Raw genomic sequence first — 90,652 nt, 5'->3', positions numbered from 1 at the left:
GGGGCGAAAAACGCTTGCCCAGCGAGCAAAATCAGGCGATCTTGAAGTCAAGCGGCAGGCCACTTGGGGAATGTCGGTTGACGTACGATGCGCGGCGCCTTCGCCCGCGATGATGGAGATCAGATTATCATGGGCATCATCACCACCACCGATGGCACGGAGATCTTCTACAAGGACTGGGGTCCCAAGGACGCGCAGACGATCATGTTCCATCACGGCTGGCCGCTGTCGGCCGACGATTGGGACAATCAGATGATGTTCTTCCTGGGCGAAGGGTTTCGCGTCATCGCGCACGATCGGCGCGGCCATGGCCGGTCGAGCCAGACGGACACCGGCAACGAGATGGACACTTATGCTGCCGACGTCGCCGAACTGGTGCGCGCGCTGGATCTGAGGAAAGTCATCCATGTCGGCCATTCGACCGGCGGCGGCGAGGTGGCGCATTATGTCGCGCGGGCAGAGCCCGGGCGGGTGGCCAAGGCGGCGCTGCTCGGCGCGGTGCCGCCGGTGATGGTGAAGTCGGACAGCAACCCCGATGGCGTGCCGATCGACGTGTTCGACGGCTTTCGCGCGTCGCTGATCGCCAACCGGCCGGAATTCTATCGCACGGTGGCTTCCGGGCCCTTCTACGGCTTCAATCGCGATGGGGCGACGGTGAGCCAGGGTCTGATCGACAATTGGTTCCGGCAGGGGATGACCGGCGGGGCCAAGGCGCATTACGACTGCATCAAGGCCTTCTCCGAGACCGACTTCACCGAGGATCTGAACGCGATCGACGTGCCGGTGCTGGTGATGCACGGCACTGACGACCAGGTCGTGCCCTTCGCCAATCACGGGCCGAAATCCGCCAAGCTGCTGAAGAACGGCAGCTTCAAATCCTATGACGGCTTCCCGCACGGCATGGCGCAGACCCATCCGGACGTCATCAATCCGGATCTGCTGGCCTTCTTCCGCAGCTGATCGCCAAGGCGGGTGGTGGGTGTCGCCGCCACCCGCCCGGTACTTGCACTCAGGCGGTGGCTTCGACCAGTTTGAGCAAGGTGTTCCAGTTGCGGCCGGTGGACGGCGGCAGCTTCGCCTTTGCCATCACCGAAGGCAGCTTCGACGTGCCGACGCCGTCGGGATAATCGACGTAGAGTTCGCGGCCCACCGCGTGGAGGCGCTCCGGCCCCGCATGATGCGTGAACAGCGCCTCGATGACCGCAGGTGCGATGGGTGCGTGGTGGAACAACACCTGCACCCGGTTCGGGCGTGTCGCGGTCGCGTCCGGGAAGGGGTTGGCGGCGGCCGTCGCGGCGAGATCGGCGTGGTTGCGCACGAACCACAAGGTGTCGAGTTTCAGCCTGTCGCGGGCGGCGGCGTGGAGCCGCGCCTCGAGCGCGGCGCCATCCTCCACGTCACAGGAGAAGATCGCATTGCCAGAGGCAAGCAGGGTCTTCACCTCGGCCATGCCCTCGGCCGCCAGGAACGCGCGCAGATCGGCCATGGCGAGCGGCTTGCCGGCGTTAATTGCACGCGGCAGCGCCGCCCAGCGCATTACCGCTCTTCCCGCAAGGGCCGTGCGAGCAGTTCGCCGATGATGTCGCTTGCAGCCGCGCCGGCGAGCAGGCGTGTGACGGCGGCTGTGATCGGCATGTCGATACCCGCCGCTAGCGCGATCTCGGCAAGTACCGGTGCGGTGAAGGCGCCTTCCGCGACCGTGCGGCGATCGGCCAGCAACTCGGATGCCGGACGGCCCTGGCCTAAGCCGAGGCCAAGCGAGAAATTGCGGCTGCTGGTCGAGGAACAGGTGAGGACGAGATCGCCCAGGCCTGACAGGCCCGCTAGCGTCTCGGCATTGGCGCCGCGCTCGATGCCGAAGCGGGTCATTTCCGCAAAACCGCGCGCGATCAGCGCCGCACGGGCATTCTGGCCGAGCCCGGCGCCCTCGACGACGCCGCAGGCGATGGCGAGGACGTTCTTCACCGCGCCGCCGATCTCCGCACCGATCACGTCGCTGGAGGCATAGGGGCGGAAGCTGGGGCTGGCGAGGCGGGCCGCGAGCCGCGCCTGCAGGTTCGGATCGGCGCACGCGAGGGTGACCGCGGTCGGCAAACCGGCGGCGACTTCATGCGCGAAGGTGGGCCCGGAGAGGACGGCAATCGGCGCATCCGGATGCGCGGCGCGCGCAATATCGCCTACCAGCCGCCGCGTGCCAGCCTCGATCCCCTTCGCGCACAGGACAAGCGGCGTCCCGCCGACCGGCGTCGCCGCGAGCACCGCGCCGACATGCTGCGCGGGCGCTACGACGAGAAGCGCATCCCGGTCCGCCAGATCATCGAGCGAGGCGGTGGCGTGGATTGCGGGCGACAGCGCGATGCCGGGCAGGAACAGGGTGTTCTCGCGGCGCTCGTTGACGCTTTCTACCACCTCCGGCTCGCGCGCCCAGAGGAGGACGTCGCCGCCGCGCGCCGCAACCTGTGCCAGGGCCGTGCCCCAGGCACCGCCGCCGATGACGCCGATCTTCATGCCTTCACCCCGGCGCCGCGCACCGCCTCCGCACCGGGATCGAGCGGCCAGCGCGGGCGCGCCGCCACATCCAGCGGATCGGTGAGCCCGGCGGCGAAACGCTCCGCCCCGGCCCAGGCGATCATCGCGGCATTGTCGGTACACAGCCAGAGAGGCGGCGCGACGAAGCGCAGGCCATTGTCGGCGGCCAGCGCGGACAGCGTGGCGCGGACCGCGCTGTTCGCCGCGACCCCGCCGGCGACGACCAGCGCCGTCGCGCCGGGCGCACGATTGATGGCGCGCGCGGTGCGATCGATCAGGCAATCGACGACGGCGGCCTGGAACGAGGCGGCAATATCTTCCGGCGCATAATGGCCGACGATCCGCGCCACCGCTGCCTTCAGGCCAGCGAACGAGAAGTGAGGTTCGGGTGAGCGGTACAGCGGGCGCGGCAGCGGCACGGCGGCAGGGTCTCCGGCGCGCGCGGCGCGCTCCACCGCCGGGCCGCCGGGGAAGCCGAGGCCGAGCAGCTTCGCCGTCTTGTCGAACGCTTCGCCAGCCGCGTCGTCGATCGTCGTGGCGAGCCGGCGGTAGCGATCGACGCCCTCCACCAGCAGCAATTGGCAATGCCCGCCCGAGACGAGCAGCAGCAGATAGGGTAACTCAAGGTCGGGATCGGACAGGCGCGGGCTCAGCGCGTGACCCTCCAGGTGGTTCACGGCGATCAGCGGCTTGCCGGCGGCATGGGCCAGCGCCTTGCCGGTGACGAGGCCGACCATGACGCCGCCGATGAGGCCCGGGCCTGCGGTCGCAGCAATCGCATCCACATCGCTGAGGCTGACGCCCGCATCGGCGAGCGCGCCGGCGACGAGCGGTTCCAGCGCCTCAACATGCGCGCGGGCGGCGATCTCTGGCACCACGCCGCCGAATGGCCGGTGCGCGGCTTCCTGCCCGGCGAGCCGGTGCGCCAGCACTTGCCGATCACCAGTGACGAGCGCCGCCGCGGTTTCATCGCACGAGGATTCAAGGCCGAGAATGAGCATGGCGCCGGCTTACCCGTTTGGCCCAACCTTGTCGCCAGCCTTGTCAAAGCTGGAGCTTGTCGAAGGGGAAGCGGGGGCCGATAGGGCTGTGGTTGTGAGCAAGACCTTCAAACTGGGAACCCGCGGCTCCCCGCTGGCGCTGACGCAGGCGGGCATGGTACGCGACGCGCTGATGGCCGCGCCGGGCTGGGCCGAACATGGCTTTGACGATGTCGAGATCGTCGAGATCCGCACCACCGGTGATCGTGTGCAGAACCGCGCACTGGCGGAGATCGGCGGCAAGGCTTTGTGGACCAAGGAACTCGATCGCGCGCTGCTTGCCGGCAAGGTTCATGCCTGCGTCCATTCGATGAAGGACGTGGAGACGATTCGTCCCGGCGAGATCGTGATCGCCGCCATGTTGCCGCGCGCTGACGTGCGCGACCGGCTGATCGGCGTCGATGCGATCGACGATCTGCCGCGAGGCGCGGTGGTGGGTTCGAGCTCGCCGCGGCGGCGCGCGCAGCTGCTGCGGCGGCGGCCGGATCTCAGCATCGTGCTGTTCCGCGGCAATGTCGACACGCGGCTGGGCAAACTGGCGACGGGCGAGGTGGACGCGACGCTGCTCGCGGCGGCAGGGCTGGAGCGGCTCGGCCGGCACGACACCGGCACGCCGATCCCCACTGACGTGATGCTGCCCGCGCCCGCTCAAGGCGCGATCGGGGTGGAGACGCTGGCCGACGGATCAGCACGCGCGCTTGTCGCCGCGATCGGCTGCGCCGACACAATGGCCTGCGTGCTGACGGAGCGCGCGTTGCTCGCCGCGCTGAAGGCGGACTGCCACTCGCCGGTCGGCGCGCTGGCGACGATCAACGACGGCACGATCACCCTCAAGGGTGAGCTGCTGGCGGAAGACGGCCACGCGCATGTCGCTGGCTGCCTGGGGGGCCGCGATGGCGCGGCGGTCGGCGCGGCACTGGCGGCCGATCTGCTTGGCCGTGCCGCGCCCGACGTGCGGCGGTTGTTCGAGGGGTGAGGGCGTGAGCGTGCGCGCCGCCCGGCGTCCGGCGCTGGTGCTTCGTCCCGCGCCCGGCGACGCCGCGACGGCGGGGCGGCTGGCGAACGCTGGTTTGGAAGCAATCCGGCTGCCGCTGTTCAAGGTGGTGCCGCTTCCCTGGTCGGTGCCGGAAGCCGCGTTCGACGCATTGCTGCTGACCAGCGCCAATGCGGTTCGCCAGGCGGGGGCGGGGCTGGAGGCGCTGAGCGGCCTGCCGGTGATCGCGGTGGGATCCGCGACGGCGGAGGCGGCGGAAGCGGCCGGACTTCACGTCGCGGTTACCGGCGATACGGATGGCGTGGCGGCGATCGCGCTAGCCCATGCGCGGGGTTGGCGCCGGATCCTGCGGCTGACGGGACGGGAGCGAACCGCACTTGGCGGGATCACCGACGTCGCCGTCTATGCCAGCGATCCGCTGCCGCTACCCGATGGCGCGCTGGATGTCGCACGCGGTGCGGTGGCGCTGCTTCATTCGACCCGCGCGGCGGAGCGCTTTTCCGAGTTGATCGGGCGCCATGGCGTGCCGCGCGGCGCGGTGCGGCTGGCGGCGATCAGCGACAAGGTGGCGCGCGCGCCGGGCAGGGGATGGGATGCGGTTTGCATCGCCGACGCGCCCAATGATGCCAGTCTCGTAGCGACTGCGACCACGCTCGCGATTGACCCCTGAGGCGCAGGCGGGGATAAGACCCCCCATGGACGATGCTGCGCCGCCGCAAGATGCCGCCCCGCGCCGATCCCGCATCGGCCCCTTCGCGCTCGCGGTTGGATTGATCTTTGCCATCGGACTGGCCCTGATGTGGGTCGGGATGCGCAACGATAATGCGTGGCTCACCAACGGCGCCGATCCCGCGGCCGAGCCCAGCCCCGCGATCGAGGCGCCCGTTCCGCCGGTGACGACGTCGGCGCGCCCCGTCGCGCCGACCGGCGGGGATGCCATGTCGCTGACGCGCGAGAATGCGCTGGCTGCACAGCTTGCGGCACTGGAGGCACGCGCCGCCGGCATCGGGGCGGACGTATCCAACGCGGCCGACCGCGCCGGGCGGGCGGAGGCGATCCTGGTCGCCTTTGCCGCGCGGCGCGCGATCGATCGCGGCACCTCGCTTGGCTATCTCGAGGATCAGTTGCGCATGCGCTTCGGCGCGACGCAGCCGGACGCCGTCGACACGGTGATCGAGGCTGGTCGCGAGCCGGTGACGATCGAGGCGCTGCGCCAGGCGCTGGATGCCAATGCGACAGTGCTCCTGAACCCGGGCGCCAACGGCTGGTTCGACGGCCTGCTGAACGAACTGCGCAGCCTCGTCGTGCTGCACGAGGCGACGACGCCGTCGCCCCTGCCCGCGGATCGGCTGGCGCGGGCACGGCGGATGCTGGACGCGGGGCAGGTCGAGCCGGCGCTGGAAGAGATCAGCCGGCTGCCTGGCGCTGCCCAGGCGACGAAATGGACGAGCGCTGCCGCGCGCTACGTGGCGGCCCGGCGCGCGCTCGATACGCTGGAGACCGCCGCGATCATCGGCACGATCCCCACTGCGCCGGTGCAGCAGAGCGCGCCGGTGCGCGGCGACGATGCGGCGCAGGCGGAGGAGGGGGCGGAGAAGCCCGCGGCAGCGGCGGCCGAGGGTCCGGTCTCGTCGACCTGAGGCTTCTTAGCGGCCATCATGCTCGCGCGGCGGCCAGCAGTTGAGCAGGAGGCGATGCTTGCATCACGCGGCACGCCCCGGCATCGGCGCGCCGGTGAGCGCCGTTCCTGCCACCGCCCCCACTGCCACTGACCCTACGGCACCGGGCAAGAGCCATTTCGTCATGCTCGACGGGCTGCGCGGGGTCGCGGCCTTGATGGTGGTGTTGTTCCACCTGTTCGAGCCTTATGCCCATGGCGATCCGCAGGTGCAGATCATCAATCACGGCTATCTGGCGGTCGACTTCTTCTTCCTGCTGTCGGGCTTCGTCATTGCCTATGCCTATGACGATCGCTGGGGGCGCCTGAGCCTTATCGGTTTCGTCAAACGGCGGGTGGTGCGGCTGCAACCCATGGTGATCCTGGGCAGCATCATCGGCGCGCTGCTGTTCGCCTTCCAGGGCTCCTCCGTGTTTCCCAAGATCGGCGAAGCGACCGGGGCACAAGTCGTCGGCGTGATGCTGCTGGCTTTCGTCATGATCCCGCTGCCCAAGAGCGGGGACGTGCGCGGCTGGGACGAGATCTATCCGCTCAACGGCCCGCAATGGTCGCTGTTCTACGAATATGTCGCGAACCTGCTCTATGCGATCGGGCTGCGTCGGCTGTCCAACCGCGCCATGGCAGTGTTCGTCGCCATCTGCGCCGGCGCGCTGGTCCATCTTGCAATGGCCGGCCCGCGCGGCGACCTGATCGGCGGATGGGCGCTCGATCCGAACGGCATCAGGATCGGGCTGACCCGCGTCATGTACCCGTTCTTCGCCGGGGTGCTGATGATGCGCCTGGGGCTGAGGATACGACTGCCGCACGCGTTCGCGATCAGCACCGCGCTCCTGGTGGTCGCGGTCAGCCTGCCGCGCTTCGGCGGACTGGATCGCCTGTGGCTGAACGGACTCTATGAGGCGGCGTGCGTGATCCTGCTGTTTCCGCTGATCGTCGCGATCGGGGCGGGGGACAAGGCAGCGGACGGGGTGGCGGTGCGGATCGCGCGCTTCTTCGGGGACTTGTCGCTCCCGCTCTACATCACGCACTTTCCGCTGGTGTATGTCTACACGGCTTGGGTGGCCAATACGCAGCCGTCCACGGTATCGGGCGCGCTGGTCGGTGCCGGCGTGCTCGCCGCGGCGCTGCTGATCGCCTTTGCCAGTCTCAAGCTCTACGACGAACCCGCCCGCCGGTGGCTCGCGACGCGCCTGCTTCGGCGCAAGCGGGATGCAGGATCCGCAGAGACGCATCGCCCCTCCGCGTAACCGCCGCGAGCGTGGTCGCATTCACAGGCAGATCACGCGGTAAACGCCAGCGACCTGCGTTATCTTGCCGCCGCTCGCTTGCCAGTAATCGGACCATTCCTCGTTGCCGCAGAGAACGAACCGCTGCAGTTCCGCTTCGGCCCAGCCTCCCCGTTCGGTCGAGAGCGTAAAGGCTTGTGCCCGCATGTCAGAGACGAGCCGGTGCTCCGGTCTACCCGGCTGGTACCGCGACGACACGCGCCGTTTGAACTCTGCGTCGCGTGCGCTCATGGCTCCGTTGAGCTTTTTGGCAATCGGAGGAAGGGACCATTCCGATGCGTTCCACGCAAGGGTTGCTGCAAGAGCGGCGAGTAGAAAGGATGGCATGGCGGCGACGATGATGAGGCAGCCGCGGGTCGACATCTCCGTCCATTACTATACGATCTGGCGAACGTCCGCAGACTTCTTTGCGGTTCTTGGTACGGTCTTCATGCCGACAGGCGCTCGATCATCGCCATGGCGCCGTGTGGTGCTCTTTCCTTGAACCCATTGATGAAGAACACGAACACGTCCCGCGGCGTGGTCGCGAGATGCTCGGCGACATAGGGCAGGCCATCAGGCCGGTCGCCCTTCGACCATAGCCGGGCAGCATCGGTCCATTTGTCCAGCGCGGCAGGTGAATAACCGGCCGGTTCCTCCTCCACCGCATCCTCCAGCCGGGCATAGACGAAGTCGGACGAGACGTCGGCGATCGCCGGATAATCGCGCGAATCCGCATAGACGATCGCCACGCCTGCCTTGCGGCACATGGCAACGAACTCCGGCACGGCGAAGCTTTCGTGGCGGACATGCACGGCGTGGCGGAGCGCGATCCCGTCCTGGCTGGCGGGCAGCAGTGCAAGGAAAGCGGCGAAATCCTCGGCGTCGAACTTCTTCGTGGCCATGAATTGCCACATGATCGGACCAAGCTTGTCGCCAAGCTCGGTAATCCCCTGGCTGACGAAGCGTTGGATCGAGTCCCCGCCTTCCGCCAGCACCTTGCGATTGGTGGCGTAGCGCGAGGCCTTGAGGGTGAAGACGAAATCCTCGGGAGCGGTCTTGGCCCAGCCGGCGAAGGTCGCCGGCTTGAAGCCGCTATAGTAGGTGCCGTTCACCTCGATCGCGGTGACATGGCGGCTGGCATATTCCAGCTCGCGCTTGATCGGCCATTTGGGCGGGAAGAACGTGCCGCGCCAGGGCTCGTAGGTCCAGCCGCCAATTCCGACGCGAATCGCTCTCTTCGTCATGGCCATGCTGTAGCAAGGTCGCAGCGTGGCCGCGAAATCCGCGTTTCCCGCCGGCTATAGAGGCGTTCCGCCCGCGCGGTGCGGAGCACGGTTCGTCGCCTCGGGGGAACGACAGCGGGGGCGGCTGCGTACCGACGTGCATGACGATAAGCCCCATCCGCCTCCGTCACGTTCTTCCTGTCCTGCTGTTCCTCGTCGCGTTCCTGCTCGCGCCCGCGCGGCTCCAGGCGCAGGCGGCGGACACGGCCAATGCCAGCGCACCGGCAGCGGCCGACCTTTATGGCCGCGGGACGCCGCGCGGCCTCGCGACCGGGCTGATCAACGCCCTGTCGGCGCAGGATTACGACCGGGCGAGCCAGTATCTAGACCTGTCACGGATCGCGCGCTCGCGCCGTGCCGCGGCGGGGCCGGAGGCGGCGCGGCGACTGCAGGCGGCGCTCGATGCCGGCGGATCGCTGATGCAGCCGGTCCAGCTGTCGAACGATGCGACGGGCCGGATCGATGACCAGCTGCCGATCGACGAGGAGCGGGTCGGCACGCTCCCCGGCAAGGACAAGGCGGCCGAGGTGCCGCTGATCGCCACCCAGTCCACCAACGACGACGGGCAGACGATCTGGCTGCTGAGTGCGGCAAGCATCGCGTCGCTGCCGGCGGCAAACGTCGAGGCGGCGGGCAGCCGGCTGCGCAGCCTGTTCCCCAGCGCGATGCGCGATACCGACATTGGCGGGGCGCCGCTGGCCGACTGGATCATCCTGATCGGCGGCGCGGTGCTGTTCTACCTCGCCATTCGGTTGATTGTCGCGCTGCTGATGAGCGGGCTCGGGCGGGTGAAGCGGCGAGAGGACGGGGGGCTGTTGTGGCGGCTCCTGTGCGCCGCGCCGACGCCGTTCAGCCTGTGGGTGTCGATGCTGCTTTTCCTCGCCACCACGCGCACGCTGGAGGTGGCGTTCGTCGCGCGGCAGCTGACCGGGCGGTTCGCCGGGGCGCTCGCCTTCGTCGGCTTCTGCTGGTTCCTGTGGCGGATGATCGGCATCGGCGCGGATCTCGTCGCGGCGCGGATGGAGCACAGCCAGCGCTTCCGCGCACGATCGATCATCATCTTCGTTCGCCGCGCGCTGAAGCTGCTGCTGCTGATGTTCGCGACCGTACAGGCGCTGAATATCCTGGGCGTGGACGTGACGACCGGCATCGCCGCACTCGGCATCGGCGGTATCGCCATTGCGCTGGGCGCGCAGAAGACGGTGGAGAATGTCGTCGGCTCGATTTCCGTCGTCGCCGACGAGCCGGTGCGGGTGGGTGATTTCTGCAAGGTGGGCGATGTCAGCGGCACGGTGGAGGACATCGGCATCCGGTCGACCCGCATCCGCACCAACGACCGCACGCGGATCACCATCCCGAACAGCGTCTTTTCCTCGCAGCAGATCGAGAACTTCGCTTGGCGAGATCGCTTCCTGTTCGCGCCGACGCTGAAGCTTGCCTACGGCATCGACGCCGACACGGTGGAGCGCGTGCTGGTCAGCATCCGCGAGGCGCTGGCGGAGGCGGAGTACCTGCTGGAAGGCGCGCGGGCGAGTCTCAAGGGCTTTGGTGAAAGCTCGATCGACATCGAGATCTTCAGCTACGTCGATCGATCGGACTTCAACGAATATGTCCGCCTGCAGGAGGGGCTGCTGCTGGAGCTGATGCGCCGCGTGGAGGCTGCCGGCGCGCGTTTCGCGGTGCCGGCGCGCTTCGTTCGCGTGGAGGGCGGCGCGGACGCCGCGGGAACGCAGGGGGCAAGCGCGCCGGCCTGATCCGGCGGCCGCTATCGATGCTGTTCGCGATGACGGTGACCCGTCCGGCAATGCAGTTCCGCTGCCTGATGCAGCAGGAACTGGAGCGGGCGAAGGGATTCGAACCCTCGACCCCAACCTTGGCAAGGTTGTGCTCTACCCCTGAGCTACGCCCGCTCTGGCGCCGTGTCCCGGATGCTTCCGGGCTGGGTGAGGCGCGGCCACTAGCAGCGACTTTTTGACCCCGCAACCCCCTTCAACAACAAAGTTGCGCAACATTGACCGAAGCGGCCCTGACCGCCTACCTCCATCCGTAGGATGACCGCCCCCACCATTCTTCTCGTCGAGGACGATCCGGCCCTCCGCATGCTCACGGCGCGTGCGCTTCAGGAAAATGGATTCGCGGTTCGGCCGGCTTCCGCGGCCCCGGAAATGTGGCTGGCGCTCGATTCGGGCCCGGTCGACCTGGTGCTGCTCGATATCATGCTGCCCGGCACCAGCGGGATCGACCTGTGCCGGTCGCTTCGCCAGAAGAGCGACGTCCCGATCATCTTCATCTCCGCGCGCTCGAGCGAGACGGACCGCGTCGTGGGCTTGGAGCTGGGCGCGGATGATTACATCGCGAAGCCGTTCGGCGTGCGCGAGCTGGTGGCGCGGGTGCGCGCCGTGCTTCGCCGCCCGGCGCTCGATCGCCGCTCGGGCGAGGGCGACCAGGGCGTGATGACGTTCGAGGGCTGGACCATCAACCTGCCGCGCCGAGAGCTTACCTCGCCGACCGGCGCCACCGTCGACCTGACCGGCGCCGAGTTCGACCTGCTGGTGGCGCTGGCGGATCATGCGCAGCGCGTGATCGCGCGCGAGCGGCTGATCGAGCTGTCGCGCACGCGGCTTGGCGACAGTTCGGATCGTTCGATCGATGTGCTCGTCAGCCGGCTCCGCCGCAAACTGTCGAGCGCAGGCGAGCAGGCGCCGATCATCACGGTGCGCGGCGTCGGCTACATGCTGAACGTGCCGGTGGAGCGCAGTTGAGGCGACTTCTCCCGTCGGTCGGCCTGCTCGGGCAGGTCCTCGCGATCCTGTTGCTGACGATGGTGATCGAGTTCGGTGTCTCGACACTGCTGTACGAGCGGGCGAGCGAATTCTCGGTGCGTGACGACGAGGCGCGGCGTCTGGCCGAGCATCTCGTCATCAGCCGGCGGCTGATCGAGGAGCGGACGCCCGAGCAGCGCCCGACGATGGCGGCGGATCTGACGACCGATCGATACGAGCTGCACTGGAACGGCACTGCCGACGTGCCGGTATTCGATCCCGCGCTCGATCAGATGCGGCGCCAGATCGTGGAGTGGGAGCCGTCGCTGCGCAGCGGTGACCTGAGATTGCGGCTGATCTCGCCGGGGCAAAGCTCCAAGGTGATCGGTGCGATCCGGCTGCGCGACGGAAGCTGGCTGCATTTCCGTACACTGGACGCCGTGGCGAAGCTCGATTTCGCGTTCGAGCGGATCGTGCTGGCGCTGGTGCCGGCCATCGCGCTGATGGTGATCGGCGGGTTGATGATCAGGCGGACGCTGCGGCCGCTGCGACAGCTCGCCGAGGCGGCTGACCGGATCGGCTACAATCCGGTGGTGACGGTGCCGGAGGACGGCCCTGGCGAAGTCCGCCGGCTGGTCGAGGCGTTCAACCGCATGCAGGCGCGCATTTCCGCACTGATCGATGCGCGTACGCAGGCGTTGGCTGCTGTGGGCCATGATCTGCGCACCCCGCTCGCCCGGCTGCGGCTGCGCACGGAGGCGATCGCCAGCGCCGACACACGTGCGGCGATCGGGCGCGACGTGGCCGAGATGGAAGCAATGATCGCCTCGCTGCTCGCGTTCCTGGGCGGCGATGCCGATCCCGAGGCGCCGACGTCGATCGACCTTGCCGTGCTGTGCGCCACGCTGGTCGATGACGCGATCGATCGCGGCCGCGACGCGACCTATGTCGGGCCGGACCATTTCGATCTCAGCGTCCGCCGCCTCGCGGTGAAGCGCGCGCTCACCAATCTCGTCGAGAACGCGCTCCATTACGGTCAGCGTGTGACGGTCGCGCTGGAGACGGACGCGGAGCAGGCGATCGTCCGCGTGACGGACGACGGGCCGGGCATCCCCGAGCATGAAATGGCGCATGTGCTGGAACCGTTCGTTCGCCTCGATCCGGCGCGCGGCCGCGACACGATCGGGTTCGGGCTTGGCTTGCCGATCGTGGTGCAGGCGATCGAGGCCGAAGGTGGCACCCTGACGTTGATCAACCGGCCATCCGGCGGGCTGGAGGCGTGCGTTGTCCTGCCGATCAAGAGATCTAACGGCAGACACAAAATTTAACACTGTCGCGGCGCTGCGGAAATATGCCGCGCGTAGATACGCTGCTCTGAAAGTTAGGAGCAGCGCACATGAACGAACTCATCGGTCGAGTGTTCGACTTCGAAAAGAAGGTCTTCGAAGACAGCCGCGCGCTCTATTCACAGCTCGCGACTGATGGCCAGAAGCCCAAGGCCTTGATGATCAGCTGTGCGGACTCGCGCGTGGTTCCCGAACAGATCATGCAGGCCCAGCCGGGTGATCTCTTTGTCTGCCGTAACGCCGGTAACATTGTTCCGCCGCATGCAACGCAGAACGGCGGCGTCACTTCCACTGTCGAATATGCCGTGATGGCGCTTGGCGTGCGTGACATCATTGTCTGCGGCCATTCGGACTGCGGCGCGATGAAGGCGCTGGTCAGCCCGGAAATGGTGGAAAAGATGCCGAATGTCGCGGCATGGCTGCGCCACAGCACCGCGGCGAAGAGCGTGCTCGACACGTCCTACCCCGATCTTGAGAATGGCGCCGCGGTCCGCGCTGCGAGCCTCGAGAACGTGGTGGTGCAGCTCAACCACCTGCGCACGCATCCGTCCGTGGCGGCGGGTATCGCGCGCGGCGAGATCGCGCTGCACGGCTGGTTCGTCGACATCCACGCCGGCCGCATGCTGGCGCTTGACGGCGAGACGGGCCGCTTCGTGCCGATCCGCGGCGATCAGCCGCTCCCGGTTGCGCAGCCGGCCTCGCGCCGCCTGGCGGCTGACTTCATGTATCAGGACGCTGCAGAATGAAGCAGGAAGCCATTGAGCGCCCCGGCGTCTCGATTCCATCGCTGAAATTCTTCGGGCGGGATTTCACCGCCTCGATCGTCGTTTTCCTGGTCGCGATGCCCTTGTGTATGGGCATCGCGGTCGCCTCGGGCGTCGCGCCCGAGAAGGGGCTGATCACCGGCATCATCGGCGGCATCGTGGTCGGCGCGCTCGCCGGCTCGCCGCTGCAGGTGTCGGGCCCGGCCGCGGGCCTCGCGGTGATCGTGTTCGAACTCGTCCGGGACAAGGGCCTGTCGGCGCTAGGCCCGATCCTGATTCTCGCCGGCATCATCCAGGTGGTGGCCGGCATATTCAAGCTTGGCGGCTGGTTCCGCGCGATCAGCCCTGCCGTGGTGCACGGCATGCTCGCGGGCATCGGCGTGCTGATCGTCGTCGGCCAGTTCCACGTGTTGTTCGACGCCAAGCCTTTCTCCTCGGGCCCTGAGAACCTGGCCGAAATGCCGGGCCGGCTGCTCGGCCTGTCGTTCAGCAACATCCAGGCGACCGAACTCGCCTTCTTCCTGGCGCTCGTCACCATCGGTGCGATGCTCGGCTGGGAGAAGTTCCGCCCGAACGCGCTGAAGCTGGTGCCCGCGGCGCTGGTCGGCGTCGTCGCCGCGACGCTGCTGTCGGTGGGCCTCGGCCTCGACGTCGCCAAGGTCGTCGTTCCCGAATCGATCCTCGGCGCGATCGCTCCGCCCGAAGCCGGCTTCATGTCGCGCTTCCTCGAACCGTCGATCATCGCGGCGGCGCTCGCCATCGCGTTCATCGCGTCGGCTGAGACGCTGCTGTCGGCAGCGGCGGTGGACAAGATGCACGATGGCGTGCGCACCGATTACAACAAGGAACTGCGCGCGCAGGGCGTCGGCAACCTGCTGTGCGGTTTTGCCGGCTCGCTGCCGATGACGGGCGTGATCGTGCGTAGCTCGGCCAACGTGCAGGCCGGCGCCGTCACGCGTGCCTCGGCCATGATGCACGGCGTGTGGATCCTCGGCTTCGTCGCGCTGCTGCCCTGGCTGCTGCGCTCGATCCCGATGGCGGCGCTTGGCGCCGTGCTGGTCGTCACTGGCTGGCGGCTCGTCAGCCTGAAGCATGCGCAGCACCTGTTCCGTGACTATGGCGTGCTGCCGGTCGCGATCTGGGCGGTGACGCTGATCATGGTGGTGGCGACTGACCTGCTGACGGGCGTGCTGATCGGCATCGCCTTGACGGTGCTCGAACTGATCCCGAACCTGCGCCGCCTGCGGCTCAAGGTGTTCGAAGAGCAGCAGGGCGATGCGCACTCCATCTCGCTGGATGGTGCGGCGACGTTCGTCACGCTGCCGAAGCTTTCGGCAACGCTCGATCGCGTGCCGCCGAACGTGCCGGTGCGGCTGGACGTCACCAAGGTGGAATCGGTCGATCACACCACGGCCGAGATGCTGCGGGACTGGTTCCAGCGGCGTAAGGCAGCGGGCAACCCGGTCGTGCTGCAGGGCCAACGTGGCCGCATGGCAACACTGGCAGCCTGATCCAGCCAGAAACACTTTGACGCAAATCGGAAACATTCAAGACGTCATGCTGCGATAGCGTTGTGTGGTCCGACCAGCCCGCGACCGCTCCCTCGGGGGGAGGAGGAGCGCGGGCGGATCGGACGCAGGAGGAGCCTCTTTCAACCAGGAGGTTCCATGACGTTCTTGAAGTATATCCCGGCCGCGGTGCTCGCGGTCCTCGCTCTTCCCGCCGCCGCGCAGGAGGAAGAGCCACCCAAGCCAGTCACCGTCAGCGGCAGCGTCGCTTTGGTCTCGGATTACCGTTTCCGCGGCGTATCCCAGACGGACAAGGAAATGGCGGTCCAGGGCGGCATCACCGTCAGCCACGAAAGCGGCGTTTATGCCGGCACCTGGGCCTCCAACCTTGCGGGCTGGGGCACGTTCGGCGGGTCGAACATGGAGCTCGACCTGTTCGGCGGCTTCCGCACCGAAGTGTCGCCCGGTGTCACGGTCGATGCCGGCCTCACGTGGTACATGTATCCCGGCGGCGCGGACAAGACGGACTTCGCCGAGCCTTATGTGAAGGTGTCAGGCACGTTTGGGCCGGCAAGCCTCCTCGTCGGCGTGGCTTATGCGCCCAAGCAGGAAGCGCTCGGTCGCTGGTATTTCAGCGGCGCTGACGCTGCGACCGGGATCTACAACGATCCGGGCGACAAGGAAGACAACCTCTACATCTGGGTTGACGGCTCGGCGGGCATCCCCAGCACGCCGCTGACGGTGAAGGGCCATGTCGGCTTCTCGGACGGCAACCGCGGCCTCGGGCCGAACGGCACCAGCATCGCGCCGACCGGCAAGTATCTCGACTACATGGTGGGCGTCGATTTCGCGGTGCCCACCACGCCGCTGACGCTGGGCGTCGCTTTCGTCGATACGAACATCAAGCGCAGCGACATCGGCTATCTACAGCCCAACTTCTCCTCGACGAAGAACGGCAGCCGGATCGACAAGGGCACGGTGGTCTTCTCGGTGACCGCCGCTTTCTGATCCTGGCACCCCAGGATTGATGCGCTAACCGGCGGGCCGGGGGTTTGCTTCCCCCGGCCCGTCACCACATAAGGGGCTGATCGCAATATCGGGAGCAGCCCTTGGCTACGCTGGGAATGAGTGCCGCGGAGAAGGATGCCGTCCAGGCGTTCCGCCGCGACGTGGTCGAACCGTCGATGACGAAGCTCGTCATCATCGATTTCTGGGCCGAATGGTGCGGGCCGTGCAAGGCGCTGACGCCCATCCTGGAAAAGGTGACGGCCGACTATGCCGACAAGGGCGTGGTGCTGGCGAAGGTCGATACCGACAAGAACCAGTTCATTGCCGCGCAATTCCAGATCCGCTCGATCCCGACCGTCTATGCGATGTTCCAGGGCCAGCTGGTCGCGGATCTGACCAGTGCGCGCACGGAATCGGCGCTGCGCACGACGATCGATCAATTGCTCCGCCAGTTGCCGATCGAAGGCGAGGCACAGGCGCAGGAGGCCGAGCTCGAGCCGCTGATCGCGATGGGCGAGCAGGTGCTGGGTGAGGGGGATGTCGAACGGGCCCTCTCGATTTTCGATCAATTGTTCGAGATGGCGCCGGAGCATCCCGGCGTTCTCTCGGGACGGGTCCGCGCGCTGATCGCTGCCGGGGCGCAGGAAGAAGCGGAAGCCGCGCTTGCCGCGCTGCCGGAGGACGTCGCCAAGCGGCCGGAGATTGAGCGCGCCCGTGCCGCGCTGGCGCTCGCCCAGTCGGCACCGGCGGTCGACGATCTCGCGCCGCTGGAGGCGGCGGTCGCGGCGAACCCGGATGATCTGCAGGCGCAGTTCGATCTTGCCAATGCCCAGATGGCGGCGGGCAACCGTGATGCCGCGGCGGACGGCTTCCTCGCCATCACCGCCAAGGATCGCGAGTGGAACGAGGGCGCCGCCCGCCAGCAGCTCCTCAAGCTGTTCGAAGTGGTCGGACTGGAGGACCCCTGGGTGTCGGCGCAGCGGCGGCGGCTCTCCGCGATCCTGTTCGGATGACGCGGATCTCGATCTTCCCGCTGCCGGGGGCGTTGTTGTTCCCCGGCATGCACCTGCCGTTGCATATCTTCGAGCCACGGTATCGCGCCATGGTGTCCGATGCGATGGCGCGCGACCGGCGGATCGGGATGATCCAGCCGCGGGCGATGGAGCAGGGCGCGGGCGACCGCCCGCCGCTCTACGACATCGGTTGCCTCGGGCGGATCGCGGAGATCGAGATGCTCGACGACGGGCGCTCGAACCTCGTACTCGAAGGGCTGGCGCTGTTCCGGGTCGAGCGCGAGCTGGAAGCGACCACGCTCTTCCGGCAGGTCGAGGCCGAACTGCTGCCGAATGCGGAGCCCGAGACGCTCTCGCTCGGCGCGCGCGCCGCGCTGGAAATGGAAGCACGCCGCTTCGCCGATCGGCAGGGTTATGCGGTCGACTGGGAAGCCGTCTCGCGGCTCGACGACCAGAGCCTCGTCAACGGCATCGCCCAGATCGCGCCGTTCGACGTCGCGGCGAAACAGGCGCTGCTCGAAGCGGACGGGATCGCGCCTCGCGCCGAGCTGATCGTGCAGCTGATGCAGTTCTTCGGCCGTCACGACGGCGATGATCGGGTGACGCTGCAGTGAGCAGCGCGTCGCCGTCGCATGCCTCGGAGACGATTGACCCGTGGCTGCTCGAACGGCTGGTCTGCCCCGTCACGCGCACGCCGCTGGTATATGATGCGGCAGCGGGGGAACTGCTGTCCGAAGCCGCTGGCCTTGCCTACCCGATCCGTGACGGCGTGCCCGTCCTGCTTGCGGATGAAGCGCGCCCGATCCAGCATGGGGCCGCCGGCACGCTAAACGCGTAGCCGACGTCGGCCGGGGCACGGTTCCCGCCGATACCCGGCTATCTTGCCCTTGCGGATAGCCGGACGCAGCCTATTGCGGGCCGGCGATCGAGCGACGGCAACATGGGTTATTAAACGATGTTCGGCTCTTCGACCCCGTCAGCGCCGGATTATCACGCGCTCTTCGCCGCGGCGCCGACGCCGATGCTGGTGGTGGCGCCGGACGCACCGCGCTTCACCATCGTAGAGGTGAATCAGGCGTATCTCACGGCCGTCATGCGGACCCGCGATGATCTGATCGGGCGCGGCGTGTTCGAAGCCATGCCGGACAATCCCGATGATCCGGTCGCCAACGGCGTCGCCAACCTCAGGGCCTCGCTGGAGCGGGCGCTGGCGGGCAAGCGGCCCGATACGATGTCGCTTCAGAAGTACGATATCCCGCACCCCGGTGGCGGCTTTGAGGAGCGCTGGTGGGATCCGGTGAACACCCCGGTTCTTGGCGCCGACGGCACCGTCACGGCGATCATCCACCGCGTCGAGGATGCGACGAGCCGGGTCGTCGCCGAAGCTGCGCTGCGCGAGAGCGAAGCGCGCATTCGTGCGCTTACCGACAACATCCCCTCCGGCCTCGTCTTCCAGGTCGAGGAGGGGCCGGAGCGCCGTTTCCTCCACGTGTCGCAAAGCCACGAGCAATTGACGGGCGTACCTGCCGATGCCGTCCTCGCCGATCATAGGATCCCTTATAATCTGATCCTTCCCGAAGATCGCCCGCGCCTGAAACAGGCTGAGGCGGAAGCGCTCGCGGCGCTTTCGACCATCGATGTGGAGCTCCGCTTCCGCCACGTCGACGGCGAGATTCGCTGGTGCCGGATCATCTCCGCGCCGCGCCTCCAGCCGAACGGGTCGGTGGTGTGGGACGGGATTCAGATCGACGTCACGCATCAGAAGGCGGTTGAGGCGGCGCTGCGCGACAATGAGGCGCGGCTGATCGCAGAGCGGAGCCGGCTCGCGACGCTCGTCGAGCATTTGCCGGTGGGAGTGATCGTGGTGGACGCGGATGCGCAGCTGTTGCTGTGCAATCCCGCCTACAGGCGCATCGTGCCGGAAGCGCAGATCCCCTCGCGCCTGCGCAACGCGCGCGATCGCTGGATCGGCTACGACGAAGAGGGGCGCCGCGTCGAACCTCATATGTTCCCCGGCGCGCGGGCGCTGCGCGGCGAGATGGTGCCGGGCGCCGAATTCCTTCACCTCTCCGACGAGGGCCACGAGACCTGGGTGCGCGTGAGCGGCGTGCCGTTGTTCGATGGCGAAGGCGATATCGCCGGCGCCTTGTGCGTCGTCGTCGACATCGATCGCCAGAAACGCACCGAGGAGCATCTGCGCGACCTGAACGAGACGCTCGAGGAGCGCGTCGCCGCTCGCACCGCGGAGCTCGAACAGGCGTACGAGCAGCTGCGCCAGAGCCAGAAGCTGGAGGCGATGGGGCAGCTGACCGGCGGCGTGAGCCATGATTTCAACAATCTCTTGTCGCCGATCATCGGCTCGCTCGATCTTCTCCATCGCAAGGGGATCGGCGGCGAGCGCGAGCAGCGGCTGATTACCGGCGCACTGCAATCGGCCGAGCGCGCGAAGGTGCTGGTCCAGCGGCTGCTCGCCTTCGCGCGCCGCCAGCCGCTCCAGCCGGTTGCGGTCGATGTCGGCGCATTGGTGACGGAGATGGCCGATCTCGTCGGCAGCACCACCGGCCCGCAGATCCAGGTCGTGCTTGACGTGGCGGAGCACCTGCCGGCGGCCACGGCTGATCCGAACCAGATCGAGATGGCGGTGCTGAACCTGTGCGTGAACGCACGCGACGCCATGCCCGACGGCGGCACGATCCGCATTTCCGTGTCGTGCGACGATGTTGCGGGCGATCATCGCTCGCGCCTTCTGCCCGGGCAGTACGTGCGCCTGTCGGTCGCGGACACCGGCACCGGCATGGACGCCGTGACGCTGAAGAAGGCGGTGGAGCCGTTCTTCTCGACGAAGGGCATCGGCCGCGGCACGGGCCTTGGCCTCTCGATGGTCCACGGCCTCGCCGCGCAACTCGGCGGCGCGATGACGATCCAGAGCCAACTCGGCCTTGGCACGAACGTCGACATATGGCTGCCGGTCAGCCGCACGGCTGCGCTTCAGCCCGAACAGCGGGAAGAGGAAGCGATCGGCCCTGCCGCCGGCACGGTGCTGCTGGTCGACGACGAGGAACTGGTGCGCGCCAGCACCGCCGACATGCTGGCTGATCTTGGCTATATGGTCGTGGAAGCCGCCTCGGCCGCCGAGGCGCTGCAGCTGATCGACGGCGGGCTCGGCATCGACGTGCTCGTCACCGATCACCTGATGCCCGGCATGACCGGGCCGGAGCTGGCCCGCGAAGTGCGGCTCCGCCAGCCGGACGTAAGGATCCTCGTCATTTCGGGCTATGCCGAGCTCGACGGGATCGGGGCCGATCTCAGCCGGCTGACCAAGCCCTTCCGCCAGACGGATCTTGCCGCCAAGCTCGCTGACCTCGACTTGCCGGCCTCCTGATCGCATCTGCCGAGCCCGGCCTCAAAGCGTCAGCGATGCCTTCAGGCCGATCACCACGACGTCGCGCGCATCCCTGAACCCGCCGGGATTGGCGATATATTGCACGTTCGGCCTCAACGTCAGCCAGTCGATTGCGTGGATGCAATAGGCGAGTTCGGCCGCGTATTCCGCATCGGGTCGCGCCGCGCCGGGCGCCAGCGCCAGCAGCGCCCGCGCGTTCACATTGGTGCGCGCCAGTGCGAACGTCACCTCGTCCAGCGGCCGGCTCGGCAACATGCCCTTGTAGGAAAGCCCGGCGGCGACCTGATTGTCGGTCACCGTGGTGCGCCGGTCGGTCTGGGTGACGTTCAGGAACGCCGTCAGCCCACGGGTGGTCGTCGCGCCGCCGGGCCCATCTTCCGCGCTGCCGGTGAGCTGCTGCTGGAACTGCGCGTAGACGCCATAGCGTCCCTGGCGCTGCAAGGGGGCAAGGCCGGTCACGCCAATCGGCGCGCGGTTGATGTCCAGCCCGACATCGTCCGCCTTGGCGCTGTTGTACCAGGCGCCGACGCGATAGCTGCCCGGCAGGCCGCCAGGCCCAAGGCGCGGCGTATAGCCGACCTCGACCGGCACCAATACGCCCTTCGCGCCATGAAAGTGGCCGATGGTGAAGCGATTGGAGAGGTTGCGCGGGTTCACCTCATAGGCGCCCACCATGGCATAGAAACGCTCGTTCTTAACGCGCAACCGCGCGCCCCATTGGCTGATCGGCCAGTTGTACCAGTAATCACCCGCCAGATTGCCCGGCGGCGAACCGCAGAAGCTCAGGTTCTGGAGGTCGCACGAGAAGGCCGCGAAATCCTCGCCCTGGGTCAGCCGCCCCAGCTTCACGTCGGCATGGCCATTGGCGAAGGCCTGCTGATACCAGAATTGCGTCAGCCGCCACGTCTGCCCGCGGCCATAAACCTCCTGCACCTGCTGCAGCACGCCCAGCCCCGCGGCAGCGCCGAGGTCCTTCCCCCGCCGGTAGGTGACCGTCGCCTGAAACGTCCCACCTTCCAGCCCGATCAGCTTGCCGGTGTCGATCGTCGCGCCGATCGCGAGCTGCCCGGTCTCGCGCACCCGCTCGCGTTCGCCGCCGCGCGGGTTCCATGCGGTCTCGGAGACATAGCCGATCGTCAGGTCGACGCCGTCGTCGCGCAGCCGTGCGCGCAGCCCGCCCCATTCCCCGGTGAGCGACGTTGGCGCGTCGGTGCCGTGCTGGTGCGCGACCGGATCGTGCTCCATTCGGCGCGCTGGTTCGCTTTGTGCGCTGGCCTGTGCCGCGAGGGACGATCCGAGCACCAGGCCCAGCAGCCAGGAGAGGCGGCGCATCTCAGCCCTCCACCGGCTGGCGCGCGGATCGGCCAAAGCCGGCGATCGCGAGGTAGCACAGGGCGGGCAGGATCAGCGCGCCGGAGATGCTGAGCGCGTCCGCCAGCCCGCCGGTTAGGATCGGCACCACTGCGCCGCCGACGATCGCCATGCACAGCAGCCCCGATGCCTCCGCCGCCTTGTCGCCCTGCCCCTGCAGCGACAGCGAGAAGATCGTCGGGAACATGATCGAATTGAACAGTCCGACCGCGATGAGCGAGCCGCCCGCCGCCGCCCCGCTCGTCGCCATGGAAAGGAGCACGAGCGCTGCGGCCGCCGCGGCGAACACCGACAGCAGCTTGCCCGGGTTGATCCGCCGCAGCAGCCATGCGCCGAGGAACCGCCCCAGCATCGCGCCGCCCCAGTAGAGCGACAGGAGCTCGCCGGCGCGGTGTGCGCTCAGCGCCAGCGTGTCCGGCTGTTCGAGATAGCTCACCAGCAGGCTGCCGATCGAAACCTCGGCACCGACATAGAGGAACAGCGCGATCGTGCCGAAGCGCAGCCGTGGCTGGCCAAGCAGGGAAAGGCTGTCGGCGAACCCGATCCCCGTCGGCCGGCGCGTCGGCAGCACGTTGCGCCTGGTCCAGAACACCGCCGCGACGAACGCCAGCACCGCGGCGATGCCAAGGTAGATATGGCCGACGATCGCCGTCTCGGCGCTGCGAAAGGCGGCTGCCTGGGCCGCCTCTGTCGGTGCCGGTGCGGCCGCCACCGATCCCAGGATCAGCTGCGCACCGATATAGGGCCAGATGGTCGTGCCGAGCGAGTTGAACGCCTGGGCGAAGGTCAGCCGGCTGCTTGCCCCGTCCGCCCGGCCCAGCGTCGCGATCAGCGGATTGGCCGCCACTTGCAGCACGGTGATCCCGGCGGCGAGGACGAACAGCGCGATCAGGAACGGCCAGTAAGCGCCCGAAAGCCCCGCCGGCCAGAACAGCAGCGCGCCCGCCGCCATCACCGCAAGGCCGATTACCAGCCCGCGGACATAGCCGACACGCGACACCATCTGCCCGGCGGGAATGGAGAACAGGAAATAGGCGCCGAAGAAGGCGAATTGCGTCAGCATCGCCTCGGCATAGGTGAGCGCGAACAGGCCCTTCAGCTTCGGGATGAGGACGTCGTTGAGGCTGGTCGCACCACCCCAGATGAAGAAGACGGCGAAGACGAGCCAGACGAGCGACCGCCCGGTTGGCCCTGCACCGCCTTCGTCCGGCATCGCTGAAGCACGCATCCAGAAAGCTCCGTCGCCTGTCGTGTGCGACGGAAAATCGTGGCGCGCGGATCCCCGCGCCATCATACCAACGTCTAGCCGGTTGTGGTCGGTCCCATCACCGCGTCAGCTGCGCAGCTTCTGCGTCAGCTCCTTCAGCTTCAGCAGCGTCGCGTCGCTCACGTGGTGCTCGATCCCTTCCGAATCGGCGTGGGCGATCGATTCCTCCAGCCCCAGCGCGCGGAGGAATTCGAAGACGATGCGGTGCCGCTCGCGCGAGGCATCGGCCATCTCGCGGCCGCGTTCGGTGAGGAAGATCGATCGGTAGCGGGCGTTCTCGACCAGCCCGTCGCGTCGCAGCCGCGCGATCACCTTCGATGCGGTGGCCTGGGCGACACCCAGTCGCTCGGCGATGTCGGTCAGGCGCGCTTCGCCGCGCTGCGCGATGAGATCGCCGATCAACTCGACATAATCTTCGGCAATCTCGGTCAGGCTCGCCTCTCGGGTCTTGCGGAAGGCGGCAGCACGATCGGCGGCGGAAAGCGTCATCGCGCCACCTTAGGGCCTGATCCCGCCAAGTTGAACTGCCGTACCGCTGCCGACTTGCGCTCACGCAACAAACACAGCAAAGACTAACTATCTTAGGGCTGGAAGAGCATGTGATCACACTGGCCCTCGCCGTGGCAGCAGCCAGCGATCAGCGCCCGGTGGAGCCGGCGGGGGAGTCGGCGCAGGACGGCACGCTCGTCGTCACCGGCACCCGCACACCGCGTACGATCCGCGAGGCGCCAGTGCGCACCGACGTGATCGGCCCGGCCATCCTCCGTCGCGCCGCGCCGCGGAACCTTGCCGATGCGATCGATTTCCTCCCGGCCGCCCGGTCGGAGAGCAATTGCCAGAACTGCAACACCACCGAGATCCAGCTGCTCGGCCTGCCCGGCGCCTACAACCAGATCCTGCTCGATGGCCTGCCGCTCGTGACGGGGGTGGCCGCCGTTTATGGCGTCGAGCAGATCCCCGCGATCCTGGTCGAGCGGATCGAGGTGGTGAAGGGCGGTGCCTCGGTGCTTTACGGCCCCGGCGCGGTGGCCGGCGTCGTCAACGTGATCCCGGTTCGCCCCGCGCGCGACGGGATTCAGGCGACGATCGACAGCCAGCTCATCGCCGGGACACCCGCGGTGTTCGGCTCGCTGCTCGGCGCCAAGACATTCGAGCACGGCTTCGCGAACCTCTTCGCCCAGGCGGAATACAGCCCCGCCGTCGACCTCAACGATGATGGCTATAGCGAGCTCGCCCGCCGCCGCATGGTCACCGCCGGCACGCGCGGCGAATGGCAGCCCGGGCCCGAAACCACCATCGGCATGGATTACCAGTTCACCGCCGAGCGGCGGCGCGGCGGCAACTTGCTCGATCGCCCGGCTTATCTCGCGAACATCGCCGAACAGATCGACAGTGATCTTCATCGCGGCTCGATCACCATCACGCAGCAGCTTGGGGCCGACACGCGGCTCGTCGGCAGCTATGCCGTTGCGGCGCTGAAGCGACGCAGCTTCTACGGCGGGCTTGGCGACGTAGAGACCAATCCGGGCGCGCCCGGATACGATCCCGCCGCACTGTCGGATGCGATCGCAGCGAGCCGCCGGCAATATGGCCGCACCAGCAACACCTTCCACTACGGCGAGGCACGGCTCGAAACTCTGGCCGGCGCACACGCGCTGCTCGCCGGCGTGCAATATCGCCATGAGAAGGTGGTCGACCGGAGCGAGGATGTGCGCGCGCAGCCGCTCGCGACGATCGTCGACGATCGCTTCAGCACGCTCGGTGCCTTCGTGCAGGACGAATGGACGCTAAGCGAGGCGTTGCGGCTCGTGATCGGTGCGCGCGCCGACAAGAGCTCGGAACTGGACGATGTGGTCGTCTCTCCCCGCATCGGCGTCTGGGCCTCCCCCAACCCTACGCTGGTGCTGCGCGCCAATTACTCCACCGGCTATCGCGCGCCGGAGGTGTTCAGCGAGGACATTCATGTCGACGTGCTCGGCAGCGATCCGATCCGGGTGGTCAATGCGCCGGGCCTCCAGCCGGAACGGGCGCACAGTGTCGCACTCGGCTTCGACTGGCGGCCGACCTGGGCTGACGGCGCCTTCACGCTCGACGGCCAGGCCTATCTCACCCGCCTGCGCGACACCTTCTTCCTCGGCCCGATCGAGGAGGGTGCGGGCGCCGGCCTGCTGCGCACCCGCTCGAACGCGGGTGGCAGCCGCGTCGCCGGCGCGGAGATGAGCGCGTCCTATCGCTTCTCGCCTACGCTGAACGCCAGCATCGGCGGCGCCTATATCGACGCCCGCTATGACGATGCGCAGGCGGTGTTCGAGGATGAGGACAGGCTGCTCACCACGCGGCGCTACCTGAAATCCCCGCGCGTCTCGGCCGTCGCCCAGATGGTATGGCGGGCGGCGCCCCGGTTCGATGCACTGCTCGCCGCGCGCTACACGGGCTCGATGCGCGTCCTGAACAATCGTCTCGGGGCGATCCGGCGCAGCGACGATCACCTGGTGCTCGATCTCACCGGAACGCGCCACTTCCCGATCGGCGATGGCGAACGTGAAGTGGACATTACCGTCGGGATCAAGAACCTGACGGACGTTCGCCAGCGCGATCTGGAGGTCGGCGCCAATCGCGACAGCGACTATGTCTATGGCCCGCGCCTCCCGCGGACCTTCTTTGTGCGGATCAATGCGCATCTTTAGCCCGCGCGCGCTGCTGGCCTGCGGGCTCCTCTCGCTCGCGTCAGCGCCACCGACGGCCGCCCGTCCCGTAGAGCCTGCAGTGGGCGGCGCCGCCGCTCCGCTCGGCTCACGCTTCCATCGGCTGGATCAGGGACGGATCACGACCGCAATGCTCCCGCCCGGGACGAAGGCGATCGCGATCTATTATGGCGCCAGCTGGTGCGGCCCGTGCCGCGCCTTCGTGCCCGAACTGATCGCCGCTTACCCCCGGCTGCGCGCCGCTGGTATCGAGGTGCTCTTCGTCAGCGATGACGCGACCTGTCCGGCGGCGCTCGATTACGCCCGCACCAGCCGCATGCCCTGGCTGCTGCTCCCGTGCGATCGCCGCCGCCGGCACGCCCTGCGCGCGCTCGGTGGCGAGGCGCTGCCGGGCATTGTCGTGGTCAGCCCGGCAGGAATCCCGCTCACCACCAGCTGGGGTCCGGGCGGTGAGAGCCAGCCGCGCCGCATCCTGCGCCAGCTTCTCGCGGGCCAGATCAGCCGGTAGCAGCCGCCCGGTCCACCACCAGCTCGCACCCGCGCAGCTCGTACCCCGTGACCAGCGGGTTCCAGCTGATGTCGGGCACCCGTTCGAGTCGCAGCCCCGGCACACGCAACAGACGGTCGAGTAACACTTCGGCCTCCGCCAGCGCGACGCCCGCGCCGGGGCAGCGATGCTCGCCGTCGCCAAAGGCAAGCCCCGCGCCCGGCACACGCTCACCTCGGGTGCGATCGGCACGCAGCTGGAACGGGCATTCGCCCATCGCCGCGGCGTCGGTGTTGGCGGCGCGGATGTCCAGCGCCAGCGGCGTGCCGGCGCCATCCTCCTTGCGATAGAGGATGCCCACCACCGGCTCGAGACGCAGAATCTCCTCCAGGATCGCGATCCGTCCCGCGCGGTCGGTTTCCAGGAAGTCGCGGCGCAGCGCGTCATTCTCCAGCAAATGCCAGCCGGCCATGGTGATGAACTCGCGCGTCGTCACCATGCCGGCCGCGCCATAGGTGACGCATTCCACCAGGATATCGAGATCGCGATAGCCGTCGCCGATCAGGTGCGAGATCACGTCCTCGCGCGGTTCCGCCCGCCGCGCCTTGATCGCAGGCCGAACGTCGCGCCAGTGGAAGTGGAGCATGCGCAGCTGGCCGAGGATCGCGGTGATCGCGCGATGCCCCGCGTCGGTCCGCCCGCTGCTGCCGATCGACAGGAAACCGTCGATCCGCCGGATCATCCCCGCCTTGTCGCTCTCGGTCAGTCCGACGATCTGCGCCGCGACACTCACGGCAAGGTCCAGCGCCAGCGTGTCGAGCGTCGCCCGCCCGCTCCGCCGCAGATCCTCGATCAGCCGGTCGGCATTCTCCGCAATGAACGGGCGGTGCTTCTCGTCGACTACCTTGGGCGCGAAGAACCGCGCCGCGGCGGCGCGCTGGCGACGATGCGCGGGGCCGTGGAGGTAAAGCACCGGCGGGCGAGTCGGGTTGCCGCGACGATGAACCAGCTCCGCCTTGAACCCCGCCTGCCGCATATCCGGCTGCCGCAGCACGTCGCGCGCATCGGCATAGCTCGTCACCGGCTGTGCATCCGGCACGCTGCCGGGCCCCGCGGCGCGGCGGGACTTGCTGTCGCCCGCCGCATGGAATGGGCAGGCCTCGACTTGTGCTGGCGCTGTTGGCATGCTTCGCCTCCAGTTATGATCAGTATCTTATCATAAGATCGGAACGAGCGTGGCAGAGTCAAGGGCCGGGCGGCCGGATGCGAGAGTCCTGCGGTCACGCGCAGCGATGCAGCAGGCGCTCTTGTCGCTCCTCGCGGAGATGCCGCTCGACCAGATCACCGGCGCGATGATCGCCGCCCGCGCCGGCATCGGCTACGCCACCTTCTTCCGCCATTACGCGGACGTGCGCGCGCTGCTGATCGATACGGTGGCGCAGGTCACCGACGAGATCGCCGCCACGATGATGCCCGCCCTGCTCGCGGCGGACAGCGGCAGGGCGTCCGCGGCGCTGGTGGACGCAGTCGCCGCCCGCCGCACCGTGTTCCACGCCCTTCTCGTCGGGGCCGGGGATGCCCTTCGCGGCGAAGTCGCGCGTCAGGCGATGGCGCGGGTCGCCAGCCTGCCAGACCTGTCGCCCGCGTGGCTGCCGCGCACGCTCGCCATTCGCGTCGCGGTGACGAGCACGATCGAGATCCTCGACTGGTGGCTGCGCGAGGCACCGGACAATCCGCCCGCCGCCGTCGCCGCGCTGCTCGACCGGCTTGTCATCGCCCGCTTTGCGCTGGATGGCTGACCGGACGCCGCTCTAAAGAAGAAGGGCGCCGATCCCGCGACCGGCGCCCTTTTGGTTCACTCCACCGTGACCTTCGCGGCCCGGCCCTTACGCTTCGGCTTCTTGGGCGCTGCGCCGACGATCTCGAACGTCAGCGCATTGTCCTTCAGCTTCACGACGACCTCGCCGCCATGGACGAGCTTGCCGAACAGCAATTCCTCGGCCAGCGGCTGCTTGATCTTCTCCTGGATCAGGCGGCCCATCGGGCGCGCGCCATAGAGCTTGTCATAACCCTTGGTGGTGAGCCACTGGCGCGCCTCGTCGTCGAGCTTGATGTGGACGTCGCGGTCCGCCAGCTGCAGCTCCAGCTGGAGGATGAACTTGTCCACCACCCGGGCGACCACTTCGGTCGGCAGGTAGCTGAACGGCACGATCGCATCGAGACGGTTGCGGAATTCCGGCGTGAACAGCCGCTGCACCGCCTGCTCGTCCTCGCCCTCGCGGGAAAGATTGCCGAAGCCCAGCGTCTCGCGTGCCATGTCGCTGGCGCCCGCATTGGTCGTCATGATCAGGATGACGTTGCGGAAATCCACCGTCTTGCCGTGCTGGTCGGTCAGGCGCCCGTTGTCCATCACCTGCAAGAGGATGTTGAACAGGTCGGGATGCGCCTTCTCGATCTCGTCGAGCAGCAGCACGCAATGCGGGTTCTGATCGACCGCGTCGGTCAGCAGACCGCCCTGGTCGAAGCCGACATAGCCCGGAGGCGCACCGATCAGCCGGCTGACCGAGTGGCGCTCCATGTACTCGGACATGTCGAACCGCTGCAGCGGGATGCCCATGATCGTCGCAAGCTGCTTGGCGACTTCCGTCTTGCCGACGCCGGTGGGGCCGGTGAAGAGGTAATTGCCGATCGGCTTTTCCGGATCGCGCAGACCAGCGCGGCTGAGCTTGATCGCGCTCGCCAGGTTCTCGATCGCCTTGTTCTGGCCGAACACGACGCGCTTCAGATCGGTCTCGAGCGTCTCGAGCACCTTCTTGTCGTCGGTCGACACGCTCTTCGGCGGGATGCGCGCCATCGTCGCGATGACCTGCTCGATCTCCTTGGGCGTGATCGTCTTCTTCCGCTTCGACGGCGCCACCAGCATCTGCATCGCGCCAACCTCGTCGATCACGTCGATCGCCTTGTCCGGCAGCTTGCGGTCGTTGATGTAGCGCGCCGACAGCTCCACCGCCGACTTGATCGCGTCGGGCGTGTACTTGACGTCATGGTGCGTCTCGAATGCGGAGCGCAGGCCAGCGAGGATCTTGATCGTATCCTCGATCGTCGGCTCGTTCACGTCGATCTTCTGGAACCGGCGCAGCAGCGCGCGATCCTTCTCGAAGTGGTTGCGGAACTCCTTGTAGGTGGTCGATCCGATGCAGCGGATCGTGCCGCCCGACAGCGCCGGCTTCAGCAGGTTCGATGCATCCATCGCGCCGCCGCTGGTCGCGCCGGCACCGATCACGGTGTGGATCTCGTCGATGAAGAGCACCGCATGCGGCATCTTCTCGAGCTCGTTGACGACCTGCTTCAGCCGCTCCTCGAAATCGCCGCGGTAGCGCGTGCCGGCGAGCAGCGCGCCCATGTCGAGCGAATAGATCACGGCGGGCTTCAGCACGTCGGGCACGTCGCCCTCGACGATCTTGCGCGCCAGGCCTTCCGCGATCGCCGTCTTGCCGACGCCCGGATCGCCCACATAGAGCGGGTTGTTCTTCGAGCGGCGGCACAGGATCTGCACCGTGCGGTCTACCTCCGGCCCGCGGCCGATCAGCGGATCGACCTTGCCGTTCCGCGCCTTCTCGTTGAGGTCGACGGTGAACTGCTTGAGCGCGCTTTCGCCCTTGCCGGCCTTCTCCGCCGGCTTCTTCTCTTCCTTGTCCTCGGCGCCCTTGGGCGTGGAGGCTTCCGGCGCGGACACGCCCTTGCCGACGCCATGGCTGATGTAGCTGACGGCATCGAGGCGGCTCATGTCCTGCTGCTGCAGGAAATAAACGGCATAGCTTTCGCGTTCGGAGAACAGCGCGACCAGCACGTTGGCGCCAGTCACTTCGTCGCGGCCGGAGGACTGGACGTGCAGGATCGCGCGCTGGACGACGCGCTGGAAGCCGCTGGTGGGCGAGGGGTCGGTCTGCTGGTCGACCTTCAGTGCGCCAAGCTCGGTGTCGAGATAGTGCGCGACCGTGGTCTTGAGTTCGCCGAGATCGACGCCGCACGCGGTCATCACCTGGCTGGCGTGCTCGTCATCGACGAGCGCGAACAGCAGGTGTTCGAGCGTGGCATATTCGTGACGCCGGGATGATGCGGCCTCGAGTGCCTTGTGCAGCGTGGTCTCGAGAGCGCTGGCAAAGGATGGCATTCAGGATACTCCTAGCGGACCACAGGCAGAAGCTGGGTCCTTTCCGACAATGTCGTGATGGGAGGGCCCGGCATCAAGCGCTGGGGCTTCCACACTGGGAGCGATTGGCCAGCCCAGTGTGCCAGCGTTCATCGCTTGAATAACGCGTCGGCGCTTGCCCGGTGATTAACCGCGCTGTCGATCTTCCGCCGGCAGCGATCGATTTCGCCTTCCAGCGCGCCAATTCTCGCTTCGAGTTCGGTAACGGATAGACGATCGAGATCCTCGCGCAGTAACGCGGGCAGGGGATCGTCGGGCCGGGACCCAAGGATATCATCCAGATCCATGGGCTGCATCGTTGACCGCTGCAGGTGCGAAGTCAATAAGGCCGACGCCTACCAACCGGGCGGGGAAACCCGGGAAGCGGCGAGGGGATAGCAATGCACGATGTTCCGACGACGATGCTGGCGATTGATCCGGAGGCGCCAGGCGCGCCGGAGGTGCTGGTGCCCGTCGAACGGCCCGTGCCGACGCCCGCGGCGGGCGAGGTGCTGATTCGCGTCGCCGCCGCCGGGGTGAACCGGCCCGATGTATTGCAGCGCAAGGGCGGCTATCCGCCGCCGCCCGGCGCGCCCTCGATCCTCGGGCTGGAACTCGCCGGGGAAATCGTCGCGCTCGGCCCCGATGTCGGGCGCGAGATGCTTGGCCAGCGGGTCTGCGCGCTCGTCGCCGGCGGCGGCTATGCCGAATATGCCGTCGCACCCGCCGGCCAGTGCCTCCCGGTGCCGGAGGTGCTGTCGATGGAGGAAGCGGCGGCGCTGCCCGAAACGCTTTTCACCGTCTGGACCAACCTGTTCGAACGCGCCTTCGCGGTCGAGGGAGACACCGTGCTCGTCCACGGCGGCACCAGCGGCATCGGCACCATGGCGATCGCGCTCGCCAACATCTTCGGGCTGACGATCATCGTCACCGCCGGCTCCGACGACAAGGTCGCCGCGGCCAAGGCGCTGGGGGCCGATCACGCGATCAATTACAAGACCGAGGATTTCGTTACGCGCGTCGCCGAGATCACCGGCGGCAAGGGGTGCGCCGCGGTGCTCGACATGGTCGGGGGTGATTACGTCCCGCGCAACCTGAAGTGCCTCGCGGACGACGGTCGCCATGTCTCGATCGCGGTGCAGGGCGGGGCCACCGCCACCATCCCGATCTTCGAGGTGATGCGCCGCCGCCTGACGCTCACCGGCTCCACGCTTCGCGGCCGCGATACGGCGTTCAAGACGATGGTCGCGGACGAGCTTTCCCGCACCGTCTGGCCGCATGTCGAGGCGGGCAGGCTCCGCCCGGTGCTCGATCGCTGCTACCCGCTGGCCGAAGCTGCCGAGGCGCACCGCCGGATGGAGGCGGGCGATCATGTCGGCAAGATCGTCCTGACGATGAAGTGAGCGGGACGGTGGGTGCGCTGATCCTCCACGAAGACCCGGTCTCGGGCAATTGCTACAAGATCCGCCTCACCGCCGCGCATCTCGGCATCCCGATCGAGCGGCGCGCCTATGACATCCGCCGCGGGGAGACGCGCACCGCTTCGTTCCTGACTGGTGTGGACGCCGCCGGCCGGATCCCGGTCCTCCAGGTGGGAGATCGCTTCCTCCCCGAAAGCAATGCCGCCTGCGCCTATCTGGCGCACGGCAGCGCCCTGGCGCCCAGCGATCGCTTCGAGCATGCCGACATGCTCCGCTGGATGTTCTGGGAACAATATAGCCACGAACCCAATATCGCGACGCTTCGCTTCTGGCGGCACCTGGTCGGCGAGGCGAACCTCTCGCCCGCGCAGGCTGCGCTGGTGCCGGCCAAGGAAGTCGCCGGTCGCGAAGCGCTGAGCCTGATGGATCGGCACCTCGCCACTCGCGGCTGGTTCGTCGGCGAGCGCCTCACGCTCGCGGACATCACGCTCTACGCCTACACGCATCTGGCGGGCGAGGGCGGCTTCGACCTGTCGGCCCATCCCGCGCTCCGCGCCTGGCTCGCCCGCGTGGCGGCACAGCCGGGGCATATCGCCTTCGACGCCTGACTCGAAACCGTCACCGTGCTGTGACGTGGGCGTCACGGGGCGCCGCTATCGGCATCCGGCAGGGAGGGCCCCGCCATGCCGATGCAACCAACGCTCGCACCAGTGACGCTTGCCCCGATCTCCATGGCAGACGTCGCCGACCTCGCCGATTTCGCCAATTCGCGCCCGCATCTGCCCGAACGGATCGTCGAGCGGACCCGCTACCGCACGATCTGGATCAGCGACGTCCATCTCGGCACCCGCGGCTGCAACGCGCAGATGCTGATCGACTTCCTCGACCATGTCGACAGCGACACGATGTATCTGGTCGGCGACATCGTCGACGGGTGGCGACTGCGGCGGCGCTTCTTCTGGCCGGCGGCGCACAACGACGTCGTCTGGCGGCTGCTGAAGCGTGCCGGCCGCGGCACGCGGATGGTCTTCATCCCCGGCAACCACGACGAGGTGTTCCGCCAGTTCTGTGGCCTCGATTTCGGCGGCATCGCGATCCGCCGCAACGCCGTGCACGAGACCGCGGACGGGCGCCGCCTGCTGGTGCTCCACGGCGACGAGTTCGACGCGATCACCCTCGCGCACCGCTGGCTCGCGCATGTTGGGGACGGCGCCTACACGCTGCTGATGGCGGCGAACCGGCTGCTGAACGGCTGCCGCCGCCGCCTTGGCCTGCCTTATTGGTCGCTCAGCAAGCACGCCAAGGCGCGGGTGAAGAACGCCGTCGCCTTCATCTCCCGCTTCGAGGAGATCGTGGCGGAGGCCGCCGGCGCGCGAGGCGTCGACGGGGTGGTCTGCGGCCATATCCATACCGCGGAGATCCGCGAGATCGGCGGCGTCGCTTACTACAACGACGGTGACTGGGTGGAGAGCGCGACGGCGCTGGTCGAGCACGTGGACGGCCGGATGGAAATTCTCCACTGGGCGGACGTGATCGCCGCGCGCGATCGCACGCAGTCCCTCCTGCTGGCAGCCTGATCGCCATGCGGATCGCGATCGTCACGGATGCGTGGGCGCCGCAGGTCAATGGCGTCGTGCGCACGCTCGAATCGGTGATCGGCGAGCTTCGCGCGATGGGGCACGAGGTGCTGGCGATCACCCCCGCCGGCTTCCGCTCACTGCCTTGCCCGACCTATCCGGAAATCCGCCTCGCGATCGCGAATGCGGCCAGCGTCGGCCGCCGGATCGCGGCGTTCGGCGCTGAGGCGGTTCATATCGCTACCGAGGGGCCGCTCGGGCTCGCCGCGCGGCGTTCATGTCTCGACCATCGCCGGCCATTCACGACCGCTTATCACACACAATTTCCCGAATATGTACGGGCGCGCACGGGTGCTGACCCCGCCTGGGTATGGCGTTTCATCCGCTGGTTCCACCAGCCGGCCGACGCGATCCTCGTCTCCACCCCCACGATAGAGGCCGTGCTGAGGGCGCAGGGCCTCCACCGCATCCGCCGCTGGGGCCGCGGCGTCTCCTCCGATTTCACACCTGATGGCAAGGTTGATCCCACCCTCGCCGTGCTCCCTCGTCCGCTGCTGTTGTACGTTGGCCGGGTCGCGGTGGAGAAAAATATTGAGGCTTTCCTGCGTGTTGCCGTTACGGGCAGCAAGGCCGTGGTCGGCGACGGCCCGGCGCTCGCTGGCCTGCGCCAGCGATTCCCCACCGCCCATTTCCTCGGCCCCCGCACCGGCACCGCTCTCGCCGCCTGCTACCGCACCGCCGACGTCCTCGTCTTCCCCAGCCGCACCGACACGTTCGGCCTCGTGATGATCGAGGCCCTCGCCTGCGGCACCCCCGTCGCCGCTTATCCCGTACCCGGCCCCCTCGACGTCCTGACGCCGGAAACGGGCGCGATGCACCCGGATCTAGCTCAGGCGATCGCGCAGGCACTGGCACTGGATCGCACCGCTTGCGCGGTGGCCGGCGCCGGCTTCACCTGGCGCGCGAGCGCCGAACAGTTCCTGTCCGCGCTGATCCCGATCAAGATCCCGCGGGCTGCGTGACTTGCAACGCTTGCCCTTAGCGGCCCACCGCATTAGATCATCGCAGGTTAAGCGGCCGCTCCGGTAAGGGGCGGCCCTATTTGTTTATACCGAAAGGCTTTTCGCATGGCCCAGCCGCTCATGCCCCACGCGACCGCTTCGTGGCTGGTCGACAATACGTCGCTCACCTTTGAGCAGATTGCGGAGTTCTGCGGGCTTCACATTCTTGAAGTGCAGGCGATCGCCGACGACACGGCCGCTACGAAGCTGACCGGCCGTGATCCCGTCCGTGCCCACGAAGTGACCCAGGACGAGATCGAGCGCGGTCAGGCGGATCCCAACTATCGCCTGAAGATGACCAAGGGGCCCGAGCAGGTCCGCCGCACCAAGGGCCCGCGCTACACGCCGGTCTCCAAGCGACAGGACAAGCCGGACGGCATCGCCTGGATCATTCGCAACCATCCGGAAATCAGCGACGGCGCAATCTCCAACCTGATCGGCACCACCCGCACGACCATCGCGGCGATTCGCGATCGCTCGCACTGGAACATCAGCAACATCACGCCGAAGGATCCGGTGACGCTGGGCCTCACCACCCAGCGCGAGCTGGATGCTGCGGTCGCCAAGGCCGCCAAGAGCGCCGGCGTCGAGGCGCAGCCGGTCGACACGCGCCTCGATGGCGATCGCGAAGCGCTGATCGAACAGTTGCGTGCCGAGCGCCAGCAGGCGGCGCGCGACGCGGAGCTCGCGGGCGACGAAGGCGTGCCCACTGCCAAGTCGCTGTTCGACGATCCTTTCCGCCGCTAATTGGTTTGTCCGCGGCGCGCAGATGATCGGCCAGCGCCGCGGACCGCAAAAGACACGAACGGCAACAATCCTCTCGACGTAACGAATGTTATGCTGATAGCGTTGCCTGCATGGCAACGGCATATCTACGCACGTTGATCGGGGATGAGGGGCTGACGCCCACCAGTTGGGCCGGTCTTACCTTTCCATTCGGCGATCGTGGACCGCAGCCGGGCGAATTGCTGACCGTGATGGACGGCATTCGCTGGTGGCGCGTGCCGATGTCCGGGCCGCTGAAGCACGTCAATGGCCTGATCCTGGACGATGGCCTTGATCTGCTGGCGATCGATACCGGCACAGCCAGCCCGCGCTCGACCGAGGCGTGGCGAACGATCCTCGATGGTCCGCTCAGCGGCAGTCGGATCGGGCGGATCCTTTGCACCCATATGCATCCCGATCACGTCGGCCTGGCGGGCTGGCTGTCCCGTCGCTTCGACGATGCCGCTATCGTCATGACCCGCACCGAATGGCTGATGGTGCGGATGCTGGCGGCCGATGCGCAGCCGGAGGTGCCGGCCGAGCAGATCGCCTTCTGGCGTGGCGCCGGGTGGGACGAGGAGCAGGTGGCGCACGGCACGTCGCGCGGCTGGTCCAGCTTCGGCAAGTCGATCGCGCGCATGCCGGTGGCATACACTCGCATCCAGGACGGCGAGGTGATGCGCATCGGTGGCAGCGACTGGCACGTCGTTACCGGAAGCGGCCACAGCCCCGAGCATGCGTGCCTCATCGATTACGATCGGCGGGTGCTGATCGCTGGCGATCAGGTGCTGCCGAAGATCAGTTCGAACGTGTCGATGCACGTCAGCCAGACCAACGAGGACCCGCTGGGTGACTGGCTGCGCTCGATCGAGCGGTTCAAGCAACTGCCGGACGATCTGCTCGTCCTGCCGGGGCACGGTGATCCCTTCTACGGGCTCCACACGCGGCTGGACGCGCTCGCGACCGAGCATCTCGATCGACTCGATGCGATCGTCGACCTGATGGCGGCCGGACCGGTGCGCGCCGTCGACTGCTTCAAGGTTCTCTTCCGCCGGCCAATCGGCCTCGACGTCATCGGCATGGCGACCGGGGAAGCGCTGGCGCACCTTCGGCGATTGGAACTCGAAGGCCGCGCGATCCGCGAGGAGCGCGACGGCACCTGGTGGTTCGCCCGCAGCTAGACGCTGCTTGCCGTCACGCCGGAGACAGCCCGGAGTGACGGCTGGTCAAGCGGCGCCTCAGTGGCGGAAGTGGCGCATGCCGGTGAAGATCATTGCGAGGCCAGCTTCGTCGGCGGCAGCGATCACTTCCGCGTCGCGGATCGAGCCGCCCGGCTGGATCACAGCCGTCGCGCCCGCTTCGACCGCCGCAAGCAGGCCGTCGGCGAAGGGGAAGAAAGCGTCCGAGGCCACGGCCGACCCGATCGTGCGCGGCTCGCTCCACCCGGCCTTGTCGGCCGCGTCCTTCGCCTTCCATGCGGCGATGCGCGCGGATTCGAGCCGGTTCATCTGCCCCGCGCCGACCCCCGCCGTGCTGCCGTCCTTGGCATAGACGATCGCGTTCGACTTGACGTGCTTCGCCACCGTCCAGGCGAAGCGGCAGTCGGCCAGCTCCTGCGGCGTCGGCTGACGCTTGGTCACCACCTTCAGCATGTCTTCCGACAGCAGGCCGTTGTCGCGCGACTGGACCAGCCAGCCGCCGGTGATCGTCTTCGCGGTCAGCCCGGCCCGCTTCGGATCGGGCAGCGCGCCCGTCAGCAGCAAGCGGAGGTTCTTCTTCGCCGCAAACAGCGCGATCGCTTCCTCATCGGCTTCCGGCGCCACCACCACTTCGGTGAAGATGCCGGTGATCGCCTTGGCAGTCGCGGCATCCAGCGGCCGATTGAGGGCAATGATCCCGCCGAACGCAGACACGGTGTCGCAAGCAAACGCCGCCTCATAGGCTTCGGCCAACGTGGCGCCGGTCGCCACGCCACACGGGTTGGCGTGTTTGACGATGACGCAGGTCGGGTCCGCATCGCGGAACTCGCTGACGAGTTCCAGCGCGGCGTCGGCATCGTTGAGGTTGTTGTAGCTCAGCTCCTTGCCCTGGACCTGGCGGGCTTGACCGATGCCCGGGGTGGACAAGCCAGCGTGGCGATAGAAGGCAGCCTGCTGATGCGGGTTCTCGCCATAACGCAATACGGTGGGTGCCTCGAGCGTGAAGGGCAGGGTAGCCGGGAACTGCTCGCCCTGATCCGACAGACCGAACCAGCTGGCGATCATCGAATCGTAAGTGGCGGTCGCCGCGAATGCCTTGGCCGCGAGGCGCTTGCGCTCCTCCAGCGTCGTCTCGCCGCGCGCCACGATTGCGTAGTCGGCCGGATCGGTGACGATCGCGACATAAGCGTGGTTCTTGGCGGCCGAGCGCACCATGCTGGGCCCGCCGATGTCGATATTCTCGATCACTTCCGGACGATCGGCGCCCTTCGCGACCGTCTGGGCGAAAGGATAGAGATTCACGACGACCAGATCGATCGCGCCGATGCCATGCTCTTCCATTGCTGCGGCATGGGCCGCGTCATCGCGCACCGCGAGCAGCCCGCCGTGAACCATCGGGTGCAGCGTCTTCACGCGGCCGTCCATCATCTCGGGAAAGCCGGTGAGATCCGATACGTCACGCACCTCCAGACCGGCCTCGCGCAGTGCCTTGGCCGTGCCGCCGGTGGAAACCAGCTCGACCCCCTTGGCAGAAAGCGTGGTGGCGAATTCGACGATGCCGCTCTTGTCGGATACGGACAGCAGGGCGCGGCGAATGGGAATGGTGGTCATGACACTCTTTTCCGCTTCTCCCGTCGGGGAGCAGCAAGGGGTGGGTGAGCGGCGATCGAGCAGCAGGCCCGGTGCGTCGCATTCGACGCGCGCTCCCCTAGCGGGCCGGAGCCGTTGCCCCAAGCCTCGACAAGCATTGACGGACGAGAAAAGCGCCTAGCGCGCTCGCTTCAGGCTCCAGCTGACGGTCGCGCCGCCTGCCTCGGCAGCCCCCGCGATCACCAATTGCTGAGTGGCGACCGGTCGGCCGTCCGAGTCGATCCACAGGCTTTCCTCGATCGCGAGCGATTCGCCGCGGCTGCGGAACTGCCAGATTGCGCCGCCCGGTACGCGCAGCACGGCGCCCAGGCTGTCTGCGGTCGGTGAAGCCTCGACGCCCGGGCCAAGATGGAAGCGGATCGTGAACGGCGTCGTACCCGTCCGGCGGCGGCGCCCCTGAGGCAGGAGAACGTCGTCGCCGCGCAATTCACGTCCCTCGGCGGTCAGGATCAGCTGTCGTCGATGCACGAAACCGAAGCGACGCACATAGCCGTCGTGGCTGGCCTCGATCCGGCTGGCATTTTCCGATTCCTGGCGGCTGAGCTCAAGCTCGGCTACCCCGCGGCCCAGCGTGCCGTCGGAGTGGATCGCGGTGGAGTTGCTGTCGGCAAGTGTCAGCGTCGAGTGGGCGGCGGTCGTGCGCAGCCCCTCGATCAGCGGCGTCGGCAGGCGGGCGTCCGCCGCGCGCGCGCCGCCGCAGTTGACGATGATGCGTGCCGCGCCGTCCGAGAACTCGAAGGCGAGGGTGGACGCGCAGCCGCCCTCCACGACGCGGGCAACCGGCGGGGGCGCTGCGTCCATGATGAGGACGGTGGTGCCGGCGGTCAGCCGCTGATAGCCCCAGTCGCGCGCCTGGCGCAGCGGGCGGGTGCGCACGCCGCTGGCGGTAATCACTTGGGCGACCTGCTCCGCCGGAACGGGGCCGCCACCCTGCCAGCTCGAAAGCCCACGATCCGCGTGGCAGACGCCGAGCAATGCCGGGACCATGCGGGCGAGCGCTTCCTCCATGACCTCGGGCAGGAGAAGCCGGCGCGCCGCGTAGGTTTCCCGCAGCATGGCGAGCAGCATGACGATGTCGAGCAACGCTTCTGGCGAGCGGCTGACGACTCCGCCATCCTCGAACAAGGCGGAGCCGAGTGCACGGGATAGGCCGCTTTCGCCAAATGCGCGACGAGGGTCGCCGCCCGGGATCAACAGCCCGGCCGCGATCACGCCGCACCACGCTGCGACGCGGGCATTGCCGGCCGGCGCCTTGTCCGCGCTGCCGTCGATGTGCCGGGCCCCACGCGCGAGGGCGTTCAGCACCTTCGAGCGGTAGATGAGGTCGGTCGAGGAAAGGATCAGCGGGGCATGCGCGGTCCAGAACAGGATGCGGCGGCCCCACAGGTCCGGGCGCCAAGCCTGCGCGGTGATCTTCTCACCGTGCGCCGCCAGCCAGCGCTCCATCAGCCCTTCTGCGACTGGCGCCGCCTGGGCGCGGGTCGCCACACTGGAGAGGTCCCGAAGCCACGCAAAGCTGTGGACATAATCGGCCATGGCTGGTCGCGGCGCGAAGCTGCGCAGGTCCAGACCCTCGATGACATGGCTTTCGCCGCGGAACGAAAGCTTGCCCGCAAGCAGCGCCTGCCCTCGCTCCACGTCACCGAACAGCGGATCGTCCGGCACAGCGATCAGCTTCAGCGGGTACCGCCCCTTCAGACGGATGCTGTGGATCGGCGTGCGCCAGGTCAGGCGGTGGAAGCGATCCGTCAGCCGTTCGGCGAGCGACAGGCCCTTGTCGCCGCCAGCCCGCACCAGCCGCTTGCCTTCGTCGATCCCGTCGGCGGCAGGAGTCTCCGCGGTTGGTTTCATCCGCCTCGCAGCGTCCGGATATTGTCGGCGTAGGCGGACGGCCCGCCACGGAAGGTGGCGGTGCCCGCGACGAGCGCGTCGGCGCCGGCGCTGATCGCCAGCGGCGCCGTGCGCTGATCGATCCCGCCATCCACCTCAAGGTCGATATCCCGGCCACTCGCGTCGATCATCCGGCGGATCGCCTCGATCTTGCGCAACTGGTTGTCGATGAAGCTCTGGCCGCCGAAGCCGGGATTGACGCTCATCACCAGCACTAAATCGACCATGTCGATAAGGTAATCCAGCATCTTGGCCGGCGTGCCCGGATTCAGCACCACGCCCGCCCGCTTGCCCAGCGACTTGATGTGCTGAAGCGAGCGGTGGATGTGCGGGCCCGCCTCCGGGTGGATGGTGATCGTGTCGGCGCCCGCCTCCGCAAAGGCATCGAGATAGGCGTCGATCGGCGAGATCATCAGGTGGACGTCGAACGGCTTGGTCGTATGCGGGCGAAGCGCCTTCACCACGGCGGGGCCGATGGTGATGTTGGGCACGAAATGGCCGTCCATGACATCGACATGGATCCAATCGGCCCCAGCCGCATCGATCGCGCGGATTTCCTCGCCCAGTTTCGCAAAGTCGGCGGACAGGATCGAGGGGGCAATACGGACAGGCTTCAACGGTCTACTCGCAATGTGTTTCGATCGTGCTTGCACCGGCTGCGCACCGGGAGCGGCGGCGCAATCGACAGGGCAAGACCCGAACGTCGGGATGACGTTCAATGCTTAACGTGCGTTTCGATCAGGCGGAAGCGCGCACGAGCCGGACAATGAAAAAGCCGTCGCATCCGCCAAGGCCGGCAAGGGTCCCAGGGAGGGTGCGGATGAACCCGTCGGCCTGCGCGGTGATGCCGTCGGGAAGCTCACTGGGCTCGGGCGCCTGGACACGATAGTCCGGATGGTTGGTAAGGAAGCGGGCCAGTTGCTCTTCGCCTTCCGCCGGCTCAAGCGAGCAGGTGGCATAAACCAGTCGGCCGCCCGGGCGGACCCAGGACGCGGCACGCGTGAGCAGTTTTGTCTGGAGTGCGGCCATTTCCGCAATGACGCCGTGGTGAGCGCGGTACAGCACGTCCGGATGGCGCCGGAAAATGCCGGTTGCGCTGCATGGTGCGTCGAGCAGCAGGGCATCGACCGGGGCTTCCGGTTCCCACGCCAGCGCGTCGGCGATCACCACCTTCGCTTTCAGCTGCGTGCGGGCGAGGTTCTCATGAAGACGCGCCGCACGTGCCGGAGCGATCTCCAGCGCCGTCACGTCCCACCCGGCAGCCGCGAGTTGCATCGTCTTTCCGCCCGGCGCGGCGCACAGATCGAGCGCGGCGCCCGGCCCGCGCCCCAGCAACCGCGCCGGCAGCGATGCGGCGAGATCCTGCACCCACCAGTTCCCTTCGGCGAACCCCGGCAACTGCGTAACGGGCGGAGCATTGTGCAGGCGGCGATGATTCGGCGCGAGCGAAACCCCGTCAGGCGAAGTGCCGTCTGGAGCAGCGAGGGTGATGTCGAGCGGTGGCGGTGTCGCGATCGCCTGTGCGGCTGCCTCGATCATGTCACTGCCCCAGGCGCTCCGCCAGCGGTCCTCGACCGCGTCCGGAAGCGTCGGCGCGGGCGGCAGGGCGCCGCCGCCGCGGGTGAGGGAGCCGAACACGCCATGGACGAGCTTGCGCGGCCCCCCGTCCACCAATGGCAGGACGGTAGCGATGGCAGCATGCGGCGGTGTGCCGAGTGCGAGCGTCTGCACCAGGGCGATCCGCAGCGCGGCCCGCGCCTTGGCGTCGTGCGGAAGCCGCTGACGAGTGGCGGAGTCGATCAGCGCATCAAGATCCGGCAGGCGCCGCAGCGTCTCTGCGGCAATGGCGTGGGCCAGGCCGCGATCATTGGCTTCCTTCAGGTCACGCGTCGCCGCGGGCAACGCCGCCTCGAGCGGGTCGCCCCGGCGAAGCACTGCGTCAAGCAGTCGAAGTGCCGCGCGACGGGCGGGAGTACCCGGCGGATCGGCCGGACGACGGGCATTGCGGTTGGTGGCGTCCTGAGAGGGGCGGCGTGGGGGCTTGGCGGTGACCGACATCGCGCCCATGTGGCGGTTGAACGCCGCAACCGGAAGAGCCGATGTCAAAACGCCCGCCCCATGTGAAACCGCCAGCGTATCTGACGCCTAACAAACCGGTGCCCAAGCCTGCGGAAGCTCCACGGCCGGCGGAGGATCCTCTGGGTCGCGACCCCGTGCGCTATGGCGATTGGGAGAAGAAGGGAATTGCCGTCGATTTCTAGGCTGGGACGCTTGCGGGCTGAAGGGGGGCTTCGACCAGCGATCGGACCAGATCGAGGTCCGCCGGCTTGTCGACATCGACTGCCGCAAGGCCCCAACGGCTCGGCACCATCGCGATGCGGGCACCTAGACGGTCGCCCACGTGGTCCAGCGCCGTGGCGATCGATAATCGACCGGTGATGTACCGCAGAAGCAAGCGCGGGCCGAGCCGCCGGACGATGCGCCACGGTTTCTTCCGATCCGCCTCGACACCTTGCCAGAAATCGATCACGCGCATGGCGTGCGGCGTCGCGAGATAGAAGAGATTGCACCCCGACCAGGCGCCATCGGCAAACCGCAGATAGGTGCGTTCCGTACCGGGCACATCGCGCTCGATCACCGCCCGCTCAGCGAGGAGCATGGCCACGTCAGCGTCCGATGGGACTCGCCCGAGAAAGTCGCTCACCAATCGCGCCTCGAGCAACGCGTGATCGGCCGTCGTGACGAGCAGCGGCGCGCCGAGCAGCTCAAATCCCAGCGCCGCGCTTCGGCTCGGGCCCGGGGCAGCGTCCACCGCTTCGGCACCGAGCGTTGCCGCATGATCCTTCACCGCGGTTGACGAGGCGACGATAAGAATTCGGCTGGCGCCCGCCTCGCGCAGCGCGTCGGTTACCCGGTGCAGCATCGTGCGCCCGCCGACCTCGATCATCGCCTTGTCCGCGACGCCGGCATAAGCGGCTGCCGGATCCGCCCCGCCGCGTGACCCGGCGAGGACCAACGCATTGAATGTCATAATGTCCGCGCGCGAAGCACCCGCCAGATAACGGAGAACGACGCCAGGATCGGATGCCGCTCACGCCAGGGCGTCAACTCGATCGCGACGCCGGTATGGCGATGCACCTTCCACGCGCCGTAACGCGCGGCACCATCGAACGTGAAGGCAGCCTTGATCAGGCGCGCCACGTTGAGAAGCTTGCCCGTGTCGGCCCGGTAGAGCCATGCCTGTGCCGTGGCCCGGCCCAGATCGAAGGCGAAGCCCGGCGCCAGCAAACCGTCCGCTTCCTCGAACTCCACGCCGGCCGCCTCCCAGGCAATCGGTAGCAGGCGGGTGTAGCGATCCGGATCGTGCATCAGGATCACTGCCTCGCGCCCGGGCGGCTCGACCCGAAGCTCGGCACGATAGGTTTCGCGGAACAGCGCCAGCCAGAAATCCCGCGGCTCACCCCGCGACGGGCCGAGCACTGCCGCAAACCGCGCAGCCGTCATGATCGAATCGGCGACGGCCCGAACGACGCGGTGCTTGATCGTTGGATCGGCCTGCCACACCAAGGCGGCGGGCTGGACGAATCGCGTCCAGATCGTCGTATCCAGCATGTGGCCGCGCGCCGCCATTTCGAACGTGCTGATCGGCATGGTGGCGACCTTGGCGCGGATCGTACGACCGTCGACGACGACCTCGTGATAGCTGACGTCCGGCCAAAGCCAGCGGATCCCAAGGCGGCGGATCGCCTTGCCGACAGGCTGGCTGGTCAGCACGTAGAAATCGAGCACCCCGTCGAAGTCGCCGGTGCGCAGCGTCGAGCCATAATAGAGGATCGCGACGCCATGGAGATCGCGCGCCAGCTGGCTCGCCACGGCCTCCACTTCGGGCTCGACATGCACGTCGAGTTCGCCCGTGACGAAGGTGATGAGGGCGGCGTCCGTCATGGCACCACAAATGCCACAGGGGCGCCCTGCCGCAAGATTAGGTCACCGCCCGGAAAGGTCTCCCCGTCGAGGACGAAGCCGCCCTCCATCGAAAGCTGCAGCTGCCGCATGTCATGCCGGTGGTAGCCGGCACGCTCGAGCCATGCCCATTGCGCGCCGGTCAGGATGGCAGGAAGGGCGCGCAGTACATGCGAAGCCGGCGCGTCGATGCGCAGCATCTTCATGCCCAGTCGCTCTTGGCCGAACGGCTTGATGCGCAGCGGCATCCGTCCAAGCGTGGAGGCGAGGATCAGATATTGCGGGCCGTCGACTGCCTCCTCCGCATCCCATGCGAGGCGCATATGCTCTCCGCTCCGCCAGGGGTTGTGCGGCTTGCCGAATACCGTTTGTCCCACGCCCGCGGCGATCGACATGCCGACCGCCAACCCATTGAAGGCACCGATCCGATGCGCTCCCTGGGCGGTCTTCGTAGCACGCAGATAGGCGCCGGCCCCGAAAATGAACCCACACAGATCGACACGGCCATCACGGATGATCTCGATCGGCGTCCGCTCCGCCGTCCGGCCGGTGGCAGCCGCGGCCACCGCATCGTCCAGGGTCCAGCGTGAGGAGATGCCAAGGTCCAGCGCCAGCGCGTTCGTCTTGCCGGACGGCACGATCGCCATGCTCGGTCGAAAGCGGGGAAAGTGGCGCGCGATGATCGACAGTATGTCCCGAACGGTGCCGTCCCCGCCCTCGACGATCAGCGTGTCGATGCCTTTGTCGACAAAGCTGCCGAGCACGGAGTGAAGTTCGTCATGGGTGCGGGGGATGACGCGGTCACATCCGTCGATCACCAACGGGAAGTCCCGGCCGATGTTGTGGCGGGCGCGTGCGTTATGAATCACGCCGATACGCGGAGTTCGGCCGGTCTTAATGGAACCGGGTTTGACCTGCGGGGGAGTGCGACGATCCGCTGACATGGCGGCGCTCAACTTGGATGCCGATGGCATCGGGGACGCCTCGGCCCTATCCAAAACAGTGGCCACAGAGGCACTTCCAAGGCATCAGCAGTGAGACTCGTTCAAGGCACCGAGCATCCGCTGGTGCGGTTTTTTGCTTGTTGCTAATATGTTGCAACACGTATGAAGGTCCAGCCAGATTTCAATGCAAGCCGTCGCGAATGTTGAGGGTGGAGGCCCGCAGGGGCACCCGCCGCAGAATCACCATGGCCGGGGAGAATGGACGCCACGGGCACGCCGCCTGGCCCTGTCCGCCGCCATTGTCGTCCTGCTGATGATGCTGGGACGGCTGTGGTGGCTTCCAGCGCACGCCTCGCTGAACGTCAACGAAGGCTGGAACGCTGGCCATGTGGCCCGGGCCTTTGGTGAAGGCTTGCTCTATCCCTCGCCGGACGCATTGTTCGCGAACAATTACCCTCCGCTGTCATTTTTCGTCGTCAGCTTGGTAGAGCCGATCGTCGGCGACGCAATCCTCGCTGGCCGGATCGTGTCGCTGTTGAGCCAGATGGCGGTCGGCGTGGCAATTTACATCATTGCCGGACGATTGGTGCCAGATCGGCTTTTTGCCGCCGCCGCCGCGGGATTGTTCGCCGCGCTGAGCGTCACCATCCTACGCAAGTATCTCGCGATGAATGATCCGCAGTGGCTGGGCCAGGCGTTCATGGCCTGGGCTCTGGTGTTGATGGTGCCGCGTCGTGCCGATGCAGGGCTTAGTGCCGGCACGGTGATCGCAGCCGCCGCTCTCGTGGTTGCTGGCGGCCTGGTGAAGCACAACCTCGTCGCCATCCCCATCGCCGTAACGTTGTGGCTCTGGTTCACGGATCGCCGCTCGCTTTGGATCTGGGTCTCGTCGGGCGCGGTCATTGCCGCTGCGGCGCTGGGGGGGCTCTACGTGATCTGGGGCGAAGATGTGTTCGCGCAGGTGCTGGGGCCTGCGCGGAGCTATTCGCTGCGCCGAATGCTCGTCCACGGCGTTCCGTTGCTGATGTTCATTCTGCCCGGTGTGCTCGCGGCGCGTCCACTGCTCGCCGCTTGGCGGTCTGACACCCGGCTCCTGTTGCCGTTGCTGTTTCTTGGTGCCGCCGTGCCCACGGCTTTCCTCCAGCGTTCGGGCGCCGGCGTGGACATCAATGCGATGTTCGAAACGATGATTGCCTTTTCGATCGTCGTGCCGATCGGGTCTTCATTGCGGACGGAAAGGCCATGGCGGTGGTTTGCACTGGCGCTGGTCCCGCCGATTGCCTTCCTCCCCGTGGCGGCAGCGGCGGATGTGAGGGAACTCGCCGGGCGCGGCGAGTCAGAGCGCCATTGGCGCCCCTTCATCGAGCAGATCGCCCGGGCAGACGGACCCGTGGCGTGTGACGATCAATCGATCTGCCATTGGGCGGGCCGGCAAAGTGCGCTCGATTTCTTCGCGCTCAAGCAGCGCCTGGTGAAGGGGGACCAGCCGGCACTCACCGAGGCACTAGCGCGCAAGGAGATCGCGATGATCGCGATGCGCAGCAGCAATCCGGGGTGGCACGAGAATCGCCTGATCCCCGCGATCCGCAAGCACTATCGTACGGTCTACGAGGCAGACGGTACCGAACTGCTGGTGCCGAGATAGAGCGTCGCCAGCTCAGCAAGCCGGCTGCGGATGTCATCAGGCAGTGCAAAGGTATCGCGTGCGTAGCTGAACTTGCCTGAAGCGTTGCGCGCGACGAGATCGTCGTGGAACTGCCCCATCAGGCCGTTCAGCGTCGCAAGCCACCGGGCCATGGTTTGATGCTCTTCCGCCGGATAGAGCGTGCGCATGTCGTCGTGGAAGGAAACCTGACGGCTGATCACCTTGCGGCCGGCGTGGAACGCGTGTGCGCCGATGGTGGGCGCTGCCAGCAGCGGCTGGAGCGATGCCATCTCCGCCAAGGTGAAGCGCCGGAAGCCCGCCGCACCGCTGGGCACGAAGCGATCCGCTTCGCGCGTCAGCAGCCGCCATGTCGGCGCCTTCAGGAGGAAGGACAGCCTGCTCGCCTGTTGCTGCACCTCGGCAGGGCCCTTCACTTTGACGGCGTCCTGCAGCTCACCCATCACGAGGGTTACCAGCGACAGCATCTTGGGGGAGCGATGCTGTTGCGAATAGAGGAAGAAGGCAAAGCGCAGGTGTTTGAAGCGCGCGCGCACCTGCTTGAACCAGTGCCGCTGCGCTTCATCGATGGTCTCGCCCCGCCGCAGCCGCGCGGCGAGCGCGATCAGGCCCGCACGATCGAAGCCGAGCTGCCATAGCTGCCGCGACAGGCGGAAGCCTTCGATAAAGCGCTCCGGCGGGTAGTCGAGCGTCACGGCTCGGGGCAGCGCCGCTTGCAGATCGATCAGGTCGTTGACGTCGATGGCTGAGACGAGCGCGTCGAGCGTCTGCGCGCCATAGGCTCCTTCTTCCAACGCGGCGCGGCGCAACGGCGTCATGCCGGCACGGCCCAAGGCAGGCTGGCGCGATGACGGTAGGCACTGATCGTCGGCACCAGCATGCACAGCGCGACCGCGATGCTGCCGGCGAGGTAGGCGACACCCGCCCCCTCCAGGCCGTAGGCATGGGTCAGGCCCGCAAGCAGGGCGAGGTAGATGATCACCGCCACCAGTTGGGCGAGGAATGCGGCCGTCTGACGCTGCGCCATGTAGAGCAGCGATTCCAACGGGAAGAAGGCCATCGCGACGACGAGAGAGACCGCCATCAGCTTCAACAGGTCATAGGCCTCAAGGTACCGTTGCCCGAAGACGAGGCCGATGAGCGGCTTTCCGCCGATCAGCACCAGCCCGACGATGGCCAGGCCGGTCAGCCCGGCCAGGGCACCGGCGCGCACCCCCAGCAGCCAGGGGCGCGGCTCGCGGGGATCGAGGCGCATGATCTCCGGGTAATAGCCGCGGCGAAGAAGGTCCGCCGGCTTAGCCGCGGAGTCGAGCAGGGTGCTGGCGATCTTGTAGAGGCCGGCGGCGACCGGGCCGAGGATGGCAGCGACCACGAGATTGCTGAGCGGGCCCCATGCGGCATAGACCGAGTGGGCCGCATTGGTCGTCCAGACGAACGCCCATGCGCCCGGCAGACGTCGCGCGGTGCCGAACAATCCCGGCTTCAGCGCGTCCAGCATATCGCGCCGCTTCAGCTCACGAACGGCATAGGCCCAAAGCACGAGATCGCCGAGCAGGTCGGACAAATACCAGGTGATGACGAACCCGACGAAGCCGAGATCGGCAAAATAGGAGAGGACGGCGCCTGCAGCCCGCAGCACGGGGGTGACGATCTGCTGGCCGGCGATGAGGTCGAACCGGTCAAGCACGCGAAGCGCGCCTGTGGCGGTTGCCGCGGACATGGTCGGCACCAGGGTGCAATATGCGATCGCCAGCGGCAGCATGCGTTGGTCGATGCCGAACCGTTCCGCCAGCCAGGGCAAGGCGATGATCGCACCGACCATGCCGATCAAGCCGCTCGCAATGTCGAGGCCGAACGAGAAGCGGATGACGTCGCGCGCCTTGTCAACGTTGCCATGGTGAAGCGCCGGCGTCGCTTCCCGCACGATGAACTGCCACGTCTGAAACTTTGCGAGACCGCCCGCCGTATGGGCGTAGCTGTGAACGATCATCAGCACGCCGAAGATGGTGGGTGTCAGCGCGCGGCCGGCGCAGGCAAAAGCGAGCAGGCTGAACAACGCGCCTGCCAGCTTGCCGGAAATGAGATAGCCCGCGTTGCGCAGCACTGTGCGGAAGACGCCATCGGCGAACCACTTTCTCATCGGCGCAGAACGGGCGCGATCGCCGCCTTCGCCTGCGCGATCACCTCATCCAGCGGCAGCGTGGAATCGATATCGACGATCGGCGCGCCATTGAAGGTGAGGCGCGGCACGTCCGCGATCTTCGTCTCGAGCGAGGAGGGTCGATGATCGGGCTTGCGCTTGAGCGCAGTGGCAAGATCAACGTTCAGCCGCACGACCAGATCGGGGCGATATTGCTCCATCCACTCGTAATGCGCCCGCTCGCGGCGTGCGAGCAGCGCGGGAAGGCCGGTGGGATGAGCCCGGGCGAGGCCAAGTCCATCCATCGGACCAGGCACGGCGATCTGCGGGAAGCGATCGGCAAGGATCGCGATCCCGCGCCGACGCGCGGCGAGCATGCGGCGGAACCGGCGCACGCGGCGCATCGAGAAGGCGAAGATCACCATTGCGGCCAGCGTATCCGGCCGATCGCTGTCAGGCGCGATCCCGGCCTTCTTCACGATCGTCTTGTCGAGGCGCTTGCCAACCAGCGGCCACCGCGCGATCGCCCGCCCGATGTGCCCGGTCTGCTTGCCGAGATGATGGAGTTCGGTGGGGCGCTGCTCCTGCATCCATGGCAGCAGCGCATTGGCGACGGTCGACTTGCCCGATCCATCGGTTCCCACGATGGCGATCAATGGCGCCAGGCTCGGTTCGGTCATTGCATCTCTGTTCGGCAGGATCGCGCGGTTCAGGCGATGGCGGCGCGAACCGCATCGAGCGCCTGCTGGCGCAGCTGCTCATAAGGAGCGCGCGCGTCCAGATCAACAATAGGGGCGCCGCCGAAGCGGAGCAGCGGCGTCGCTGCCACCTTGCGGGCGAGCAGCGCGCGATCATGATCCGGCTTGCGCGCTGCGGCCGTCTCCACGTCGACATTGAGGCGAATCACCAATGTGGGGCGATAGCTCGCCATCCACTCGTACATCCGCCGCTCGCGCGCCGCTAGCCGGGCGACGGCGGGGCTATCCGCCTTGGCTGCCGACAGTCCGGGGCCGTCATAGAAACCGGGCACTTCGACCTGCGGATAGCGATCGGTGATCACGGTGACGCCGCTGTCGCGCATGGCGAGCGCACGGCGAAAACGGCGGCGACGGAGCAGAGAGAACCCGTAGACGACCAACGCGGTAGCCAGCCCGGGAATACGATCCTCCTTCGAACGCGTCCGCTCAGCCTTCTTTGCCAGCCGCTTCTCGATCGGCGCACCGATCACGGGAAGTTCGCGGATACGCGCGCCGAGGGTTCCGGAGCCAAGGCCGAGATACGTCGTGCCCACCAGGCGCTCGTTGCCGAGGACACGAAGTAGATCCGCCGTCAGGGTCGTCTTGCCGGATCCGTCGCAACCGACAATCGCGATTAACGGCGCAGGCATCGCAGGTCCGCGCAGCTTAGAAATGTAACCTGAACAAACCAAGGCGTCGGCCCGCGGGCGCGATGTGCCGTCCCTGCTGGCCATGATCTGATCGAAGGATGGGCCGCGCGCGACATGTGCGCCATATAGTGCCGCCGCGGGGCAGCGCTACTACCGCATTGCAGCATTCACCATTGGTGCTCAGGTCGATCAGCGGAGCACCCGCGCGGAGAGCCGCTCGCAATCCGCGTCCTGCGCCACCGGCCCTTGTCGGCCTGTAATCGCGCGGCCGAGTGCCTTGAACACGTTGCCGACAGACTTGACCTCGGGCGGAACGACGATGTCAGGCCTGCTGAGCGTGCCCGTCATCGTCGCTGACCCAGGCAGGCGGAGGATGGCGTCGCGTTTCGGCGCGCCGGTCAGGCGGATCGATAATGCTTCCTGCGGGAACGTGAGCGTTCCGGTGCCGTCAAGGCGGCTTTGTGCGGTGTCGGCCACGAATGGGCCCGCGCGGCCGCGCCCGCCGCGAAGCGTGAAGCCCGCGACCACGCAGCGCAGCGCCGCGCGATCATCGCTGCCGGCAAGGATCGCGCGCCCGGCGTCGAAGCCAAGCGCAGCGGCGATCTCGGTTGGCAAGGCACCGTCCCGTGCGACGATCCCGATGCGCCCGTCCGCTTTTCCGACCGCCTCGCGGATTGTGCTGCCGCGGCCGGCGAGCACTGCCCGGCCGTCGACACGGCCGGTCACGGTGCCGCCGCCCCCGCCAAGCGCGGGAATGCTGCTGTCGATGAGCTTCAGATCGAGCCGAACGAGCGGGACGGGCCCATTATCACCTTGGTCGACCACCGCGCGTCCCGTGATGTAGCCGCGGCGCAGGCCAATCCTCAACGGGGCGATCGTCAGCACGCGATGGTCGAGTACCAACGTCCCCGCCATGTTCGTCAACGAGGACGGCCCCTCGCGACTGACGATCCTGTCCACACGAAAGTTTATGCGCCCGTCAGTGCGCCCCACCTTCGCGAGGTTCACCCGGGTGTCCGGGACGATGCGTGGGCCGAGCGCCTGTTCCTTCGCGGCCGCTCGGGCCAGGCCTTCGTCCGACGACAGGTCGGCAAAATCCATCTGACGCGAGCGGACGGTCCCGTCGAGCTTGCTGCGCCCGTCGACCTTGTTGACAGTGAGCGTGCCGCTGATGTCGGATCGCCCGATCCGTCCGTTCAGCCGGTCGATCAGCCAGCGTTGCGGTTCGCGCCGCACGTGCGCCGACAGGGACACCGGCTGGCTCTGAAACAGGCCCGCCTCGATCACCGCATCGATCAAGGCGAGGTCTGCTGCTTCTGCCGTCACATCAAGCGTCATGCGGCTGGTATCCAGCGGAGCGGCCATCACGCCCTTGGCATGCATGCGGAGTTGATCGCCGGCGATCCGCGCGTCGAACGGCCAGCCACCCTGACGATTGCCTGTCACGGCCGGCGCGCGAAGCGTCACGTCCACCTTCGCGCCGCGAACTACGCCTGGCCCGGAAAGACGAAGACCCTGCGTGTCCGAAGTGACCGCTAGGTTCACCTGTCGCTCCCGTTTCGCGTCGCGATATATCAGGCGCGATCGCCGAACGGTCAGGCCCTCGAGCGTGCTCTGCCCGGATTTACCTGTGCGTCTCTCATCACGCCAGTTTTCGCGTCCGTCCTTTGCGCGAACGAGGTGGACCTGCGCTCCATCGACGGTGATCTCGCGCGGGCTCAACTTACCGATCAGAAGGGGGAGCGCCGGGAAGCTGACCTGGATTTGCTCTGCGCGAACCAGATCGTTCCTGCCCGCCCAGCCCGGACCAGGAATGCGCACGTCACGCAGGGCAATCGTCGGGGTGAAACCGAAGCGGTCGACGCGCTCCATCGCGCCGATCCGCACCGGGCGTTCGAACCGCGCGGTCAGGCGCTGTTCGGCGATCCTCTTGAAGATTCCCCACGGGAACGCGGCGAGAAGCAGTGCAAGCGCGGCCAGCGTGATGGCAAAGAACCCGATCGCGAGATGGACGCGACGGTCGAAAAAGTGGCGGCGCATCGCAGCGAGACGCGCCTCATCGTGGTTCGTTCCGGTGGTGAAAGGAAAATGCGGCTCGAGCGGCTTGCCGCGTAAGGGTTGACCCGGTGTTGCGCCAACTCGTACCTCGATCTCGGATAAGCGAGGCGGCGCCGATCAGATCGCGACCGGCTTTGTCCAGGAGAGGCGGCCATGGTTTGGCCGAACTGTCCTTCACTTCACTTTTCCGGAGTAGGGTTCGCTGGCGGACGGGAACGGTTGCCTTTGGACCGCCATGATACCTATGTCGTCTACGATGTCAGTTGAGGATGCCGCCGAGCGCAGGGTTGCGCTTCTGCGCGGGGTGGTTGCCGATCACGGCGGCGCGATGGTCGCCGCCTTTTACGACAAGCTGCTGGAAGATGAGCAGGCGCAGGCATTTCTGAACCATTCGGTCGTGCATAGTCGGCTCAGTGCCTCCTTGCTGGAATGGTTGTCAGCGCTGTTCGATGCCGATGACATTCGCTCGTCCGCCGCATTGCAGGAGCGGCAGAAGGTGATCGGCGAGGTTCATGCGCGGATCAAGATCCCCATTCATCTGGTGATGGAGGGGGCGATGGCGATCAAGGCGGATTGCGCGCGCCTGCTGGCCGCCCGCGCGGCCACCCCGCGCGAGGCGCTGGGGGCGCTTCAACTTGCATATGAACGGATCGACACCTCGATTCTGTTGATGAGCCAGGCCTACGTCAACGACACTGCGGCCCGTGCTCGGCTCGATGAAGCCTATCGCCTGTTTTCGATCGATCAGGACGTGTCGACGGAAAAGGAGGCGCAGAAGGCCAGCCTCATGGAATGGAGCCAGAAAACGCTCTTCACATTGCTGCGCGGCGGCGACGGCGGTTTGGAACGGCTGGCGGAATCGCCGTTTGGCCTGTGGCTTCGGCACCGCGCGAGCTTCATGTTCGACAAGTCCGGCCTGTTTCAGGATCTGATGGCCGAGACGCAGAAGATCGATCGACTGCTGCTCCCCCAATTGGAAGGCGACGCTCGCACCAATCGCCAGGTGGAGACGCTGACCGCGCTTCAGGCCGCCGTCGGCCGGGTATCATTTCTGCTCAACGAGTTGTTTCAAAGCTTGGCCGCCATGGAGAGCGGGCGTGATCCGCTGACCCGTGCGCTCAATCGCCGGTTCCTCCCAGCGATCCTCGGACGGGAGATCGCCTTTTCCAACGAACACGACAGTCCCTTGTGCATTATCCTGCTGGACGTGGATCACTTCAAGCAGATCAACGATCGTTTCGGCCATCAGACGGGCGACATGGTGCTGCGCGAAGTGGCGCAGATCGTGATGGATCAGGTGCGGCCGAGCGACTTCGTCTTCCGCTATGGCGGAGAGGAATTCCTCATCGTGCTGAACGAGACGGGTGTCGAGCAGGCGAGGGCTGTTGCCGAGCGGATACGTTGCGCGCTGCAACAGAGCGCAATCGAGGCGAGCGCCGGCGAAGAATTGCGTGTCACCGCTTCGTTCGGGGTGGCGGCGCACGGCGGACACCCTGATCAGAAGTACCTGATCAAGGTTGCCGATGACGCCCTTTATGCCGCCAAGGCGGAAGGCCGAAACCGGGTCGTCGTGTCGGATAACTGCCACTAGGCACCGCCTGCCGAAGCTGGCAGCCAAGCCACTGAATTCGTTACGATAGCGAACCGATTCGAATTGTTTACGGGGTCTCCCGTTCTTTCGCGTCGCTATCCTCACTGATAAACGAGCGTCTCCAACCTGGAGTGTATGTGCGTGTCTGATCGTATTGCCTGTGTCCCGCTTCGTTCCCGTGTGACGGATGCCGAAACAGCGGCTGCCCTGATCCAGCCGGGTGAGACGGTGGGCGCCAGCGGCTTCACCGGGTCGGGCTATCCCAAGGCGGTGCCCCAGGCGCTTGCCCGCCGGATTGCGGCGGAGCACGAGGCAGGTCGGGATTTCCGCATCAATCTGTGGACGGGCGCATCCACCGGTCCGGAGCTAGATGGTGCGCTGGCCGCCGTCGACGGCATCGCGCAGCGCCTGCCGTACAGTTCGGATCCGGTTGCACGAGAGAAGATCAACCGCGGCGAGATCGATTATCTCGACATGCATCTCAGCCAGGTTGCACCGATGGCTTGGGAAGGCGTGATCGGAACGCTCGACACCGCGGTCGTGGAGGTCACCGGAATTCGGCCGGATGGATCGCTGATTCCCTCGTCCTCCGTTGGCAATAACAAGACGTGGCTCGACCGCGCGAAGCGCGTGATTCTCGAGGTCAACCGCTGGCAGAATGCCGCGCTCGAGGGGATGCACGACATCTACTACGGCACGCGCTTGCCGCCGGATCGCGTGCCCATTCCGCTCGTTCGTCCGGACGATCGCATCGGCACCCCTTATCTCGCCTGTGACCCGGACAAGATCGTCGCGATTGTCGAAACGGACTCGCCGGATCGTAATCTGCCGTTCGCCGCGCCGGACGACACTGCGCTGGCCATCGCTGGCCATATCATCGAGTTCCTGACTCATGAAGTGAGGCGCGGACGGTTGCCCGCATCGCTGCTGCCGATCCAGTCGGGCGTCGGCAACATTGCCAATGCAGTGCTCTCGGGCCTGATCGATGCACCGTTCGAACCGATGACTGCCTATACCGAGGTCATTCAGGACGGGATGCTCGACCTGCTCGATTCCGGAAAGTTGCGCATGGCGTCAGCGACGGCCTTCTCGCTTAGTCCTCAGGCCGCCGAGCGGCTGAATGCGGACATGGCGCATTATGCTGATCGCATGATCCTGCGCCCGCAGGAAATCAGCAATCACCCGGAGCTCGTTCGACGGCTCGGCTGCATCGCCATGAACGGCCTGATTGAGGCTGACATATACGGCAACGTCAACTCGACGCTGGTGATGGGCTCGCGAATCCAGAACGGGATCGGGGGCTCGGGCGATTTCGCGCGCAACGCCTATGTGTCGATCTTCATGACGCCGTCGACCGCCAAGGGCGGCAAGATCTCCGCAATCGTGCCGCAGGTTAGCCACGTCGATCACATCATGCAGGACGTGCAGGTGATCGTCACGGAACAGGGACTTGCCGATCTGCGCGGGCTGAGTCCGCGGCAGCGGGCCGACGTCGTCATCGAACGCTGCGCCCATCCGGATTTCCGGCCCGAGTTGCACCATTATGCGCAGCGTGCGCGTGAAGGCGCCTATGGTCTTCATGCGCCGTCGCTCCTCAGCGAGGCGCTCTCCTGGCATCGCCGTTTCATCGAAACCGGAACGATGCGTTCCGCCTGAGGTTCGTTGCACGCGCCTGGCGGTGGATCGCGGATCTGCTGCCAGGTATCTCAGGTGTCGTCTTCCGAAGCGCGACGCGCCGCCGCATCACCGCCACCCGGCTTTGCAGGAGCTTGAGATTGTCTGACGACGTGCCTTCTCTACGATCCCCATTCGCCGGTCGGTCCGGAATTGTCGGTCGCGCGATGCTCTGCGCTTCGCTGGTCGGCGCTGCACTGTTCGCCGGCATGCCTGCCGCCGCAAAGGAATATGCCACTCGCGACGTCGGCGCATGGAAAGTCGCGCCTAGCACCGACAAGCAAGGCTGCTTCATCACGCGAACCTTTGACGGCGCGCGCAATACCACGCTGCTACTCGGGCTGGACACCGATGGCAGCAACCGCCTGTCGCTCCTCAATCCGAATTGGTCGATCCGCCCCAAGGAGCAGCTGAAGCTGAACTTCCGGCTCTCCAACGCCGCTTTCCCGCGGCATCTGGCGGTGGGCATCGTCGCTGACGGCAAGCGGGGCTTCGTCACCAGCTTTGGCGGATCGTTCCCCAAGGTCTTTGCCGCCTCGGCCTTCCTCCACGTCAGCCGCGGCGACGTGCCGGTCGAGGAACTGCGGTTGGACGGCAGCGGCGCCGCGGTCGCTGAATTGCGCAAATGCGTCGATGCCTATCGCGGTGGCCCGGCTGTGGCTCCACGCGCGCCCGCCAACGACGGCCGCATTCCCGTGGATCCGTTCGCTGCAGATAAGAAGCGCGATTCGCGCAAGTAACGATCCGCCCCATTCTGTTCATCGCCGGTTAAGAGTAATGCGCACTGAAGCAAATGATCTGAGCGTGATCAGTTTAGTGCGATTACCATCAAGCTAAAACGCTCCATTTGGCTCATGATAGCCTCGGTCTGCCGCCGCGTCTATTGCCGCAAGGTAGCGATACGCGCTCCTTCGCGCGGCTACATAACCAAATGGATAGAGCGATGCTTCAAATTACCAAACTCGCCCCCGCAGCTGTGGTTCTGGTCGCCGCCACCGCGCTCGGCGGCTGTGCCACCAAATCCTATGTGCGTGAGCAGATCGCGCCGGTGAGCCAGCGCGTCGACGCGATCGAGACGCAGCTCCAGGCGACTGACGGCACTGCGAAGCAGGCGCTTGCCGAAGCGCAGGCGGCCTCCGGCCAGGCACAGCAGAACGGCCAGCGGCTAGACCAGATCAATGGCCGCGTCGACAGTGTCGAACAGCGCATGCAGGAGCAGGAGCGGCGGGGTAAGCGCCCGCGGCACTGATACAGCACCCACGCGTTTGCGAATTGCAGTCTGACTGAAGGGGGTGGCCGTCCTCAGGGAGGGGGCGGCCACCCTTTCACATGGGTAAAGATGATCAAGTTTCTACCGCTTCTCGCCGCCACCGCACTGATCGCCACTGCGGCCGATGCCGCACCGACCAAGAAGGCCAGTGCCAAATCCAAGAAGGCGTCACGGCCGCCTGCCGCGGCCAGTCGCCCAGTTGAGGTCAATCCCTCGCCGGATGCGCGGGTGGTCGCCGACTGGATATCCGCGTCGGGTGACAATCGCGGCTTGCCTTACGCTGTCCTCGACAAGAAGACGGCTTCGCTGATCCTCTATGACGCAAACGGGAAGCCGCTGGATCAGGTGCCGGTGCTGATCGGCATCGCCGCCGGCGACGATGCAAGCCCCGGGGTGGGCAGCAAGAAGCTAAGCGATCTCGGCCCGGCGGAGAAGACGACGCCCGCCGGCCGCTTCCTCGCGAAGTTCGGCTATGCCGCCGGGCGCCAGCGCGTGCTGTGGGTCGATTATACCAACAGTGTTGCGATACACCCGATCCCCGCAGACGCAGCGAAGAAGGAAAACAGACGCGGTCGCATGCTGTCGGAGACGCCGGATGACAACCGAATTACCTTTGGATGCATCAACGTGCCGCGCGCCTTTTACGGCAAACATGTCCAGCCCGTCTTCCAGAAGAAGGGCGGTTATGTGTACGTTCTACCTGACACGAAGCCCCTCGAAGAGGTTTTCCCGCGCCTACGCGTTCATAGCCTCGCGGTGCAGGCTGCGTCCTGAGCCTGACGGCGCCAGTCTATGCCTTCTTCGGCTGAGAACTGGGTTTGGCCTGACGCTTGTCAAATCGGTCGTCAGCGCAGAGCAAATAGCTCTTGATGAAAACGGCTGGCAGGCAGTCCTCTGGCCAGCATCGCCGCGCGTATCGATTCGCAGAAGTCGGCCGGCCCGCAGAACCATACCTCCGCGCCGCGCCAATCCGGCACCATCTCTTCAAGGTTTTGTACCGTGAGTTGCGGATCGGGCGGCGTAACCAGAAGATGAACGCGCGCTCCAGTTCGCCCCGCGAGCCTCGCCAGCCGCTTGAGCAAGCCTTCGTCTCTGTGGCGGGTTGAGTAGATCAGATCGATTTGCGGCCGTTCCTTCTGCTCCGCATAGCGTTCCAGTCCGGCAACAAAGGGCGCGATCCCGATGCCGCCCGCGATCCACAGCTGGCGGCGACCGCGATCGAAGTCGAAGCTGCCGTACGGCCCTTCGATCGTCACGGTCTGACCGGGGAAGAGCCGCTCGGGAAGCACGCGCGTGTAATCGCCCAGTTCCTTGATGCCAAAATGGAGCCGCCCATCATGGTGCCAGGCAGAAGCGATGGTGAAGGGATGCGGTGGCTCCCCGTCACCAAAATCGATGTAGGCGAACTGGCCGGCACGGTGCCCGGGCCAGGCGGTGGCCAGCGCGATCGTCAGTTCAAGAACGCCGCTGTCGCCATGATAGTTGACGTCCGCGATCGTGCCGGATGCCCGCCGATCCTTTCCGATGCGGCGAAAGAGGGACGCTAGCGCCGCGAGCGACGCTGCCGCCATCAATATGCCGATCACCGGACCAATCGGCGCCTGCCAATAGGCTCGCCCCATGAGGATCACGGCGTGAAAGACGAGCACGATGAAGACGATCGATAGCAGGCGATGCGTGCGGAGAAACAGGCGGTAGGGAAAGCGTTTCCACAGCGCGATGATGACGAGCGCGAGCAGAAAGTAGAGCGCTGGCTCAGCGACGCTAACCGCCGGTTCGCGCAGATTCCGGAAAAGATCGAACCCCGCTGTCGGGTCGATGGCAGGTCGCGGCCCACGGATCCGCGGCGCCAGCCACCCCCAACGGACAAAGCTGCGGGGAAGAATTTCGATCAACCAGTGAACGACGCCCAAGCTGGCGCCGGCAACGCCGAACCATTTGTGGAGCCGGTAGAATTTATCGAGCCCGCCTAGCGTGCTCTCGAACTGGACTGGCCGTGCCGCCAGAATAACCGCGGCCGACATGAAGCCGATCGCAAGGCAGCCAGTGTAATATAGGGCGTAGTTGCGGATCGCCCAGAAGGCGTCAGGGTTGTTGTTAGCCTGAACGCTCAGCGCCCATAGCAGGGTAAGCACGAGGAAGAGCAGAGCGAAGGCAAACGCAAGGCGCGTCCGGTACGGCAATGCGTCTCACCTCCCTGACCCGGACAGCGATGGTCGATCGAAGGAGTGACATGCGCCCATCGCAGGTGCGATCAGCAATTTTACGGAGCCCGCAGTGACGTCATGCTCTCCCCGGTTAATCAGGGCCGCAATCAAACCTACGGGATTCGGGACGGTGTGTGGCGGAGCGGGAGGGAGGCGAACTCTCACGGAAAACGTGGCCTAGATAGCGGAAGTCGGGTGAAGAGGGCGGAATTTCACCCGAGATGACAGCCGCGTGGATCGCCTGTCATTCCCGCTCAATCGTTCCCTTTTTGGGTCTGATGCAGGCACCACCCGCAGAGCTTGGTCTCGAAATACTCCTCGCGTTCCTCGAACTCCGGCAGATTGCCGCAGCGAATGCAAGCATAGCCCTCCGTCACAGCAACGTGCTTCCACCGGGCAGCGCTACTGCCTTGGTCGTCCATCTGCTTGTTCTTTGCGCCGCCCATCACCGACTCTCCTTCTGCATCATTGCGTGAACCGATGATGATGTCGCTTTCGCCGGTTGACCATCCCTCAACGACGATGTCTCGTGCCTTGAATTAGAAGAGGGGTCGATAATGGCAGCGCCACCGGGGATGAACGATCAATTTCGAGAGGATGGATTGTGGTGGCTGCCCGGCGGTGAGGACGATAAGGTGGCCGGTGAGCTAACCTTCAATCAAGAGGACGGGGCGGTACTCAAGCTTCTTGGCTCATTCGAGGGGAAGCCGTTCCGCCCCTTCCAGTCCGATCTGAAAGATCATCCGGTAATCTTGGGCGCGCTCAAGGACGGAAAAGCAGTTACACTTCTTGATTCACTGAACACCGGGAGACATGGCGCATTCTTCGGCGGTTTCGTTCGAGAAACGCACAAGCCTCACCTGACAGCGATAGGCTTGCATTTCGACAGCGAAGAAGAGGCTATTTTCACGAAGGGATATGTGCGGTTCGAGGATATTGAGGCTTGGCTGGGCGACCGCTTTTTCGACCTAGAGTTTCGAGACGATCACACAAGCTTAGACCTACACGTCAACCGCCGACGAGAAGCGCCACTCGGCAGCTTTGAAGAAGGTATTCTCACGTTCGGATCGAGCCTTTACACCGACCAAAGTGAAACCGACTATACGATCACGGCTCATAGTTACGTCAGCATAGAACCCTCTGAAAAGCGGTCGCTTGCATGGTTCTTTTCCGCCGCCAGCAAGATACAGAGCCTTGCGTCACTCTGTACCGGCAGGCACCTTCCTTTGCTCTCGTTGACCTTGGATGGGCCAGAAAAGAGAGTGTCGCCGGACAGGACACATCCAGCCGACGTTCGTGTGTACGCGCAGATGTCTCATTCGGAGTCACAGAAGGCGCGTCGCCATGACGTTCCATTGATTCGCGCCCATAATCTGACTGCGTACAACAGCAATGCATTTAAGGTCTGGTTCTCTTCCTATGATGAGATCGCCTCCGCGTTGCATTTGTTTTTCGCGGTTCAAGGCGCGAAGTGGATGTACATCAACGTGCGGTTCTTATTAGCGATCCAAGCGCTTGAGGTATTCCATCGATTGACGTGCGACGACACAATCATGGACGAAGCTGAGCATCAGGCTCTTCAAATCGCATTGTTGAAGGCCATCCCGCAGGGAACGCCGCCGAGGATGCGGAATAAGCTCGAGGGAACCTTACAGTTCTCCAATGAACCTAGTCTCATGCAACGCCTCAAGTCGATAATGACACAAGTGAGAGCAGAGTTCGGCGAGACGCCCGGGGGTTTCAGCAACTCATACTTGCACGCACTTGTGACTACGCGAAACTATTACACTCACTACTCCCCCGGCCTTGAAGGCAAAACGCTCGAGGGGACTGATATGCATTATGCCACGCGGCGGATTATTCTGCTCCTGACGGTGCTGCTATTGCTTCGACTGGGTATCGGCGCAGAGGGAGTGCGCGGCGCTCTCACGAATCATCGCGAGTTTCGAACGCTCTGGGACAAAGCAGGCGTTCCCAAATAAAGCGACGGGCGGGCAGTCCGCTGATCCCGGACGCCCGCCCATAGCCCTAGCTCACCACGGTAGTGGCCGCGATCAGGCGGCGACGCGCAGCAGCCGGATCGCGAATGGGTCGAGCACACCGCCGCCCACGCGCTTGGTGACGTAGAAGTTCACGTAAGGCTTGTTGGTGTACGGGTCGCGCAGCACGCGGGTGCCGATGCGGTCGTTGATGAGATACCCTGCCCGGAAGTCACCGAAGGCGATTGCGAGGTTGCCAGCCGTCGGCGCGGGCATCCCTTCGTCAATCTCCACCGGACGGCCCAGCAGCGTCGCGGGCTGGCCCACGATGAGGCTCTCGCGCCAGATCGGGCGACCATCGGCGTCCTTGATCTTGGCGATGAACGCCGCCGTCTGGCTGCTCATCAGCCAGGTCGCATTTTGGCGATAGGGAGCACCCAGCCCATAGAGGAAGTCGGTCAGAGCATCGAGGTCGATGTCAGCTTCCACGACTTCCAGCGCGCCGCCGGGGTGGGTGTTCTCGTTCGCGCCGCCGTCCACGTAGGTCAGGAACCCGGCGGGCTTGTTGGAGCCGTCGCCGGAGAGGAAGGCGATGCCCTCCTGACGGTTGAACTCGCGCTCGACGCTCTCCGCCAGCCAGTTCTCGACGTTGAGCGCCGCGTCGTCCAGCAGCCGCTGCGTCGCCGCCGGCATGGCGTAGATTTCGCCCGCCGCGAAGATGATGGGCGCGAGGCTCGTGGCGGTCGTGTTCGGGCGCGCCGCCGTCTCTCCCACCCAGCCCGATCCCCACTGGTCGAGGTTCCAGAGGGTGGAGTACGCGCCCACCGTGGTCGTGCGGACGGTCGCGAGGCGACGCATGGGCGAGGTCGCCCGCTGGCGCTCCTGCAACTTGCGATCCCATTCGACCGGCGCGAGATAGCCGCCGTCCGTGTTCGTGCCGACCGACATGGCGTTCTGCACGATGGCGCGGTCGCCCGTCGCGTTCGCGACCTTGAGCGCATCCTCACCGTCGCCCCGGCGGAAGTAGCTGGCGAAGGCGGTGGTGTAACTCGGGTCCACCGGGAGGGGCGAACCGATCAGGCCGACAGCGCCCGCGCCGCCGTTGATCTGCGCCTGCACGGCTTCCAGCGCCGCTTCGAGGTTGTCGGCCCGTTCGCGCTGCTGCGTGAAGTTGGTGCGGAGCGTTTCGTTCAGTTCGTTGAACATCCGCTCTTCGGTCGAAATGGCCAGAACGCGACCGCCGGAGCGGGCGAGCGCGATGGCAATGCCGTGGGTACGCATGAAGTCCTCCTTGATCGCGGAGGAGGATCGGCGCGCGGCGCTGACCTTTCGCGGTTTTAGGTCAAACGACGCGAAATAAGTCGCGCGGGATTGCGCTGGCGCGCCGTTGCGCCATTCTGCGAGCATGGTTCAAGCGATAGCAACTTGGGGGACATTAGCGGCAACCATCGCCACGGCGCTGGCGACGTTCTTCCTTTGGCGTGTCACGAAGATACTTGCCGTGGAAACCAAGCGCATGGCGGACGCGGCGGCGCAGCCGCAGGTGGTCGCCAATATCGTGCCTAACCCTTGGTCCACGATCCACCTGGACCTGAATGTGGAGAACACCGGCAACGCAACCGCGTTCGATATTGAGATCACCTTCGATCCGCCGTTGGAGAACGGCGAAGCCCGATCCGACGAAATGCCGATCCCGTTTCAGAAGATCAGCATTCTCAAACCGGGGCAGGAATTGAAGAGCTACCTCAGTGGCGTTGGTGATTATCTCGATAAGACGTTCACCGTGACGATCAGTTGGAAGATACATCCCGCAGGCGAGCGGGAGGCGCTTTCCTATTTGCTCAACATGGGGGACTACAAGGGAGTGAGCTTCCTCGGCGCGCGTGACCCGATAGTTCAGGTGGCGGATCAGTTGAAGAAGCTGCGTGAAGATTGGAGCAAAGTCGCCAGCGGCACCCGACGCATCCGCGCTGAGACGTATGATGCCGACGACCGCCAGCGCGAGACGGACGCGATCAATGAGCGCTACCGTCGCGTCATGAAGGAAGATGGCGTTGATGAACCATCCGGCGATCAGGTTACGCCGGACCGCGAAGGTGCTTGAGGTAGCGCAGCGCCAACCTGCTCTCCACCGCCGCGAAGGCGGCGCTGACCTCTGCCTGCTCATCGACCGGGGACAACGGGCACCCGTTACGGTTGCGAAGCTGCTCCACCCGCGCTTCCACGTACAAGGCGAGCGTATCAACGTCCGGGTCGGTCGCGAGCATGGTTGCGGGGGTGGGGAAAGCCCGTCGCAGCTTCTCGCTCACCGCCGCCATCATCGGATCGCTACCCTCCGCCACGAGTTCGCGCAGATGATCGACCACCCGCGCCGCGAGCGCGCGCGATCGGCGCGCGTGGGGTGTCCGGCTTCGCCAAGGATCGGGCGAACTCACGCACTAGGCGGCGCTCCGCCGCCGGTCGCGCGGGCCTGCCGGGGGAGAGGGTGAACGCGCTCATGCTCGCGTCACCGCGATGACGTTGAGGGTCTTGAGCACCTTCGTGACCCGGCGGGCTTCGCCTCGGCTGTACCCGGCGTCCTGTATGGCGCGGTCCAGTTCGCGCGGCCCGAGCGGGGTGCTGATCTGGTCGAGCAACTCTAGCACCGGCGCGCGAACGTGCGGGGGGAGGTTACGGAGCTTTTCGAGCGGACTCATTGTAGGGTTTCCACATTGAGAGGCAGACCTTCCTCCATCACGTCCAGCGCGCGCCGGAGCCACGCGATGGCGGAGGCGGGATCGCCCGTATGATGCTGCGCCAGATCGGCGGCGCTGTACGCGGCGGCGATGGCGATGTCCTCGGCACGAATGCCGAGTGCGACGTACTGACGTGCCGCCTTTCGGTTCATGTCGCGGCAAAACTCGATCACCTGCATGGAGCAGGCTTCGTCGGTGCTGGTCATGTCAGCCTCCCTCGCGCGGGCGCGCGCGGCGCATCCAGGTCGCGAAAATGGTGTTTGCATTCGTTTTCGTGGCCACCGCCGGTCTGGGCGTTGTGGCTGCGAGAACTTTTCGACCCCCCGGCCCCGTCCTCATGGCCGTCCTTGGCCAGCGGTGGGTGAGGAGTGGCTTTGGCGGCGAGCCGGTAGCGATACGCTGCGGCGTCCCAAACCAAGCCAGGATCACACGCCGCCGCCTGCCGGTCGGCTCGATCAAGGCTCAGCGCCGGTCGAGAGGTCGCGAGGTAGCGCAGATGGTCGCGGCTCTTCGGCTTCCCGTTGGCCGCGAGGGAGGGAGCGACCAGCTCACCATTGCGAGGATCGCGAACCGGCGACTTGCCCTTGAGCGCGCGTGGGGAGCGAACGTCCGCACCGTCGAAAAGGGGACGGGGGACGGGCGAAGTCCCAATTTCCTCTTTCCCCCTTTTTAATACGAAGCTCTCTTCTTCCGGCCGGTTACAAAAACCAGTCGAAGAGGAAAATTGGCTTTCGCCCGTCCCCCGTCCCCCTCCTTCGGACGGGCTTCGTGGGTTTTCACATCGGGGCATCGGCGTTCACTCCTTCAATAGTCGTGAGGCGGCTCTTGATTTCAGGCCAGCCAGCCCCCTCTTCAGGTCGGAAGTTCATGACGACCGCCTCGCGGGTCGCGCCGAACTTGGGGCGCATCTTGTCCGCCCAAACGGTGATCCCATCGACCGCCTTCATCGCGGCAAGGATGGTGGCGGGCTTCTCTAAGCGCCGCTCCCCAAGGTCCGGCTCACCGCCTCTGACGAAACCCCGGTGCACCGCGATCCACCGGCGAATATCGCTGATCCGCAGGATCACCGGCTCAGGCCAGTCGCGTAGATGCTCCGCAAGGGAGTTGGCGAGGTTCTGCCCCTCCGACCGCGAACCCTCCACGATGAGTTCCTTGCGCGCGGACCCCGGCGCGCGGTCGCCGGTCTGCACATGGTTGCCGTCGCGCACGTAATCGCGCGCCCACTGGAGAATGATGCCCGTGCCGTCGCCGCGCAGCCAACGGTACAAGTCGTTCCACCATTCTCGCGGCTTCACGTTCTCCGCGACGGTCGGCACGAACCAGCGTCGATCCTCCTTGTCGAGATGAAGGGCGGCGAGCGAATTGGAACAGGCTATCACGGTCGCCCAGTTCGCCAGCTTGTACGGCTTCACCCGCTTCTCGTTGATCGTGCAAATGTCGTCGGTCACGACCGACTTCATCTTGTCGTAGGCGGCGCGGCTCGTGCCGGAGTATATTTCCGCGACGAACACCAATCGCTTGCGCGCAAGCCAATCATTGAACTGGCTTTCGACCACCGCCTGTTCGGAGGGAAAGCTGACGTTGTCCGCGCCCAACAGGGGCGTCAGCACGTGCGAGAGCGTATTCTTGCCGACGCCTTGCGTGGTCGAGATGAGCAGCAGCCCGTACCGCATTCTGATCTGCGGCATCGCGATCAGCGTGGCGAGCCACTTCTTGACCTCCTCCCGCTCGGCTTCGTCCGGGAACAGATGCGCGAGGAACGCGAGCCACCGACCGGGATCACCCTTAATCGGCTTCACGCGCGTCGGCTGGAACACGTTCCAGTCGCGCCGCCCGTCCACGATCAGCGGACCCGGCGCGTGGGCGCAATCGTACTGGAGTCGTTCGTGCTGGCAGGTGATCTGCTCCAACACCTTCGCCGCCGTTCGCATCGGCGCGTGCGAGAACGGCGCGGTGAGCGCGTTGAACTCTTCGGCTGAGTAGGCGCGGCTAGGCCGGTTGCGGAAGATGAAGGTGGGCGGGATAACGGTGAAAGCCACCCGCTCCGCGAAGGAGCGCGTGATATGCGACGGAGGGCGGCCGCGCTGCCCGTCCGGCACCTCACCTTCCTCGGTCGCCTGCATCGCGGAGCGCAGACAATCGTCCATCGTCGGGCCGATGTACGCGCCGCCTTCCTCGAACAGAGTGGCGGGCCAATCGTCGCCGCAGTCGAAGCCCTCTTTGAACCGCTGATCGAACGTCACGGTGGAAACGTCGCCGGGGAAGTGTCGCGCGATCCGGTGTGCCGCGACGATGCCGTTCTGGTCGTTGTCCGCGACGATGACGACGCGCTTCCAGTTCTTGGCCGCGAGTGCCGCCCAATCGGAGCGTCCGACCGCGAACACGCCGCCTACCCAACCGACATGGTGTCCCCAGCGCATTTCCTCGCGCCAAGGGAAGTCCGCCTTGTCTTCGCCCGCGAGGATGCGCTTCACCCGCGCCGCCGCTCCCGCGCCTTCGTGCAGGAAGAGGGTGCTATGCTCCTGCCAGCCGGGAAGGCCGAAGAACGGGAGCGTGTCCGGCTCCATCTGTCGCCAGCACCCGTCCGACCAGTAGGTGTAAGTCAGGAAGCCCTTGCCCCCGTCGCGGTTGTCGTACCGCTTCTGAAGCATCGTGATCTGACCGTCGAAGTCATGGAACACGAAGACGTTCGGATCGGAGGCAACCACGTCCGGCGGGAGCGCGGCCAGCGCCGCGAGCTTGGACGTTTTGGGGAACTGCGCCCGCTCGAAGTCGCGCTTGATCGCCGCTGCTTCTTCTTCGGTCGGAGGTTCCACATTGCCCCGCGACGTGACGCAGCCGTCCGGCGCAAAGGTGATCGTGCCGACCGAGCGGGGATAGCCGCTGGCGACTTCCTCCACCTTGGCGAGCTTGAAGTTGATCGCCCGCGCGCCGACGCGGCGGAGGTAAGCCGCCACCGAACGAATATCGTCCAGGCTGGCGATCAGGCCGATGCGCGGTAGCTGTTCCGTCTGACGCGGAGCGGAGGCAGTTTGATTCTGCGTCGGCCCCGACGTGGCGCCCGCCTTGGTCCCCTCCGAGGCGGGCGCATTCGTTTCCGCCTCACTCGGCATCTTCGCCCCCGATCCGCCGCCCGTAGGTGGCGAACACGTGGTTCACGCCGTCCCACATCCCGGCGATGTCGAGGGTGACGCGCAAAGCGGACGGACCTGCCGCGCGGCTGGCGTCGCTGCGCTCGAAGGAGAGGTCATCGCGCTCCACGGCGTAGAAGGCGTTGTAGCCGTTCTCGTGGCACTCGATCACCACGGCCCCCGAGTCCGGGTGAAGGAACAGTTCCTCCGTGATGCGCGTCACGAGCTTGCCCGCCGCCGGGATCGACAAGCCCAGTCGCATGAGCTTCGTATGGAGCGCCAGCGCGAGGTACTGATGCCGATTGTAGGGGCGCATCTTGCCGACGCCCACGATGGCGGGCAGGAAAGTGGCGCAGTTCGGGTCGGCCTGAACCTGATAGATGTTCGCGCCGCAGCGGCTATGCTCCGCCGCCTCTTTGGAGTTGATATGTAGTTCTTGCATCCCGGTATCCTTTCGGGATTTCCTAAAGACTGCGGCTAGTTCAAAGCCGACAACTATTCTTCGGAAGGCTTCCGCGTTGACCAAGTCTGACCAGATCGGAAGGTTGTCGTGTCCAAGAAGCCAAGCCGGAACTCGCACCATAGTTCGCGAGCGTAGGACCACGCGCAGTCTTTGAAGGAGAAGTCGCGCCGGTGATCGCCGGTTGGCAAAGGCGGGTCGATCTTGACCGCTACCATGCCAGCTTCGGCGCTCATCACGACGCGCGGGCCGGACGGCTCCTCGCCGTACTCGTCATCCCGCTCCACGGTTCAAGCCGCGTCGCGAGCGGCCTTCCGCTCCTCGATCCACTGCTCGATCTCGCTGACGAGCCAGCCGCGCGCCTTGGTCGAGAGGGGGACGGGCTTGGGAAAGGTGCCCGCGCGCATCGCGTCCTCGCGAGCTTTCCGCGAGAGGCTGGTCACGGCCTGAAGCTCGCGCTCGCGGTAGATGAGCGGCTTGGGAAGGGCGCGGCGCGGAGAGGCGGCGCTGGTTGGGACGGTCACGGTGGTCTCCTGAGTGTTGTTCGAGGCGCTCAGGAATCACGAGAGAAGCGGATAAGATCGCCGCCGGTATATCGGCTATTTTTGGGCGGTGATCCGGTCCATGCGCCGCGCCGTTGGACGCCTCATCTGGTCGTCAAGCGCCTGCCGGTTCACGCCGTGCCGGGCGGCGGCGATTTGATGGGGATGCAACGGCGGGCGGGGGCGCGGGGTCGCCGGGTTCAGCGACCGCCATAGGCTCTTGAGCCGATCAGCATCGCGCGCGGCGCGCCACAGCGGTTCATCGGCGCGCTCTTCCGATGCGCGGTTGGGCCTGCCGCGCCGCCCCCTACGCTCACGCGCCGCGTCGATCTGACTGAACTCCTCCCACGTCATGCCGGGGAAAGCCTGCCGCGCGTGCTGGTATCGTGAGAAAAGGTCGATGAAGAGGTCAGCGTTCGGCTGTTCGAAAGCCAGCGCCTCCATGTCAGCCTCGTCGCACCGTTCTAGGTGCTGGAGAGCGAGCGCGCGGAACTCGTCGGCGGTCACTGCTCCGCGCTCCGGCAATAGGCCGCCCAACGCTCCATCAGCGCGCGGCGCGTATTGAAGTAATCGCCGCGCTGGTATGCGCCTTCCACGCCGCCCACGGTATGCGCCAGCGCCGCTTCCGCAATCTCACGCGGCACGTCCAAGCATTCCTCCGCCACCCAGGTGCGGAACGTGGATCGGAAACCGTGAATCGTCACCCCGTCCTTGCGGTCCATTCGTTTCAACACGGCGGTCATCGCCATATCGGACAGCGGCTCACCCGGCTTACTGGCGCTGATGAAGATGTAATCGCCGTCGCGGTCGCGAGGCATGGCCTTCAACACGACGATAGCGTCCGGGGAGAGAGGGACGCGGTGAGCGCGCCCAGCCTTCATGTTTTCCTCGGGCGCGTTCCAGACGGCTTCCTTGAAGTCGATCTGATCCCACGTCGCCAACCGCACTTCCTTCGCTCGTGCGGCGGTCAGGATGAGGAAGTCCAGCGCGGCGGCGGCGACACCGACCCGCCCGCGAAGCTCGGGCACGAACTCCGGCATCTGTTGATAGGGCATCGAATCATGGCCCTTCACGATGTGGACGCGCTTCGCCTTCGGTAGCAGCTTGTCCAGCTTGCCGCCGGTGCGCGTGAGGTCCACGTCAGGGCGGAGGTCGAGGGCGGCGGCGTAGGCGAGGACGGCTCCGATCCGCCATCTGATCTTCTTCGCGGTCGGATGCTTTGTGAGCCAGATCGGACTGAGGACGGCGTGAACGTCCTTCACGTCGATGTCCTTCACGTCCTTCTCGCCAAGGACCGCATATGCGTGGTCGCGGAGGCTGTTGCGCCACAGGCTCTCCGCCTTGTCGGGATCGCGCCAGCTATCCTTGTGCTCGGACAGATAGCGTTCGTTCAACTGCGCGAAGGTGCGGCCCTCTTCTTTCTTCCTCACAGCGCCGCGAGCGACTGGCGGTTCGATGCCCTGCCGGAGCAGCGCCCGGTACTCCGCCGCCTTCTCGCGTGCTTCGTCCAAGCTGACATGGCGATAGGAACCCAGCCCGCGCATTCGGTCGCTACCCATCCGGCGATAGATGAAAAGCCAGCTTTTAGAGCCGTTCGGCCCCACCTGAAGGTAGAGGTTGCGCCCGTCGCTATATTTCCCCGGCTCCTTGAGCCGGTCGATCATCTTCACGTTGAGCTGGGTGGACTTCACCGTCGCCTCCGGGTGCTGTTTTTCTTCACCCGACTATCCCCTGAGTTGGTAAAAAAGGGAACAGAAAACGCAACGGAGCGGATAAGCCCCACCAGATCGCGCGAAAATGGCAGATTTCTGCGGTTCTGACGCAGGCGAAAGAGCGCGTAAAGACGCGCTAAATCGGTGTATAAAATGGTAAGTGGCGGAGCGGGAGGGATTCGAACCCTCGATACGGTTTTGCCGTATACTCACTTTCCAGGCGAGCGCCTTCGACCACTCGGCCACCGCTCCGCATACCCTGGGGTGGAGCGCCCCTAGGCGGCTTGGCGGCTTCGCGCAAGCGCCGAGGCATTGCGTATCGGCTCGACGGCGCGCACCAAGGAGCCATGATCGCAACGCTGCTCTCCATTCTCGCCCAAGCTGCAGCCGCCCAGGCTAGTGGGCGCGCCGCGCCCGACCCGGTTTCACCGGCTGAGGTTGCAGCCAGTGCGTCCGCCAGCGAGTGGGTGACCATCCCGGCGGAGGAACTGCTGGTGATGCGGCTGCCGGCGGCCCGAGGTGGTGAACCGCGACAAGTAGTGATCCAGTTGATCCCGGCGCCTTTCGCGCGGCCGTGGGTGGCCAATATTCGTTCGCTCGCCGGCGCCCGGTGGTGGGACGGCACCAGCGTCAACCGCGTTCAGGATAATTACGTGGTGCAATGGGGCGATGCGAGCGAGAAGAAGCCGCTTCCGGCGATCCTCTCCGTCGCCGCAGAGAAAGACTATTCTGTTGGCGCATCAGTGTTTTCTGCTGCGGAACTGGCTCCCGGTCCCGCCGACGTTTATGCCGCCGCCACGATGTTTTACCGCGGTTGGCCCGTTGCTGCCGATGCGCCCGGCACCGTATCGCGCCAAGTGTGGCCTGTTCATTGCTACGGCACGGTCGGGGTTGGACGTGACGTGTCGCCGAACACAGGGACGGGGGCGGAGCTTTATGCGGTGATTGGGCATGCGCCGCGGCATCTGGATCGGAATATCGCGGTTGTGGGGCGGGTGGTGGAGGGCATGGAGCATCTGTCCAGCCTGCCGCGGGGGACGCTTGGGCTGGGGTTCTATGAGCGCGCCGAGCAACGGGTGCCGGTGACCAGCCTGCGCCTCGCAAGCGACCTACCTAAAGGCGAACGGCCGCGTTTTCAGTATCTTGCGACCAACGGGCCGACCTGGGCGCGCTACGCCGCGGCGCGTGCCAACCGGCACGATTCCTTCTTCATCCGGCCCGCGGGGGCGGCGGATATCTGCAACATTCCGGTGCCGATCCGCCGCCAATAGGCGCGCGAGCGATCAGTTGACGAGGCGCCAACCCAGGGTCTCGCCGGCATGAAAAGGTACAAGCGCGGTATCGCCTTGTCCAATAATGGTCGGCACTGGCGTCTCACCGCGCACCAGTGTGATCGTACCGGCGTTCAATGGAAGGCCATAGAAGCGAGCGCCGTTTTCGCTGACAAAGGCTTCGAACTTGTCGAGCGCGCCTTCCTGGTCGAACACCCGAAGATAGGCTTCGAGCGCAAAGGGGGCGTTGAAGATGCCGGCGCAGCCGCAGCCCGATTCCTTGGCACCGACGACATGCGGCGCGCTATCCGTGCCGAGGAAGAACTTGGGCGACCCCGAGACGGCGGCGGCACGGACGGCGAGACGGTGCTTCTCGCGCTTCACGACCGGCAGGCAGTACGCGTGCGGGCGAAGGCCGCCATCGAACAGCGCGTTACGGTTGATGATGAGATGCTGCGGCGTGATCGTTGCCGCGAGCGTGGCAGGGCCTTCCGAAACGAAGGCGGCGGCTTCTGCCGTGGTGATGTGTTCGAGCACGATCTTGAGCGCGGGGAATTCGCGCACCAGCCGCGACAGGATACGATCGACGAACACCGCCTCCCGATCGAAGATGTCGATGTCACGATCGGTGACCTCGCCGTGGATGAGGAGCGGCATGCCGATCGCCTGCATCCGTTCGAGCACCGGGGCGAGGCGAAAGATATCGGTGACGCCATGCGCCGAGTTTGTCGTCGCATGAGCGGGATAGAGCTTGCACGCGGTGAAGACGCCCGCGGCGTGCGCGTCCGCGATGGCGGCCGCATCCGCCGCGTCAGTGAGATAGCAGGTCATCAGCGGGGTGAAATCCGCGTCTGCCGGGAGTGCGGCCATGATCCGTTCACGATAGGCGACGGCGGCGGCGGCGTCCGTCACCGGCGGCGTCAGGTTCGGCATCACGATCGCGCGGGCGAACTGGCGCGCGGTATGCGCGGCCACCGCCTGCAGCATCGCCCCGTCACGCAGATGGACGTGCCAGTCATCGGGGCGGCGGATGGTGATGCGGTCAGTCATGACGATTCCGGAGCTTGGAAAGGGGCGCCGACGCCCTAGCTTGTCCCCATGACCGATGCCACCATGCTTGCTGCCACCACACTGACCGATCGCGCCATCATCCGCCTTTCGGGGGAGGACGTTCGCGGTTTCCTGCAAGGGCTGGTGACCAATGACGTGGCGGGCCCGCTGCCGGTGTGGGCCGGGCTGCTGACGCCGCAGGGCAAGGCATTGTTCGACTTCATCGTCTGGGAGGACGGCGAGGACCTGCTGATCGATTGCGAGGCGAGCCACGCGGAAGCGCTGGCGAAGCGGCTGACCATGTATCGCCTGCGCCGCCCGATCACGATCGCACGCGATGATTCGCTGGCGGTGCACTGGTCGCGTGAGGGCGACGCGGGCGTGCCGGATCCGCGGCTGGCGGCGCTGGGGCGGCGCTGGATCGGCGAACCCGGCGGGCCGGCGGCCGAAGGCTGGGTGGCGCATCGTTTGTCGCTGGGCGTGACCGAGGGCGTGGGCGAACTGGGATCGGGCGAGACGCTGTGGCTGGAGTGCAATGCCGGGGAGCTTGGCGGCGTGAGCTTCACCAAGGGCTGCTATGTCGGCCAGGAGAATACCGCGCGGATGAACTATCGCGCCAAGGTGAACCGCCGGCTGGTGGTGGCTCCGCTGGGCGAGCCGGGTGACCGGACGCGCGCCGTCTATCCCGAACTGGGCCTGATGGTGGAACATCGCCGCGTCGAAGCGTTGGGCGATGCGCTGATGCCGGACTGGTTGCGCGCAGCGCTGGGCTGAAAGGGCGCGCTGGCGCGCCCGCTTCAGGCCATGCCGAAGGGCACGACCCGGTTCGTCTGGGTATGGCCGATCAGCGCGGTGCCGAGATACGGCACGCCCATGTCGCGGCACCAGCGCTGGATCATGACGTCCAGCGTCTCGCCCCAGCGCGGTGTGTTTTCCTTGATGTCGGTCACCGCACCAAGCCGCACGCCGGCAATGCCGCGGAGCTGCGCGGCATTGGCCATGGTGAAGAGCAGCCGATCGACATTGTAGAGCGGTTCCGACACTTCCTCGATCAGCAGTTCGTGATCAGCGAGATCGGGCAGCCAGGGCGTACCGATCAGCGAGCCGAGGATCGCGAGGTTGAAGGCCGCGGCGGGGCGCTGGCCAAGGCCGGGCTCCAGCCCGTGGCGCTCACCGCGGGCGATCCAGCCGAGCGAGCGGGCGACGGTTTCGTCGCCGCCCCCTGAGCGACGCATGACGTCGATCGGCATCGGGCCATGCGCGACCTGGCCGATGCGCCGGGCGTACAGCGCGCCGAGCAGGAACCCCATGTCGGAATAGCCGACATATTTCTTCGAGCGGGCGGCGGCGTTCAGCTGCGGCATGACGGTGGCGAGGATCCGGTTCGAGCCATAACCGCCACGCGCAAACCAGATCGCCGAGAAGCCGGGATCATTGGCGAATTCGAGGAAGGCGGCGGCGCGGCGCGCATCGGACCCGGCAAAATGCCCGTCATTCTCGAAGCATTGCGGGTGGAAGACGAGATCCACCTCCGGATAGGCGAGCGCCGCGTAAGCGGTGAGCGGCGCGACCATATCGGGGTTGGCGGTATTCGCCGGGGCGACGATGCCGATCTTCATATCGCCCGCTTCTTCATCTGATTGGCCGCCTTCGCCTTGCCCCGTGCCCATCGCGGCGATAGCGCGCGGCCATGCAGGACGGCAACATCGCAGGAAAGCGCTTCTTCTTCGTCGGCGTCGGCGGATCGGGCATGATGCCGCTGGCCATGATCCTGGCCGGGCGGGGCGCAAGCGTCGCAGGTTCGGATCGCGGGCTGGACCAGGGCCGGGTGCCGGCCAAATTCGCGGACCTGGAGGCGAAGGGCGTGGCGCTGTTCCCGCAGGACGGCAGCGGCGTGGTTTCCGCCGAGCAGATCGTGGTCGCGTCCGCTGCGGTGGAAGCGACGGTCGCGGATATCGTGGCGGCGGAGCGGCTTGGCTGCCGGAGGATGAGCCGCGCGGAGCTGAACGCTGCGCTGTTCAACGAGAGCCGGCTGCCGATCGGTGTGGCGGGGACCAGCGGCAAATCGACGGTGACGGGAATGATCGCGCGCATCCTGAGCGATGCCGGCCAGGACCCGACGGTGATGAACGGCGCGGTGATGAAGGATTTCGCCGCGCCCGACCGACCCTTCGCCAGCGCACTGGTCGGCGCCGGGGCGCCCTATGTCAGCGAAGTGGACGAGAGCGACGGATCGATCGCGCTTTATGCGCCGCGGATCGCGGTGCTGAACAACGTCAGCCTCGATCACAAATCGCTGGAGGAACTGAACACGCTGTTCGGCGACTTCATCGGAAAGGCCGGAACCGCGATCGTCAATGCCGACAATGCGGATGCGCGCGCGCTGGCGATGCAGCTGCCGCGCGAGCGGGTGACGACATTCTCGCTGATCGGCGACGCCGATCTGGTGGCGGAGGATATCGTCGAGGCGCCGTTTGCCGCGCGCTTCTCGCTACGTGGCACGACCGTCGCGCTTCAGGTGCCGGGGCGGCACAATATCGGCAATGCGCTGGCTGCGATCGGCGCGACCCTGGCGGCGGGCGTGTCGTTCGACGTGGCGGTGGGCGCGATCGGCCGCTTCACCGGGCTGAAGCGCCGGTTCGACCTGGTCGGCGAGGCGGGCGGCGTCGCCGTGATCGATGATTTCGGACATAACCCGGACAAGATTGCCGCGACGCTGGATACGCTTCATGCCTTTCCGGGCCGGTTGCTGATCCTGTTCCAACCGCATGGGTTTGGGCCATTGAAGACGATGCGACGCGAATTGGTGGAGAGTTTCGTCGAGCGGCTTCGGCCGGACGATCTGCTCGTCCTGCCGGATCCCGTCTATCAGGGCGGCACGGTGACGCGCGACGTGACCAGCGCCGATATCGTGCGCGACATCGAGATCGCCGGCCACACGGCGCGGCATATTCCCGACCGCGCGGCGGCGGCGGCACATCTGGTGGCATCGGCACGACCGGGCGACCGGATCGTGGTGATGGGCGCGCGGGACGACACCTTGCCGCTGCTGGCCGCCGACATGGTGGCGCAGCTAGGTGGCGCGGCCGGCGCCAAGTGCTAATCTCCCCCTCATCCTAACGGAGCCTTGATGATGATCCGCCGCCTGTTCCTCGATCACCCCGCATCCGTCGGTGAGAGCTATGCCGAGCACTTCGGTGTCGCGACCCGTTTCGGCGCGCTGATGGTGGCGGGCGGGATCGGGGCGCTGATTCACGGCGTGCTGCCGTTCGCGTTCAAGACCACCGGGAGCCGCACGATCGCCAAGCTGCACGCCGAAATGGTCGCCAAGCGGACCGCAAAGCGTGACGCGGAGACCCAGCTTCGCACCGTCGAATATGTGATCTGAGCGGCGGCGGGGGGCGCTTCGCGCCTTTCGCCCGGGGCGTTCCGCCCCTACATCGCGGCCCATGACCTTGCAGCGCCCGCGTCTTGCCTATCACCTGACCGAGGGCGCCGGCCCGACGATCGTGTTCCTTCCCGGCTATGCCTCCGACATGACCGGCGCCAAGGCGCTGGCGCTGGAGGAATGGGCGAAATCGGCCGGCCGCGCCTTCCTGCGTTTCGATTATGCCGGGTGCGGCGCAAGCGAGGGATCGTTCGAGGAGCAATCGCTGACCGACTGGCGCGATGACGCGCTGGCGATGATCGACCAGGCCGTCGAAGGCCCGGTGGTGCTGGTCGGATCGTCGATGGGCGGGTGGATCATGCTGCTGGCGGCGCTGGCGCGGCCGGAGCGGGTGGCCGCGCTGGTCGGCATCGCGGCGGCGCCCGACTTCACCGACTGGGGCTTCAGCCAGGAAGAGAAGCTCTACATCCTGCAGCACGGGCGGCTGGAGCGGCCCAACCCTTATGGCCCGGCGCCGACCGTCTATACCCGCCGCTTCTGGCAGGCGGGCGAGGCCAGCCGGCTAATGCACAAGCCGGTGGAGATCGACTGCCCGGTGCGGCTGATCCACGGCCAGCGTGACCCTGACGTGCCCTGGGCGCAATCGGTGCGGCTGGCGGAGCTGATCCGGTCCGAGGATGTGCAGGTGACTTTGGTGAAGGGCGGGGATCATCGCCTGTCGCAAGAGGCGGACATTGCGCTGCTGATCCGCACCGTCGAGGACGTGCTGCCGTGATGCTGCTTTTGATCGCAGGCGCGCTACAGGCCGCGGCACCCGCCGAACCGCCGACCATGCCGCCGACGGTAGCGGCATTGCCGGCGGGCGACAGCTGTGCCGCGCTGATCCGCGAGGACCCGGTCGCGGCCGAGCGGCGGGCAAGCGTCGATCGCAGCGTGGAGGGGCGGGCGTGCCTTGGCCTCGCGCTGACGGCGCAGAACCGCTTTGCCGCGGCGGCGGCGGCATTCGAGGAAGCGGCGCGCACCGCGGAGCTGGCGCGGACCGGCGAGGCGGCGCGCTTCTGGGCGCAGGCCGGCAATGCCTGGCTCGCCGGCGAGGACCCGGTGAAGGCACGCGCGGCGCTGGATGCGGCGCTGGCGGCGGGCACGCTGAGCGGCCTGGAGCGCGGCGAGGCGATGCTGGACCGGGCCCGCGCGCTGGTGGCGACGGGGGATTTGAAGGCGGCGCGCGTCGACCTCGACGGGGCGGTAGTGGATGCGGCGGACGATCCGCTCGCCTGGCTCCTGTCGGCGACGCTGGCGCGGCGCACCGGCGATCTGACGCGCGCCAAGGCCGATATCGCGCAGGCGCTGCGCCGCTCCGCCGACGATGCGCAGGTGCAGCTGGAGGCCGGCAATATCGCCGCGCTCGATGGCGACGAGGCCGGCGCCAAGGCCGCCTGGACCGCCGCGATGCGGATCGCGCCGGATCGGCCGGCGGGCCAGGCCGCGGCGCGCGCGCTGACGCAATTCAATGCCGACGGGCAGAAGTAACGGAGGAATGATGCGGTATCTGCACACCATGATCCGGGTGAGTGACCCGGACGAGACGATCAAATTCTTCGAGGTGCTTGGCCTGAAGGAAGTGCGCCGGATGGAGAATGAGGCGGGGCGCTTCACGCTGATCTTCCTCGCCACGCCCGACGACATGCGCGGGCCGGGCGAGCGCGCGCATGCCGAGGTGGAGCTGACCTACAACTGGCCGCCCGAGGACGGCAGCGCGCCGGAGGAATATACCGGCGGGCGCAACTTCGGGCATCTCGCCTATGATTGCGACGATATCTACGCGACGTGCCAGGCGGTGCTCGACGCCGGTTACACCGTCCACCGCCCTCCGAGGGACGGGTACATGGCGTTCGTGAAGACGCCGGACGGCATCTCGATCGAGCTGCTGCAGCTCAACGGACCGAAGCCGCCGCAGGAGCCCTGGGCGTCGATGCCGAACACCGGGACCTGGTAAGAAGGAGAAGACCATGACCTCGCCGCTGGAGATCGTGCGCGTGCCGGTGCTGAGCGACAATTACAGCTGGCTGGCGCATGATCCCGCCAGCGGCGAGACGATGGTGATCGATCCCGGCGAGGCGCAGCCGTTGCTGGATGCGGCGGCGGCGCGCGGCTGGCGGATCACGCAGGTGTGGAACACTCACTGGCACCCCGATCATGTCGGCGGCAATGGCGCGATTGTCGCCGCGACCGGCGCGACGGTGATCGGCCCGGAGGCGGAGCGCGGCAAGATCGGCGGGCTGGATGTCGGCGTTGGCGAGGGCGATACCGTGCCGCTCGGCACTCACGAGGCGCGGGTGATGAGCGTGCCGGGGCACACCCAGGGGCACATCGCCTTTCACTTCGCCGAGGATCGCGCGATCTTCACCGGCGACACCTTGTTCGCGATGGGCTGCGGCCGGCTGTTCGAAGGCACGCCGGACGACATGTTCGGGAACATGCAGCGCTACGCCACGCTGTCGCCGGAGACGCGCGTTTATTGCGGGCATGAATATACCCAGTCGAACGGCCGCTACGCCTTGGTCGCGGAGCCGGACAACGCGGCGATCCGGGAGCGGATGGCGCGGGTGGACGCGATGCGCGCGGCGGGCGAGCCGACCATCCCGACGACGATCGGCGAGGAACTGGCGACCAATCCGTTTTTGCGGGCGAGCGACGCGGCGGAGCTGGGCAAGCGACGCGCCGAGAAGGATAGTTTTCGCGGCTAGGTGCGTTGTGCGCGTGAAACGAATGGAGTGACGAGGATGCGCAAGGCCCTGATCTCATTCGCCTTGTCGGCCGCTGCCGGCGCCGCGGCCATCACCGCCGCGAGTGCTGCGGACAAGCCGCGCAACTCGCAGCAGCGGCTGGAGGAGCGGCTGCAGAAGGAACTGGCGCAGCTGAAGCCGCAGGCGCCGGTGGAATGTATCGACACGCGTTTCCGCAACATCAGCCTGACGGCGATCGGTAACAAGCTGATCTACCGTGAGAGCCGCAACAAGATCTACGTCAGCGACACGACCGGCGGGTGCGAGAATGTCGCGCGCGGTGACGTGCTGGTGACGCGCCAGTTCGGCACCCGGCTGTGCCGCGGCGATATCGCCACCACGATGGACCGCGTCGGCCGCTTCTATACCGGCAGCTGCGCCATCGGGACCTTCACGCCGTACACGAAGGGCTGATGGTCGCAGCATCAGGCATCGCTTGCGGGCCGAGCGCGTTACGTTAGTAACGAGCGATACGATCCTGAGTGGAGCAGCAGCATGACCAAAGAGACGGAAGCCGACCTGACCGGCGTCGCCCCGCGCGTATCGCCCAAACCGGCGGTTGACGAGATCGGCGGGCGCAAGCTGAAGCCGGCGACGCTGATGATGGGCCATGGCTATGACCCGGCGCTGTCCGAGGGATCGCTGAAGCCGCCGATCTTCCTCACCTCCACCTTCGTCTTCCCCAATGCCGCTGCCGGCAAGCGCCATTTCGAAGGCGTGACGGGCAAGCGCCCCGGCGGGGCAGAGGGCCTCGTCTATTCGCGCTTCAACGGGCCGAACCAGGAGATCCTGGAAGACCGCCTGAGCGTGTGGGAAGATGCCGAGGATGCGCTGACCTTCTCCAGCGGCATGTCGGCCATCGCCACGCTGTTCCTGTCGATGACCAAGCCCGGCGACACGATCGTCCATTCCGGGCCACTGTATGCGGCGACCGAGACGCTGATCGCGCGCATCCTGGGCAAGTTCGGGGTGAAGTGGCTCGACTTCCCGGCCGGTGCGACGCGCGAGGAAATCGATGCCGTGCTGACCGAGGCGGCGACCGGCAACGTCGCGCTGATCTATCTCGAAAGCCCGGCCAACCCGACCAATGCGCTGGTCGACGTGGAGGCCGTCGCGGCGAGCCGTGACGCGATCTTCACGGGTGAGAACAAGCCGCCGATCGCGATCGACAACACGTTCCTTGGGCCGCTGTGGGCCAAGCCGCTCAAGCAGGGCGCGGACATCGTTGTCTATTCGCTGACCAAATATGCCGGCGGCCATTCGGACCTGGTGGCCGGCGGCGTGCTGGGATCGAAGGAGCACATCAACACCATCCGGCTGATGCGCAACACGATCGGCACGATCTGCGACCCGAACACGTCGTGGATGCTGCTGCGCAGCCTTGAGACGCTGGAACTGCGCATGAGCCGCGCGGGTGAGAATGCCGCCAAGGTGTGCGAATTCCTGGCTGCGCATCCCAAGGTGGAAAAGGTCGGCTACCTCGGCTTCCTGGAGCGGGGCGAGGACAAGCGCCAAGCCGACATCTATCGTCGCCATTGCAGCGGCGCGGGGTCGACCTTCTCGCTGTACCTGAAGGGCGGGGAGACGGAGGCGTTCGCGTTCCTCGACGCGCTGAAGATCGCCAAGCTGGCGGTGAGCCTGGGTGGCACCGAGACGCTGGCAAGCCACCCGGCGGGGATGACTCACCTGTCGGTCGCCGATGAGCGCAAGGCGGCGCTGGGCATCACCGACAATCTGGTGCGTATCTCGATCGGCGTCGAGGATGCCGACGACCTGATCGCCGATTTCGAGCAGGCACTGGCCGCGATTGCGTAGCCGCGCGGAACTGATGAGTTGAGAGGGGCGGCGCGCCGGGGACGATCGAATGTCCCGGCGCGCCAGTCCTCAGGCGGCGGCGGGCTTGGCGCGCTGCCGCAGCAGATCGCGCTGGTACCCGAGCAGGCGCGCTTCGATCTGTGAAGCATGCGTGCTGGTCGCCGCGCCACGCAACGCCAGGGCATAGCCATAGCCGACATGCGCCTCGAGATCGCGCACGTCGATCGCGCCGAGCACCCAGGCCAGCATCGCGGAAACGAACACCGAGTCTAGCGCGACCAGAAGCGGATCGAGCGCGATATCGGCGAGCAACGTGCCGTCCGCCCGCGCTTCCCCAAGCAACGCTTCCCAGAAACTGTAGCGTTGCGATGATTGCAGTTCGCCGCGCAGCTCCTTGCTGTCGAAGCGGAGCGCCTCCGTCCACAAGGTGCGATAGAAATCGGGATCGTCGGCCAAATAGGCGAGGGTGATCGACACCGCCTCGAAGATACGGTCAATCGCGCTGGCACGTTCGAGCTGGGAGAAACGCTCGTGAAACTCCCGCACGTCTTCGAGCAGCGCGATGACGATGGCGCGCTTCGATCCGAACAGATTGTACGGCGTCGTCAGCGATACACCGGCGCGCGCCGCGATCGCCCGCATCGACAGGCCCGCGTCCCCGGTTTCCTTGATGAGATCACGCGCCGCAGCGACGATGCGTCGACGGCGCTCCGCCTTCGCGTCTTCGCGCCGGCTCAACTTGCGTTCCTCTTCACCTGATCTTTCCTACGAGCGGGCGGCCATTGCCGCAATCACCCGCGGGAGGCGACAGCGGCGATATTCATAACGTGTTCGCAAAATCCGCATTGCTCTCGATCAGGGGGCAGGCGTAGCATCGCGGCAAACAGAAATGAGGAGAGACTCAGTGCCCGCGAAGATCAGGTTCGGTGCGTTCATCGCCCCGTTTCACCCGCTCAATGAGAACCCGACGCTGGCGCTGGAGCGCGATCTCGATCTCGTCGTCCACATGGACAAGCTGGGCTATGATGAGGCCTGGATCGGCGAGCATCATTCTGCCGGTTACGAACTGATTGCCAGCCCGGAGCTGTTCATCGCGACGGTCGCGGAGCGCACGCGCAACATCCGGCTTGGCACCGGCGTCTCATCGCTTCCCTATCACCATCCGCTGATGCTGGCGGACCGGATCAACCAGCTGGATCACATCACGCGCGGGCGCGTGATGTTCGGGGTCGGCCCCGGGGCGCTGCCGTCCGACGCGTTCATGATGGGCATTCCGGTCGCCAAGCAGCGGGACCGGATGGACGAGGCGCTGGATGTGCTGGTGCCGCTGCTGCGCGGCGAACAGGTGACGAAGAAGACCGACTGGTTCGAGCTGAACGAGGCGCGGCTGCAGATGCTGCCGTACAGCCATCCGTCGGTCGAGATCAGCGTGGCGAGCCAGGTATCGCCGTCGGGTGCGACGGCGGCGGGGCGGCATGGGCTTGGCCTGCTCTCGATCGGGGCGACGCAGACGGGCGGGTTCAATGCGCTCGCCTCCAACTGGGCGATCGCGGAGAACCAGGCGGCCGACAGCGGCACGCGGGTGGATCGCAACCAGTGGCGGCTGGTCGGCCCGATGCACGTGGCCGCGACGCGGGAGGAAGCGCGGGCGCAGGTGCGCTTCGGGTTGGAGAAGTGGCTGTATTATTTCCGCGAGGTGGCGGCACTGCCGCTGGCGCCGACCGATGGCAGCGATCCGGTGGATGCGCTGGTCAATTCCGGCATGGCGGTGATCGGCACGCCCGAGGATGCGGTGAAGCAGATCGAGCGGCTGCGCGAGCAATCGGGCGGGTTCGGCGCGTTCCTGATGATGGATCACAACTGGGCGGAATGGGACGACAAGAAGAAGTCCTATGAGCTGATCGCGCGCTACGTGATTCCCGAGGTGAACGGCGTGAATGCGAACCGCCATGCGTCGATCGAATGGGCCGCGGCGAACAGGCCGCGCTTCATCGGCGAGGCGCAGGCAGCGGTCGGCGCGCGGCTGGCCGAACACATCCAGAAGAAGGGGACGGAGAATATCCGGCCGGAGATCCTGGCGGCCATGGGCCTCGGCAAGAAGCCGGAGGCGGCGGAATGAGCGGCGAGGCCGGGACGGCCGGGGGCCGCAAGTCGATCTTCATCACCGGCGCGGCATCGGGCATGGGGCTCGCCACCGCGCGGCGCTTTGCGGGCGAGGGCTGGTTCGTCGGCGGCTATGACGTGAACCAGGTGGGGCTGGAGCGGCTGCGCGACGAACTGGGCGCGGAGAACTGCATCGTCCGCCGGCTCGATGTGACCGACCGCGAGGATTATCGCGCCGCAATCGAGGAATTCGCCGCAGCGACCGACGGGCGGATGGACGTGCTGTACAACAATGCCGGCATCGGTCGTGGCGGGCCCTTCGCGGACCAGCCGTGGGAGGACGTGCTGGCGGTGGTGCAGGTGAATTTCGTCGGCGTGCTGACCGGCATCCACCTCGCCATCCCGCTGCTGAAGGCGACGCCGGGGTCGCTCTGCTTCACCACCTCATCCTCGTCGGCCACCTACGGCATGCCGATGATCGCGGTCTATTCGGCGACCAAGCACGCGGTGAAGGGGCTGACCGAGGCGCTGGCGATCGAGCTAAAGCCTTATGGCATTCGCGTTGCCGACGTGCTGCCGGCGCTGATCGACACGCCCATCCTGCCGGAAGGGGCAGCGGCGGCGGCGCCCAAGACCGGGGTGTTCCGGGCGATCCCGCCGAGCGACGTCGCCGATACGGTGTGGGAGGCGTATCATTCGGACAAGCTGCACTGGTACGTGCCGCCCGAGCTCGTCGCGCTGGATCATATGGCGACGCTGGAGCCGGAGCGGACGCGTGACGAGATGGCGGCGGGCACGCTGTTCGCGACGATCGATGCGAGGAATGCGGCGGCGACGGTGCTGCCGGTGGCGGCGACGGCGGGCTGAGGGTGCGGGGGCGGGTTGTCCCGCTCCCCTGCGGCCCGATCAGGCGGCGAGCATGTCTGCCTGCGGATCAAGCCCGAGCGTCGCCATCAGCTGCGGTCGATCGGGGCCGGGCTTGGGCGCATAGGCCGCCTCGTTCAGGCGCCGGCCGCGCGCCCAATAGCCGAGCACCTTGCTGAGGTTCTGCGGCCGCTTCAGCCATGCCTCGGGATGTTCGAGCATGTGGAAGCCGCGCATCATCGCCCGCATCAGCCGGATATCGGAGCGGGCGGCGATGGTAATCCCATCCTCGACGAAGCTCTTGGCGACGCGCGCCTTGAGACGCGGTCGATGGGCCGGGCTGAGCGTGGCGCGGGCGCGGCGGATCGCCGAGCGATCCTGCTTCAGCATGAGATCGTAATAGGGCTTCACCTCGCGCGTGATGCCCTCGTCATAGGCGAGGATACGGGCGGCGGAATCCTTGCTGCCGTCAAGCGCACCGCGCAGCACGCCTGCGCTGACCGCCGCGAGCGAACAGCCGCGGCCGTAGAGCGGATTGGTGCGCACCAGCGCGTCGCCGATCGCGAAATAGCCGAGCACCGCCGGGCGACTGCCGGTGACGAGGCTGCGCCAGCGGCTGTGCAGATCGCCCATGCCGATCACCTTGCCGACCGGGCTCGACCTGGCGGGATCCACCCAGGGTGCCATGCCGGGCATCTGTTCGCAGATGCGCTGGAACATGTCGCCATCCATCACCGCGCGGCGCAGGCCGTTCTCGATCTCGGGCACGCATAACGTGATCGAGAAGCGCTGATTGTCTGCCGGGAAGACGCCGAACTTGAGATAGCCAAGATCGCCCGAGGCAGCGATTTCGCCGCGCGGCGGCTCCTCCTGCCCGTCGTGGAGGCGATAGTGGCGGGTGAAGTAGAGGACGCCAGCGGTTTCCGACGTTTCGGCGATCGGCGCGCCGGCCTTGATCAGCTGCTCGATCAAGTTCGCGGCCTTGCCGCCGGCGTCGACCACCATGTCGGCGGTGATCTCCTCCCGCCCGTCCGTGGTGTCTGCGAGGACCCCGGTGACGACGAAGGTGCCGCTCGCGTCCTTGTGGCTGAGCAGCTCGCGCACCTTGACGCCGCTGCGGATCGCGACACCGGGCAGGCGCTCGACGTAGCGGCGGATCACGAGTTCCAGCGTCGTGCGGCGGCTGGTGAGGATCGTCAGGTCCTCGTCGCCGGGCACCGGCACGTAGCGCGCGCGCAGCTTGGGCGGGAGCATATCGACGAAAGCGATGTCGCGGCAGCCGGCGGCGTAGAGATCGGCGAGCAGTTCAGGATGCTCGTCACGGATGATGTTGCGTAGGCGCGCGAGGAAGGCGTGGCTCTGGCGCAGCTGGCTGACGCCGCGGCGCTGCCATTGATCGAACGCGGCATCCGGGCCGCCGGGGGGCGGTGCCTCATCACGTTCGAGCAGCGTGACGCGCCGGCTGCCGCCGCCCAGCCGCAGCGCCGTACACAGGCCGGCAATGCCCGCGCCCACGACGATCACGTCTTCCTGTGGCGCGGCGTGGGTGGTGGTGGCGACCATGAACATCCTCCGGATCTCGTCGCGCCGGCATTTACCTGAGACCAACGGCACTCGCAAGAAATACAAACGCGTTATGGTTTTCGCTATTGCCTCGTGCGGCGGCGCGGGCCACGATGCGGCAAGAGCCGGTGGTGAACGCCGGCCGGTGGGGAGGATGGCGGCGATGCGCGCAGTGGTGAGACGCAACAAGAAGCTGGTGCTGGACGAGATCGCCGAGCCGACGCCGGGCGCGGGCGAGGTGCTGGTGAAGACGCTGGCCTGCGGCATCTGCGGATCCGATCTTCACGCCGTCCACTCGTTCGAGAACATGCTGGAGCTTGGCGCGCGCACCGGCGAGAAGCCGAAGACGGATCCGGCGCGTGACATGGTGTTCGGCCATGAATTCTCCGCCGAAATCCTGGACCATGGCCCAGGTTCGGCGAAGGCGCTGAAGGCCGGCACGCGCGTCGTCTCCATGCCGATCGCGATGAAGGCCGATGGCTATGAGGCGATCGGTTATTCGAACACGTACCCGGGCGGATATAGCGAGCGGATGGTGCTGAGCGAGGCCTTGCTGCTGCCGGTGCCGAACGGCCTCAGTGACGTGCAGGCGGCGATGACCGAGCCGTTCGCGGTGGGCGAACATGCCGTCGCGATGTCGGCCGCCGGAGCGGACACGGTGAACCTCGTCATCGGCTGCGGGCCGGTTGGCCTGGCCGTGATCGCGGCGCTGAAATCGCGCGGGCTGGGCCCCGTCCTCGCGTCCGACTTCTCGCCGGCGCGCCGTGCGGTGGCGGAGAAGATGGGGGCGGACATCATCGTCGACCCGGCCAGGGAATCGCCGCACACGCGCTGGAGCGATCTTGGCGTGCCGCGCACGTCGAGCGAGCGGATGGCGGCGATGATGACTGGGCAGAGCGGCAAGCGCGCGATCGTCTTCGAATGCGTCGGCGTGCCGGGCGTCATCAACAATATCGTCGAATCGGTACCGGTCGGCACGCAGGTGATCGTCGTCGGCGTGTGCATGGAAACCGACAAGATCGAGCCGTTCCTGTGCATCAGCAAGCAGATCGATTTCCGTTTCGTGCTTGGTTACAGCGCGGAGGAATTCGCCGCGACGCTGGGCAATATCGCGGAAGGCACGATCGACGTACTGCCGGCGGTGACGGACGAAGTGGGGCTGGACGGAGTGGCCGCCGCCTTCGCCGCGCTCGCGGACCCGGAGCAGCAGTGCAAGGTGGTCGTGCGGCCCGACAAGGTGAGCTGACGCAAACGAGGTGGATCAGAGCCGAGGGGGCGGGCGTTCCTCGGTGCATGACGGCGCCGATCCTCAGCCCGATGGAAGCCAAGCTGGTCGCCGACCTGCCGGAGGAGGCGGGCTGGCAGTTCGAACCCAAGTGGGACGGCTTTCGCGCCTTGGGGTTTCGCGACGGCAAGCATGTCGAGATCCTGTCCAAATCCGGCAAGTCGCTGGCGCGCTATTTCCCCGAAATCGTCGCGATGATCGCGGCGGTGAAGCGCGAGCGCTTCACGCTGGACGGCGAGCTGATCCTGCCGATCGGCGGGATCCTGTCCTTCGATGCGTTGCAGGCGCGGCTGCATCCGGCGGCGAGCCGGATCGAGAAACTATCCCGTGAGACGCCGGCGCAGCTGATGCTGTTCGACTGCCTGATGCTGGATGGCGTGGATCTGGCGGGCGAGCCGCTGGCCAAGCGACGGCTGGCGCTGGAGCGCTTCCATGCCAGGCACGGCAGCGCCGCACTGCTGCTGTCGGATCGAACCGAGAAGATCGATACGGCGCAAGCATGGCTGGCGCGGAGCGGCGGGGCGCTTGATGGCGTGGTGGCGAAACGGATCGACGAACCCTATCGGCCCGGCGAGCGCGCGATGCTGAAGGTGAAACAGCATCGTTCGGCCGATTGCGTCGTGGGCGGCTTTCGCCGCGCCAAGGACGGGGCAGGCGTCGCATCGTTGCTGCTTGGGCTCTACGATGACGCCGGGCTGCTGAACCATGTCGGCTTCACCTCCGGCATCGCGGCGGAGGAGCGGCTGGCGCTCGCCGAGCGGCTGGAGCCGCTGATCGAGGCGCCCGGCTTCACTGGCAAGGCGCCCGGCGGGCCAAGCCGCTGGAACGACGGCAAGGAAAGTGCGTGGGAGCCGCTGCGCCCCGAGCTGGTGGTCGAGGTGCTGTACGATCAGGTGACGGGCAAGCGGTTCCGCCATGGTACGCGGCTGCTGCGCTGGCGACCGGACAAGGCGCCGGCGCAATGCCGGATGGAGCAGTTGGTCCATGAGTTGCGCCCGGCGGAGCTGGCCACGATCACGCGCTGATCAGCGCGCGTGGGTGACCTCGCCGGGACGATAGCGGCGCTCGACATGGCCGGCGAGCTCGTCGGGATAGAAATAGACCGGGCGCAGGTTGCCTTGCGCATAACGCTGGATCTGATCGGCGAAGTGCGGCGAGGCGGGGTCACCGCTCTGGCCACCCGCCATCACCGCCTTGGCCCTCACTCGCGGGCCGAATTCGACCACCGCGACGAAGCTGTTCCCGCTGGTGCCATAATAGCGCTTCGTACCCGCCCACGCCTTGGCGCCGAACGAGGCGAGGCCGCCCCATTGCGCCGAGGTGAAGGGCACCGGCACCGACGGCCTCGAATCATCAAAGTGCGGCTTCAGGGAATTATCCAGCCGCTGGAAGCGGTTGATCGCGCCCCAAGGCGTTCGCCAGCTGCCGAAATCGCGGTTGAGGCGATCGATCGCTGCCGACAGCGCAGCGATGCGCTGCTCCGCGGGCACATGGGCGGCGATGTAATCGGGCACGTTCATCCGTGCTGCCTGCGCGGCGGCGCCGACTTCGCCCCACAGATGATCGCCCCAGAAGACCGCAAGGCTGGTCGCGACCGAATCATAGCCCCAGCGGTGATCCCAGCGTTCGATAAGGTGGATCGGCTCGGCCAGCGCGGCGCGGCGCGGATCGCCGGCAGGCAGCGCGCGCCACGCGGCGACGAGATCCGGCATCAGCCGCGCGAAGGCGGGGAGATAAGGATCATAGGCCGCGGCTTGCAGGCGATCGAGCGTCCAGCCGCGCTTCCCGGTAAGCAGCAGATCGGCGTGTACGCCGCGGGCGTTGGAGCCGGTCTGATCCATGTAACGCGGATAATCCTTTGCCTTCGGGCTGTCCGGCCCGGCGGCGCTCCACGGCCAGTCATTGGTGTTGTGGACCCAGCCGACGCGCGGATTGGCGACATTGGGCAGGCTGGCGAGGGTGTGCAGCCCCTTCCAGTCGGTCGCCGGATCGCTGCCGTCGACGGCACGGGTATAATCGAAGCGGTCGTCGCGCAGCGGCATGAACTGCGGCATCAGGAACGCGATCGCGCCCTTGCTGTCGGCAAAGAGCGTGGCGTTCGACGAATTTGCCTTGCGCTCGGCGATCTTCATGTAGCCGACAAGGTCAGTCGCCTTGGTGCGCAAGTAGCTTTGCTCGAGCGCCGAGATCGGGCGCCACATCAGCGCGGTCGCGATCCAGCGGCCGTCACGCGACGCAACGATCGGGCCGTGATGGGTGCGCCAGGTTGTGAAGCGCTGCTCGGCGAGGCGGCCATTACTCTGGCGGACGCGTAGCGTGACGATCTTCTCGGTGACCGGGCGAAGCTCCGTCCCGTAGCGATAGGCAAAGCCTTTGCCGCGCGGCACGATCCGCTCGGCGAAGTCATCGACATTGTCGACGGTGGCGGAGGTGTGCATCCAGCCGGCCTTGGCGTTGAAGCCCTGGTAGATGAAGAACTGGCCCCACGTGCTGGCGCCATAAGCGTCGAGGCCCTCGTCGCTTGTCACCTGCGCTTCGGAGCGAAAGTAGAAGCTGGTGTGCGGGTTGATGAGCAGCAGCGCGCGGCCATTGCTGGTGAGGCTGCGCGCGATGGCGATCCCGTTCGATCCGGACGGCTCGCGCGGCGTGGCACCGGTCTCCTGCGACGTCGGCGGAGTGGGGCGGCCGTAAAAGGTCTTGAGCTCGCTGAGTGAAATGCGCTCGATGTCGCCGCCGATGCTGCCTTCGGTGAAGCTGAGCGCCATCCACGGTTCGAAGCGGGTGAGGACGCGCGGCTTCACTTGCGGGTGTGTCGCGAGATAGAAGTTCAGTCCGTCGGCCCAGGCGTCCATCAGCGCACGTAGCCAGGCCGGGCTGCCGGCATATTGCCGCTTGAGCTCTGCCGGATCGACGAACAGGCGCTGGCGAAGATCGGCCCAGACGGCTTCTTCCCCATCAGCCTCCGCCGTGCGGCCGAGCGCAGTGAGGTAATTGGCCTCGATCCGGGCGAAATCATCTTCGGCCTGGGCATACATCATGCCGAACACCGCATTGGCATCAGTGCGGGCGCGGATGTGCGGGATACCCCAGTCGTCGCGTGTGATGGTGACGTCGGCAGCCCGCGTTTCCCAGCGTGCGCGCTCCCGATCGGGCGCGGCTGCTGTCGTGGCGGCGAACGCCAGCAGGATCATCGGCGTGCGGACGCGGCGCGGGAAGAAGTGCATGGTTGCCCCGTAGAACGACGGGCCGCGTATGGCCATGTAGTGACTGCATGGCCGGCGCGACGCGGGGCCGCTTGCCGCGTAATGTCGTATGGCGGCCTCAGTTCCTGTTCTCGCCGGTCGCCACCCGCGATGGCTGGCGATCCGACGTCTGCTTGCCGCTGAGATTGATGCCGACGAACGATACCAGCCAGATCAGTGCGGCCAGTACAAGGACGATGACCGCGACACTCGCCAGACGAGAGTTCGAGGGCCTATCCACGCCGCCGCAAACGCGCAGGAGCGGCTTTCGCACCGCACGCTGTGCCTAATCCATGTCAGGCGCCAAATCGAGCGCGCGGGCGGCGGCCAGCGAGAATCAGCGGCGAAGGATGATGGGTGTTTCAGCTTCACTGGCGGCTACCGGATCCTGATGATCCGGATAGCCTGCCAGTGAGTGAAATGGTGCGGTCGAGAAGACTCGAACTTCCACGGCCTTTCGGCCACAACGACCTCAACGTTGCGCGTCTACCAGTTCCGCCACGACCGCACGTGATGTCCACCGGGCTGGCCCGGCGGCTGGCAGGAGCGGGCCACTAGCAAGGGTTTTGCGGGCTGGCAATGCCCGCGTCGCACCGCTAGCGCGAAAAGATGCGAGGGGGCAGCGGCAGCATGGCGCGGGGCGGCGAACTGGGGCGGATCCTGGCGCTTGCCTGGCCGGTGATGCTGACCAGCCTCAACTGGACGGTGCTTCACGTGACCGACGTGGTCGTCGTCGGGCTCGTCAGCGTGCACGAGGTGGCCGCGCTGTCCGCCAGCCGGGCGATCACCTTCGTCGGGATCGTCGCGTCCTTGTCCTGGCTGTCGGGGGTGCTGGTCTTCGCCTCGCGGGCAGATGGCGCGGGCGATCTGCGGCGGACCGGGGCGGTGCTGCGCGAAGGGTTAGTGTTCGCTGTATCGCTGGGCGCGGTGATGGCGGCGATCCTCTTCTTCGGCGCCGAATCCCTGCTGCGCATGGTGGGCGTGGCCGAACCGCTGGTGGTGCCCGGCGCTGCCGTGGTGCGGGCGATTGCGCTCAGTTATCCCTTTCAGCTGGCGCTGGTGGCAGCGAGCTTCTTCCTCGAGGGGATCAGCCGGCCAAGAATGGTGGCGGCGGTGAACCTCTCAGTGATGCCGATCAACGCCTTGCTGGCCTGGGTGCTGGCGACGGGGCAGGCGGGCCTGCCGGCGCTGGGCGCCGTCGGCGCCGGGATCGCGACGACGCTGGCGTCCCTGGTGGGCGGGGTCGCAATGGTGGCTGCGGCGCTGGCGACCCCGCAAGCGCGCGAGCGCGGGTTGCGCGACTGGGGTATCGCCGCGTGGCGCGGCACGCTGCGCGGTGCAGGGCGGATCGCCTGGTTCGGCATCGTGCCGGCAATTGCCGCCGGGCTGGAACTGGCGGGATTCTCCATCCTGATCGCGCTGTCGACCCAACTTGGCGAAGCCGCAGCGCATGCCTTCCAGATCGTCTTTTCGATCCACAATGTGACCTTCTCGATCGCGATCGGCTTTGCCTCGGCGGCTGGCGTCAGGACTGGGAATGCGGTGGGCGAGGGGGTGCCGCAGGAGGCGGGGCGCCGGGTGGCGATCGCGGCCGGCGCGACGGCGGCGGCGCTGGGGCTGGTGGCGATGACGCTGATCCTGCTGCGCG

General features: G+C 66.6%; 88 protein-coding genes, 3 tRNA genes and 1 pseudogene (1 of these 92 only partly in view). 48 read left to right on the top strand and 44 right to left on the bottom strand.

Going from position 1 to position 90,652, the window contains the following annotated elements; all coding sequences use genetic code 11:
- Positions 1-129: 129 nt before the first annotated feature.
- Positions 130-960: an alpha/beta fold hydrolase gene (locus ACH0AE_RS03075; protein ID WP_294443524.1), complete on the top strand. Its 831-nt coding sequence runs from the start codon at positions 130-132 to the stop codon at positions 958-960.
- 49 nt (positions 961-1,009) lie between these two features.
- Here the strand turns inward: ACH0AE_RS03075 and ACH0AE_RS03070 are convergent, their stop codons facing one another.
- From ACH0AE_RS03070 to tsaD, 3 genes are read right to left on the bottom strand one after another with little or no spacing between them, the layout of a single operon-like run.
- Positions 1,010-1,537 carry a DUF1697 domain-containing protein gene (locus ACH0AE_RS03070; protein ID WP_294443523.1) on the bottom strand — a complete coding sequence of 176 codons (528 nt, stop codon included), beginning with the start codon at positions 1,535-1,537 and terminating at the stop codon, positions 1,010-1,012.
- Complete coding sequence (locus tag ACH0AE_RS03065) at positions 1,537-2,508, bottom strand: NAD(P)H-dependent glycerol-3-phosphate dehydrogenase (protein ID WP_294443522.1); 972 nt, start codon at positions 2,506-2,508, stop codon at positions 1,537-1,539. Before ACH0AE_RS03065 ends, ACH0AE_RS03070 begins: the two co-directional genes overlap by 1 nt.
- Positions 2,505-3,530: a tRNA (adenosine(37)-N6)-threonylcarbamoyltransferase complex transferase subunit TsaD gene (gene tsaD, locus ACH0AE_RS03060; RefSeq protein WP_294443521.1), complete on the bottom strand. Its 1,026-nt coding sequence runs from the start codon at positions 3,528-3,530 to the stop codon at positions 2,505-2,507. The genes ACH0AE_RS03065 and tsaD overlap by 4 nt, the downstream gene beginning before the upstream one ends.
- A gap of 94 nt (positions 3,531-3,624) precedes the next feature.
- On the opposite strand from tsaD, the gene hemC reads away from it, so the two are divergent.
- The 4 genes from hemC to ACH0AE_RS03040 are packed head-to-tail and all read left to right on the top strand — an operon-like array spanning position 3,625 to position 7,488.
- Positions 3,625-4,545: a hydroxymethylbilane synthase gene (hemC, locus tag ACH0AE_RS03055; protein WP_294443520.1), complete on the top strand. Its 921-nt coding sequence runs from the start codon at positions 3,625-3,627 to the stop codon at positions 4,543-4,545.
- A gap of 4 nt (positions 4,546-4,549) precedes the next feature.
- Positions 4,550-5,233 carry a uroporphyrinogen-III synthase gene (locus tag ACH0AE_RS03050; protein WP_406875431.1) on the top strand — a complete coding sequence of 228 codons (684 nt, stop codon included), beginning with the start codon at positions 4,550-4,552 and terminating at the stop codon, positions 5,231-5,233.
- Positions 5,234-5,258: 25 nt separating this feature from the next.
- The gene (locus ACH0AE_RS03045) at positions 5,259-6,203 is read left to right on the top strand and encodes a hypothetical protein (RefSeq protein ID WP_294443517.1); all 945 of its coding nucleotides are present in this window, start codon (positions 5,259-5,261) and stop codon (positions 6,201-6,203) included.
- A 58-nt stretch (positions 6,204-6,261) separates the two neighbouring features.
- Positions 6,262-7,488, top strand: coding sequence for an acyltransferase (locus tag ACH0AE_RS03040; RefSeq protein WP_294443516.1), 1,227 nt, complete (start codon positions 6,262-6,264; stop codon positions 7,486-7,488).
- A 21-nt stretch (positions 7,489-7,509) separates the two neighbouring features.
- Here ACH0AE_RS03040 and ACH0AE_RS03035 read toward each other — a convergent pair whose 3' ends face one another.
- Both ACH0AE_RS03035 and ACH0AE_RS03030 read right to left on the bottom strand, forming a co-directional pair.
- Positions 7,510-7,890 carry a hypothetical protein gene (locus tag ACH0AE_RS03035; RefSeq protein ID WP_294443515.1) on the bottom strand — a complete coding sequence of 127 codons (381 nt, stop codon included), beginning with the start codon at positions 7,888-7,890 and terminating at the stop codon, positions 7,510-7,512.
- Positions 7,891-7,955: 65 nt separating this feature from the next.
- Positions 7,956-8,753: a DUF72 domain-containing protein gene (locus ACH0AE_RS03030; protein ID WP_294443514.1), complete on the bottom strand. Its 798-nt coding sequence runs from the start codon at positions 8,751-8,753 to the stop codon at positions 7,956-7,958.
- Positions 8,754-8,893: 140 nt separating this feature from the next.
- Between ACH0AE_RS03030 and ACH0AE_RS03025 the strand changes: the two genes are divergently transcribed.
- Positions 8,894-10,546 carry a mechanosensitive ion channel family protein gene (locus tag ACH0AE_RS03025; protein WP_406875430.1) on the top strand — a complete coding sequence of 551 codons (1,653 nt, stop codon included), beginning with the start codon at positions 8,894-8,896 and terminating at the stop codon, positions 10,544-10,546.
- A gap of 81 nt (positions 10,547-10,627) precedes the next feature.
- Here ACH0AE_RS03025 and ACH0AE_RS03020 read toward each other — a convergent pair.
- Positions 10,628-10,702, bottom strand: a tRNA-Gly gene (locus ACH0AE_RS03020).
- Positions 10,703-10,843: 141 nt separating this feature from the next.
- Here ACH0AE_RS03020 and ACH0AE_RS03015 point away from each other — a divergent pair.
- The 9 genes from ACH0AE_RS03015 to ACH0AE_RS02975 all read left to right on the top strand — a co-directional run bounded on the left by ACH0AE_RS03015 (position 10,844) and on the right by ACH0AE_RS02975 (position 20,575).
- Entirely contained in the window at positions 10,844-11,554 is a 711-nt protein-coding gene (locus ACH0AE_RS03015) for a response regulator transcription factor (RefSeq protein WP_294445182.1), read from the top strand.
- Positions 11,551-12,882, top strand: coding sequence for an ATP-binding protein (locus tag ACH0AE_RS03010; protein WP_406875429.1), 1,332 nt, complete (start codon positions 11,551-11,553; stop codon positions 12,880-12,882). Before ACH0AE_RS03015 ends, ACH0AE_RS03010 begins: the two co-directional genes overlap by 4 nt.
- A 68-nt stretch (positions 12,883-12,950) precedes the next feature.
- On the top strand, positions 12,951-13,646 hold the full coding sequence (locus tag ACH0AE_RS03005; RefSeq protein ID WP_294445181.1) for a carbonic anhydrase: 696 nt from the start codon (positions 12,951-12,953) through the stop codon (positions 13,644-13,646).
- Positions 13,643-15,175: a SulP family inorganic anion transporter gene (locus tag ACH0AE_RS03000; RefSeq protein WP_406875428.1), complete on the top strand. Its 1,533-nt coding sequence runs from the start codon at positions 13,643-13,645 to the stop codon at positions 15,173-15,175. The genes ACH0AE_RS03005 and ACH0AE_RS03000 overlap by 4 nt, the downstream gene beginning before the upstream one ends.
- 156 nt (positions 15,176-15,331) lie before the next feature.
- Positions 15,332-16,180: a TorF family putative porin gene (locus tag ACH0AE_RS02995; RefSeq protein WP_406875427.1), complete on the top strand. Its 849-nt coding sequence runs from the start codon at positions 15,332-15,334 to the stop codon at positions 16,178-16,180.
- Positions 16,181-16,296: 116 nt separating this feature from the next.
- The gene (locus tag ACH0AE_RS02990) at positions 16,297-17,193 is read left to right on the top strand and encodes a tetratricopeptide repeat protein (RefSeq protein WP_406875439.1); all 897 of its coding nucleotides are present in this window, start codon (positions 16,297-16,299) and stop codon (positions 17,191-17,193) included.
- Positions 17,190-17,807: an LON peptidase substrate-binding domain-containing protein gene (locus tag ACH0AE_RS02985; RefSeq protein WP_294445206.1), complete on the top strand. Its 618-nt coding sequence runs from the start codon at positions 17,190-17,192 to the stop codon at positions 17,805-17,807. The genes ACH0AE_RS02990 and ACH0AE_RS02985 overlap by 4 nt, the downstream gene beginning before the upstream one ends.
- On the top strand, positions 17,804-18,031 hold the full coding sequence (locus tag ACH0AE_RS02980) for a Trm112 family protein (RefSeq protein ID WP_365929056.1): 228 nt from the start codon (positions 17,804-17,806) through the stop codon (positions 18,029-18,031). The genes ACH0AE_RS02985 and ACH0AE_RS02980 overlap by 4 nt, the downstream gene beginning before the upstream one ends.
- A gap of 117 nt (positions 18,032-18,148) precedes the next feature.
- Positions 18,149-20,575, top strand: a complete 2,427-nt coding sequence (locus tag ACH0AE_RS02975) for a PAS domain S-box protein (protein ID WP_406875426.1) — start codon at positions 18,149-18,151, stop codon at positions 20,573-20,575.
- A gap of 21 nt (positions 20,576-20,596) precedes the next feature.
- Here the strand turns inward: ACH0AE_RS02975 and ACH0AE_RS02970 are convergent, their stop codons facing one another.
- The 3 genes from ACH0AE_RS02970 to mntR all read right to left on the bottom strand — a co-directional run bounded on the left by ACH0AE_RS02970 (position 20,597) and on the right by mntR (position 23,723).
- Entirely contained in the window at positions 20,597-21,928 is a 1,332-nt protein-coding gene (locus ACH0AE_RS02970) for a carbohydrate porin (protein WP_294444894.1), read from the bottom strand.
- A gap of 1 nt (position 21,929) precedes the next feature.
- Positions 21,930-23,195: a sugar MFS transporter gene (locus ACH0AE_RS02965; protein WP_294444895.1), complete on the bottom strand. Its 1,266-nt coding sequence runs from the start codon at positions 23,193-23,195 to the stop codon at positions 21,930-21,932.
- A gap of 105 nt (positions 23,196-23,300) precedes the next feature.
- Positions 23,301-23,723 carry a manganese-binding transcriptional regulator MntR gene (mntR, locus tag ACH0AE_RS02960; protein ID WP_294444896.1) on the bottom strand — a complete coding sequence of 141 codons (423 nt, stop codon included), beginning with the start codon at positions 23,721-23,723 and terminating at the stop codon, positions 23,301-23,303.
- A 110-nt stretch (positions 23,724-23,833) separates the two neighbouring features.
- On the opposite strand from mntR, the gene ACH0AE_RS02955 reads away from it, so the two are divergent.
- Both ACH0AE_RS02955 and ACH0AE_RS02950 read left to right on the top strand, forming a co-directional pair.
- On the top strand, positions 23,834-25,921 hold the full coding sequence (locus tag ACH0AE_RS02955) for a TonB-dependent siderophore receptor (protein WP_294444897.1): 2,088 nt from the start codon (positions 23,834-23,836) through the stop codon (positions 25,919-25,921).
- 79 nt (positions 25,922-26,000) lie between these two features.
- Positions 26,001-26,447, top strand: coding sequence for a thioredoxin-like domain-containing protein (locus ACH0AE_RS02950; protein ID WP_294444899.1), 447 nt, complete (start codon positions 26,001-26,003; stop codon positions 26,445-26,447).
- Here the strand turns inward: ACH0AE_RS02950 and ACH0AE_RS02945 are convergent.
- Entirely contained in the window at positions 26,437-27,612 is a 1,176-nt protein-coding gene (locus ACH0AE_RS02945; protein ID WP_294444901.1) for a cytochrome P450, read from the bottom strand. The two genes, ACH0AE_RS02950 and ACH0AE_RS02945, sit on opposite strands and share 11 nt — an antisense overlap.
- Before the next feature lie 106 nt (positions 27,613-27,718).
- Between ACH0AE_RS02945 and ACH0AE_RS02940 the strand changes: the two genes are divergently transcribed.
- On the top strand, positions 27,719-28,225 hold the full coding sequence (locus ACH0AE_RS02940; RefSeq protein WP_294444903.1) for a TetR/AcrR family transcriptional regulator: 507 nt from the start codon (positions 27,719-27,721) through the stop codon (positions 28,223-28,225).
- Positions 28,226-28,281: 56 nt separating this feature from the next.
- On the opposite strand, the gene clpA is transcribed toward ACH0AE_RS02940, so the two are convergent.
- Both clpA and ACH0AE_RS02930 read right to left on the bottom strand, forming a co-directional pair.
- Positions 28,282-30,600, bottom strand: a complete 2,319-nt coding sequence (clpA, locus tag ACH0AE_RS02935; protein ID WP_294444904.1) for an ATP-dependent Clp protease ATP-binding subunit ClpA — start codon at positions 30,598-30,600, stop codon at positions 28,282-28,284.
- 128 nt (positions 30,601-30,728) lie between these two features.
- Positions 30,729-30,926, bottom strand: a complete 198-nt coding sequence (locus ACH0AE_RS02930) for a DUF1192 domain-containing protein (protein ID WP_294443206.1) — start codon at positions 30,924-30,926, stop codon at positions 30,729-30,731.
- 93 nt (positions 30,927-31,019) lie between these two features.
- Between ACH0AE_RS02930 and ACH0AE_RS02925 the strand changes: the two genes are divergently transcribed.
- The 6 genes from ACH0AE_RS02925 (at position 31,020) to ACH0AE_RS02900 (ending at position 36,623) form a co-directional block, all read left to right on the top strand.
- Complete coding sequence (locus tag ACH0AE_RS02925; protein WP_294443205.1) at positions 31,020-32,021, top strand: NAD(P)H-quinone oxidoreductase; 1,002 nt, start codon at positions 31,020-31,022, stop codon at positions 32,019-32,021.
- A gap of 8 nt (positions 32,022-32,029) precedes the next feature.
- On the top strand, positions 32,030-32,647 hold the full coding sequence (locus ACH0AE_RS02920; protein ID WP_294443204.1) for a glutathione S-transferase family protein: 618 nt from the start codon (positions 32,030-32,032) through the stop codon (positions 32,645-32,647).
- An 81-nt stretch (positions 32,648-32,728) separates the two neighbouring features.
- Complete coding sequence (locus ACH0AE_RS02915) at positions 32,729-33,616, top strand: UDP-2,3-diacylglucosamine diphosphatase (protein WP_294443214.1); 888 nt, start codon at positions 32,729-32,731, stop codon at positions 33,614-33,616.
- Between the two features lie 5 nt (positions 33,617-33,621).
- Complete coding sequence (locus ACH0AE_RS02910) at positions 33,622-34,638, top strand: glycosyltransferase family 1 protein (RefSeq protein WP_294443203.1); 1,017 nt, start codon at positions 33,622-33,624, stop codon at positions 34,636-34,638.
- A gap of 105 nt (positions 34,639-34,743) precedes the next feature.
- Positions 34,744-35,424: a DUF1013 domain-containing protein gene (locus ACH0AE_RS02905; protein ID WP_294443202.1), complete on the top strand. Its 681-nt coding sequence runs from the start codon at positions 34,744-34,746 to the stop codon at positions 35,422-35,424.
- 110 nt (positions 35,425-35,534) lie between these two features.
- Positions 35,535-36,623: an MBL fold metallo-hydrolase gene (locus tag ACH0AE_RS02900; RefSeq protein WP_294443201.1), complete on the top strand. Its 1,089-nt coding sequence runs from the start codon at positions 35,535-35,537 to the stop codon at positions 36,621-36,623.
- Between the two features lie 57 nt (positions 36,624-36,680).
- Here ACH0AE_RS02900 and purH read toward each other — a convergent pair whose 3' ends face one another.
- The 4 genes from purH to ACH0AE_RS02880 form a co-directional block, all read right to left on the bottom strand.
- Entirely contained in the window at positions 36,681-38,252 is a 1,572-nt protein-coding gene (gene purH / locus ACH0AE_RS02895; RefSeq protein WP_294443200.1) for a bifunctional phosphoribosylaminoimidazolecarboxamide formyltransferase/IMP cyclohydrolase, read from the bottom strand.
- A 156-nt stretch (positions 38,253-38,408) separates the two neighbouring features.
- The gene (locus tag ACH0AE_RS02890) at positions 38,409-40,142 is read right to left on the bottom strand and encodes a heparinase II/III family protein (RefSeq protein ID WP_406875425.1); all 1,734 of its coding nucleotides are present in this window, start codon (positions 40,140-40,142) and stop codon (positions 38,409-38,411) included.
- Positions 40,139-40,798, bottom strand: coding sequence for a ribulose-phosphate 3-epimerase (rpe, locus tag ACH0AE_RS02885; protein ID WP_294443198.1), 660 nt, complete (start codon positions 40,796-40,798; stop codon positions 40,139-40,141). The genes ACH0AE_RS02890 and rpe overlap by 4 nt, the downstream gene beginning before the upstream one ends.
- A gap of 121 nt (positions 40,799-40,919) precedes the next feature.
- Complete coding sequence (locus tag ACH0AE_RS02880; protein WP_294443213.1) at positions 40,920-42,239, bottom strand: RsmB/NOP family class I SAM-dependent RNA methyltransferase; 1,320 nt, start codon at positions 42,237-42,239, stop codon at positions 40,920-40,922.
- A 41-nt stretch (positions 42,240-42,280) separates the two neighbouring features.
- Between ACH0AE_RS02880 and ACH0AE_RS02875 the strand changes: the two genes are divergently transcribed.
- Positions 42,281-42,442, top strand: coding sequence for a DUF1674 domain-containing protein (locus tag ACH0AE_RS02875; RefSeq protein ID WP_294443197.1), 162 nt, complete (start codon positions 42,281-42,283; stop codon positions 42,440-42,442).
- Here ACH0AE_RS02875 and ACH0AE_RS02870 read toward each other — a convergent pair.
- The 3 genes from ACH0AE_RS02870 to ACH0AE_RS02860 are packed head-to-tail and all read right to left on the bottom strand — an operon-like array spanning position 42,439 to position 45,013.
- A complete protein-coding gene (locus tag ACH0AE_RS02870) occupies positions 42,439-43,212 on the bottom strand; it encodes a nucleotidyltransferase family protein (RefSeq protein WP_294443196.1) in 774 nt (257 codons plus the stop codon). The genes ACH0AE_RS02875 and ACH0AE_RS02870 overlap by 4 nt on opposite strands.
- Positions 43,209-44,126 carry a hypothetical protein gene (locus ACH0AE_RS02865; protein ID WP_294443195.1) on the bottom strand — a complete coding sequence of 306 codons (918 nt, stop codon included), beginning with the start codon at positions 44,124-44,126 and terminating at the stop codon, positions 43,209-43,211. Before ACH0AE_RS02865 ends, ACH0AE_RS02870 begins: the two co-directional genes overlap by 4 nt.
- Complete coding sequence (locus ACH0AE_RS02860; RefSeq protein WP_294443193.1) at positions 44,123-45,013, bottom strand: diacylglycerol kinase family protein; 891 nt, start codon at positions 45,011-45,013, stop codon at positions 44,123-44,125. The genes ACH0AE_RS02865 and ACH0AE_RS02860 overlap by 4 nt, the downstream gene beginning before the upstream one ends.
- A 259-nt stretch (positions 45,014-45,272) precedes the next feature.
- On the opposite strand from ACH0AE_RS02860, the gene ACH0AE_RS02855 reads away from it, so the two are divergent.
- Positions 45,273-46,733, top strand: coding sequence for a glycosyltransferase family 39 protein (locus tag ACH0AE_RS02855; RefSeq protein WP_294443192.1), 1,461 nt, complete (start codon positions 45,273-45,275; stop codon positions 46,731-46,733).
- On the opposite strand, the gene ACH0AE_RS02850 is transcribed toward ACH0AE_RS02855, so the two are convergent.
- The 6 genes and pseudogenes from ACH0AE_RS02850 to ACH0AE_RS02825 form a co-directional block, all read right to left on the bottom strand.
- A complete protein-coding gene (locus ACH0AE_RS02850; RefSeq protein ID WP_294443191.1) occupies positions 46,694-47,560 on the bottom strand; it encodes a hypothetical protein in 867 nt (288 codons plus the stop codon). The genes ACH0AE_RS02855 and ACH0AE_RS02850 overlap by 40 nt on opposite strands.
- A gap of 5 nt (positions 47,561-47,565) precedes the next feature.
- Entirely contained in the window at positions 47,566-48,891 is a 1,326-nt protein-coding gene (locus tag ACH0AE_RS02845; RefSeq protein WP_294443190.1) for a lipopolysaccharide biosynthesis protein, read from the bottom strand.
- Positions 48,888-49,571: a nucleoside triphosphate hydrolase gene (locus ACH0AE_RS02840; RefSeq protein WP_294443189.1), complete on the bottom strand. Its 684-nt coding sequence runs from the start codon at positions 49,569-49,571 to the stop codon at positions 48,888-48,890. The genes ACH0AE_RS02845 and ACH0AE_RS02840 overlap by 4 nt, the downstream gene beginning before the upstream one ends.
- A 29-nt stretch (positions 49,572-49,600) precedes the next feature.
- Positions 49,601-50,278, bottom strand: coding sequence for a nucleoside triphosphate hydrolase (locus ACH0AE_RS02835; protein ID WP_294443187.1), 678 nt, complete (start codon positions 50,276-50,278; stop codon positions 49,601-49,603).
- Between the two features lie 189 nt (positions 50,279-50,467).
- On the bottom strand, positions 50,468-51,823 hold the full coding sequence (locus ACH0AE_RS02830; RefSeq protein WP_294443212.1) for an AsmA-like C-terminal region-containing protein: 1,356 nt from the start codon (positions 51,821-51,823) through the stop codon (positions 50,468-50,470).
- A gap of 153 nt (positions 51,824-51,976) precedes the next feature.
- Positions 51,977-52,318: pseudogene (locus ACH0AE_RS02825) on the bottom strand (asmA family protein); the annotation flags it as partial.
- Positions 52,319-52,592: 274 nt separating this feature from the next.
- Here ACH0AE_RS02825 and ACH0AE_RS02820 point away from each other — a divergent pair.
- The 5 genes from ACH0AE_RS02820 (at position 52,593) to ACH0AE_RS02800 (ending at position 57,645) form a co-directional block, all read left to right on the top strand.
- The gene (locus tag ACH0AE_RS02820; RefSeq protein ID WP_294443186.1) at positions 52,593-53,927 is read left to right on the top strand and encodes a diguanylate cyclase; all 1,335 of its coding nucleotides are present in this window, start codon (positions 52,593-52,595) and stop codon (positions 53,925-53,927) included.
- Between the two features lie 141 nt (positions 53,928-54,068).
- Positions 54,069-55,583, top strand: coding sequence for an acetyl-CoA hydrolase/transferase family protein (locus ACH0AE_RS02815; protein WP_294443185.1), 1,515 nt, complete (start codon positions 54,069-54,071; stop codon positions 55,581-55,583).
- Between the two features lie 185 nt (positions 55,584-55,768).
- The gene (locus ACH0AE_RS02810; RefSeq protein ID WP_294443184.1) at positions 55,769-56,341 is read left to right on the top strand and encodes a hypothetical protein; all 573 of its coding nucleotides are present in this window, start codon (positions 55,769-55,771) and stop codon (positions 56,339-56,341) included.
- 203 nt (positions 56,342-56,544) lie between these two features.
- On the top strand, positions 56,545-56,850 hold the full coding sequence (locus tag ACH0AE_RS02805; RefSeq protein WP_294443183.1) for a hypothetical protein: 306 nt from the start codon (positions 56,545-56,547) through the stop codon (positions 56,848-56,850).
- Positions 56,851-56,940: 90 nt separating this feature from the next.
- The gene (locus tag ACH0AE_RS02800) at positions 56,941-57,645 is read left to right on the top strand and encodes a hypothetical protein (protein ID WP_294443182.1); all 705 of its coding nucleotides are present in this window, start codon (positions 56,941-56,943) and stop codon (positions 57,643-57,645) included.
- A 71-nt stretch (positions 57,646-57,716) separates the two neighbouring features.
- Here ACH0AE_RS02800 and ACH0AE_RS02795 read toward each other — a convergent pair whose 3' ends face one another.
- Together ACH0AE_RS02795 and ACH0AE_RS02790 are read right to left on the bottom strand one after the other, a co-directional pair.
- Positions 57,717-59,006 (bottom strand): ferric reductase-like transmembrane domain-containing protein, encoded by a 1,290-nt coding sequence (locus tag ACH0AE_RS02795; protein WP_294443210.1) that lies wholly within the window; start codon positions 59,004-59,006, stop codon positions 57,717-57,719.
- 326 nt (positions 59,007-59,332) lie between these two features.
- Positions 59,333-59,524, bottom strand: a complete 192-nt coding sequence (locus ACH0AE_RS02790) for a hypothetical protein (protein WP_294443181.1) — start codon at positions 59,522-59,524, stop codon at positions 59,333-59,335.
- A gap of 111 nt (positions 59,525-59,635) precedes the next feature.
- Here ACH0AE_RS02790 and ACH0AE_RS02785 point away from each other — a divergent pair, with 111 nt between their 5' ends.
- A complete protein-coding gene (locus ACH0AE_RS02785; RefSeq protein WP_406875424.1) occupies positions 59,636-61,060 on the top strand; it encodes a HEPN domain-containing protein in 1,425 nt (474 codons plus the stop codon).
- A 72-nt stretch (positions 61,061-61,132) separates the two neighbouring features.
- On the opposite strand, the gene ACH0AE_RS02780 is transcribed toward ACH0AE_RS02785, so the two are convergent.
- Positions 61,133-62,338, bottom strand: coding sequence for a phage major capsid protein (locus ACH0AE_RS02780; RefSeq protein ID WP_294443179.1), 1,206 nt, complete (start codon positions 62,336-62,338; stop codon positions 61,133-61,135).
- A 106-nt stretch (positions 62,339-62,444) separates the two neighbouring features.
- On the opposite strand from ACH0AE_RS02780, the gene ACH0AE_RS02775 reads away from it, so the two are divergent.
- Positions 62,445-63,161 carry a hypothetical protein gene (locus ACH0AE_RS02775; RefSeq protein ID WP_294443177.1) on the top strand — a complete coding sequence of 239 codons (717 nt, stop codon included), beginning with the start codon at positions 62,445-62,447 and terminating at the stop codon, positions 63,159-63,161.
- Here ACH0AE_RS02775 and ACH0AE_RS02770 read toward each other — a convergent pair.
- The 9 genes from ACH0AE_RS02770 to ACH0AE_RS02730 all read right to left on the bottom strand — a co-directional run bounded on the left by ACH0AE_RS02770 (position 63,136) and on the right by ACH0AE_RS02730 (position 69,889).
- On the bottom strand, positions 63,136-63,423 hold the full coding sequence (locus ACH0AE_RS02770) for a hypothetical protein (protein WP_294443176.1): 288 nt from the start codon (positions 63,421-63,423) through the stop codon (positions 63,136-63,138). The genes ACH0AE_RS02775 and ACH0AE_RS02770 overlap by 26 nt on opposite strands.
- Before the next feature lie 129 nt (positions 63,424-63,552).
- The gene (locus ACH0AE_RS02765; protein WP_294443175.1) at positions 63,553-63,753 is read right to left on the bottom strand and encodes a hypothetical protein; all 201 of its coding nucleotides are present in this window, start codon (positions 63,751-63,753) and stop codon (positions 63,553-63,555) included.
- A complete protein-coding gene (locus tag ACH0AE_RS02760) occupies positions 63,750-63,998 on the bottom strand; it encodes a hypothetical protein (RefSeq protein ID WP_294443174.1) in 249 nt (82 codons plus the stop codon). Before ACH0AE_RS02760 ends, ACH0AE_RS02765 begins: the two co-directional genes overlap by 4 nt.
- A gap of 570 nt (positions 63,999-64,568) precedes the next feature.
- Positions 64,569-66,905, bottom strand: coding sequence for a primase-helicase family protein (locus ACH0AE_RS02755; protein WP_294443173.1), 2,337 nt, complete (start codon positions 66,903-66,905; stop codon positions 64,569-64,571).
- Entirely contained in the window at positions 66,895-67,365 is a 471-nt protein-coding gene (locus tag ACH0AE_RS02750; RefSeq protein WP_294443172.1) for a hypothetical protein, read from the bottom strand. Before ACH0AE_RS02750 ends, ACH0AE_RS02755 begins: the two co-directional genes overlap by 11 nt.
- A gap of 308 nt (positions 67,366-67,673) precedes the next feature.
- Positions 67,674-67,907: an AlpA family transcriptional regulator gene (locus ACH0AE_RS02745; RefSeq protein WP_294443171.1), complete on the bottom strand. Its 234-nt coding sequence runs from the start codon at positions 67,905-67,907 to the stop codon at positions 67,674-67,676.
- Between the two features lie 75 nt (positions 67,908-67,982).
- Positions 67,983-68,432, bottom strand: coding sequence for a hypothetical protein (locus ACH0AE_RS02740; RefSeq protein WP_294443170.1), 450 nt, complete (start codon positions 68,430-68,432; stop codon positions 67,983-67,985).
- Positions 68,429-69,616 (bottom strand): site-specific integrase, encoded by a 1,188-nt coding sequence (locus tag ACH0AE_RS02735; RefSeq protein WP_294443169.1) that lies wholly within the window; start codon positions 69,614-69,616, stop codon positions 68,429-68,431. Before ACH0AE_RS02735 ends, ACH0AE_RS02740 begins: the two co-directional genes overlap by 4 nt.
- A 182-nt stretch (positions 69,617-69,798) precedes the next feature.
- Positions 69,799-69,889: transfer RNA gene (locus ACH0AE_RS02730), tRNA-Ser, on the bottom strand.
- 95 nt (positions 69,890-69,984) lie between these two features.
- Between ACH0AE_RS02730 and ACH0AE_RS02725 the strand changes: the two genes are divergently transcribed.
- Positions 69,985-70,908: a peptidylprolyl isomerase gene (locus tag ACH0AE_RS02725; RefSeq protein ID WP_406875438.1), complete on the top strand. Its 924-nt coding sequence runs from the start codon at positions 69,985-69,987 to the stop codon at positions 70,906-70,908.
- Positions 70,909-70,920: 12 nt separating this feature from the next.
- Here the strand turns inward: ACH0AE_RS02725 and pyrC are convergent, their stop codons facing one another.
- On the bottom strand, positions 70,921-71,958 hold the full coding sequence (gene pyrC / locus ACH0AE_RS02720) for a dihydroorotase (protein WP_294443167.1): 1,038 nt from the start codon (positions 71,956-71,958) through the stop codon (positions 70,921-70,923).
- Between the two features lie 48 nt (positions 71,959-72,006).
- On the opposite strand from pyrC, the gene ACH0AE_RS02715 reads away from it, so the two are divergent.
- Entirely contained in the window at positions 72,007-72,732 is a 726-nt protein-coding gene (locus ACH0AE_RS02715) for a folate-binding protein YgfZ (protein ID WP_294443166.1), read from the top strand.
- A gap of 23 nt (positions 72,733-72,755) precedes the next feature.
- Here the strand turns inward: ACH0AE_RS02715 and ACH0AE_RS02710 are convergent, their stop codons facing one another.
- Positions 72,756-73,577, bottom strand: a complete 822-nt coding sequence (locus ACH0AE_RS02710) for an LD-carboxypeptidase (RefSeq protein WP_294443165.1) — start codon at positions 73,575-73,577, stop codon at positions 72,756-72,758.
- Positions 73,578-73,648: 71 nt separating this feature from the next.
- Here ACH0AE_RS02710 and murC point away from each other — a divergent pair, with 71 nt between their 5' ends.
- The 8 genes from murC to ACH0AE_RS02670 all read left to right on the top strand — a co-directional run bounded on the left by murC (position 73,649) and on the right by ACH0AE_RS02670 (position 79,947).
- Complete coding sequence (gene murC / locus ACH0AE_RS02705; RefSeq protein WP_294443164.1) at positions 73,649-75,061, top strand: UDP-N-acetylmuramate--L-alanine ligase; 1,413 nt, start codon at positions 73,649-73,651, stop codon at positions 75,059-75,061.
- A gap of 27 nt (positions 75,062-75,088) precedes the next feature.
- The gene (locus ACH0AE_RS02700; protein ID WP_406875422.1) at positions 75,089-75,346 is read left to right on the top strand and encodes a DUF6356 family protein; all 258 of its coding nucleotides are present in this window, start codon (positions 75,089-75,091) and stop codon (positions 75,344-75,346) included.
- Positions 75,347-75,407: 61 nt separating this feature from the next.
- Positions 75,408-76,121 (top strand): alpha/beta fold hydrolase, encoded by a 714-nt coding sequence (locus tag ACH0AE_RS02695; protein WP_294443163.1) that lies wholly within the window; start codon positions 75,408-75,410, stop codon positions 76,119-76,121.
- Positions 76,121-76,876: a hypothetical protein gene (locus tag ACH0AE_RS02690; protein WP_294443207.1), complete on the top strand. Its 756-nt coding sequence runs from the start codon at positions 76,121-76,123 to the stop codon at positions 76,874-76,876. Before ACH0AE_RS02695 ends, ACH0AE_RS02690 begins: the two co-directional genes overlap by 1 nt.
- A gap of 7 nt (positions 76,877-76,883) precedes the next feature.
- Positions 76,884-77,342: a VOC family protein gene (locus ACH0AE_RS02685; RefSeq protein ID WP_406875421.1), complete on the top strand. Its 459-nt coding sequence runs from the start codon at positions 76,884-76,886 to the stop codon at positions 77,340-77,342.
- Positions 77,343-77,355: 13 nt separating this feature from the next.
- A complete protein-coding gene (gene gloB / locus ACH0AE_RS02680; RefSeq protein ID WP_294445221.1) occupies positions 77,356-78,093 on the top strand; it encodes a hydroxyacylglutathione hydrolase in 738 nt (245 codons plus the stop codon).
- 36 nt (positions 78,094-78,129) lie between these two features.
- A complete protein-coding gene (locus tag ACH0AE_RS02675; protein ID WP_406875420.1) occupies positions 78,130-78,546 on the top strand; it encodes a hypothetical protein in 417 nt (138 codons plus the stop codon).
- Between the two features lie 81 nt (positions 78,547-78,627).
- Complete coding sequence (locus tag ACH0AE_RS02670; protein ID WP_406875419.1) at positions 78,628-79,947, top strand: cystathionine gamma-synthase family protein; 1,320 nt, start codon at positions 78,628-78,630, stop codon at positions 79,945-79,947.
- Between the two features lie 69 nt (positions 79,948-80,016).
- On the opposite strand, the gene ACH0AE_RS02665 is transcribed toward ACH0AE_RS02670, so the two are convergent.
- On the bottom strand, positions 80,017-80,685 hold the full coding sequence (locus ACH0AE_RS02665) for a TetR/AcrR family transcriptional regulator (protein ID WP_294444959.1): 669 nt from the start codon (positions 80,683-80,685) through the stop codon (positions 80,017-80,019).
- 166 nt (positions 80,686-80,851) lie between these two features.
- Between ACH0AE_RS02665 and ACH0AE_RS02660 the strand changes: the two genes are divergently transcribed.
- Both ACH0AE_RS02660 and ACH0AE_RS02655 read left to right on the top strand, forming a co-directional pair.
- Complete coding sequence (locus tag ACH0AE_RS02660; protein ID WP_294444958.1) at positions 80,852-82,066, top strand: LLM class flavin-dependent oxidoreductase; 1,215 nt, start codon at positions 80,852-80,854, stop codon at positions 82,064-82,066.
- Positions 82,063-82,917, top strand: coding sequence for an SDR family oxidoreductase (locus ACH0AE_RS02655; protein ID WP_294444957.1), 855 nt, complete (start codon positions 82,063-82,065; stop codon positions 82,915-82,917). The genes ACH0AE_RS02660 and ACH0AE_RS02655 overlap by 4 nt, the downstream gene beginning before the upstream one ends.
- 39 nt (positions 82,918-82,956) lie before the next feature.
- Here the strand turns inward: ACH0AE_RS02655 and ACH0AE_RS02650 are convergent, their stop codons facing one another.
- Positions 82,957-84,477, bottom strand: a complete 1,521-nt coding sequence (locus ACH0AE_RS02650; protein ID WP_294444956.1) for an NAD(P)/FAD-dependent oxidoreductase — start codon at positions 84,475-84,477, stop codon at positions 82,957-82,959.
- Between the two features lie 163 nt (positions 84,478-84,640).
- Here ACH0AE_RS02650 and ACH0AE_RS02645 point away from each other — a divergent pair, with 163 nt between their 5' ends.
- Together ACH0AE_RS02645 and ACH0AE_RS02640 are read left to right on the top strand one after the other, a co-directional pair.
- A complete protein-coding gene (locus ACH0AE_RS02645; protein WP_294444955.1) occupies positions 84,641-85,723 on the top strand; it encodes a zinc-binding dehydrogenase in 1,083 nt (360 codons plus the stop codon).
- Positions 85,724-85,770: 47 nt separating this feature from the next.
- A complete protein-coding gene (locus ACH0AE_RS02640) occupies positions 85,771-86,787 on the top strand; it encodes an ATP-dependent DNA ligase (protein ID WP_294444954.1) in 1,017 nt (338 codons plus the stop codon).
- Here ACH0AE_RS02640 and ACH0AE_RS02635 read toward each other — a convergent pair whose 3' ends face one another.
- From ACH0AE_RS02635 to ACH0AE_RS02625, 3 genes are all read right to left on the bottom strand, one after another.
- Complete coding sequence (locus ACH0AE_RS02635; protein WP_294444961.1) at positions 86,788-88,953, bottom strand: penicillin acylase family protein; 2,166 nt, start codon at positions 88,951-88,953, stop codon at positions 86,788-86,790.
- 130 nt (positions 88,954-89,083) lie between these two features.
- Positions 89,084-89,245 carry a hypothetical protein gene (locus ACH0AE_RS02630; RefSeq protein WP_294444953.1) on the bottom strand — a complete coding sequence of 54 codons (162 nt, stop codon included), beginning with the start codon at positions 89,243-89,245 and terminating at the stop codon, positions 89,084-89,086.
- Positions 89,246-89,425: 180 nt separating this feature from the next.
- Positions 89,426-89,512: transfer RNA gene (locus tag ACH0AE_RS02625), tRNA-Leu, on the bottom strand.
- Positions 89,513-89,634: 122 nt separating this feature from the next.
- Here ACH0AE_RS02625 and ACH0AE_RS02620 point away from each other — a divergent pair.
- A protein-coding gene (locus ACH0AE_RS02620; RefSeq protein ID WP_294444976.1) for an MATE family efflux transporter crosses the window boundary here: on the top strand, positions 89,635-90,652 show its 5' portion. The gene runs 329 nt beyond the window's last position; only the first 1,018 of its 1,347 coding nucleotides appear in the window; its start codon is at positions 89,635-89,637; the stop codon falls past the right edge of the window.

The sequence above is a fragment of the Sphingomonas sp. 179-A 2A2 NHS genome (genome assembly GCF_045371305.1).
GTDB lineage: Bacteria > Pseudomonadota > Alphaproteobacteria > Sphingomonadales > Sphingomonadaceae > Sphingomonas.
This window is presented reverse-complemented; position numbering and strand designations above follow the sequence as displayed.

Excerpts from the sequence above, each read along its gene's own strand:
- ACH0AE_RS02800 (WP_294443182.1), top strand. The coding sequence starts at position 56,941 with ATGATCAAGTTTCTACCGCTTCTCGCCGCCACCGCACTGATCGCCACT.
- ACH0AE_RS02820 (WP_294443186.1), top strand. The coding sequence starts at position 52,593 with ATGTCAGTTGAGGATGCCGCCGAGCGCAGGGTTGCGCTTCTGCGCGGG.
- ACH0AE_RS02785 (WP_406875424.1), top strand. The coding sequence starts at position 59,636 with ATGGCAGCGCCACCGGGGATGAACGATCAATTTCGAGAGGATGGATTG.
- ACH0AE_RS02765 (WP_294443175.1), bottom strand. The coding sequence starts at position 63,753 with ATGAGTCCGCTCGAAAAGCTCCGTAACCTCCCCCCGCACGTTCGCGCG.
- ACH0AE_RS03045 (WP_294443517.1), top strand. The coding sequence starts at position 5,259 with ATGGACGATGCTGCGCCGCCGCAAGATGCCGCCCCGCGCCGATCCCGC.
- ACH0AE_RS02995 (WP_406875427.1), top strand. The coding sequence starts at position 15,332 with ATGACGTTCTTGAAGTATATCCCGGCCGCGGTGCTCGCGGTCCTCGCT.
- ACH0AE_RS02985 (WP_294445206.1), top strand. The coding sequence starts at position 17,190 with ATGACGCGGATCTCGATCTTCCCGCTGCCGGGGGCGTTGTTGTTCCCC.
- ACH0AE_RS02655 (WP_294444957.1), top strand. The coding sequence starts at position 82,063 with ATGAGCGGCGAGGCCGGGACGGCCGGGGGCCGCAAGTCGATCTTCATC.
- ACH0AE_RS02670 (WP_406875419.1), top strand. The coding sequence starts at position 78,628 with ATGACCAAAGAGACGGAAGCCGACCTGACCGGCGTCGCCCCGCGCGTA.
- ACH0AE_RS02990 (WP_406875439.1), top strand. The coding sequence starts at position 16,297 with ATGAGTGCCGCGGAGAAGGATGCCGTCCAGGCGTTCCGCCGCGACGTG.
- ACH0AE_RS02855 (WP_294443192.1), top strand. The coding sequence starts at position 45,273 with ATGCAAGCCGTCGCGAATGTTGAGGGTGGAGGCCCGCAGGGGCACCCG.
- ACH0AE_RS02690 (WP_294443207.1), top strand. The coding sequence starts at position 76,121 with ATGCTGCTTTTGATCGCAGGCGCGCTACAGGCCGCGGCACCCGCCGAA.
- ACH0AE_RS02635 (WP_294444961.1), bottom strand. The coding sequence starts at position 88,953 with ATGATCCTGCTGGCGTTCGCCGCCACGACAGCAGCCGCGCCCGATCGG.
- ACH0AE_RS02965 (WP_294444895.1), bottom strand. The coding sequence starts at position 23,195 with ATGCGTGCTTCAGCGATGCCGGACGAAGGCGGTGCAGGGCCAACCGGG.
- ACH0AE_RS03005 (WP_294445181.1), top strand. The coding sequence starts at position 12,951 with ATGAACGAACTCATCGGTCGAGTGTTCGACTTCGAAAAGAAGGTCTTC.
- clpA (WP_294444904.1), bottom strand. The coding sequence starts at position 30,600 with ATGCCATCCTTTGCCAGCGCTCTCGAGACCACGCTGCACAAGGCACTC.
- ACH0AE_RS02790 (WP_294443181.1), bottom strand. The coding sequence starts at position 59,524 with ATGGGCGGCGCAAAGAACAAGCAGATGGACGACCAAGGCAGTAGCGCT.
- ACH0AE_RS02910 (WP_294443203.1), top strand. The coding sequence starts at position 33,622 with ATGCGGATCGCGATCGTCACGGATGCGTGGGCGCCGCAGGTCAATGGC.
- ACH0AE_RS03035 (WP_294443515.1), bottom strand. The coding sequence starts at position 7,890 with ATGTCGACCCGCGGCTGCCTCATCATCGTCGCCGCCATGCCATCCTTT.
- ACH0AE_RS02695 (WP_294443163.1), top strand. The coding sequence starts at position 75,408 with ATGACCTTGCAGCGCCCGCGTCTTGCCTATCACCTGACCGAGGGCGCC.
- ACH0AE_RS02975 (WP_406875426.1), top strand. The coding sequence starts at position 18,149 with ATGTTCGGCTCTTCGACCCCGTCAGCGCCGGATTATCACGCGCTCTTC.
- ACH0AE_RS02780 (WP_294443179.1), bottom strand. The coding sequence starts at position 62,338 with ATGCGTACCCACGGCATTGCCATCGCGCTCGCCCGCTCCGGCGGTCGC.
- ACH0AE_RS02970 (WP_294444894.1), bottom strand. The coding sequence starts at position 21,928 with ATGCGCCGCCTCTCCTGGCTGCTGGGCCTGGTGCTCGGATCGTCCCTC.
- ACH0AE_RS02875 (WP_294443197.1), top strand. The coding sequence starts at position 42,281 with ATGTCAAAACGCCCGCCCCATGTGAAACCGCCAGCGTATCTGACGCCT.
- murC (WP_294443164.1), top strand. The coding sequence starts at position 73,649 with ATGCAGGACGGCAACATCGCAGGAAAGCGCTTCTTCTTCGTCGGCGTC.
- ACH0AE_RS02945 (WP_294444901.1), bottom strand. The coding sequence starts at position 27,612 with ATGCCAACAGCGCCAGCACAAGTCGAGGCCTGCCCATTCCATGCGGCG.
- ACH0AE_RS02675 (WP_406875420.1), top strand. The coding sequence starts at position 78,130 with ATGCGCAAGGCCCTGATCTCATTCGCCTTGTCGGCCGCTGCCGGCGCC.
- ACH0AE_RS02810 (WP_294443184.1), top strand. The coding sequence starts at position 55,769 with ATGCTCTGCGCTTCGCTGGTCGGCGCTGCACTGTTCGCCGGCATGCCT.
- ACH0AE_RS02940 (WP_294444903.1), top strand. The coding sequence starts at position 27,719 with ATGCAGCAGGCGCTCTTGTCGCTCCTCGCGGAGATGCCGCTCGACCAG.
- ACH0AE_RS02870 (WP_294443196.1), bottom strand. The coding sequence starts at position 43,212 with ATGACATTCAATGCGTTGGTCCTCGCCGGGTCACGCGGCGGGGCGGAT.
- ACH0AE_RS03000 (WP_406875428.1), top strand. The coding sequence starts at position 13,643 with ATGAAGCAGGAAGCCATTGAGCGCCCCGGCGTCTCGATTCCATCGCTG.
- ACH0AE_RS02640 (WP_294444954.1), top strand. The coding sequence starts at position 85,771 with ATGACGGCGCCGATCCTCAGCCCGATGGAAGCCAAGCTGGTCGCCGAC.
- ACH0AE_RS02915 (WP_294443214.1), top strand. The coding sequence starts at position 32,729 with ATGCAACCAACGCTCGCACCAGTGACGCTTGCCCCGATCTCCATGGCA.
- ACH0AE_RS02845 (WP_294443190.1), bottom strand. The coding sequence starts at position 48,891 with ATGAGAAAGTGGTTCGCCGATGGCGTCTTCCGCACAGTGCTGCGCAAC.
- ACH0AE_RS02925 (WP_294443205.1), top strand. The coding sequence starts at position 31,020 with ATGCACGATGTTCCGACGACGATGCTGGCGATTGATCCGGAGGCGCCA.
- ACH0AE_RS03015 (WP_294445182.1), top strand. The coding sequence starts at position 10,844 with ATGACCGCCCCCACCATTCTTCTCGTCGAGGACGATCCGGCCCTCCGC.
- ACH0AE_RS02890 (WP_406875425.1), bottom strand. The coding sequence starts at position 40,142 with ATGAAACCAACCGCGGAGACTCCTGCCGCCGACGGGATCGACGAAGGC.
- ACH0AE_RS02725 (WP_406875438.1), top strand. The coding sequence starts at position 69,985 with ATGATCGCAACGCTGCTCTCCATTCTCGCCCAAGCTGCAGCCGCCCAG.
- pyrC (WP_294443167.1), bottom strand. The coding sequence starts at position 71,958 with ATGACTGACCGCATCACCATCCGCCGCCCCGATGACTGGCACGTCCAT.
- purH (WP_294443200.1), bottom strand. The coding sequence starts at position 38,252 with ATGACCACCATTCCCATTCGCCGCGCCCTGCTGTCCGTATCCGACAAG.
- ACH0AE_RS02930 (WP_294443206.1), bottom strand. The coding sequence starts at position 30,926 with ATGGATCTGGATGATATCCTTGGGTCCCGGCCCGACGATCCCCTGCCC.
- ACH0AE_RS02805 (WP_294443183.1), top strand. The coding sequence starts at position 56,545 with ATGCTTCAAATTACCAAACTCGCCCCCGCAGCTGTGGTTCTGGTCGCC.
- ACH0AE_RS03030 (WP_294443514.1), bottom strand. The coding sequence starts at position 8,753 with ATGACGAAGAGAGCGATTCGCGTCGGAATTGGCGGCTGGACCTACGAG.
- ACH0AE_RS02715 (WP_294443166.1), top strand. The coding sequence starts at position 72,007 with ATGACCGATGCCACCATGCTTGCTGCCACCACACTGACCGATCGCGCC.
- ACH0AE_RS03065 (WP_294443522.1), bottom strand. The coding sequence starts at position 2,508 with ATGAAGATCGGCGTCATCGGCGGCGGTGCCTGGGGCACGGCCCTGGCA.
- ACH0AE_RS02880 (WP_294443213.1), bottom strand. The coding sequence starts at position 42,239 with ATGTCGGTCACCGCCAAGCCCCCACGCCGCCCCTCTCAGGACGCCACC.
- ACH0AE_RS02865 (WP_294443195.1), bottom strand. The coding sequence starts at position 44,126 with ATGACGGACGCCGCCCTCATCACCTTCGTCACGGGCGAACTCGACGTG.
- ACH0AE_RS02645 (WP_294444955.1), top strand. The coding sequence starts at position 84,641 with ATGCGCGCAGTGGTGAGACGCAACAAGAAGCTGGTGCTGGACGAGATC.
- ACH0AE_RS03070 (WP_294443523.1), bottom strand. The coding sequence starts at position 1,537 with ATGCGCTGGGCGGCGCTGCCGCGTGCAATTAACGCCGGCAAGCCGCTC.
- ACH0AE_RS02685 (WP_406875421.1), top strand. The coding sequence starts at position 76,884 with ATGATGCGGTATCTGCACACCATGATCCGGGTGAGTGACCCGGACGAG.
- ACH0AE_RS02840 (WP_294443189.1), bottom strand. The coding sequence starts at position 49,571 with ATGACCGAACCGAGCCTGGCGCCATTGATCGCCATCGTGGGAACCGAT.
- ACH0AE_RS02900 (WP_294443201.1), top strand. The coding sequence starts at position 35,535 with ATGGCAACGGCATATCTACGCACGTTGATCGGGGATGAGGGGCTGACG.
- ACH0AE_RS02710 (WP_294443165.1), bottom strand. The coding sequence starts at position 73,577 with ATGAAGATCGGCATCGTCGCCCCGGCGAATACCGCCAACCCCGATATG.
- gloB (WP_294445221.1), top strand. The coding sequence starts at position 77,356 with ATGACCTCGCCGCTGGAGATCGTGCGCGTGCCGGTGCTGAGCGACAAT.
- ACH0AE_RS03075 (WP_294443524.1), top strand. The coding sequence starts at position 130 with ATGGGCATCATCACCACCACCGATGGCACGGAGATCTTCTACAAGGAC.
- ACH0AE_RS02700 (WP_406875422.1), top strand. The coding sequence starts at position 75,089 with ATGATGATCCGCCGCCTGTTCCTCGATCACCCCGCATCCGTCGGTGAG.
- ACH0AE_RS02750 (WP_294443172.1), bottom strand. The coding sequence starts at position 67,365 with ATGCAAGAACTACATATCAACTCCAAAGAGGCGGCGGAGCATAGCCGC.
- ACH0AE_RS02650 (WP_294444956.1), bottom strand. The coding sequence starts at position 84,477 with ATGGTCGCCACCACCACCCACGCCGCGCCACAGGAAGACGTGATCGTC.
- mntR (WP_294444896.1), bottom strand. The coding sequence starts at position 23,723 with ATGACGCTTTCCGCCGCCGATCGTGCTGCCGCCTTCCGCAAGACCCGA.
- ACH0AE_RS02760 (WP_294443174.1), bottom strand. The coding sequence starts at position 63,998 with ATGACCAGCACCGACGAAGCCTGCTCCATGCAGGTGATCGAGTTTTGC.
- ACH0AE_RS03025 (WP_406875430.1), top strand. The coding sequence starts at position 8,894 with ATGACGATAAGCCCCATCCGCCTCCGTCACGTTCTTCCTGTCCTGCTG.
- ACH0AE_RS02905 (WP_294443202.1), top strand. The coding sequence starts at position 34,744 with ATGGCCCAGCCGCTCATGCCCCACGCGACCGCTTCGTGGCTGGTCGAC.
- tsaD (WP_294443521.1), bottom strand. The coding sequence starts at position 3,530 with ATGCTCATTCTCGGCCTTGAATCCTCGTGCGATGAAACCGCGGCGGCG.
- ACH0AE_RS02755 (WP_294443173.1), bottom strand. The coding sequence starts at position 66,905 with ATGCCGAGTGAGGCGGAAACGAATGCGCCCGCCTCGGAGGGGACCAAG.
- ACH0AE_RS02835 (WP_294443187.1), bottom strand. The coding sequence starts at position 50,278 with ATGCCTGCGCCGTTAATCGCGATTGTCGGTTGCGACGGATCCGGCAAG.